The organism is Streptomyces sirii (genome assembly GCF_045690365.1).
Classification (GTDB): Bacteria; Actinomycetota; Actinomycetes; order Streptomycetales; family Streptomycetaceae; genus Streptomyces; species Streptomyces sirii.
Genome location: NZ_CP147982.1, coordinates 4,789,935 through 4,903,785, shown reverse-complemented (window position 1 = coordinate 4,903,785; position 113,851 = coordinate 4,789,935). Strand labels below are relative to the sequence as shown.

At 70.8% G+C, this 113,851-nt stretch carries 104 protein-coding genes, 3 tRNA genes and 4 pseudogenes (1 of these 111 running past the window's edge); 60 read left to right on the top strand and 51 right to left on the bottom strand.

Annotation, left to right across the window (positions count from 1 at the left end; translation table 11 throughout):
• Nucleotides 1–128 precede the first annotated feature (128 nt).
• Complete coding sequence (locus WAB15_RS22045; RefSeq protein ID WP_407289267.1) at nt 129–434, top strand: tyrosine-type recombinase/integrase; 306 nt, start codon at nt 129–131, stop codon at nt 432–434.
• Between the two features lie 301 nt (nt 435–735).
• On the opposite strand, the gene WAB15_RS22040 is transcribed toward WAB15_RS22045, so the two are convergent.
• The 3 genes from WAB15_RS22040 to WAB15_RS22030 form a co-directional block, all read right to left on the bottom strand.
• Nucleotides 736–1,860, bottom strand: coding sequence for a catalase family protein (locus WAB15_RS22040; RefSeq protein ID WP_407287292.1), 1,125 nt, complete (start codon nt 1,858–1,860; stop codon nt 736–738).
• 54 nt (nt 1,861–1,914) lie between these two features.
• A complete protein-coding gene (locus WAB15_RS22035; RefSeq protein ID WP_407287291.1) occupies nt 1,915–3,267 on the bottom strand; it encodes a Dyp-type peroxidase in 1,353 nt (450 codons plus the stop codon).
• A gap of 117 nt (nt 3,268–3,384) precedes the next feature.
• Nucleotides 3,385–3,975, bottom strand: coding sequence for a hypothetical protein (locus tag WAB15_RS22030; RefSeq protein ID WP_407287290.1), 591 nt, complete (start codon nt 3,973–3,975; stop codon nt 3,385–3,387).
• Between the two features lie 580 nt (nt 3,976–4,555).
• Here WAB15_RS22030 and WAB15_RS22025 point away from each other — a divergent pair.
• Both WAB15_RS22025 and WAB15_RS22020 read left to right on the top strand, forming a co-directional pair.
• On the top strand, nt 4,556–5,233 hold the full coding sequence (locus WAB15_RS22025) for a GAP family protein (RefSeq protein WP_407287289.1): 678 nt from the start codon (nt 4,556–4,558) through the stop codon (nt 5,231–5,233).
• A 119-nt stretch (nt 5,234–5,352) separates the two neighbouring features.
• A pseudogene (locus WAB15_RS22020) lies at nt 5,353–5,558 on the top strand (NUDIX hydrolase); the annotation flags it as partial.
• Nucleotides 5,559–5,610: 52 nt separating this feature from the next.
• Here the strand turns inward: WAB15_RS22020 and WAB15_RS22015 are convergent.
• Both WAB15_RS22015 and WAB15_RS22010 read right to left on the bottom strand, forming a co-directional pair.
• The gene (locus tag WAB15_RS22015; protein ID WP_407287288.1) at nt 5,611–6,081 is read right to left on the bottom strand and encodes an NUDIX domain-containing protein; all 471 of its coding nucleotides are present in this window, start codon (nt 6,079–6,081) and stop codon (nt 5,611–5,613) included.
• A 2-nt stretch (nt 6,082–6,083) separates the two neighbouring features.
• Nucleotides 6,084–6,185 (bottom strand): annotated as a pseudogene (locus WAB15_RS22010) (XRE family transcriptional regulator); the annotation flags it as partial.
• A 54-nt stretch (nt 6,186–6,239) separates the two neighbouring features.
• Between WAB15_RS22010 and WAB15_RS22005 the strand changes: the two are divergent.
• The 5 genes from WAB15_RS22005 (at nt 6,240) to WAB15_RS21985 (ending at nt 10,688) form a co-directional block, all read left to right on the top strand.
• The gene (locus tag WAB15_RS22005) at nt 6,240–6,962 is read left to right on the top strand and encodes a hypothetical protein (protein ID WP_407287287.1); all 723 of its coding nucleotides are present in this window, start codon (nt 6,240–6,242) and stop codon (nt 6,960–6,962) included.
• Between the two features lie 45 nt (nt 6,963–7,007).
• Entirely contained in the window at nt 7,008–7,667 is a 660-nt protein-coding gene (locus WAB15_RS22000) for a DUF2637 domain-containing protein (protein ID WP_407287286.1), read from the top strand.
• A gap of 125 nt (nt 7,668–7,792) precedes the next feature.
• Nucleotides 7,793–9,223 carry a replication initiator gene (locus tag WAB15_RS21995; protein WP_407287285.1) on the top strand — a complete coding sequence of 477 codons (1,431 nt, stop codon included), beginning with the start codon at nt 7,793–7,795 and terminating at the stop codon, nt 9,221–9,223.
• Complete coding sequence (locus WAB15_RS21990; protein WP_407287284.1) at nt 9,220–9,402, top strand: helix-turn-helix domain-containing protein; 183 nt, start codon at nt 9,220–9,222, stop codon at nt 9,400–9,402. Before WAB15_RS21995 ends, WAB15_RS21990 begins: the two co-directional genes overlap by 4 nt.
• On the top strand, nt 9,402–10,688 hold the full coding sequence (locus tag WAB15_RS21985) for a tyrosine-type recombinase/integrase (protein WP_407287283.1): 1,287 nt from the start codon (nt 9,402–9,404) through the stop codon (nt 10,686–10,688). The genes WAB15_RS21990 and WAB15_RS21985 overlap by 1 nt, the downstream gene beginning before the upstream one ends.
• Before the next feature lie 102 nt (nt 10,689–10,790).
• On the opposite strand, the gene WAB15_RS21980 is transcribed toward WAB15_RS21985, so the two are convergent.
• Nucleotides 10,791–10,863: transfer RNA gene (locus WAB15_RS21980), tRNA-Arg, on the bottom strand.
• A 471-nt stretch (nt 10,864–11,334) separates the two neighbouring features.
• Nucleotides 11,335–11,425: transfer RNA gene (locus WAB15_RS21975), tRNA-Ser, on the bottom strand.
• 714 nt (nt 11,426–12,139) lie between these two features.
• On the opposite strand from WAB15_RS21975, the pseudogene WAB15_RS21970 reads away from it, so the two are divergent.
• Together WAB15_RS21970 and WAB15_RS21965 are read left to right on the top strand one after the other, a co-directional pair.
• A pseudogene (locus tag WAB15_RS21970) lies at nt 12,140–12,472 on the top strand (SSI family serine proteinase inhibitor); the annotation flags it as partial.
• A 191-nt stretch (nt 12,473–12,663) separates the two neighbouring features.
• Nucleotides 12,664–16,926, top strand: coding sequence for a PAS domain-containing protein (locus tag WAB15_RS21965; RefSeq protein ID WP_407287282.1), 4,263 nt, complete (start codon nt 12,664–12,666; stop codon nt 16,924–16,926).
• A 386-nt stretch (nt 16,927–17,312) separates the two neighbouring features.
• On the opposite strand, the gene WAB15_RS21960 is transcribed toward WAB15_RS21965, so the two are convergent.
• Both WAB15_RS21960 and WAB15_RS21955 read right to left on the bottom strand, forming a co-directional pair.
• Complete coding sequence (locus WAB15_RS21960) at nt 17,313–18,962, bottom strand: long-chain fatty acid--CoA ligase (protein WP_407287281.1); 1,650 nt, start codon at nt 18,960–18,962, stop codon at nt 17,313–17,315.
• 180 nt (nt 18,963–19,142) lie between these two features.
• Complete coding sequence (locus WAB15_RS21955) at nt 19,143–20,981, bottom strand: SpoIIE family protein phosphatase (protein ID WP_407287280.1); 1,839 nt, start codon at nt 20,979–20,981, stop codon at nt 19,143–19,145.
• A gap of 124 nt (nt 20,982–21,105) precedes the next feature.
• Here WAB15_RS21955 and WAB15_RS21950 point away from each other — a divergent pair, with 124 nt between their 5' ends.
• Together WAB15_RS21950 and WAB15_RS21945 are read left to right on the top strand one after the other, a co-directional pair.
• Nucleotides 21,106–25,461, top strand: coding sequence for a HAMP domain-containing protein (locus WAB15_RS21950; RefSeq protein ID WP_407287279.1), 4,356 nt, complete (start codon nt 21,106–21,108; stop codon nt 25,459–25,461).
• Nucleotides 25,458–26,237: a two-component system response regulator gene (locus WAB15_RS21945; protein WP_407287278.1), complete on the top strand. Its 780-nt coding sequence runs from the start codon at nt 25,458–25,460 to the stop codon at nt 26,235–26,237. Before WAB15_RS21950 ends, WAB15_RS21945 begins: the two co-directional genes overlap by 4 nt.
• Nucleotides 26,238–26,426: 189 nt before the next feature.
• On the opposite strand, the gene WAB15_RS21940 is transcribed toward WAB15_RS21945, so the two are convergent.
• Both WAB15_RS21940 and WAB15_RS21935 read right to left on the bottom strand, forming a co-directional pair.
• Entirely contained in the window at nt 26,427–27,056 is a 630-nt protein-coding gene (locus WAB15_RS21940) for a hypothetical protein (RefSeq protein ID WP_407287277.1), read from the bottom strand.
• Between the two features lie 408 nt (nt 27,057–27,464).
• Nucleotides 27,465–28,082: a TetR/AcrR family transcriptional regulator gene (locus WAB15_RS21935; RefSeq protein WP_407287276.1), complete on the bottom strand. Its 618-nt coding sequence runs from the start codon at nt 28,080–28,082 to the stop codon at nt 27,465–27,467.
• 70 nt (nt 28,083–28,152) lie between these two features.
• On the opposite strand from WAB15_RS21935, the gene WAB15_RS21930 reads away from it, so the two are divergent.
• On the top strand, nt 28,153–28,629 hold the full coding sequence (locus WAB15_RS21930; protein WP_407287275.1) for a DUF1453 domain-containing protein: 477 nt from the start codon (nt 28,153–28,155) through the stop codon (nt 28,627–28,629).
• 104 nt (nt 28,630–28,733) lie between these two features.
• Here the strand turns inward: WAB15_RS21930 and WAB15_RS21925 are convergent, their stop codons facing one another.
• The 4 genes from WAB15_RS21925 to WAB15_RS21910 form a co-directional block, all read right to left on the bottom strand.
• Entirely contained in the window at nt 28,734–29,111 is a 378-nt protein-coding gene (locus WAB15_RS21925) for a hypothetical protein (protein WP_393486025.1), read from the bottom strand.
• 89 nt (nt 29,112–29,200) lie between these two features.
• A complete protein-coding gene (locus WAB15_RS21920) occupies nt 29,201–29,842 on the bottom strand; it encodes a DUF6313 family protein (protein WP_399145683.1) in 642 nt (213 codons plus the stop codon).
• A 44-nt stretch (nt 29,843–29,886) separates the two neighbouring features.
• A complete protein-coding gene (locus WAB15_RS21915; RefSeq protein ID WP_407289266.1) occupies nt 29,887–30,885 on the bottom strand; it encodes a helix-turn-helix domain-containing protein in 999 nt (332 codons plus the stop codon).
• 262 nt (nt 30,886–31,147) lie between these two features.
• Complete coding sequence (locus WAB15_RS21910) at nt 31,148–31,558, bottom strand: ATP-binding protein (protein ID WP_407287274.1); 411 nt, start codon at nt 31,556–31,558, stop codon at nt 31,148–31,150.
• A gap of 111 nt (nt 31,559–31,669) precedes the next feature.
• Here WAB15_RS21910 and WAB15_RS21905 point away from each other — a divergent pair, with 111 nt between their 5' ends.
• The 3 genes from WAB15_RS21905 to WAB15_RS21895 all read left to right on the top strand — a co-directional run bounded on the left by WAB15_RS21905 (nt 31,670) and on the right by WAB15_RS21895 (nt 33,029).
• Nucleotides 31,670–32,518: a helix-turn-helix transcriptional regulator gene (locus WAB15_RS21905; protein ID WP_407287273.1), complete on the top strand. Its 849-nt coding sequence runs from the start codon at nt 31,670–31,672 to the stop codon at nt 32,516–32,518.
• Between the two features lie 17 nt (nt 32,519–32,535).
• Nucleotides 32,536–32,712: a DUF397 domain-containing protein gene (locus WAB15_RS21900; RefSeq protein WP_407287272.1), complete on the top strand. Its 177-nt coding sequence runs from the start codon at nt 32,536–32,538 to the stop codon at nt 32,710–32,712.
• Nucleotides 32,713–32,846: 134 nt separating this feature from the next.
• Complete coding sequence (locus tag WAB15_RS21895; RefSeq protein WP_407287271.1) at nt 32,847–33,029, top strand: hypothetical protein; 183 nt, start codon at nt 32,847–32,849, stop codon at nt 33,027–33,029.
• 99 nt (nt 33,030–33,128) lie between these two features.
• On the opposite strand, the gene WAB15_RS21890 is transcribed toward WAB15_RS21895, so the two are convergent.
• The gene (locus tag WAB15_RS21890) at nt 33,129–33,491 is read right to left on the bottom strand and encodes a peptidoglycan-binding protein (RefSeq protein WP_407287270.1); all 363 of its coding nucleotides are present in this window, start codon (nt 33,489–33,491) and stop codon (nt 33,129–33,131) included.
• A gap of 181 nt (nt 33,492–33,672) precedes the next feature.
• Nucleotides 33,673–34,605 (bottom strand): TIGR03620 family F420-dependent LLM class oxidoreductase, encoded by a 933-nt coding sequence (locus tag WAB15_RS21885; protein WP_407287269.1) that lies wholly within the window; start codon nt 34,603–34,605, stop codon nt 33,673–33,675.
• Between the two features lie 308 nt (nt 34,606–34,913).
• Here WAB15_RS21885 and WAB15_RS21880 point away from each other — a divergent pair, with 308 nt between their 5' ends.
• On the top strand, nt 34,914–35,852 hold the full coding sequence (locus WAB15_RS21880) for a hypothetical protein (RefSeq protein WP_407287268.1): 939 nt from the start codon (nt 34,914–34,916) through the stop codon (nt 35,850–35,852).
• 52 nt (nt 35,853–35,904) lie between these two features.
• Here WAB15_RS21880 and WAB15_RS21875 read toward each other — a convergent pair whose 3' ends face one another.
• The 7 genes from WAB15_RS21875 to WAB15_RS21845 all read right to left on the bottom strand — a co-directional run bounded on the left by WAB15_RS21875 (nt 35,905) and on the right by WAB15_RS21845 (nt 42,171).
• The gene (locus WAB15_RS21875; protein WP_384491312.1) at nt 35,905–36,438 is read right to left on the bottom strand and encodes a SigE family RNA polymerase sigma factor; all 534 of its coding nucleotides are present in this window, start codon (nt 36,436–36,438) and stop codon (nt 35,905–35,907) included.
• A gap of 162 nt (nt 36,439–36,600) precedes the next feature.
• Nucleotides 36,601–37,767 (bottom strand): lipid-transfer protein, encoded by a 1,167-nt coding sequence (locus WAB15_RS21870; RefSeq protein ID WP_407287267.1) that lies wholly within the window; start codon nt 37,765–37,767, stop codon nt 36,601–36,603.
• The gene (locus WAB15_RS21865) at nt 37,764–38,156 is read right to left on the bottom strand and encodes a MaoC family dehydratase (RefSeq protein WP_399146084.1); all 393 of its coding nucleotides are present in this window, start codon (nt 38,154–38,156) and stop codon (nt 37,764–37,766) included. Before WAB15_RS21865 ends, WAB15_RS21870 begins: the two co-directional genes overlap by 4 nt.
• Before the next feature lie 68 nt (nt 38,157–38,224).
• Nucleotides 38,225–39,370: an acyl-CoA dehydrogenase family protein gene (locus WAB15_RS21860; RefSeq protein WP_407287266.1), complete on the bottom strand. Its 1,146-nt coding sequence runs from the start codon at nt 39,368–39,370 to the stop codon at nt 38,225–38,227.
• Between the two features lies 1 nt (nt 39,371).
• Entirely contained in the window at nt 39,372–40,424 is a 1,053-nt protein-coding gene (locus tag WAB15_RS21855; RefSeq protein ID WP_407287265.1) for a bifunctional MaoC family dehydratase N-terminal/OB-fold nucleic acid binding domain-containing protein, read from the bottom strand.
• Nucleotides 40,421–41,647: an acyl-CoA dehydrogenase family protein gene (locus tag WAB15_RS21850; RefSeq protein WP_407287264.1), complete on the bottom strand. Its 1,227-nt coding sequence runs from the start codon at nt 41,645–41,647 to the stop codon at nt 40,421–40,423. The genes WAB15_RS21855 and WAB15_RS21850 overlap by 4 nt, the downstream gene beginning before the upstream one ends.
• Nucleotides 41,648–41,865: 218 nt before the next feature.
• Nucleotides 41,866–42,171, bottom strand: coding sequence for a hypothetical protein (locus WAB15_RS21845; protein ID WP_399145697.1), 306 nt, complete (start codon nt 42,169–42,171; stop codon nt 41,866–41,868).
• A gap of 443 nt (nt 42,172–42,614) precedes the next feature.
• Here WAB15_RS21845 and WAB15_RS21840 point away from each other — a divergent pair, with 443 nt between their 5' ends.
• Together WAB15_RS21840 and WAB15_RS21835 are read left to right on the top strand one after the other, a co-directional pair.
• Nucleotides 42,615–43,541 (top strand): bifunctional DNA primase/polymerase, encoded by a 927-nt coding sequence (locus tag WAB15_RS21840; RefSeq protein WP_407287263.1) that lies wholly within the window; start codon nt 42,615–42,617, stop codon nt 43,539–43,541.
• A 336-nt stretch (nt 43,542–43,877) separates the two neighbouring features.
• The gene (locus WAB15_RS21835) at nt 43,878–45,479 is read left to right on the top strand and encodes an ABC-F family ATP-binding cassette domain-containing protein (protein WP_407287262.1); all 1,602 of its coding nucleotides are present in this window, start codon (nt 43,878–43,880) and stop codon (nt 45,477–45,479) included.
• A 165-nt stretch (nt 45,480–45,644) separates the two neighbouring features.
• Here the strand turns inward: WAB15_RS21835 and WAB15_RS21830 are convergent, their stop codons facing one another.
• From WAB15_RS21830 to WAB15_RS21820, 3 genes are all read right to left on the bottom strand, one after another.
• The gene (locus WAB15_RS21830) at nt 45,645–46,415 is read right to left on the bottom strand and encodes a class I SAM-dependent methyltransferase (protein WP_399145701.1); all 771 of its coding nucleotides are present in this window, start codon (nt 46,413–46,415) and stop codon (nt 45,645–45,647) included.
• Nucleotides 46,412–46,933 carry a GNAT family N-acetyltransferase gene (locus WAB15_RS21825; RefSeq protein WP_407287261.1) on the bottom strand — a complete coding sequence of 174 codons (522 nt, stop codon included), beginning with the start codon at nt 46,931–46,933 and terminating at the stop codon, nt 46,412–46,414. The genes WAB15_RS21830 and WAB15_RS21825 overlap by 4 nt, the downstream gene beginning before the upstream one ends.
• Before the next feature lie 298 nt (nt 46,934–47,231).
• Entirely contained in the window at nt 47,232–47,720 is a 489-nt protein-coding gene (locus WAB15_RS21820) for a peptidoglycan-binding protein (protein WP_407287260.1), read from the bottom strand.
• A gap of 378 nt (nt 47,721–48,098) precedes the next feature.
• Here WAB15_RS21820 and WAB15_RS21815 point away from each other — a divergent pair, with 378 nt between their 5' ends.
• The gene (locus WAB15_RS21815; RefSeq protein WP_407287259.1) at nt 48,099–48,635 is read left to right on the top strand and encodes a hypothetical protein; all 537 of its coding nucleotides are present in this window, start codon (nt 48,099–48,101) and stop codon (nt 48,633–48,635) included.
• A gap of 83 nt (nt 48,636–48,718) precedes the next feature.
• Here the strand turns inward: WAB15_RS21815 and WAB15_RS21810 are convergent, their stop codons facing one another.
• The gene (locus WAB15_RS21810; protein WP_407287258.1) at nt 48,719–49,174 is read right to left on the bottom strand and encodes an Lrp/AsnC family transcriptional regulator; all 456 of its coding nucleotides are present in this window, start codon (nt 49,172–49,174) and stop codon (nt 48,719–48,721) included.
• A gap of 172 nt (nt 49,175–49,346) precedes the next feature.
• On the opposite strand from WAB15_RS21810, the gene WAB15_RS21805 reads away from it, so the two are divergent.
• On the top strand, nt 49,347–49,841 hold the full coding sequence (locus tag WAB15_RS21805) for a PaaI family thioesterase (protein ID WP_407289265.1): 495 nt from the start codon (nt 49,347–49,349) through the stop codon (nt 49,839–49,841).
• Between the two features lie 146 nt (nt 49,842–49,987).
• Here the strand turns inward: WAB15_RS21805 and WAB15_RS21800 are convergent, their stop codons facing one another.
• The gene (locus tag WAB15_RS21800; RefSeq protein ID WP_407287257.1) at nt 49,988–50,809 is read right to left on the bottom strand and encodes an SDR family NAD(P)-dependent oxidoreductase; all 822 of its coding nucleotides are present in this window, start codon (nt 50,807–50,809) and stop codon (nt 49,988–49,990) included.
• Between the two features lie 112 nt (nt 50,810–50,921).
• Between WAB15_RS21800 and WAB15_RS21795 the strand changes: the two genes are divergently transcribed.
• The 5 genes from WAB15_RS21795 (at nt 50,922) to WAB15_RS21775 (ending at nt 55,595) form a co-directional block, all read left to right on the top strand.
• The gene (locus WAB15_RS21795; protein ID WP_407287256.1) at nt 50,922–51,341 is read left to right on the top strand and encodes a MarR family winged helix-turn-helix transcriptional regulator; all 420 of its coding nucleotides are present in this window, start codon (nt 50,922–50,924) and stop codon (nt 51,339–51,341) included.
• Between the two features lie 453 nt (nt 51,342–51,794).
• Nucleotides 51,795–52,295 carry a hypothetical protein gene (locus WAB15_RS21790; RefSeq protein ID WP_407287255.1) on the top strand — a complete coding sequence of 167 codons (501 nt, stop codon included), beginning with the start codon at nt 51,795–51,797 and terminating at the stop codon, nt 52,293–52,295.
• A gap of 104 nt (nt 52,296–52,399) precedes the next feature.
• Entirely contained in the window at nt 52,400–53,245 is an 846-nt protein-coding gene (locus WAB15_RS21785) for a DUF4097 family beta strand repeat-containing protein (RefSeq protein ID WP_407287254.1), read from the top strand.
• A 260-nt stretch (nt 53,246–53,505) separates the two neighbouring features.
• Nucleotides 53,506–54,696, top strand: coding sequence for a cytochrome P450 (locus WAB15_RS21780; protein ID WP_407287253.1), 1,191 nt, complete (start codon nt 53,506–53,508; stop codon nt 54,694–54,696).
• 368 nt (nt 54,697–55,064) lie between these two features.
• Nucleotides 55,065–55,595, top strand: coding sequence for a hypothetical protein (locus tag WAB15_RS21775; RefSeq protein ID WP_407287252.1), 531 nt, complete (start codon nt 55,065–55,067; stop codon nt 55,593–55,595).
• 70 nt (nt 55,596–55,665) lie between these two features.
• Here the strand turns inward: WAB15_RS21775 and WAB15_RS21770 are convergent, their stop codons facing one another.
• Nucleotides 55,666–56,730 carry a UDP-N-acetylmuramate dehydrogenase gene (locus WAB15_RS21770; RefSeq protein ID WP_407287251.1) on the bottom strand — a complete coding sequence of 355 codons (1,065 nt, stop codon included), beginning with the start codon at nt 56,728–56,730 and terminating at the stop codon, nt 55,666–55,668.
• A 319-nt stretch (nt 56,731–57,049) separates the two neighbouring features.
• On the opposite strand from WAB15_RS21770, the gene WAB15_RS21765 reads away from it, so the two are divergent.
• Nucleotides 57,050–57,367 (top strand): RDD family protein, encoded by a 318-nt coding sequence (locus tag WAB15_RS21765; protein WP_407287250.1) that lies wholly within the window; start codon nt 57,050–57,052, stop codon nt 57,365–57,367.
• Between the two features lie 210 nt (nt 57,368–57,577).
• Here the strand turns inward: WAB15_RS21765 and WAB15_RS21760 are convergent.
• Together WAB15_RS21760 and WAB15_RS21755 are read right to left on the bottom strand one after the other, a co-directional pair.
• Nucleotides 57,578–57,664, bottom strand: a tRNA-Ser gene (locus WAB15_RS21760).
• 52 nt (nt 57,665–57,716) lie between these two features.
• Nucleotides 57,717–59,216 carry a trypsin-like peptidase domain-containing protein gene (locus tag WAB15_RS21755; protein ID WP_407287249.1) on the bottom strand — a complete coding sequence of 500 codons (1,500 nt, stop codon included), beginning with the start codon at nt 59,214–59,216 and terminating at the stop codon, nt 57,717–57,719.
• A gap of 365 nt (nt 59,217–59,581) precedes the next feature.
• Between WAB15_RS21755 and WAB15_RS21750 the strand changes: the two genes are divergently transcribed.
• Nucleotides 59,582–60,433 carry a glycerophosphodiester phosphodiesterase gene (locus tag WAB15_RS21750; protein ID WP_399145749.1) on the top strand — a complete coding sequence of 284 codons (852 nt, stop codon included), beginning with the start codon at nt 59,582–59,584 and terminating at the stop codon, nt 60,431–60,433.
• A 58-nt stretch (nt 60,434–60,491) separates the two neighbouring features.
• On the opposite strand, the gene WAB15_RS21745 is transcribed toward WAB15_RS21750, so the two are convergent.
• A complete protein-coding gene (locus tag WAB15_RS21745) occupies nt 60,492–60,617 on the bottom strand; it encodes a hypothetical protein (RefSeq protein ID WP_266105151.1) in 126 nt (41 codons plus the stop codon).
• Here WAB15_RS21745 and WAB15_RS21740 point away from each other — a divergent pair.
• Both WAB15_RS21740 and WAB15_RS21735 read left to right on the top strand, forming a co-directional pair.
• Nucleotides 60,574–61,194: an ATP-binding protein gene (locus WAB15_RS21740; RefSeq protein WP_399145750.1), complete on the top strand. Its 621-nt coding sequence runs from the start codon at nt 60,574–60,576 to the stop codon at nt 61,192–61,194. The genes WAB15_RS21745 and WAB15_RS21740 overlap by 44 nt on opposite strands.
• A 190-nt stretch (nt 61,195–61,384) precedes the next feature.
• Nucleotides 61,385–62,374, top strand: a complete 990-nt coding sequence (locus WAB15_RS21735) for a DUF5926 family protein (protein ID WP_407287248.1) — start codon at nt 61,385–61,387, stop codon at nt 62,372–62,374.
• Nucleotides 62,375–62,606: 232 nt separating this feature from the next.
• Here the strand turns inward: WAB15_RS21735 and WAB15_RS21730 are convergent, their stop codons facing one another.
• Nucleotides 62,607–63,260 (bottom strand): hypothetical protein, encoded by a 654-nt coding sequence (locus tag WAB15_RS21730; RefSeq protein WP_407287247.1) that lies wholly within the window; start codon nt 63,258–63,260, stop codon nt 62,607–62,609.
• A 160-nt stretch (nt 63,261–63,420) separates the two neighbouring features.
• Complete coding sequence (locus WAB15_RS21725) at nt 63,421–64,170, bottom strand: bifunctional DNA primase/polymerase (protein WP_399145753.1); 750 nt, start codon at nt 64,168–64,170, stop codon at nt 63,421–63,423.
• A 704-nt stretch (nt 64,171–64,874) separates the two neighbouring features.
• On the opposite strand from WAB15_RS21725, the gene WAB15_RS21720 reads away from it, so the two are divergent.
• Nucleotides 64,875–66,449, top strand: coding sequence for a PP2C family protein-serine/threonine phosphatase (locus WAB15_RS21720; protein WP_407287246.1), 1,575 nt, complete (start codon nt 64,875–64,877; stop codon nt 66,447–66,449).
• Nucleotides 66,450–66,600: 151 nt separating this feature from the next.
• Complete coding sequence (locus tag WAB15_RS21715) at nt 66,601–68,067, top strand: aminopeptidase P family protein (protein WP_407287245.1); 1,467 nt, start codon at nt 66,601–66,603, stop codon at nt 68,065–68,067.
• Between the two features lie 35 nt (nt 68,068–68,102).
• Here the strand turns inward: WAB15_RS21715 and WAB15_RS21710 are convergent, their stop codons facing one another.
• The gene (locus WAB15_RS21710) at nt 68,103–68,753 is read right to left on the bottom strand and encodes a TetR/AcrR family transcriptional regulator C-terminal ligand-binding domain-containing protein (protein ID WP_407287244.1); all 651 of its coding nucleotides are present in this window, start codon (nt 68,751–68,753) and stop codon (nt 68,103–68,105) included.
• Nucleotides 68,754–69,401: 648 nt separating this feature from the next.
• On the opposite strand from WAB15_RS21710, the gene WAB15_RS21705 reads away from it, so the two are divergent.
• From WAB15_RS21705 to WAB15_RS21680, 6 genes are all read left to right on the top strand, one after another.
• Nucleotides 69,402–69,926: an Arc family DNA-binding protein gene (locus WAB15_RS21705; RefSeq protein ID WP_399145759.1), complete on the top strand. Its 525-nt coding sequence runs from the start codon at nt 69,402–69,404 to the stop codon at nt 69,924–69,926.
• A 101-nt stretch (nt 69,927–70,027) separates the two neighbouring features.
• Complete coding sequence (locus WAB15_RS21700) at nt 70,028–70,864, top strand: DUF4097 family beta strand repeat-containing protein (RefSeq protein WP_407287243.1); 837 nt, start codon at nt 70,028–70,030, stop codon at nt 70,862–70,864.
• A gap of 120 nt (nt 70,865–70,984) precedes the next feature.
• On the top strand, nt 70,985–72,001 hold the full coding sequence (locus tag WAB15_RS21695; RefSeq protein WP_399146085.1) for an ATP-binding cassette domain-containing protein: 1,017 nt from the start codon (nt 70,985–70,987) through the stop codon (nt 71,999–72,001).
• Nucleotides 71,998–72,789, top strand: coding sequence for an ABC transporter permease (locus WAB15_RS21690; RefSeq protein ID WP_399145762.1), 792 nt, complete (start codon nt 71,998–72,000; stop codon nt 72,787–72,789). Before WAB15_RS21695 ends, WAB15_RS21690 begins: the two co-directional genes overlap by 4 nt.
• 93 nt (nt 72,790–72,882) lie before the next feature.
• On the top strand, nt 72,883–74,124 hold the full coding sequence (locus WAB15_RS21685) for a cytochrome P450 (protein ID WP_407287242.1): 1,242 nt from the start codon (nt 72,883–72,885) through the stop codon (nt 74,122–74,124).
• Nucleotides 74,125–74,128: 4 nt separating this feature from the next.
• Nucleotides 74,129–74,332, top strand: a complete 204-nt coding sequence (locus tag WAB15_RS21680) for a ferredoxin (protein WP_407287241.1) — start codon at nt 74,129–74,131, stop codon at nt 74,330–74,332.
• A 93-nt stretch (nt 74,333–74,425) separates the two neighbouring features.
• Here the strand turns inward: WAB15_RS21680 and WAB15_RS21675 are convergent, their stop codons facing one another.
• The 3 genes from WAB15_RS21675 to WAB15_RS21665 all read right to left on the bottom strand — a co-directional run bounded on the left by WAB15_RS21675 (nt 74,426) and on the right by WAB15_RS21665 (nt 75,814).
• Nucleotides 74,426–74,668 (bottom strand): hypothetical protein, encoded by a 243-nt coding sequence (locus tag WAB15_RS21675; protein WP_399145765.1) that lies wholly within the window; start codon nt 74,666–74,668, stop codon nt 74,426–74,428.
• Nucleotides 74,669–74,816: 148 nt separating this feature from the next.
• Entirely contained in the window at nt 74,817–75,050 is a 234-nt protein-coding gene (locus tag WAB15_RS21670) for a hypothetical protein (protein WP_407287240.1), read from the bottom strand.
• Between the two features lie 266 nt (nt 75,051–75,316).
• Entirely contained in the window at nt 75,317–75,814 is a 498-nt protein-coding gene (locus WAB15_RS21665) for an ATP-binding protein (RefSeq protein ID WP_407287239.1), read from the bottom strand.
• 247 nt (nt 75,815–76,061) lie between these two features.
• Here WAB15_RS21665 and WAB15_RS21660 point away from each other — a divergent pair, with 247 nt between their 5' ends.
• From WAB15_RS21660 to WAB15_RS21620, 9 genes are all read left to right on the top strand, one after another.
• The gene (locus WAB15_RS21660) at nt 76,062–76,961 is read left to right on the top strand and encodes a hypothetical protein (protein ID WP_399145769.1); all 900 of its coding nucleotides are present in this window, start codon (nt 76,062–76,064) and stop codon (nt 76,959–76,961) included.
• Between the two features lie 131 nt (nt 76,962–77,092).
• Nucleotides 77,093–77,815, top strand: a complete 723-nt coding sequence (locus tag WAB15_RS21655) for a YcnI family protein (RefSeq protein WP_399145770.1) — start codon at nt 77,093–77,095, stop codon at nt 77,813–77,815.
• 72 nt (nt 77,816–77,887) lie between these two features.
• Complete coding sequence (locus WAB15_RS21650) at nt 77,888–78,532, top strand: SCO family protein (RefSeq protein WP_407287238.1); 645 nt, start codon at nt 77,888–77,890, stop codon at nt 78,530–78,532.
• The gene (locus WAB15_RS21645; RefSeq protein WP_407287237.1) at nt 78,529–78,975 is read left to right on the top strand and encodes a copper chaperone PCu(A)C; all 447 of its coding nucleotides are present in this window, start codon (nt 78,529–78,531) and stop codon (nt 78,973–78,975) included. The genes WAB15_RS21650 and WAB15_RS21645 overlap by 4 nt, the downstream gene beginning before the upstream one ends.
• A 60-nt stretch (nt 78,976–79,035) precedes the next feature.
• A complete protein-coding gene (locus WAB15_RS21640) occupies nt 79,036–81,069 on the top strand; it encodes a copper resistance protein CopC (protein ID WP_399145773.1) in 2,034 nt (677 codons plus the stop codon).
• Nucleotides 81,069–82,403, top strand: a complete 1,335-nt coding sequence (gene efeB / locus WAB15_RS21635; protein ID WP_399145774.1) for an iron uptake transporter deferrochelatase/peroxidase subunit — start codon at nt 81,069–81,071, stop codon at nt 82,401–82,403. Before WAB15_RS21640 ends, efeB begins: the two co-directional genes overlap by 1 nt.
• Nucleotides 82,404–82,597: 194 nt before the next feature.
• Entirely contained in the window at nt 82,598–83,524 is a 927-nt protein-coding gene (gene pheA, locus WAB15_RS21630; protein WP_407287236.1) for a prephenate dehydratase, read from the top strand.
• A 629-nt stretch (nt 83,525–84,153) separates the two neighbouring features.
• Entirely contained in the window at nt 84,154–85,443 is a 1,290-nt protein-coding gene (gene serS, locus WAB15_RS21625; protein WP_399145776.1) for a serine--tRNA ligase, read from the top strand.
• A complete protein-coding gene (locus WAB15_RS21620; RefSeq protein WP_407287235.1) occupies nt 85,440–86,270 on the top strand; it encodes an HAD family hydrolase in 831 nt (276 codons plus the stop codon). The genes serS and WAB15_RS21620 overlap by 4 nt, the downstream gene beginning before the upstream one ends.
• Here the strand turns inward: WAB15_RS21620 and WAB15_RS21615 are convergent.
• Complete coding sequence (locus tag WAB15_RS21615) at nt 86,258–86,941, bottom strand: rhomboid-like protein (protein ID WP_407287234.1); 684 nt, start codon at nt 86,939–86,941, stop codon at nt 86,258–86,260. The genes WAB15_RS21620 and WAB15_RS21615 overlap by 13 nt on opposite strands.
• 321 nt (nt 86,942–87,262) lie before the next feature.
• Here WAB15_RS21615 and WAB15_RS21610 point away from each other — a divergent pair, with 321 nt between their 5' ends.
• The 6 genes from WAB15_RS21610 to mltG all read left to right on the top strand — a co-directional run bounded on the left by WAB15_RS21610 (nt 87,263) and on the right by mltG (nt 93,773).
• Entirely contained in the window at nt 87,263–88,246 is a 984-nt protein-coding gene (locus WAB15_RS21610) for a LysR family transcriptional regulator (RefSeq protein WP_407287233.1), read from the top strand.
• Nucleotides 88,247–88,525: 279 nt separating this feature from the next.
• Nucleotides 88,526–88,879, top strand: coding sequence for an SAV_915 family protein (locus WAB15_RS21605; protein ID WP_399145780.1), 354 nt, complete (start codon nt 88,526–88,528; stop codon nt 88,877–88,879).
• Between the two features lie 14 nt (nt 88,880–88,893).
• Nucleotides 88,894–90,303 carry a diaminopimelate decarboxylase gene (gene lysA / locus WAB15_RS21600; protein ID WP_407287232.1) on the top strand — a complete coding sequence of 470 codons (1,410 nt, stop codon included), beginning with the start codon at nt 88,894–88,896 and terminating at the stop codon, nt 90,301–90,303.
• A 240-nt stretch (nt 90,304–90,543) separates the two neighbouring features.
• Nucleotides 90,544–91,257, top strand: a complete 714-nt coding sequence (locus WAB15_RS21595; RefSeq protein ID WP_407287231.1) for a FadR/GntR family transcriptional regulator — start codon at nt 90,544–90,546, stop codon at nt 91,255–91,257.
• 166 nt (nt 91,258–91,423) lie between these two features.
• Nucleotides 91,424–92,713, top strand: a complete 1,290-nt coding sequence (locus tag WAB15_RS21590) for a CynX/NimT family MFS transporter (RefSeq protein WP_407287230.1) — start codon at nt 91,424–91,426, stop codon at nt 92,711–92,713.
• Between the two features lie 238 nt (nt 92,714–92,951).
• A complete protein-coding gene (gene mltG, locus WAB15_RS21585) occupies nt 92,952–93,773 on the top strand; it encodes an endolytic transglycosylase MltG (protein ID WP_399145784.1) in 822 nt (273 codons plus the stop codon).
• Between the two features lie 111 nt (nt 93,774–93,884).
• On the opposite strand, the gene WAB15_RS21580 is transcribed toward mltG, so the two are convergent.
• The 4 genes from WAB15_RS21580 to WAB15_RS21565 form a co-directional block, all read right to left on the bottom strand.
• Entirely contained in the window at nt 93,885–94,604 is a 720-nt protein-coding gene (locus WAB15_RS21580; RefSeq protein ID WP_399146086.1) for an ABC transporter permease subunit, read from the bottom strand.
• Between the two features lie 76 nt (nt 94,605–94,680).
• Nucleotides 94,681–95,592, bottom strand: coding sequence for an ABC transporter ATP-binding protein (locus WAB15_RS21575; protein WP_407287229.1), 912 nt, complete (start codon nt 95,590–95,592; stop codon nt 94,681–94,683).
• A gap of 49 nt (nt 95,593–95,641) precedes the next feature.
• A complete protein-coding gene (locus WAB15_RS21570) occupies nt 95,642–96,553 on the bottom strand; it encodes an ABC transporter permease subunit (protein ID WP_399145785.1) in 912 nt (303 codons plus the stop codon).
• Nucleotides 96,543–97,607, bottom strand: coding sequence for an ABC transporter ATP-binding protein (locus tag WAB15_RS21565; protein ID WP_399145786.1), 1,065 nt, complete (start codon nt 97,605–97,607; stop codon nt 96,543–96,545). The genes WAB15_RS21570 and WAB15_RS21565 overlap by 11 nt, the downstream gene beginning before the upstream one ends.
• Nucleotides 97,608–97,973: 366 nt before the next feature.
• On the opposite strand from WAB15_RS21565, the gene WAB15_RS21560 reads away from it, so the two are divergent.
• From WAB15_RS21560 to WAB15_RS21545, 4 genes and pseudogenes are all read left to right on the top strand, one after another.
• Nucleotides 97,974–98,840 (top strand): M24 family metallopeptidase, encoded by an 867-nt coding sequence (locus tag WAB15_RS21560; RefSeq protein ID WP_399145787.1) that lies wholly within the window; start codon nt 97,974–97,976, stop codon nt 98,838–98,840.
• On the top strand, nt 98,837–100,687 hold the full coding sequence (locus tag WAB15_RS21555; protein WP_407287228.1) for an SDR family oxidoreductase: 1,851 nt from the start codon (nt 98,837–98,839) through the stop codon (nt 100,685–100,687). The genes WAB15_RS21560 and WAB15_RS21555 overlap by 4 nt, the downstream gene beginning before the upstream one ends.
• A gap of 259 nt (nt 100,688–100,946) precedes the next feature.
• Nucleotides 100,947–101,138: pseudogene (locus tag WAB15_RS21550) on the top strand (hypothetical protein); the annotation flags it as partial.
• Nucleotides 101,139–101,149: 11 nt separating this feature from the next.
• Nucleotides 101,150–102,184, top strand: coding sequence for a MerR family transcriptional regulator (locus WAB15_RS21545; protein WP_407287227.1), 1,035 nt, complete (start codon nt 101,150–101,152; stop codon nt 102,182–102,184).
• A 98-nt stretch (nt 102,185–102,282) separates the two neighbouring features.
• On the opposite strand, the gene WAB15_RS21540 is transcribed toward WAB15_RS21545, so the two are convergent.
• Entirely contained in the window at nt 102,283–103,629 is a 1,347-nt protein-coding gene (locus tag WAB15_RS21540; protein ID WP_407287226.1) for a carotenoid oxygenase family protein, read from the bottom strand.
• Entirely contained in the window at nt 103,626–104,216 is a 591-nt protein-coding gene (locus WAB15_RS21535; RefSeq protein WP_407287225.1) for a hypothetical protein, read from the bottom strand. Before WAB15_RS21535 ends, WAB15_RS21540 begins: the two co-directional genes overlap by 4 nt.
• Before the next feature lie 127 nt (nt 104,217–104,343).
• Here WAB15_RS21535 and WAB15_RS21530 point away from each other — a divergent pair, with 127 nt between their 5' ends.
• Nucleotides 104,344–104,940 (top strand): PadR family transcriptional regulator, encoded by a 597-nt coding sequence (locus WAB15_RS21530; protein WP_407287224.1) that lies wholly within the window; start codon nt 104,344–104,346, stop codon nt 104,938–104,940.
• A 60-nt stretch (nt 104,941–105,000) separates the two neighbouring features.
• Nucleotides 105,001–105,543: an RNA 2'-phosphotransferase gene (locus WAB15_RS21525; protein WP_407287223.1), complete on the top strand. Its 543-nt coding sequence runs from the start codon at nt 105,001–105,003 to the stop codon at nt 105,541–105,543.
• A gap of 28 nt (nt 105,544–105,571) precedes the next feature.
• Here the strand turns inward: WAB15_RS21525 and pspAB are convergent, their stop codons facing one another.
• The 3 genes from pspAB to WAB15_RS21510 all read right to left on the bottom strand — a co-directional run bounded on the left by pspAB (nt 105,572) and on the right by WAB15_RS21510 (nt 108,178).
• Nucleotides 105,572–106,135 carry a PspA-associated protein PspAB gene (gene pspAB / locus WAB15_RS21520; protein WP_407287222.1) on the bottom strand — a complete coding sequence of 188 codons (564 nt, stop codon included), beginning with the start codon at nt 106,133–106,135 and terminating at the stop codon, nt 105,572–105,574.
• A gap of 30 nt (nt 106,136–106,165) precedes the next feature.
• Nucleotides 106,166–107,065 (bottom strand): zinc metalloprotease HtpX, encoded by a 900-nt coding sequence (gene htpX, locus WAB15_RS21515; protein ID WP_399145795.1) that lies wholly within the window; start codon nt 107,063–107,065, stop codon nt 106,166–106,168.
• A gap of 216 nt (nt 107,066–107,281) precedes the next feature.
• On the bottom strand, nt 107,282–108,178 hold the full coding sequence (locus WAB15_RS21510; RefSeq protein ID WP_407287221.1) for an LLM class flavin-dependent oxidoreductase: 897 nt from the start codon (nt 108,176–108,178) through the stop codon (nt 107,282–107,284).
• 153 nt (nt 108,179–108,331) lie between these two features.
• Here WAB15_RS21510 and WAB15_RS21505 point away from each other — a divergent pair, with 153 nt between their 5' ends.
• On the top strand, nt 108,332–109,240 hold the full coding sequence (locus WAB15_RS21505) for an HAD family hydrolase (RefSeq protein WP_407287220.1): 909 nt from the start codon (nt 108,332–108,334) through the stop codon (nt 109,238–109,240).
• A gap of 65 nt (nt 109,241–109,305) precedes the next feature.
• On the opposite strand, the gene WAB15_RS21500 is transcribed toward WAB15_RS21505, so the two are convergent.
• Nucleotides 109,306–110,985 (bottom strand): GAF domain-containing sensor histidine kinase, encoded by a 1,680-nt coding sequence (locus WAB15_RS21500; protein WP_407289264.1) that lies wholly within the window; start codon nt 110,983–110,985, stop codon nt 109,306–109,308.
• A gap of 103 nt (nt 110,986–111,088) precedes the next feature.
• Nucleotides 111,089–113,851: the 3' portion of a thiol reductant ABC exporter subunit CydD gene (gene cydD, locus WAB15_RS21495; protein ID WP_407287219.1), read on the bottom strand. 816 nt of this gene lie beyond the right edge of the window; only the last 2,763 of its 3,579 coding nucleotides appear in the window; the start codon falls outside the window, past its right edge; its stop codon occupies nt 111,089–111,091.

Below are 113,851 nucleotides of genomic sequence, written 5' to 3'. Positions count from 1 at the left end.
ACGCCCCACTCCTCACGGCATCACCGCTGACAGCGGACTCCTCGGCCGATTTGCCACTTCATCGGCAGTCCGCCCCGGGCGAAGCACGTCGCGACGGCCACCCGAGACCGTAGGGACGGCCATCGCGGCTGCACATCCCCGACACCACGAAGAACAGAACGCCCATCGAGCCGCGGAACCTGAACCGGTGCTTCGAGGCGCTGTGCGCCCGTGCCGAGGTCCGAAGAGTCCGCTTTCATGACCTGCGCCACACGTGCCCGTCACTGCTCCACGAGCAGGGCGCCGATGCCCGCATGATCAGGAAAGTCCTGAGCCACAGCTCGATCCGCGTGACCGTGGACCCATCACCACAAACACCAGAGGCCCCGTCGATCTCTCGACGGGGCCTCTGGCCTGCTGTGCGCTCGGCAGGATTCGAACCTGCAACCTTCTGATCCGTAGGATCGGGCACCACGCCATGAGGAGCGCAGACAGCCTCAAGCTTCGGTCGCTCAGGTTAGCGATCATGCGCGTCTGTGTGTCGTCGTTGCCGTCGGAGCTGCCGTCAGCTGTGAGCAGTAGCCTCACTGCAACGGCGACAGCGCATACGTACGCTGCGAGGGCGCCAAGCCACCTCTGCTGGCGTGGCTGGCCTCCGCGACCGCCTCATGCTCGTCTCATGGCCAGGCCGTGGACGACAGCTGGCCGTGAGGGCCAGCCACCTTGGTTGTCGCATGTTTGCGGCGGTGGGCCGGGTCAAGCACCAAATACCTCGTCGGCGCTGCGGGGCTCTGTGCGGGGCTGCTGGTTGAGCTTGTGGCGCGCGATGGAGGAATGCCGGTAGACCTCCTTGCGGGCCCGCATGATGTTGCCCAGGGGTGCGTGCTCGGCGGTGACCCGCCAGGGTGTGAAGGACAGTGCGTCCATCTTCTCCAGGTTGTCCGGGCCTGAGATGTCCTGCTGCGGCAGCCGCAGCTTGGCCACCGTGACGAGCGGCGACAGTTGCTCGGGCCACTCCACGGTGACGTCCTCCACGGGCATGCGCTCCAGGTCGGTGCAGAGCTGGACCTGGATGTCGAAGGCGTAGGGCCGCTCCTGCAGCTCGGCTTGCAGGGCCGGTCGGAAGACCTCCGGTGCGGAGGTCGTGTCGATAGTGCGCCGGACCACTGCTGCGGCGGAGTGCGGGTCGGGGGCGATGCGCACCTTGGCGATGTAGTCCCCGTGCCGGACGGCGCCCATGGTCCAGTAGCTTGACAGCAGTACGTTGACCGGGGGGATCTTGGACAGGCTGAGGAAGGCCAGGAACTCGTCCCATGCCCAGTTGCCCTGGTCGAGGGTTCCTTTCCCGGTGACGAACTCGGTGAAGAAACGATGTGCGCCGGGTCGGCCCTGGGAGAAGTAGGCCGGCGCGTTCAGGAACAATTCCTGGATGAACAGGTAGTGGTCGACTGTATTGCAGAAGAAGATCGGTGCGTTGATGTTGGCGTAGTCGAAGGTGCCGGTGTCCGGTTCGTCTTCCAGCAGGGTCGGGCCGTCGATGCCGAAGATCTTCAGTGCCAGTCCGGTGGCGCTGCCCAGTCGCGCGTCGGCTCCGGCGAAGGGCGAGCCGTTGGAGAAGCGGATGAGCGCATCGTGGGTTCCCGGCGTCGCGTAGATGCCTTGGGCGTACTCGGGGGGAAGCCCGTCCAGGATCTCCACTTCCCCTCGGACCAGCCCGTAGCCCTTGGCGTGGGCGTCGCGCAGGGCCCGTCCGGTGCCACCGGTCTTCACTGACTCGGTGATGTAGCTCTCGGTCTTTGCGATCACCGTCTGGAGGTTCTGGTCGAAGTGCGGGTCATCGTCTTCGACGTCCAGCGTGTAGGGGACGAACTGTGTTGCCATGGCTTCGACCTCTCTCGAAGACCGTGATGGGACCTCAGGGGGTAGGAATTGCCCTCAGTCCTTCAGTTCGGCAAGCCAGCGCAGGGCGCGCAGGCCCGGCAGGAAGCAGTACTCGCCGCCGCGGGTGGCCACGAAGCTGGGCAGGTTCTGGAGGCGACGCCGGACCGGCTTCTCCGGGATGGTGGCGCTGCCGGTTCCGCCGTGATGCCCGGCTACCGGGTCCTTCTCGCCGGGGTGGCTGATGAAGTTGCCGTCGTTGACCCATTCGGCCTTGATGAATTCGAATTGCCGCTCTAGGTGCGCGCCGATGAAGACTCCGACCAGGCCGCGGTCGGCGCCGTCGTCTTCCAGTACGCCCTCGGGCAGCGGTGGGCCGTAGGTGGTGCCGCGGCGGATGAGTCGGTGCATCCGTGCGTCGCCGATGATGGTGGAATCGCGGGGGTTGGTGCGCCGGATGTGCGCACCGGCGGGGCACCGGAAGCCGCGATCGTCGTTCTCCCGGTACAGGAAGTTGTTGACGCGGTGCGGATCGGCCGCCAGCTCCGGGTCATCGTGGTCCGGGGTCAGGGTCAGCGGCGCTCCGCTGGGCCAGCGCCCGACCATCTTCGCCGCCAGGAGCGCCTCCTCCTCGGCGCTGGAGGTGTTCGCACGCAGGTACTGCCGCCAGGCCGCCACCTTGGTGTGGACCTTGCGCACGGCCGCGTAGGTCCCGTTGCGCCCCAGCACATCGGGGCTGGGCATGGACGGCAGATTGCCGGTTTCGTCGGGGTAGCCGAGGATGAACTCGCCGGCCTTGATGGGGGCTTCCTGAGGGTTGGAGCCGGGCAGGCCGACGCCCTCGATGTTCGGATGGCTGATGCCGTCGCGGAAGCCGAAGGTGGTGCGCCCGGTCGGGAGCTGGTGGACCTCCTGCTGCCAGATCACCCGGACACCGGGCGTGTCCTCGTAGGCGACGCGCGCCCGCGCCAACTCCCTCTCCAGCTGCGCCGCATCGGGGGACAGGGCGCTCAACGCGATATGGACATCGCCCGTTCCGAACGGTGCCTCCCAGTGAGCCGGGGCACTCTCGCCCACGTCACCGATCCGCTCCGCCCGAGCGGCCATGCCCTCACGAAACGCCCGCGGAAAGCTGTCCAACGACTCCTGGGGCACCCCCAGAGCCTTCAGTCCCTGGTAGGTGAACGCCACCGCCACCCAGGCGTCCTGGCTCCGGTCCGCGCCGCGCAGACCACCCGGGGTCACCGGGAGCAGCCGCCGCAGCAGGGCGCGCCCTGCGTGGCGGTCATCGACGCGCAGGAAGATGAACTTTCCCTCGTACGGCACGGGCCGTGGACGCAGTGCCCCGCTCTGGACGTCGTCGATCTCGACGCGCACACCGGCCGCGCTGCTGCTTGCCGCCGTGTTCATGATCCCTTGTGCCTCCACATCGGGTCTCTGCCTGGGCAGCCCGGCAGAGGCTGGTGCGCGTCCGCCGACGCGGTCCACCGAAGCCGGGTCGGCTCTGAGGTTGGGTGTGTCCGGCTTCTAAGCCGCGGCTTCCTCCATCAGCTTCTGGAAAGCAGGCGAGGCCACCAACTCCGCGTTGGCCGGGTTATCCAGCGCCGCCCGGAACTCAGGGGTGTCCAGCATCTCCTCGAACGCCTCATCCACTCGGTGGTCCTTGAAGATCTGCTGAACAGTCAGGTCGGGATAGGCGCTGACGAAAACACCCGCGGGCGCCTGATGGGCGACGAACCAGTCCTTCACCCCTGGATCGGTGACGCCGGGGAACCCTTCACTGTGCGAGAAGACCTTGTCGAAGCGCTCCCCGACCACCGTCTTGGCGAAGTCGTCGATGTAGGCGTCCCAGGAGCCGTCGAAGACGCTGGCGAACATGAACCGGGTGTCATTGTCGAAGATCACATGCCGTGCGTCATGCAGGGTGCCGATCTGGCGCACCGCCGCATGGACCCTCCCGTCATTCGTCGCGTCGGAGAGCGTGGCGAGGTCCTCACGCAATGCATCGGCCTCGCCCGGCTTGATCTTGGTAAATACGGTGAACTCGCTGCAGACCCCATCCGACCTGCCCGGGCGCTCGGGCTGAGCCGGCTGGGCTGCACCTGTCGTCGCAGTCATCGTGAGGCCCTCCTGGCACGAATCGGCGCGAGAGTCGCCAAGCGCTCAAACATGAGGCGCCATTGCCCTCACCTCTTCATCCTCACTGCCCATGTGCCCCCTCGCATCTCCGGCTCTGGGGGATGCGGAAAGCGGCCTCGGGTGCCGGCTGGCTTCTCCAGTTCCGGGAAGGCAGCACAGCGGGTGGCCGGCACGCAACAGGACGGGGCCTCGCGTTCCAAGGAGCTCGCGACGACAGATCCGCAACGATGCAGGAATATGAGAGGGGATTCCCGAGTACGGCGTCGTCAGCCGCGTAACAGTCCGCCGCTGCACCCTGGCGCCGTCCCGGCCGCACTGTGAGCGCGTTCGCGTCATGCAAGCGCTCAGCCGTCCGGAGCGTTCGGACGGGTGCAGGGCGGGTGCTGATCTCCGGGGAGTTCGCCGTTCAGCGGGGTGCTTCCGGGGATGCGGCGACCGCACCGGGCCCGGGGCACGCACACAACAGACCCGCGGGTGCCCGCCCAGGCGATCGGAGCACCCATCTCCCGCCAAGCCTGGCTCGACCTGATCATCGCCCGGGCCCACCCTGGAGGTAACCATGGGCAAAGTTCTCGGTGACGTGCTGGGTCTTGCGGCCGGCGTTGCGATCAGCCCGCTGCCGATCATCGCAATGATCCTCGTTCTCGCCACGCCTCGGGGACGTCTCAATGGACAGCTGTTCGCCGTCGGCTGGATCCTGGGACTTTCGGTGCTGGGTGCGGTGATGCTGGCGATCGCTTCCCCTGCAGGTGCCTCGGCCCACCATCACCCGGCCACCTGGGTGGGAGCTCTCAAGCTCGGTTTGGGCGTGCTCCTGGTCCTCTTCGGTGCCCGGCAGTGGCACCGGCGCCCGAAGGATCCCTCGGAGGCCCAGCTGCCGAAGTGGATGGGCGCGATCGACCGCCTCACACCGGTCAAGGTCTTCGGACTCGGACTGGCCCTGGCCGCGCTCAACGCCAAGAACGCCCCGCTGACCATCGCCGCGGGCGCCTCGATCGGCTCGGCCGGACTGCCGGTCGGGCAGCAGATCGCGTCGCTGGCGATCTTCGTCCTGATCGCCACCCTCGGCCTGCTGGCCCCACTGGGAGTCTTCCTCATCGGAGGAGAGCGAGCGAAAACCACGCTCGGCAATTGGAAAGACTGGGCAGCCCAGCACAACGTCGCCGTGATGGCGGTCCTGTTCTTCGTTCTCGGGTTGAAACTGCTCGGAGACGGCATTTCCATCCTCGTCTCCTGACGAGCTTGCCCACGCGTGGCGGTGTGGTCCGATCACACGGCAGTCACGGCGGCAACCTCGTCTGAAATGGTGGGGCCACCAGACGAGCGGGGCGCATTTCATGCACTGAAAGACGCATAGCGAACGGGATCACGGACTCGCGGCACTACGTCTTTCGCCCCGACAGTGCGACCTACGTTGGGCCTCCGACGGAGAAGAACGAGTCCGACCGCATCGAATGGATCCCGCTTGCCGACGTGCGAGGCATAATCGACCGTCGGGAGATCGTCAGCAGTGGTTCGCTCGTCGCGTCCTGTACGTGCTGATGGACGAATCGATTCGCTGAGGGGCACCGCAGCGTGTCCCGGAGGCCGTTGCCGTCGCTGCGCCGTAGGAGGTCAGCCGAGATACGGCCGCTCACGGTGTTCCAGAAAGTGACGGAGCCGGAGCCTCTGCGTGTGGTGCATCGGCAGCTGGTCAAGCTCCTCGGGCTGGACGAACCGCAGTTCCGTGGACTCGTCCGAGATCGCCAGTTGGCCGCCGAGCACGTGGGCCGTGAAGCAGACGTTGAACTGTCTGCGTACCTCGCCGTCCGAGTAGGCGATGATGTGGCGAGGGTCGGTGTACGTGCCCACGAGCCCGGTGATCTCGACGTCCAGGCCCGTTTCCTCCTGCACTTCGCGGACGGCCGTTCCCGGGAGTGAATCGGTCATCTCCATACCGCCACCTGGCAACGCCCAGAGATCGTTGTCGCGTCGGCGCTGGAGGAGAATGCGCCCCTCCTCGTCGGTGACCACGGCGGAGGCGGCGACCACCAAGCTGTTCGGCTCAGGTGCCGCAGGATCGTCGTAGTACTCGGTCCGTGCCATGGTCACCCTTCTCGTATCGGCGTCGCGGTCTCCCATACCGCGTCGAAGCTGGCGGCGTAGGTGTCGAACATGCCGCCTTCTCCGCTTCGCCGAAGATGCCACACTTTGCCCCTTCGCCCGCCTTCCAGGTTGCTGTGGCCGACGGTAAGGCGTCCAAGGTGGAGGACGGAGACTACGCCGAGGTCTCGGACCGGCTTTTCGCCTATGTCGGTGACGACCTGGCGGACGCGAACAAACTGTTCAAGCGCATGGTGGAGCTTCGCCGTGCCCGGATGGCTGCCATCCGCGATGTGCTCGGCGAGAAGAACATGTGGAAGGTGGGTCCCCAGCCTCACTGGCCGCTGACCATTCTGATCATCGACGAGGCCCACACCTATTTCCGCGAGCACAAGGGCAGCGACAAGAAGACCAAGGACCTCGCTGCCCTGGCACAGGAGAACACCCGACTCGTGGAAGACGTGGTGAAGAAGGGCCGCAGCGTCGGCATCGTGGTCATCCTGCTGCCCCAGAAGGGCACCGGCGACGCTCTGCCCACGTCGATCCGCGACGTGTGCCCCGTCGCTCTGTCCTTCGCACAGAAGGCCATCGAGGCAGCCGTGGCCGGCCTTGGTGACGACATCCGCAACTGGCCGGACTACAGCCCCGTCGCACTCCTGGACCCGGCTTACGTCGGCGTCGCCGTGATGGGCATGCAGGGCAGTGCTGGATTCACCCGGGTCCGAACTCCCTACACCTCCGACACGGATGCCGCACGCATCGCCCGCCAGACCGCACACCTCACCCGCGACCCCATGGACCTCCTCATCGCTCACACGAGCCTGAGCCTGTCGAAGGCCACCGACCGGTCCGATCTCTCCAGCGAGGAACCCGACACGCACTGACCCACCCCTGCGTATCAACTCTCTCTGGAGGTAGGTGAATTACCTGTGACGGAAGACCGGATCACGCAGCGCACGGTCACCATCGTGATGATCGTCATCGCCGCTCTGGCGTTCGTGTTCAGCTTCGGCAATGTCTGGGCCCTGGCCATCCGTCTCGGCGTGCCCCAGCCGGTAGCCCCGCTCATCGCCCCGATGGTGGACCTCTCTGTGGTTGGGCTCCTGGTCGCCCTGCGCTACTTGTCCCTGCGCGGCGTCCCGGCCGACAAGCTGAAGTCGGCAACCCGGCTCATGCACCTGTCCGGCCTGCTCACCCTCGGCCTCAACGTCGCCGAACCCATCCTGGCCGGACACTACGGACGTGCTGCTGTGGACGCAGTTGCCCCGCTCCTCCTGCTCGGCTGGGGCAGCGCCGGTCACCAGCACCAGCTGCCCGCCGAACCGGCACCGGACACACAGCCTTCGACCAACCCCCGTCGGGTCACGTCAACCCCCGAGGAACCGGCCTCGGTTGAAGGGCCGACCATGCGGGCGCCCAGCACCCCAGCCCCAATGGCTGTACCCCTGCCCCTCCTGAAAGCCGCACGGTCCGTGGCTGCCGACCACCGCGAACGGCACGGCCAGCACATCACCCCGGCCCAACTCCAAGCCCGCCTCGGCGTCGCCCTGCCCCTTGCTACGGCCGCGCACGCCCAGCTCACCGCCTGAGCCGACGGCGCCTGGCCCTCCTCCCCTCTTTCTGCACCTGGCCCCATGGGCCCGGTCCGCCATGCCCCGGGGCATCAGCACACCACCTCTGCTCCCGCCCCGGGGCCCGAGAAAAGGCTCCCGCCATGACACAAACCCCTCCCCTCGGCGCGGCCCTGACCGACCTCCTCGGCCTGGCCGCAATGCCCGACTTCGACTGCCTCCAAGGCCAGATTGAACGCCTCGCCGGCTGCACCCGCCCCATCGAGATCAACGGCTTCAGCGCCACCGTCAACAAGGAAACCGGCGAGGCCCTGCACGTCTTCAACACCGACGACGAACCCACCGGCCGCCTCCTGGTGGCCTGCGGCAACCGCCGCGCCTCCCGATGCCCCACATGCGCCGAGACCTATCGCCGCGACACCTTCCACCTGATCGCCACTGGCCTGAGCGGTGGCAAGGGCACCCCCGAAACCGTCGCCACCCACCCCCGGGCATTCGTCACCCTCACCGCCCCATCCTTCGGCCCCGTCCACCACAAGATCACCACCAAGAGCGGCGCTCTCCAGCCCTGCCGCTGCGGCCAGACCCACGCTCCCGGTGACCCTCTGATCGGCAGCCCCCGCAACCCCGACACCTACAACTACGAATCCGCGGTGCTCTGGAACGCGCACGCCGCCAAGATCTGGGCCCGCTTCACGACCCACCTGCGCCGCGAGATCGCCAAAGCCGCGGGCCTCAGCCAGCGCGAATTCCGCGACCACGCACGGCTGTCGTACGCGAAGGTCGCCGAGTATCAGGCCAGGGGCGCTGTCCACTTCCACGCCGTGATTCGCATCGACGGCCCCGATGGCTCGACCACCACCCCGCCGGCCTGGGCCACCACCGAGCTCCTCACCAATGCGGTGAAAGCTGCTGGCGAGAGTGCCGAAGTCCCCGGCCCGGAGATCGACGGCAACCGGCGCCTCTTCTCCTTCGGAGGCCGCCTGGACGTACAGCCCATCCGCACCCGCGACTTCGACGGCGACATCGAGATCACAGACCAGTCGGTGGCCGCGTACATCGCTAAGTACGCCACCAAGGGCGCCGAAGCCGCCACCGACGCGATCGACCACCCCTTGTACTGCCCCACCTGCCAGGGCACCGGCTACCACGGCGGCTACCGCTGTACCCGCTGCGACGGCTCCGGCGAAGGACAGCCCATTGACCACCTCGTCGTCACCGACCACGCCAAGCAGCTCTTCCGCAGCTGCTTCGATCTCGGCGGACGGGCCGAATACGCGCATCTCCTGCTGCGCAAGTGGGCCCACATGGTGGGCTTCCGCGGCCATTTCTCCACCAAGTCCCGCGGCTATTCCACCACTCTCGGCGCACTCCGAGACGTGCGCAAGGCATGGCGCATCCAGCAGTCCCGCGCCGCCCTCGGCCTGCCCGAGAACACCACCCTCGTCATCGAGTCCGCCTGGACCTTCCTCGGCAGCGGCTACAGCCCCGGCGAAGAGCTCCTCGCCGCACAGGTCCGCCACGAAAACGCCCTCGCCAGGCAGCTCAAGTACGAGGGGGCCGACCGCGAATGACTCCAGCCGTACTCAACGTCGATCAGGTGGCCGCTCTACTCGGAATCAGCCGCTGGAAGGTCTACGACCTGATCCGCTCCCGCGAACTCGCGTCCTTCACGGTCGGCCGCTGCCGCCGCATCAGTGAGTCCGCCTTGGACGCCTACATATCCCTCCGCACAGAACAGGAAGCTGCCTGATGGCCGCCAATCCGAAGAAGAACGCCAACAACGAGGGCACCATCTATCAGCGCAAGGACGGGCGCTGGGAAGGCAGCGCGTACGTACTCACCAGTGACGGTACGTACAAGCGGCGGAGTGTCTACGGACGGACCTGGGACGACGCGCACGAGAAGCTCACCAGGCTCAAGGCCGACTCCCTGAACGGTCTCCCGGTCGCGACCAGCAAGATCACACTGAGCGCGTACCTGACGTACTGGCTGACCAACGTCGCCAAGGGCAAGGTCCGCCGGACGACCTACGTCAACTACGAGTCGCTGGTCCGCAACTACATCACTCCGGACTTCGGCAAGAAGAAGCTGGCCCGTCTCACTGCCCGCGACATCCGCGCCTTCCTCACCAAGACGGCCGCCACCTGCCAGTGCTGTGTACAGGGGAAGGACAAGAACCGCCCGAAGCACAAGCAGCGGTGCTGCGCTCTCGGCAAGTGCTGCAAGAAGCTCCCGTCTGACCGGACCGTGCGCTTCCTGTTGGTGCTCCTGCGTGCCGCCCTCCAGCACGCGGTGCGTGAGGACGAGCTGCCGCGCAACGTGGCCCGAAACGTCGAGCTGGGCATGGGCACGAAGCGCGAGATCGAACCGCTCACGGCAGAGGAAGGGCGCCGGCTCCTGGCGGCGGCTCGATCCAACCGGCTGTGGGCCGCGTACGAAATGGCGGTCCGCATCGGCCTGCGACGCGGTGAGGTGCTGGGCCTGCGCTGGTCGGATGTGGACCTGTACGAAGGTGTCGTCACCGTCCGCCAAGCGCTTCAGCGGGTCGGCGGGGAGTTGCTGATCGTCGCACCGAAGACGCAGCGCTCGGCCCGGCGCGTGGCGCTGCCGTCCGAGTGTGTGACGGCGCTCCGCGCTCAGCGCGCCCAGCAGGTCGCCGACAGGGAGGCCGCCGGCGACGCCTGGAAGGGGAACGGGCACGACCTGATCTTCACCACGAAGAACGGAACGCCCATCGAGCCGCGCAACCTGAACCGGTCCTTCGAGGCTCTGTGCGCCCGTGCCGAGGTCCGAAGGGTCCGCTTTCATGACCTGCGTCACACATGCGCGTCGCTGCTCCACGAACAGGGCGCCGATGCCCGCATGATCATGGAAGTCCTGGGCCACAGCTCGATCCGCGTGACCATGGACATCTACACCTTCGTGCGGCTCGACTCCCAGCGCTCCGCCTTCGACCGCGTCGGGAATGCGCTGAGGGGTGACGCCAACCCACGGGACGACGACGGTGGCGCGGCTGGCGTCCCAGTGACCGCCTGATCCACTCCACGCCAGCGCTCGGAGGCGGTTGCCGTCAATCACTGCCGTCACCACAAACACCAGAGGCCCCGTTCGATATCGAACGGGGCCTCTGGCCTGCTGTGCGCTCGGCAGGATTCGAACCTGCAACCTTCTGATCCGTAGTCAGATGCTCTATCCGTTAAGCTACGAGCGCTTGGCTTTCCGGCGGTTTTTCTTGCCGGTCGGCGTTGCGGGAACAACATTACATGACCTGCGCCGTGAGGCGAAATCCATTAGGCACACCCCATCTGACCTGCGGAAATGTGTTTGTGACGGCTGCTGGCGGCTGCCGGGGCCGGGGGGCGTCCTCGATGGTCTGGTCGAAGTTCGGGCGGGTGCAGTCCTCTTCGCGGCGGCCCGGGTCGGCAGGGCCCGCAGGCTCGCAGCGCCCGGCTCGAGACGCCGGAGTCAGTGATCACGTTGCGCGGTCCCAGGACGTCGGTGACCCAGGGCTCGTAGTGCGCGGTGCGGGATGTCAGGCGTCGGTGATCATGTCGCGCACTGCCGGCGGCAGACACGTCCAGCCCAGCCCCGCGCCCCCAGCTCGCGCCCCGACATCGCCCCACCCGCCACGCAAAAGCGCTCAGGCCCCGGTCTGAGTGACCAGGGCCTGAGCGAAGAAGAGCGGAGGCGGAGGGATTTGAACCCTCGATGGGGGGTAAGCCCCAAACCGCATTAGCAGTGCGGCGCCATAGACCGGACTAGGCGACGCCTCCACACACTCCACATGCGCGCACGCACGCTGTGGTGTGTCCAGATGATGGCACAGCTCCAAGGGCTGTCACCAATCGCCCCCTACGGTACTAGGCGCGCGGGCCACCCGGCAAAGACGTTCCTGCGGCGCAACGTCGGGGGCGGCGGCGCGTTAGGAGTGTTGGGGCCGTGGCGACACGCGTGTCGTGCGCCCCCGGCGCGTACGTATCGCGTACCGCCCCGCACTCGCCTCTCTGGAGCCTGTGATGCCCCATCCCCGGATCCCCTCCCTCATCGTCACGGCCGCCACCGCCGCACTGGCCCTGGCGTCGGCCGCCGCGTCGGCCGCCCCGATCCCGCTGCCGCACCACCGGTCCGGCGACGGCATGAGCGGTGCGAGCCACCACGGACGCGCCGGCCACCCGACGCCCACCGACATCACCAACGGCACCGGCGTCGGCAACATCAACAACATCACCAACGTCTCCGACATCACCCGCATCGCGGACGGCGTCGGCGACCTCGGTGTTGTCGATCGGCAGATCGACCAGGAGATCGGCCGGCAGATCCGTCAGCGTGGGCACCACGTGCACAAGGGGCACCACGGACAGCAGGGACAGCAGGGACAGCAGGGACAGCAGGGACAGCAGGGACAGCAGGAAGGCCAGGGAGGCCAGGGAGGCCAGGGGTTCGCCGACCGGCGTAGCCCGGACCGCGGTGCGGAGCGCCGGAACGCGCCCGGCGACCACCTCACCGTCACCGTTCACGACTCCGGCTCGGCCCGTACCGACGGGACCTTCGAGCTGTACTGCCACCCCGGGCGCGGCAGCCACCTCGACGCCAAGGGGGCCTGCGACAAGCTGGACGGGATGACGAAGTGGGGCAAGGACCCGTTCGCCCCCGTTCCGCAGAGCGCGCAGTGCACGATGATGTACGGCGGTCCGGCCACCGCGCATGTGACCGGGACCTGGGCGGGGCGTCCGATCGACGCCGACTTCAAGCGCACCGACGGATGTGAGATCAGCCGCTGGAGCCGCTTCGAACCTCTGCTCCCCCGGACCACTTTGTGACCGGATTCGTGCCGTAGTAGCGCGCCAGGTCAGGACGAGGGGCACATGTCGGGCGTGCGGCGAGTCGCCCACGGCCGTGGCAATACCTCCTCGTCATCCACCTCCGCGTCGCGGGCAAGTGCCCGTAGACTCCATCCCAGCGATCCGCCACGGTGGATCGGCACGGTGCGGTAACAGGAGGGAAGCGTCTCGTGAGCAGCAGGCCATCCCGAGGCGCTGCTCGCCTCGCAGCCATACTCGACGCCCTCCCCGACGCGCTGTTGCTCGTCAACTGCAACGGCACGGTCGTCAACGCCAACACCATCGCACTGGAGACCTTCGAGGCGCCCGGTACGGCCCTGGTGGGGCGCGGGCTGCTGGATCTGCTGCCGTCCTTCGACTCCAAGCACATCCCGGGTTCCATGCGGCGCCGGGACGAGGAGATCGAGGGGCAGCGGACGAAGCCGACGCGGATGGTCGCACGGCGTACCGACGGCACGGAGCTGCTGGTCGAGGTGACCAGCGCCAACCTCGAGGACGGTCGGACTCCGTACGAGAGCGCCTTCGAGGCCGCGTACGCCGATCACCGCAACGGCTACACGGGCGACGAGCTGCTGATGCTGGTCGTACGGGATCTCACCGGCACGCTGGACACCGAGACCGAGCTGGCCCGCCAGCAGCGGCAGACCGAGATGATCCTGCGGGCCGCGGCCGAGGGTGTGGTCGGGGTCGATGCGGACGGGAAGGTCGTTCTCGTCAACCCGTCGGCCGCGCAGATACTCGGCTATCGGGCCAGTGAGCTGGGCGGGAAGGAACTGCATCCGCTCATCCACCACTCGCGGGCGGACGGGTCGGCGCTGCCGTGGGAGGACACGCCGCTGGCCGACACGCTCAAGTCCGGGCGCAAGCACCGGGTGCGCGGTCAGGCGCTGTGGGCGAAGGACGGGCGCGCGGTGGCCGTCGATCTGACGACGGCGCCGGTGCGGGACGGCGATCAGCTGGTCGGCGCGGTGATGACCTTCACCGACCGGCGCGCCCTCGACGCGCTGGCGGCCCGGCACGCCCAGCTGCTCGCCGTGCTCGACCAGGCGCTGCGCGGGCCGCTGGAGGAGCTCAAGGGTGAGCTGGGCACGCTCGCGTCCGATCCGGCCGGCCAGCTGTGGCCCGAGGCGAACCAGATCCTGCACCACCTCGCGGCCGGGCACGCCCGGATGACGACGCTGGTGGACAACGTCCTGAGCTACCAGCGGCTGGACTCGGGCAAGGACAAGCTCAACCGCACCAAGGTGTCGCTGGACGCGGTGGTCGCGGCGGGTGTGGAGGGCGCGGTCGAGCTGATCGGGCCGGGCCGGGCGCAGTTCGCGGTGCACGCCCCGCCGATAGAGGCGGTGGTGGACCCGGAGCGGATCGCGCAGGCGCTGTCGCACCTGATCGCGGATGTCGCGGGGGTGGACTCCACGGGCCGGATGCCGGTCGGCGGGGCCGCGCCCGGCGCGGGCGGGCGCACGGGGGCGATCCCCGGCGACTCGACGATCGTGGTGGCTGCGGCCAAGCGCGGCGATGTCGTACGGATCGAGGTGCGCGGGCCGTTCGACGGCGGTGACCCGGTCCATGAGCCGATCGTGCGCGGGATCGTGCGGCAGCACGGCGGGCTGATGCAGACACACGAAATTCCGGGGGCGCCGGGCGGCGGCGCGGGCGGCAGCGCGTATGTGCTGGAGCTGCCGGTGGCGGTCGACGGCGCGGCGACGGCCGCCGCGGACCGGGCGGACGGGCCGACCGGCAACGAGACGACGGTGATGCCGGTACCGGCGGCCCGTGCGCGGGGCACGCAGGGCGACGCGGCGGACGGCGCCCAGGGGCCCGCGGACAAGGGCGAGGGCGCCGAGAGCCGGGCACAGGGTGACGGTGCCACCGGTGGGGCCGGTGAGTCCCTCGCCCAGCCGACCGGTCGTCGGCGGGCCCGGCGCGCGGGCGCGGAGCAGAACGCGGCCTCGGGCGCACCGGCCGCGGCGGCGGGCAACGGCACGGTGGCCGGCGGTACGCAGGGTGCCGGTGTTCCCGGTGGTGCGGACGGCTCCGAGGCGCGTCCGCAGGACGGCGCTGCGGCGACGGGCGGCCCGCAGGCGGGCACGGACGGTGCGGGGCTGCCGCCGGGTATGGCGGGGGCCGTGGCCGTACCTCCGACCGGGCGGCGGCGGGCCCGGCAGGACGCTACGGAGGGCGGCGGGCTGCCCGCGCTGCCGGCCGGCCCGGGCCAGGCGCCCCGGCAACCGGCCGCCGGCCCTCAGGAGCCCGCGGCGGGCGGACCGGCGGGTGGGCCGACGGCCGGTGCCGCTCCCTCGGCGCCGACCCCCGTTCCCGCTCGTCCGCAGATGCCGGGCCGGGCCGCCGTTCCGGGGCAGGACCCGGCTCCCGGTCAGGCCGCCGCTCCGGTTCCGGCGCAGGTCCCCGGCCGGGCAGAGGTGCCTGCCCAGGCGCAGCCGCAGGGCCTGGGCCCCGTCCAGCCGAGCGGCCGGCGGGCGCGCCGGGCGCTGGCCGAGGCGCCCGAGCGCGCCGCGCAGGGCGAGCGGGTGCGGGCGGCCGCGGCGGCCGGCGCCCAGCAGTCGGCCGGTGCGCGCACGGCCTTCGCGCTGCCACCCGCCGCGGCGGACCAGACCCCGCAGCCGGCGCAGTCCGCGCTGCCCGCGTTGCCCGCGGCCGCCGGCCAGGTGCCCGCGCAGGCGGCCGCCGCGCAGGACGGCGCCGGTACGGGGCGCCGTCGCGCCCGCCGCCCGGTGGCCGGTGGCCCGGAGCCCACGCCGCCCGCGGAGCGGTCCGCATACGAGCTGGAGGCGGCCGCCGAATCCGGTGCGTCGCAAGGTGCGGCGGAGGCCGAGCCGACCGGTCGGCGGCGGGCCCGGCGGGCCGCGGCCGAGGAGCGCGCGGCGGCCGCGATGGCCGACGCCGAGTCGTCCGGCACGTTCGTGGCCGGTCCCGAAGGACTGGTGGCACAGCCGACCGAGGACGCCGATCCGGCCGGGGGCACCGAGCCGGCCGGGGCGACGGATCCGGCGTCGGCGACCGGGACGGGAACGGGTAGGGCGCCCGGGATGGGCCCGGTGGCGGGCGACGAGGCGCTTCGGGCGCCCGGTGCCGCCCCTGCCTCGAACGGCGGCGCGCCCCAGACGCCTCAGGACCCGGCTACCCCGGCGCCCACCGGTCGCCGTCGCGGCCGTCCCAGCCCCGCCGAGGAGGCTCCGGGACACGCCCCCGCGCCGGCGCACCGCCAACCGCTGCCGCCCACGACCGAGGACGACGGCCACCCCGGGCGGGCGTTCAGCGTGCGCACCCTGGGGCAGGGCGTGCCGTTCGCCCAGCAGATCGCCGACCAGCAGCGTCCGCCGGCGCCGCCCGGCAGCACCCCGCCCGGTGGGACCTCCGCCGGTTCGGGCCGCCGCCGTAAGCTCGCCGCGCCACCGCAGGACGGTGAGCGCGCCCTCGCGGCAGACTCCGCGCCGGACGGGGCGCGCCCGCACCCGGGCGCACCGCAGCCGCAGCCGGACCCGCAGCCGGACCGGAGCCCGGTCCCCGCGCAGCCCACGCTGCCGGCCCAGCCGCAGCCGCAGCCGCATCTGATGGACGCGAGCGAGGGCCGCGCCTTTGCGATCTCCGCGCCCGACGAGGGCAGCGAAGGCCCCGAGCCGCTGGACGGCCCGAACGGCGCCATAGAGGTGATGGACCGTCAGCCGATGCCGATGGACGACGAGTTGCCGCCCGAGCCGCTCGACAATCCGCGCCGGCTGCTGGTCTGGCCGGCGCCGGACGTCGCCACCCAGCAGGCGCTCAGCGACCGCGGCTACCGCCCGGTGATCGTCAACTCCCGCGAGGAGGTGGACGCGCAGATCGCGGCGTACCCGGCGGCTCTCTTCGTCGACCCGCTGACCGGGCCGATCACCCGCACCGCGCTGCAGTCGCTGCGCCAGGCGGCGGGCGCGGCCGAGGTCCCGGTCCTGGTGACGGCCGGTCTGGGGCAGGCCACCCGGGAGGCGGCGTACGGCGCCGACCCGGCCGTGCTCCTCAAGGCTCTGGCACCGCGGGACAGCGAGCAGCATCCGCCGCGGGTGCTGCTGATCGAGCAGAACGACGACATCGCGGGCGCGCTGACCGCTTCGCTGGAGCGGCGCGGTATGCAGGTCGCACGGGCCGGGGCGGACAGCGACGCGGTCACTTTGGCGACGCAGATGCGGCCGAATCTCGTCGTCATGGACCTGATGCAGGTGCGCCGGCGGCGGGCCGGCATCATCGACTGGCTGCGTGCCAACGGCCTGCTCGACCACACGCCGCTGGTCGTCTACACCTCCGCCGACATGGACCCGGCGCAGCTGCCGCGGCTGGCGGCCGGGGAGACCGTGCTCTTCCTCGCGGAGCGCTCGACGAGCGCCGAGGTACAGGGCCGGATCGTCGACCTGCTGGCGAAGATCGGCACGAACTGAGCCCTAGGGGGCAGGGGAACAGATCCCGTAGGGGATGCGAGGGCCCCCTGCGGGGCCACAACGTGGTGGGGTGAGGCGGAATTCCCGCCGGTCGCCACAGGATCAGAGCCGGGCACCACGCTCGGGGCGGGCACCGCGCCCCGGCCGGTCACCACGCTCGGGCCGGGCACCCGCACTCGGGCCGGCACACGCTCGGGCCGGCACACGCTCGGTGCGGGTGCCCCACCGCGGACCGGCCGGGACCCGGCGCCCGCACCGCAGCCGAAGGCCGGGCGCCCGCACCGCGGACACCCGGCCCTCGCACCGCGGGCACCCGGCCCTTCGCATCGCGGGCACCCGGCCCTTCGCATCGCGGACACCCGGCCCCCGGCTCCCCCGGCTCCGGCTCAGGCCAGCAGCGTGACGTCCAGCTCGCCTTCCGCGTACTGCCTGCGCAGCACCTTCTTGTCGAACTTGCCCACGCTCGTCTTGGGCACCGCCGGGATCAGCGCCCAGCGCTCGGGCAGCTGCCAGCGCGCGATCCGTTCGCCGAGGAACGTCTTCAACTCCTCGTACCCGATGGTCGCGTCCGGGGTGAGCACCACGGTCGCCAGCGGCCGCTCGCCCCACTTGTCGTCGGGTACGGCGACCACCGCGGCCTCGGCGACATGCGGGTGCGCCATCAGGTGGTTCTCCAGCTCGACGGAGGAGATCCACTCACCGCCGGACTTGATGACGTCCTTGGCGCGGTCGGTCAACGTCAGATAGCCGTTCGGGGTGATGGTGCCGACGTCGCCGGTGCGCAGCCAGCCGTCGGGGCTGAACTTGTCGTCGGGGCGCAGCGGGCCGTCCTGCGCGCCGCCGTAGTAGGCGCCCGCGATCCACGGTCCGCGGACCTCCAGCTCGCCGGCCGCCGTGCCGTCGTGCGGCAGCCGCTCGCCGCCGGGCCCGATCAGCCGGGCTTCGACGGACGCGGGGAAGCGGCCCTGGGTGGCGCGGTAGTCCCACTCCTCCTCGCCGCCGACCCCGGCCGGCGGGTGCGCGACGGAGCCCAGCGGAGAGGTCTCGGTCATGCCCCAGGCGTGGACGACGCGGATGCCGTGCCGCTCCTCGAAGCCTCGCATCAGGGCCGGCGGGCAGGCCGAGCCGCCGATGACGACCGTCCGCAGACAGGCCACGTCGCGCCGGCCGGCGTCCAGTTCGGCGAGTAGGCCCTGCCAGATGGTGGGGACGGCGGCGCCGACCGTGGGCCGCACGGTCTCGATCATCTCGGCGAGCGGCGCGGGCTGCAGGAAGCGGTCCGGCATCAGCAGCGAGGCACCGGCCATGAACGCGGCGTGCGGCAGCCCCCAGGCGTTGACGTGGAACATCGGCACGACCGGCAGGGTGATGTCCCGCGAGGTCAGTGCGAACGCCTCGGCGGAGTTGACCTGCATCGAGTGCAGATACAGCGAACGGTGGCTGTAGAGCACGCCCTTGGGGTCGCCGGTGGTCCCGGAGGTGTAGCAGAGCGCGGCGGCCGCCCGCTCGTCGGTCTCCGGCCAGTCGTAGGCCTCCGGCCGCCCGGCGAGCAGCTCCTCGTAGTCGTGCACCCGCGCCCGCGCGCCGTCGAGGACGGAGGTGTCGCCCGCGCCGACGACGACGATGTGCTCGACCTTGGGCAGCTGGGCCAGCAGCGGTGCCAGCAGGGGCAGCAGGCTGCCGTTGACGAGCACGACCCGGTCCTCGGCGTGGTTGATGATCCACACCAGCTGCTCGGCGGGCAGCCGCAGGTTGAGGGTGTGCAGCACCGCGCCCATGGAGGGGATGGCGAGGTAGGCCTCCATGTGCTCGGCGTTGTTCCACATGAGGGTGCCGACCCGTTCGTCGTCGGCCACCGACAGCTCGTCGCGCAGCGCATGGGCCAGCTGCGCGGCGCGGCGGCCGATCGCGGCGAAGGTGCGCCGGTGCGGGTCACCGTCGGTCCAGGTGATGACCTGCGACGCACCGTGGACCGTCGAGCCGTGGTCCAGGATTCGCGAGACGGTGAGCGGTACGTCCTGCATCGTGCTCAGCACCGGGTGCCTCCGCTTTGTTACGGGCGGGTAGTGGTGCTGCGATTGTCAACGCATACCGATCGGTATGTCACGCCCCCGGGGGTGTGTTTCTTGCCAGCTCTCGACACCGCGTCCGAACCCGCGGGCGGCCGCTGATCAGCAAGGATGGGCATAAACCGGGCCCGGTCGGCGGCTCGCCGCTCAGGACCGCGGCTCGACCGTGGGCGGCGCCGCCTGGAGGACCAGCACCGACAGATCGTCCTCGACCGGGCCGGTGCCGAAGTCGTGCGCGGCGCGCCGGACGTGCTCGGCCAGCGCCTTGGCGCCCAGGCCCACGCCTTCCTTCAGGACCTCGATCAGACCGTCGTTGTCGTCCAACTGCCAGTTGCCGCACCGGCGTTCGGTGACGCCGTCGGTGACGCAGAGCAGCGTCTCGCCGGGGGCGAGGTCGAAGGAGCTGGCGTGGTACTCGGTGCCCTCGTCGATGCCCAGCAGCATCTGGGGATCGGAGGCCGCCTCGACGGCGCCGTCGAGGAACATGTGCAGCGGCGGCGGATGGCCGGCGCTGGCGACCGTGCAGCGCGCGCCGGGCACGCCGGGGTCGACCTCCAGCTCGCCGTAGAGCAGGCTCAGGAACCGGGAGGTGGCCTGCTCACCGCCCAGCTCCACCGCCTCGGCGCTCTCCTCCGCCATGGCCAGATTCAGCCGTCCGAGTACCGATTCGACGCCATGACCCTCGCGCGCCAGCAGCCGTACGAGGTGCCGGGCCAGTCCGGTGACGGACATCGCCTCCGGGTCCTTGCCCTGCACGTCGCCGAGCAGGAAGCACCATCGGCGGTCGCCCATCGGGAAGACGTCGTAGAAGTCGCCGCCGACAGTCTGGCCCTCGCCGTGCGGCTCGTAGACGATCGCGGTGTCCACGCCGACGACGCTGGCCAGCGACGCGGGCAGCTGCCGGCGCTGGAGCGCCAAGCTGATCGTGGTCTGCCGGGTGTACTGCCGGGCGGTGAACACGGCCTGCGCGACCCGGCGCGCGACGTCCTCGACCATCCGCACCACGGTGTCGGTCATCTGCAGATGCCCGGACCGGCCGAGCAGCAGCACGCCCAGGTCGGTGTCCCGGGCGACCAAGGGGAAGGCGAGCGCGGAGCCGCCAGAAGGGGCCGCGCCGGCGCAATCCGGCCAGGGCCAGGGGGTGCCGGCGGTGCGGACCATGTCGACGGGCGGTTCGCTCTCCAGGTCGGCGCGGAGCGGATTGATCCGCCGCTCGTCGACGTGCCAGACGCGGGAGAGCTGCATTCCGCCGCCCTCGACGCTCAGCCAGATGGCGCACCAGTCGGCGAGCCGGGGCACCAGCAGCTGGGCGGCGAGCGCGGTGACCATGTCCTGGTCGAGCTGCCCGGCCAGCAGCTCGCTGGTCTCGGCCAGGAAGGACGGGCCGCCGCGGTCGGCCCACTCGGCGGCGCGCCCGCGCACCTGGCCGCGCTGGCCGACGGGGTGCGCCAGGCGCACCGGGAGCTCGGGCGCGGCGCCGACGAGTGCCGGCTCCCCCTCGGTCGCCTCCAGTCGGAACCAGACCGTCTTGACCGACTTGCGGTAGGTCACCCCCCAGGCCTCCGCCAGCGCGCCGACCAGCTGCAGACCGTAGCCCGGCTCACCGGTCCGGGCGTCCACGCCACCGCGTACGCCCCGGGCCGGATGGCGGTCGGAGACCTCCACCACCACGCCCACCTTCGCCCGGCCGGCCCCCCTCTCGGGGTCGGCCGGCGGGCCGTGCTCCAGGCGGCAGGTGACGTCGATGTCCGTGCCGGCGTACATCACGGCGTTGGTGACCAGCTCGCTGGTGAGCAGCACCGCGGTGTGGATGAGCTCCGAGCTGATCGCCGCGGCGCCGGGTCCCGCCGTGGCGGGCGGCGCGCCCGCCCGCTCGGTGAGCAACGCGCGCACGAATTTCCGTGCTCCGGAGGCCGCGAGCTGATTGGCCGGCAGTCCTTTCCGGGACACGGATTCCGTCGCGTACGGGGAGGACAGCGCTGCCACTGCGCCCCCTGAGTGTGCCGGGAAAAACTAATTACGAGCGCTTTATACTATGTCATATCCGGCCAAATTGATCATTCTGCAGGAATAGGACCTCTCCACAACGACCACCGGGGGATGGTGCGCCATGGCTCTCGACCCGCCCCCACCCGAATCCGCCTCCGCGCCCGCCGGGCGCTCCGTGTCGTCGCGGCCCACCGCGCCGTCGCCGCCCACCGCGCCGTCGCCGCCCGCCGGGGCCGGGTCCGACGGGGGCGGACAGTGGGTGCGCACCAGTGAGCTGCGGCCGCTGCTCGCGGCGATGAACGCCCTGCGTGACGGGGACTTCACCACCCGCGTGGAGAGCTTCCCGGACGGCGGCACGGCGGACGGTGTGCTGGCCGACATGGTGGGCGTCTTCCACCAGATCGTCGCCCGCAACGTCCATCTGGCCTCCGAGCTGCAGCGCGTCCGCGGCGAGATCCTCCGCCAGGGCCGCCTGGACGAGCGGATCTCCGCGAGCCCCGGGCAGGGGACCTGGACGACGAACATCGAATCGGCCAACACCGTGCTCGAAGCGCTGATCGTGCCACTGGCCAAGGCCACCCGGGTGCTGGACGCGGTGGCCGACGGCGATCTGACCCAGCACGTCGACCTGCACGACGGCAACCGCCGGCTGCACGGCGATCTGCGCCGCCTGGGCAGCGGCGTGAACCGCATGGTCGACCAGCTCTCGCTGTTCACCGGCGAGGTCACCCGCGTCGCCCGCGAGGTCGGCACCGAAGGCCGGCTGGGCGGCCGCGCCAAGGTCCAGGGGCTCTCCGGCGACTGGCTGCATGTGACCGAGGCGGTCAACACCATGGCGTCGCGGCTGACGGCGCAGGTGCGCGACATCGCGGTGGTCACCACGGCGGTGGCGCGCGGCGATCTGACCCAGCAGGTGACGGTCGAGGCCACCGGCGAGCTGCTGGAGCTGAAGATGACCGTCAACAAGATGGTCGACCAGCTCCGGGCCTTCGCCGACGAGGTCACCCGGGTGGCCCGCGAGGTCGGCACCGAAGGCCAGCTCGGCGGCCGTGCCCAGGTCAGAGGCGTCTCCGGGGTCTGGAAGGACCTCACCGACAACGTCAACTTCATGGCGTCCAACCTGACCTGGCAGGTCCGCAACATCGCCCAGGTCACCACCGCGGTGGCCAACGGCGATCTGAGCCAGAAGATCACCGTCGACGCCCGGGGCGAGATCCTCGAACTGAAGTCGACGATCAACACGATGGTCGATCAGCTCTCCGCCTTCGCCGACGAGGTCACCCGCGTCGCCCGCGAGGTCGGCACCGAAGGCCAGCTCGGCGGCCGCGCCCAGGTCCGAGGCGTCTCCGGGGTCTGGAAGGACCTCACCGAGAGCGTCAACTTCATGGCCGACAACCTGACCACCCAGGTCCGCAACATCGCCCTGGTCGCCACCGCCGTCGCCGAGGGCGACCTCGGCAAGACGATCACCGTCGAGGCCAAGGGCGAGATCCTGGAGCTCAAGACCACGATCAACACCATGGTCGACCAGCTCTCCGCCTTCGCCGACGAGGTCACCCGCGTCGCCCGCGAGGTCGGCACCGAAGGCAACCTGGGCGGTCAGGCGCAGGTCAGAGGCGTATCCGGGGTCTGGAAGGAACTCACCGACAACGTCAACTTCATGGCGCTGAACCTGACCTCCCAGGTCCGCAACATCGCCCAGGTCACCACCGCGGTGGCCAACGGCGACCTGTCGAAGAAGATCGACGTCGACGCCCGCGGCGAGATCCTGGAGCTGAAGGACACCGTCAACACCATGGTCCAGCAGCTGCGGGCGTTCGCCGACGAGGTGACCCGGGTGGCCCGCGAGGTCGGCACCGAGGGCCGGCTGGGCGGCCGCGCCCAGGTCCACGGCGTGTCCGGCGTCTGGAAGAACCTCACCGACAACGTCAACTCCATGGCCGACAACCTGACCTCCCAGGTCCGCAACATCGCCCAGGTCGCCACCGCCGTCGCCAAGGGCGACCTGTCGAAGAAGATCGACGTCGACGCCCGCGGCGAGATCCTGGAACTGAAGACGACCATCAACACGATGGTCGACACCCTCTCCTCCTTCTCCTCCGAGGTCACCCGAGTGGCCCGCGAGGTCGGCAGCGAGGGCCAACTGGGCGGCCAGGCCCGGGTCGAGGGCGTCTACGGCACCTGGAAGCGCCTGACCACCAGCGTGAACGACCTGGCGCTGAACCTGACGACGCAGGTCCGCGCGATCGCCGAGGTGGCCAGCGCGGTCACCCAGGGCGATATGTCCGGCTCGATCTCCGTGGAGGCCCAGGGCGAGGTCGCCGCGCTGAAGAACAACATCAACCTGATGGTCGCCAACCTCCGCGAGACCACCCGCGCGAAGGACTGGCTGGAGTCCAACCTGGCTCGTATCGCGGGCCTGATGCAGGGCCACCGCGACCTGGTCGAGGTCGCCGATCTGATCCTGCGCGAGCTGACCCCGCTGGTGAACGCGCAGTTCGGCGCGTTCTTCCTGGCCGAGGCGGGCGCCGAGCCGGGTGAGGGACTCGAACTCATCGCCGGTTACGGCACCGGCCAGCCCGAAGCCCACCGCCGGCTGCCGCGGCTGCGCATGGGCTCCCCCGGCTGGGGCCTGATCACCCAGGCCGCCATGGAGAAGAAGCGCATCGTCGTCGACGCCGTACCGCCCGACTACATCACCATCAGCTCCGGCCTCGGCGCCGCCGCCCCCGCCAGCATCGTCGTCCTCCCGGTCCTCTTCGAGGACCAGGTACTGGGCGTCATCGAGCTGGCTTCCCTCAGCCGCTTCAGCGAGGTGCACCTGGCCTTCATCGACCAGTTCGTGAACACCATCGGCGTCTCGATCAACACCATCATCGCCAACGCCCGTACCGAGTCGCTCCTTTCGGAGTCCCAGCGGCTGACCGCCGAGCTGCGCCAGCGCTCCGACGAGCTGCAGCTGACCAACGCCGAGCTGGAGGAGAAGGCCGCGCTGCTCGCGACCTCGTCCCAGTACAAGTCCGAGTTCCTGGCGAACATGTCGCACGAGCTGCGCACCCCGCTGAACTCCCTGCTGGTGCTCTCCCGGCTCCTCGCCGACAACCCCGAGGGCCGGCTCTCCGGGCAGGAGGTGGAGTTCGCCGTCACCATCCACCGCGCCGGCTCCGACCTCCTCCAGCTGATCAACGACATCCTCGACCTGTCGAAGATCGAGGCCGGCAGGATGGACGTCCACCCCAAGCCGCTCCCCCTCATCAAACTCCTCGACTACGTCCGGGCGACCTTCAAGCCGCTCACCGTCGACCGCGGCCTCACCTTCGACGTCCAGGTCGGCGACGACGTCCCCAAGGAGCTGTTCTCCGACGAGCAGCGCCTCCAGCAGATCCTGCGCAACCTGCTGTCCAACGCCGTCAAGTTCACCTCCTCCGGCGGCGTGGAGCTCCTCGTCCGGCGCGTACCGGGATCGGAGTTCGAGGAGGAGTCCCTGCGCACCGCCGAAGACGTCCTCGCCTTCTCCGTCAAGGACACCGGAATCGGCATCCCGTCCGAGAAGCTCGACGGCATCTTCGAGGCGTTCCAGCAGTCCGAGGGCACCACCAACCGCAAGTACGGCGGCACCGGCCTCGGCCTGTCCATCAGCCGCGACATGGCGGCGCTGCTCGGCGGCCGGATCACCGCCGAGAGCGAGCCCGACGTCGGCTCGACCTTCACCCTGTACGTGCCCGCCCGCTACACCGCCCCGCTCCCCGCCCTCAGCGACGGCGGCCCCGCCACCGCACCCCGCCCCGTCCTCGCCGAACAGCTCACTACCCGGCCCACGCCCACCACCCGCCCCCAGCCGGACCAGGGCTCGTCACAGGGCGACGTCTTCGCCACCCAGGAAGTACGCGCACACGAGCCGACACCCCATACGGGACCCCACTCCGGCGACGGCGGCGATGTCACCTGGCCCGAGACCACCCGCCTCAAGGACTGGCTCAGCGGACGCCCCGGCCAGGTGCTGGCCGACCGCCGGATCCTCATCGTCGACGACGACATCCGCAACGTCTTCGCGCTCACGCATGTACTGGGACGGGTCGGCATCCGCGTGAAGTACGCCGAGAACGGCCGCGAGGGCCTGGAGGTCCTCGACCGCACACCCGACGTCGCGCTGGTGCTGATGGACATCATGATGCCCGAAATGGATGGTTACGAGATGATCAAGGCGATCCGGCAAGCCCCCCGCTTCGCGGACCTGCCGATCATCGCCCTCACCGCGAAGGCCATGCCGGGCGACCGGGAGAAGGCGATCGACAGCGGGGCCAGCGACTACATCCCCAAGCCGGTGGACGTGGACCGCCTGCTGTCCGTGATCTGCACGCTCCTGGACCCCGAGAACTGCACCCCGCCGCCGGGTCCCGACCCCGCCCGTGACGAGGCCGACTCCGGCGCGGACGCGGACCAGGACGACCGGGGAACGGAGGGGCAGCGGTCATGACGACGACACCGGACACCGCACCGAGCATCCTCATCGTCGACGACATGGAAGAGAACCTGGTCGCGCTGGAGGCGGTCCTCGGCTCCCTCACCCAGAAGGTCGTCCGTGCCCGGTCCGGCGAGGAGGCCCTCAAGGCGATGCTCCGCGAGGAGTTCGCCGTGGTCCTCATCGACGTCCTGATGCCGGGGATGAACGGCTTCGAGACGGCGGCCAACATCAAGGGGCTGGACCAGACGAAGGACGTGCCGATCATCCTGCTGACCGGCGCCGCGGTCGACCCCAACTACGCCTACCGCGGCTACACGGTCGGCGCCGCCGACTTCCTCATCAAGCCCTTCGATCCATGGCTGCTGCGGACAAAGGTGAACGTCTTCCTCGAACTCCACCGCAAGAACCGCCAACTGGCGTCCCAAGCAGAGCAGTTGAAGCGCCTACTGACCTCGGACGGCGGCCGCCCCGGCGCCCCGACGGCAGAGCCCCCGGAGGCCCCGGAGGCAGCCAGGACACTTCAGGGCCACGCACACGAGGAGCAGGGCGAGCAGCCCACCGTCGCCACCGCGTCCACCGAGGCCACCCGTCTGGCGGAGGTCGCCACCCAGCTCGCCCAGCTCGAATTCCTCCTACGGGACAAGGCAGGCCGCGAGTCGGGCCCGGAGTCGGGCGGCGACGAGACGGGCGAGGACATGACGGGCGACGGCGGGGCGGCCGACCTGGCCGACCGCATCGCGCAGTTGGAAGAGGCGGTGGGTCGGCTGCTGACCGACCGGAGCGGGTAGCCGCCCGCCCCGGGGACAACGGCCTCAGCGGAGAACGTCAGATCCCCGCGCTGCGGGCGATGCGGTACAGCACGTTCGGACGCAGTGCCCCTTCGGGCTCGGTGAGGTCGTCGAAGTCGTCGGCCACCCAAACCGCCGGGCAGCCGACCGGCAGAGTCCAGGTGCGGATTCCGTCATTGCGGTCCGGCTTCAGGGGATGTGGAGTTCCGTGCACGCCGGCCCGTGCTGCGTTTTGGCTTCGCATTCTCCCGGCTCGGACTCGTTTGGGTTGACGGCCGACACAGAGACCCGCGTCGTTCCGGCCGGAGGCGAGAGCGGGATGTCGATCTGCTGCGCGATCTTCCCCTGATCGTCAGGTCTGAGCACACTCCAGTAGAGGTCCTTGCCCCACTCCCCGGAGGATGAATTGTACGGATTTACGGTCACCTCGATGTGTGACCACTTCTGGACGCCATCGGCGTGCACGCTGAAGTGCAGCCGCATGTTGGCGCGAGGTCCGTCGAGTCTGACGTCGGTGAAGGTCGGGCGGCCGTTTCCGCCCGCGGCCTGGGCGGCGCCGACCACGGCAATGCTCAGGGACGCCATGTAGAAGACAACGCCGAGGACGAGCACGCCCGTCTCCCACAGGACCCCGCGGCCCGTGGGGCGGATGAGCAGGGCGGCGATGCTGCAGACGATGGAGATGATGGCACAGAGCGAGGCCACGTAGATGGGCCACGACCTGTTGTTGAGGGCGACGAACACGAACTTGCTGTTGAGTCCCAAGGTCGTCATGATGCCGGCCACCGCCACGAGGGCACCGGCCAGGATCTTGGCCACGTCGTCCAGGCGCTTTCCCAGCGTGGCCTGAATCTCTCCGATGCTCGGGGTCGGAGATTCCCTCGGCTTCGCAGGTTCATTCGCCCCGCCCATTGCGCGCTTCCGATCGTTGAGCCCTACCGGCCAGGACAACTGTTGGACGACGTCAGGTTCGCATACGGCCCGGGGCGGGTCGGAGATTGCGATCTCGGGAAGCCGGGCAGTCGCGGATGTTCCCCTGGTCGGTCCAGAGCGCGGCGCCCAGCCGGCCCTAAGGACTGTCGGGCGGGTGTCGGCGTACGGACTTGTCTCCCCAGTCGCGTACGTTTCAACGTCCCGCAGCTGTCAGGAGCTGCCCGTCGGATCATGTCACTGGGCTGGCCCGGGCTATTGATCCTTGGCGCGGGTGCTGAACGCGTTGACCGGAGGTCAGTTGCCGGCTCTGAGCGCGTCCAGGTGCCGTCGCAGTACCTGCCGGAGCAGCTTGGGCGGATAGCGGTCCGGCAGCAGCGTTGCCTGGAGATTGAGTCCGTCGAGGAGGGCGGCCAGTCGCGTGCTTTCCAGTTCGACGTCCATGTCAGCCGGCAGCCCGCCGGCGCGCCGGGCTTCGTGGAGCACGCGCGACATCAGGGCGTGCAGGTTGGCCTGCATCTCGGCGGCGCAGGGCCGCAGTTCGGGGCGGGTGTGTGCTGCGGCGGTGAAGGCGAGCCAGAGCGCGGACTCCTGGCGACGGGCCTCGTCCAAGGGGAGGAACTCGGCCAGGAGCTCTTCTGTTCCGGCCCGGCGGTCGGTGCGGCCGTCGGGAGCCAGGAGCCGCTCGGCGTGGGTGCGGACGCGGTCGCCGATGCGCCGGCTCAGCTCCCTCATCGTGAAGGTCATCAACTCGTCGTGGTCGGCGAAGTAGTGGCGGACCGAGCCGACGGCGAGTCCGGCTTCATCCGCGACGTTGCGCAGCGACGCATGTTCCAGCCCATGCCGGGCGGCGACGGACAGGACGGCCTGCGCCACCACCCTGCGACGGGCCACGGGATCGACGATCTTTGGCACGTTGGCTTTATAGCACGACTGAGCTAACATTTTTTAGCTCAGTCGTGCCATAAAGATGGGCGGTATCTGCGTGAACCCCTGGCTGCTCGCCGCGATCATCGCGGCGGTCGTGATCGCGGTCGTGATCAAGCGGATGATCGGTGAACCGGTCAACGCGAAGGACCTCTTCATAGCCCCGGCGATCCTGACCGGGATCGGCATCCTGTCCCTCATCAAGAAAACGGATCTGACCGGCACGGACCTCACATGGGTCATCACGGGCGCCGTCCTCGGCGCGGGCCTCGGCGCACTCCGCGGCGCCACCGTTCAGCTCGTCGACAAGGGAGGTGTCCTGTGGCAGCGATACACCGGCCGCACCTTTCTCACCCTGATCGGCGCCCTGGCGGTCACGGCCGGCTTCAGCATCCTGGCGGCGAAGATGGGCATGCACGAGAGCGCACGTCCCGTCCAGCTCTCCGTCGGCGTGAGCTTCCTCGGCGAGTCCCTCATGGTCGGCCGTCGCGGCATGGCTTCGGGGATCCCCTTCGCCCCGGCACGTACTCGGTGACTCATTGCCCAGATGGCGGCAATTCCGGCGGGACGGGTACGCCCCTGCCTACGGGTTCCTTAGGGCCTGTCCGATGAGTCAGGCCCTAGGGCACCCCCTAAGGCTCAGCCGCGCCCGCCCCGGCCCCACCCACCGCGGAACCGGCCCCGCCCCGGACGCTCCGGAGGCCGGGGAATGAACGGCAGCCCGTCGTCCCGCGTCTCGGCCGTACGGCTCCACGCACGGCTCGCCGCCGGCTCCACATAGGTGAGATCGGTACGCGGCGCCCTGGCGGCCTCGAACTCGCGCGGTTCCTGGCCCGCGACCGCCATCAGGTCGAGCAGCATCCGCTCCGCCAGATCCGGCTCCAGCTGGACCCCCACCCCTTCGGAGCCCCAGCGCAGCACGAGTTCCGCGGCCCTGGTCAGGCCCTCATCCGTAGCGGTGGGAAACGCCAGGGCCAGTGAGGCCCGGACGATCTCCACCGCGCTCTCCGCCTGCATCAGCCACCGCCACCCTCTCCGCTACGCCCACACCCACGTCCATGACCACGTCCACTTTCACGTCCGGTACAGCTCACCGCCACGGCCCCTCACGGCTTCCGAGCCACGCACACCGCACACAGCCCGACCAACGCCGGCGGCCGCATATGGATGACCGACGCGTCCTGCGCCTGCCGCAGGCACTCGTGCCGGTCGAGCTTGGAGAACTGCTGCGTACTCATCGTGTCCCTGATGATGACTTCCCAGTGGTCCTGCGCCTTGACCCAGTCGTTGCGATGCGCGATCCGCACAAAGGCGTCCACGAAGACCTGCTCCGCCAGCGTCCCGTGGAAGTAGCTCCCCAGGTAGTCGATCCGCGACGGCGGCCTGAGCCTGTCTCCCCAGCCACGCCGCTGGAACAGCGTGCTCGTCGCGATGGACTTCACGCTCTGGATACGGGTCGCGATCACATGACCGGCCACCCCACCGAGGACGGCCGGGACGGCCAGCCAGCCGATGACGGACGCTAGCCACAGCAGCGCGTGCTCCGGCGGATCGATCAGGGTGAACGTCCTGTACACCTTGCTGGGGCTCGCCGCCCGGGCGGCGAAGACGTACAGCACGCTGATGCCCGCCGCGAAGGGCAGCCCCCAGTCGATGATCCACTGCGTCAGACCGGCCAGCGCCTTCCTGGAGCGCCACAGCCGCCGCAACCTCCCCATGGGGCGCGTCGGCGGCAGCGCCAGATCCATGGGTATAGGGATCGGGTTGTTCAACTACGCCCCCATTGCCTCGCTCAATGCCCCGAGTCTAGACATTCGGGACGCGCCGAGACCGCACAATCGCCAACCTGGGCAGGGGAGTTGGCGTCGCCGGACACCCGGTCACGTTGGGGCCGCCCGCCCCTCCGCTGCGGCTCGCCGCGGCAGTCGCGACAGCGGCCGGGCGCTGGGGCGCGAAAGGCACGTTCGCAGCCGTCGCAGGTCTGGAACGGAAGGAGTTGAGCGCGCGCGGGACCGGTGGGAGCCGCTGTCGGGAGGGGTGGCGGCAGCCCTTTGGCGAGGCGGTGGGCGATCAGGGCCGCGGGGTTGCGGAGGGGCTGCGGGAGCCCTGTCGTCAGGGCCTGGCGTACGGAGTCCGGGTCAACGCCGCGTTCCAGCCAGGCGGCGACGGACGGAGCGAGGCGGTGGACGTCCTGTACGGAGAGCACTAGGCGAGGGTCGTCCCGCCGCAGGTTCGCGAGCAGGGCGGAGGCGGCGGGGTGGTGTTTGTACTGGTCGCGGGGGTGCGGGAGGGCGGGCGGGGGTGTCTTCGGTGCGGGGGCGGGTTCAGGTGCGGGCGAAGGTTCGGGGGCGGGCGAAGGTTCGGGTTTCACCGCAACCGCGGCGCGGCGCTTGTCCTGCTCGGCCGCCTCGCGGGCTCGGCGGGCGCGGGTGGCCTCCGGGTTGTTGTACGAGATGGTGACGGTGACGATCCGCCCGTCATCGGTGCGCTGCCGAACCCGCTCCAGGTAGCCGTGCGCCTCTAACTCCCTCAGGGCGGCGGAGATCCGGTCCCGCCCCTCGGGGAATCTCTTGGCAAGCGTACGAATGTCGACGGGCGCGCCCTCAGGAAGCGACTGGATGTACGCCCCGAGCCCAATCGCAAGGCCCGACAGCTCTCTGTGCTGGGCGAGGTGATTGCCGACGATCGTGTAGCCCGGCTCCTGGCGTTCGGTGACCTTGTGAACTCCAGACGGGGATCGTCGAATGACGTACTGGGCACGCGAAGGCGCGTTAAGCTGCTGTGCATCCATCACGGAAGCGGCTTTCTTCCTTGGTGGTCAGGCCCTCGATCCGGGATGCCAGTCCCGACCGAGGGCCGTCGCATGTCTACGGTCTGTCGGTCTTGCTGGGTCCGAGCCTGCAACGTTGGCATATGCGGATGCCAGTCCTCCGGGCCCTGATCACCCGGGCGAGTGAGCGGGCCGGTTGGGTTTGGTGGGTTGGTTCTTTATCCCTGGGGTTATTTGGTCTTTTACGGGCCGAATCACCGAAAGCCAAGCCTCCGGCCGCCGGTCATCCCCACATCGGAAGATCGAACTCAGCCCAGACCGTCTTACAGGGGACGGGGCCTTGCGAGGTCCCCCAGCGATCCGCCAGCGCATCGACGAGGATCAGGCCGTGGCCGGACTCCCTTAATCCCGGAGCCTGTTGGACCGGGATCCGGTCCGGGCGCGCGTCCACCAGCTCGACACGGAGCGTGTCCGCGTCAAAGGACAGCACGATCCTGAAGTCACGCCCTCGTACGCGTCCGTGCGAGGCGGCGTTCGCGGCCAGCTCGGCGACGACCTGAGCGGGACGTTCGAACGGCACTCCCCAGACCCGGAGTTGCTCGACGGCGAGCAGTCGAGCGAGGCGGGCGCCCCGGCGGGTGGCGGACAGCTGGACCCTGAAGTGGAGCTCGGGCTCGGCGATTTGCTGATTCATGTCACTCAGCGTGGTCGGACGTGTTTACGCTGAACAGTGATGACGCCAATACGCATGGTGATGTCCGTGGGTTGTCTGCGGGCGTCTTCACTGTCTAGGAGGCCGAAGCGGATGAGCGTTGACGGCGCGGACGAGGCGGGCTGGGACCTCGATCCGCAGGACGAGTCAGAGGCCGTCGTCGAGACGATCGGCCACCAGCTGAGGGTGTGGCGGGAGGACGCCGGCCTGCGACCAGCCGAGTTCGCCAAGGCCATGGGCTACACCGGCGACCTGATCTACAAGATCGAGCGTGGAGCCCGTATCCCACGCCCGGAGTACCTCGACAAGGCCGACGAGGTACTGGGCGCCGACGGCAAGATCGCCGCGATGAAGCAGGATGTGGCGCGGGCCCGGTACCCGAAGAAGGTCCGCGATCTCACGCGGTGGGAGGCGGAGGCGGTGGAGGTGGCCGCGTACGAAAACCACAACGTCAATGGGCTGTTGCAGACGGAGGAGTACACGCGAGCACTGTTCGAGATGTGTCGCCCCGCGTACTCACAGGACGAAGTGGATCGCCTGGTGGCCGCCCGAATGACGCGCCACGCGATCTTCGACCGCACGCCTGCTCCCATGCTCACATTCGTCCAGGAAGAGGTGACACTTCGACGCCCCCTCGGGGGCAGAATGGTGCTGCGTCGGCAGCTCGAACGAATGTTGGAGGTGGGCCAGTTGCGAAACGTCGAGATTCAGGTGATGCCGACGGACCGTGAGGACCATGCCGGCATGAACGGCCCGATCCAGGTGTTGAAGTTCGGGGACGGGTCGGCGGTGGGCCACTCCCAAGGTCAGTTCGGCAACCGCCCAGCCTCCCATCCGAAGGATGTCCGGGTCCTTGAGCTGCGGTATGGCACCATCCGGGCCCAGGCTCTCACGCCACGGGAGTCACTGGCCTTCATCGAGAAACTGCGGGGAGAGACATGACGCTCCGGCCTACTGGCATGTGGACCAAGAGCAGCTACAGCAGCGGTAACGAGCGTGACGACTGCATCGAGATCGCCGCCACCCCCTCCACCATCCACATCCGCGACTCCAAGAACCCCGACGGGCCGCGGCTGCACCTGCCGCCGGCCTCCTGGGTCGACTTCGTCGCGTACGCCGCCGCCTCCGCGCACTGACCGGGCGCCGGGGAGCACGCAACGGCGCATAGCGGCCGGGCATGCAACTGCCGAGGGTTTCCTTCGTGCCGCCGACAGGGTCAGTGCGGGCCTGGCGGGAACGCTGTCAGAAAACGGCAGAAGGGGGCGCCACGGTGCGGCAGTTCGACCTGAAGGCGGAAGCGGAAATGCGGCTGCAGTCCGAGAAGTTCGCCGCGGAGCTGGCGCGGAAGCGCCGCGAGAGCCTGGCAGCGGCCGAGGGCAGCGCCCCAGCCCCCACGTCGGCCACGGCCACCGGCACGACCACGGCGGCGGACGCCACCGCCGAAAGCGAATGAGGGCCAGGGGCGATCACCACCCCCGGCCCGGTTGTCAGAGCCTGTCCGACGGGTCGGGAAAGAGCCCCGGATCGGACAGGCTCGATTCGGCAGCGCCGGTTACACCGCGCGCAGGGCCCCCCAGGTCTCGGGACCGACGACGCCGTCTACCTGGAGACCGTTCACGTCCTGGAAGTACACCACCCAGCTCTCCGTGCGCGGACCGAAGCTCCCGTCAACGGCCAGTGGAGAGCCGCCGTTCCACGCGTTGATCAGGCACTGGATCTCCCTGACGGCGTCTCCAGTGTCACCACGCCGGGTGGTGGCAGCCCGGTCGTAGTAGCCGCAGTATCCGGCCGCGTCGGCCACAGCCGTGGTTCCCCGCGCCTCGACCGGCGTGGCGGAGGCGGCCGGAGCCAGCGTCAGGAGCAGCCCGCTCAAAACGGCTGCCGCAGCAAGGACGGCGCGCTGACGTGTACGCATGTGAGGTCCTTCCCCCAAGTCTTCGTAGATCTCCCGGTCAGGAGTTCCACAAAGAGGCTGGCTTCGGGCGCGGTCCGCTACGCCGCTGCTGCCCACTTACACCCCTTGTGGGTGACATTGCATGGAAACATGCAGCGAAACATGCAGCACCACGGACGCGTTCCGCCCAACAGGCCGTACCTCAAGACACGTTGAGGAGCAACTCGGCCAGGGTGCGCCATGCGGTGCGCGGGAAGGCGTACGGGCGGCCGCCGTCCGTGACGACCTGGACCGCTACGTGGTCGGCGCCCGCGGCGAAGCGTTCGGCGATGCGGTCGGCGATCCGCTCGGGGGTGCCCCAGGCGAAGACGGCGTCGATGAGGCGGTCGCTGCCGTGCGCCGCGAGGTCGTCCCTGGTGAAGCCGGAGCGCAGCCAGCTGTTGGCGTAGTTCGGCTGGGCGAGGTACGGGGCGAGGGCGGCGCGTGCCGTGGCGCGGGCGGTCGACGGGCTGGGGTCCGGGATCACCGACACCGCGGGAGCCAGCAGCGGGCCGTCGCCGAGGAGTTTGCGGGTGCGGGCGGTGTGGTCGGCGACGGTGAGGTGCGGATGGACGCCGGCGGTCCGGGTGGCCGCGAGCCCGGTCATTTTCGGGCCGTGCGCGCCGAGGAAGCGCCTCGCTTTGGGGAGCGGCTGAGTTGAGTCGTCCAGCGCGTCGAGATAGCCGCCGAGCACCGTGTACGGCCGGTGGTAGCGCTGCTCGACCCGTGAGTGGCTCACCCCCAGGCCGAGGAGCAGCCGTGCGCGCTGGTGGTCGGGCACGGCGTGGTACGCCGCGGCCAGCTCGGACGCGGGCTGGTGCCAGATGGAGACGCAGGCGGGGGCGACGACCGTTCGGTCCGTCGCCGCCAGCAGCTCGGTCGTCGTGACGAGATCGCCGCGGGGGTTGCCCCCGGGGTTGCCGCCGAGCCAGAGCGATCCGTAGCCCAGCTCCTCCAGTTCCGCGGCGGCGTCGCGGGCCTCGCCGCGCTCCCCGTGGGTGAAGGCCAGACTCCAGATGCCGATGCGCCCCAGGTTCAGGTCGCGGTCGAGGTCGTCGAGGTCAGGGTCGAGGTCATGAACGACGTGAACGGTCATGTCTCGTGTGTACCGGCGGCCGGGCGAGGCCGAGGGGCGCGCCGGGTGCGGTGGCCAAAATGGCGGGTCTATTCGCCCCAGAGGCCGCTCTTGACGCTGGCATTTGACCTCCTCCATCGCACTGAAAGGCGAGGATTGTCCGTCTGTGGGCGGCCCCCGCCCACTCGGGCCGGTCTGGTGGCCATGTCGCGGAATCGTCCCGGCCACGTCTCATGCGTGTCTCCTGGTGAGCAGCTCGCGTGGGCGGCCTCGTACTGGGTGGCGATGGGCTTCGGGAAGGCCGGAGCACCAGACATGGGGGAGCGACGATGTTCCGTAAGCGCATGGGGATGATTGCCGCGGCGACCGCTGCCGGGGCCCTGCTGCTCACCGCCTGTGGCGGTGCCGACGGCGGTCGCGATGCCGCCGCTTCGGCCACGCCGGGCGGGTCGAAGGCCGGAGCCGGCAGGTCCGCTCTGCAGGAACTGAACTTCCTGAGCGGGACGGCGAAGAGGAACAACGCCCAGCCGAAGACGGGTGACTGGGCGAACATGCCGGGCAAGCCCGCGGCGAAGCCGGTCGCGAAGAAGTGGGTGCAGCTCAGCGCGTCCGCGGCCGGGAAGCTCGACCCGGTGGTGGTCAATGGCACCGGGTTCACGCTCTACCGGTTCGACAAGGACACCGCGAACCCCTCGAAGTCGAACTGCAACGGGGACTGCGCAGCCACCTGGCCGCCGGTGGTCGTGGCGCCGGGCGGGAAGATCTTCATCGACGGGGTGAAGAAGTCCGACGTGGGTGTGGTCAGGAGGGACGACGGCGATCTTCAGGTCACCATCGGAGGGTGGCCGGTCTACCGGTTCAGCAAGGACCTCAAGCCCGGTGACACCAACGGGCAGGGTGTGGGCGGCACTTGGTTCGGGGTGACGCCGGGCGGCAAGAAGGCGGGGCAGGCCTCCGGGGGCGACGGCACGGGCGGTACCGGCGGGAGTACCGGCGGCGGACAGGAGAAGTCCACCGGGCCTGCCACCAGCGCCACGCTCTTCGACGACGCCGGCTTCGCCGAGAGCGGGGCCGCTCAGGGGCTGGCGGGCCGCGGCTGCCAGAACGTCGCGCGGGTTGATGTCGCCTCGTCCATCCAGGCCGTCGGCTCGCTGAAGATCTGGTCGAAGGCCGACTGCACCGGCAGGTCGAAGGTCATCGACGGTGATGTCGCCGATCTGGGCGCCATCGGATTCGACAACGAGGTCTCGTCGGTCTTCTTCGGCTAGGGATGTTTCGACTCCGGGATGTCGCGGGTTACCGCTCAGGGATGTCCCGGGGTTACCGGATCATGGCCAGCTCCGGGTCCTCCCGGAGTTTGGCCAGGGCGCGGGAGACGGCGCTCTTGACCGTGCCGATCGAGACCTCCATGACCTCTGCGGTCTGGGCCTCGCTCAGGTCCTCGTAATACCTGAGGACGACCATGGCGCGCTGGCGGGCCGGCAGTCGCATCACCGCGCGCCACATCGCGTCGCGCAGGCCTTCCAGCTCGGCGGGGTCCGGGGCCGGCAGCGGGTCCGGCTCGGGGAGCTCGTCGACGGCGAACTCCTCGACCTTGCGCTTGCGCCACTGGGAGGTGCGGGTGTTGATCAGCGCGCGCCGGACATAGCCGTCCAGGGCGCGGTGGTCCTCGATGCGCTCCCAGGCCACATAGGTCTTGGTCAGCGCGGTCTGGAGGAGGTCCTCGGCGTCGTTGGGGTTGGCGGACAGCGACCGCGCGGCGCGCAGCAGGACCGGCCCCCGGGCCCGTACATAGGACGAGAACGACGGGTACACCGCAGCGGTCGAAGCTCTTGTGCACACTGGCGTGGTCATGGGCTCAACGCTAGAAGCGAGGGGGGGTTCGGGGGATCGGCCCCAGGTGCCGAAGCGCTCTCCGCCTCAAGTTGTACGGGTAGGGCCCCTCCCACCTCCTTTGGGGGGACGGGCCCTCAACCCTCCCTACCTGGGAACCCTGAGCCGTCCCTGCCGGGCCCCTCAGCCGTCCCGGCCCAGGATCAACCCCGACGTGGGCACCCCCGTACCCGCCGTGACCAGCACATGGGCGGCGTCGGGTACCTGGTTCGGGGACGTGCCGCGCAGCTGGCGCACGGCCTCGGCGATGCCGTTCATACCGTGCAGGTACGCCTCGCCGAGCTGGCCGCCGTGGGTGTTCAGCGGGAGCGTGTCCGCGGCGACGAGGTCGGCGGCCTCACCGGGCGCGCAGAAGCCGAACTCCTCCAGCTGCATGAGCACGAAGGGGGTGAAGTGGTCGTAGAGGACGGCGACGGAGATGTCAGCGGGGGTGAGGCCGGAGGTGCGCCAGAGCTGGCGGGCGACCACGTTCATCTCCGCCAGGCCGGTCAGGTCGTCGCGGTAGAAGCTGGTCATCTGCTCCTGGGTGCGGCCGGCGCCCTGCGCCGCGGCGGTGATCAGGGCGGCGGAGTGGCGCAGATCGCGGGCCCGCTCGGGGCTGGTCACCACGATCGCCTGGCCGCCGTCCGTCTCCTGGCAGCAGTCCAGCAGCCGCAGCGGTTCGACGATCCAGCGGGAGGCGGCGTGGTCGGCGAGGGTGATGGGCTCGCCGTAGAAGTACGCGGCCGGGTTGCGGGCGGCGTGCCGGCGGTCGGTCACGGCGACGTGCCCGAACGCCTCCGGGGTCAGGCCGTAGGTGTGGAGGTAGCGCTGGGCCGCCATCGCGACCCAGGAGGCGGGGGTGAGCAGGCCGAAGGGGAGGTTCCAGCCGAGCGCCGCGCCCTCGGCGGACGGCTGCCGCTCCTGGACCCCGGAGCCGAAGCGGCGCCCGGAGCGCTCGTTGAACGCGCGGTAGCAGACGACGACTTCGGCGATCCCGGTGGCGACGGCCAGGGCCGCCTGCTGAACGGTGGCACAGGCCGCGCCGCCGCCGTAGTGGATGCGGGAGAAGAAGGACAGCTCGCCGATGCCGGCGGCCTGGGCGACGGTGATCTCGGGGCTGGTGTCCATGGTGAAGGTGACCAGGCCGTCGACGTCTGCCGGCGTCAGCCCGGCGTCGTCGAGGGCGGCGTGGACGGCCTCGACGGCGAGCTTGAGTTCGCTGCGTCCGGAGTCCTTGGAGAACTCGGTCGCGCCGATTCCGGCTATGGCGGCCCGTCCGGACAGCGAGTCGGGGCGGTGCAGGCTCATGCGGTGCCCTCCGGGAGGCTCACGGTGACCGTGCCGGTGACGTGGTTGCCCAGGCCGTTGGCGCCGGTGATCCGCACCTGGGCGGTGTCGCCGTCGACGCCGGTGACCGTGCCGGTCAACGTCATGGTGTCGCCGGGGTAGTTGGGGGCACCGAGCCGTATCGCGACGGTGCGGAGCACCGCCGTGGGCCCGAAGTGGTCGGTGATGTAGCGACCGACCAGCCCGTTGGTGGTGAGGATGTTCATAAAGATCTCCGGGGAGCCCTTGTCCTTGGCCGCCTCGGTGTCGTGGTGGACGTCCTGGTAGTCGCGGGAGGCGAGCGCTCCGGCGACGATCAGGGTGCGGGTGAGGGGGATCTCCAGGGGCGGCAGCTCGTCGCCGGGCTCGATGCCCGTCCCGTCATCGGCCTTGGTGCCTGTCTGGTCATCGGCCTTGGTGCCCCGCTCGCCGCCGGCCGTCACGCCTGGCCCTCGCTTGCCTCGTATGCCTCGCTTACGTCGTTTACGCCGCTGGCCATCAAGTCCCCCAGTTCTTCGAGGAGTTGTGATCCCGAGCCGAGATGGGCATCGAGCTGCCGGCCCCAGAGGAAGTGCCGGTGGACGGGGTGGTCGACGTCGGCGCCGATGCCCCCGTGCAGATGCTGGCCGGTGTGCACCACGCGCTTGCCCGCCTCGGACGCCCACCAGGCGGCGGTCAGCGCGTGCGCGGTGCAGGGCAGTCGCGCATCGTACCGCCAGGCCGCCTCGTACGCGGTGACCCGTATCGCCTCGGTGTCCATGTACGCGTCGGCGGCCCGCAGCAGGACGCCCTGGTTGGTGGAGAGAGGGCGCCCGAACTGCTCACGGGTGGTGGTGTGGGAGACGGCGCGGGCGAGGGAGCCGGCGCAGACACCGGCCTGGAGGGCGGCGAAGGCGGTGCGGGCGGCGGCCAGCGTGCCGGGGTAGGCATCCGCCCCGCCCAGCCGCTCGCCGGACGCGCCGTCCAGGCTGAGCCGGGCCGCCGACCACGGGGCGGTGGTCTCGACCGGCTCCCTCCGTACACCGGCGTCGTCGGTGCGTACGAGCCACAGCGTGCGCGAGGCGTCCGGCACGAGGACATGCGTGGCCTCGCGCAGCCAGGGCACCACCGGGACCGCACCGGTCAGCCGCGCCGTCCCGTCGGCCCGCGCCCCGGCCACCGTCGCAGCCCCTGTTCCGGCCTCTGTCCCGACCCCCGCCTCGGCCCCCGTCTCCGTCCGTACGCCACCGCGCCGGGCCGGGAACGCCCCGGTCGCGACCGACTCGCCGGCCCGCAGCCCCGGCAGCAGCCGCGCCCGCTGCTCCGCGCTCCCGTGCGCGCCGATCGCCACCAGGCCGTACACACAGGTCGCGGCGAACGGCACCTGCGCCGTCGTACGGCCCTGCTCCTCCAGCAGCAGCGCGAGCCCCAGCAGCCCGGTCTCCTCGACCGCGCCCGGCAGACCGGCCGCGCACAGCGCCTTCCACAGCTCGGCGTCGGCGGCGGTACCCAACCCGGCCAGCCGCTCGGGCGTCGACAGATCACCGAAGATCTCGGCCGCCAGCTCGCTCGCGGCCCGCTGCTCCTCCGTAGGCGTGAAGTCCATCTCAGCCCGCCACCTCACCCTCGGGACGCGCCTGACTCCCACTACGGGCCACCGATCCCTCGGGGCGGAACACCGGCAGCTCCAACTCCTCGTCCACCCGCAGGAATTCCAGCTGTACGGGCATCCCGATCCGCACCTTGTCGTGCGGCACACCGATCACGTTGCTGACCATCCGCACGCCCTCCGCCAGCTCGATGAGCCCGACGGCGTAGGGAGGGTCGAAGGCCGGGAAGGGCGGATGGTGCATCACGACGTACGAATAGACCGTGCCGGCGCCGCTCGCCTCGACCGTGTCCCACTCGGGCGAACCGCAGCCGCCGCAGCCCGGCAGCCACGGGAAGCGCAGTTCGCCGCAGCCGCCGCAGCGCTGGATCAGCAGCCGGTGCGCGTCGACGCCCTCCCAGAACCCGGCGTTGTCCCGGTTGATCACCGGGCGGGGGCGCCCGGCCTTGGGTGTCCTCGACGGGGTCCTCGACGGAGTACTCGTTGAAGTCCTCGATGGCGCCCTCGTAGGAGTTCTCGATGCGGCGGGCGCGTACTTGAGGACGCGGAAGCGGTGCGTCCCCGCCGGCTCGCCGTCCGCCCAGATGTCCATCCGCGTGGTGATGAAGTACCCGGTCCCCAGCTTGGTCGTCTTGCGCGCGGACACCGACTCGATCACCCCGCGGAAGGTGATCCGGTCGCCCGGACGCAGCGGCCGCAGATACTCCTGCTCGCAGTCCGTCGCGACGATCGAGGTGTATCCGTCGCCGTCCAGCAGCCCGGACAGCTCGTCGTACGCACCCGAGCGGGCGCTGTGACCCGACAGCCCGCCCATCGTCCAGGCCTGGAGCATGGTCGGCGGGGCGATCGCGTCCGGCCCGTCGTACGCCGGGTTCGCATCGCCCATCGCCTCGCACCAGTGCCTGATCATCGGCTCGTTGACCAGGTCCTTTCCGACGCCCGCAGTGGAAGACGCCCGCCCTTCGAAGGTCTTCAACCGCTCGTACAGCTCGTCTCGCTCGTACCGGCCGTCCTTCTCGTACCGCTCGTCCTGACCGTGTGGAACGTTCACCGACGCCCCCTCCGCATCCCCAACCGCATCGTCGCGACGATCTCCCTCTGGACCTCGCTCACACCGCCGCCGAAGGTGTTGATCTGCGCCGCGCGGTTCATCCGCTCCAGTTCGCCGTCCTGGAAGACGCCCGGCGAACCGGCCCGCACCAGGGCGGTGTCGCCGACCACCTCCTGGCACATCCGGTAGACCTCGACGGTGGACTCCGTCCCCGCGAACTTCACGCCGCTGGCATCGCCGGGGCCCAGCGTTCCGGCGCCCACATCGCCGACCAGGCGCCAGTTCAGCAGGCGGGTGGCGGCCAGCCGGGCGTGCGCCTCGGCGAGCCGGGACCGCACCCAGGGGCGGTCCGCCGGGCGCTCGCCGGACTCCGGGTCCGGCGTACGGGCGTACGCCAGCGCCGCGTCGAAGGCGTCCTCGGCCTGCATCCCGAGAGCGGCCAACGCGACCCGCTCATGGTTGAGTTGGTTGGTGATCAACTGCCAGCCGGCGTTCTCCTCGCCGACGAGGTTTCCGGCCGGGACGCGGACGTCGTCGTAGTACGTGGCCGTGGTCGTCAGCCCGCCGACCGTCTCGATCGGCGTCCAGGAGAAGCCCGGCGCGTCGGTGGGCACGAGGATGATCGAGATGCCCTTGTGCTTGGGCGCGTCGGGGTCGGTGCGGCAGGCGAGCCAGATCCAGTCGGCCTGGTGGGCGTTGCTGGTGAAGGACTTGGCCCCGTTGATCAGCCAGTGGTCGCACTCGTCCCCGCCGATCACCCCGTGGGCTCGCTCGTCCGCGCGCTCGTCCTCGGCCGCCGTCCGCTTCACCGCGCGGGTGCGGAGGGCGGCGAGGTCGGTACCTGCCTCCGGTTCCGTATAGCCGATCGCGAAGACGATCTCGCCGCTGAGGATCCGCGGCAGGAAGTAGTCCTTCTGCTGCGGGGTGCCGTACTTCATGAGGGTCGGGCCGACGGTGTTGAGGGTGACCATCGAGACCGGGGCGCCGGCGCGATAGGCCTCGTCGAAGAAGACGAACTGCTCGTCGGGGCCGCGGCCCGCCCCGCCGTACGCGGTCGGCCAGCCCAGGCCCAGCATGCCGTCGGCGCCGATCCGGCGCAGCAGCGCACGCTGCGCCTCGGGGTCCTCGGCCGTCCCCTTCGGCCCGTCCGGCAGCAGCTTGCGGAAGTACGAGCGGAGTTCGGTGCGCAGTTGCTCCTGGCGCGCGGTGGGGGCGAGGTGCACGTCGGCGGCCTCCCCTTCTGGTGGCCGTACGTCCGGCGCGCAGGGGTACCCGGACGTACGAACGAGCGAGCGGGTTTCTGACTGTCCGTCAGAAACCCGCTCGCTGTCAAGGCCGGTGCGGTTGAACCCCGGAGCAGCCCCATTCGCTCCCACACCGGCCCCGACCATCACCCCTCGGTCAGCCGCCACTCCCCAGGGCGGCTCACCGGCTCACCGGCTCACCACAGCTCGGTGAAGTTGACGGTGGTGTTGTCCTGGTCGATGTCCGTGAAACCGGAACCGTTCACGCTCGCGGTGTTGTTCTGGTTGGAGGCACCGGCACCGTTGGCGACCTGCTGGCCGGTGGTCGAGTTGCCGTTGTTGTCGTGGCCGACGCCAGTCCCCGTCTGGCTCGTCGCCGCCGAACTCGACCCGTTGTTCGCAAAGCCGCCGTTGTCGGCCTGCGCCACGCCGGACAGCAGCGCCACCGCGAAGGGCAGTGCGGCGGCCACGGCGATGATGCGGGCGGTACGGGTGCTTGCCATGTCTATTCCTCCTACGGAACACAACTTCTGGATCTGACCTGCTGGATCTGATCTGCTGGGTCTGTCCTGCCGGACCCGACCTGCTGGACCCGCCTGCTCGATCTCGCCCGACCCGGATCACGGATTCCACGAACTCCGCTTGTTCACCGGGCAGTTGGCCGACCACCACGATGCTTCCTCGACGTCGCGATCTCAGGATTGCCCACGAATCCCCGGCGAACCCGCCGCGAAGGGGCGATTCCCTCGCAAGCATGAGGAACCCCGGGTAAACCCCCGCCGCGCCACCTGCCCCCGTCCGCCGCCCTCCGCGAGGTAACGGCCGGCCGGAACCCTTCCCCCGCAAGGGGTACGGCCCCCACCCGACCGGCCCACCGACCCGGCGCATGGGCGACCCCTCGCACGCCCCCCTTCCCTTCTTCGAACATTCGTACGAAAATGGAGCCATGGCCACGCACCGACGCCATGCCGGACCGCCCACCGCTCTCAGGCCGCAGCCCCCCGCCGACGCCCACGCCGCCGCGCTCACCCATGCCCTGCTCGCCGCCGAGCAGGGCTACCCCGTCATACCGCTGACCCGCAGCAAGCTCCCCGCCATCCGCTCCCCGCACCGCGGCCACCCCGAGGTCCCGCCCTGCCGCGGCGGGTGCGGCCGCGTCGGGCACGGCGTACACGACGCGAGCACCGACCCCCTGGCCGTCCGCCGCCTGTTCGCCGCCGCCCCCTGGGCGACCGGCTACGGCATCGCCTGCGGACGGCCCCCGCACCACCTCATCGGCATCGACCTCGACACCAAGAACGGCGCCGACGGCCTCACCGCCCTTCGGTTCCTCGCCGAGGCGCACGGCGTGCCGATCCCGCCCACCGTCGTCGTCCGCACCCCCAGCGGCGGACGCCACCTCTGGTTCACCGGCCCGCCGTCCCCGCCCGTCCCCAACTCGGTCGGCCGGCTCGCCCCAGGCATCGACGTCCGCGGTGCGGGCGGCTATCTCGTCGGCCCGGGCTCGCTCACCACCCGGGGGCGGTACGTCCTCGCGCCGGACGCCCCGCTCCACCCCGCCCCCGCGCCGCGCGCCCTGCTCGCCCTCCTCACGGCCCCGCCCCCGTCCACCCACCGCCCGCCCACGCCCGGCGCCCCGGCCCAGCCCGCCGCCGCGCTCGTACGCTTCGTCCGCACCTCACCGGACGGCCAGCGCAACGCCCGCCTCTTCTGGGCCGCCTGCCGCGCCTACGAGTCCGGCCTGGGCCGGGAACTCGCCGCACGGCTCATAGAGGCCGCCTGCCACACCGGCCTGCCCGAGGTGGAGGCACGCGCGACGATCGCGTCGGCGGCCCGGCGGGAGTGGGACCGGCGTGGCGAGGGGGACCGGTAGAACCGGCGGGACCGGCGGGACAAGCGGGACCGGCGGGACTGACAGAAGAGGCGTGCCCCGGCACCTCCCCCGGCGCCGGCCTCCCCCGTACGCAGAAAATCGGCTGCGCCCGCCATCCGCCCCCGCTACCCTCGCCACCATGTCTACGCCCCGGATCTCTTAGCTCGGAAACCCGCTTCCACGCCACCGGTGTGCCCGCACACAGGCGTGTCACGCGTAGCCGCAGGCGCGCAGCCGCACCCGGCGCGCGCCGGCCGAGGCAGCCGCCCACACCGGCAGCCGCCCCTCCCGAGTTCTCAGACCTCCCTTCCCCTTTCTCCTTCCGGAGCGTTTTCCGTGATCACCGTGCGCGGTGTCGACGTACGCGTCGGCGCCCGACTTCTGCTGTCCGACCTCTCCTTCCACATCGCCCCCGGCGACCGCATCGGCCTCGTAGGCCGCAACGGCGCGGGCAAAACCACCCTGCTGCACACGCTGACCGGCCGGCACCACCCGGCCGCCGGGGACCTCACCCGCACCGGCTCCCTCGGGCACCTCGCACAGGACTCCCGTACCGCCGACCCCGACACCACCGTCACCGACCGCATCCTCTCCGCCCGCGGCCTGGACCGTGCCGTACGGGCGCTGCGGGCCGCCGAGAACGCGATGGCCCGGGCCGGCGACGCGTCCCAGGAGCGGGTGGCGATGGCCGCGTACGCCCGCGCCGAGGCCGACTTCCAGGCGCGCGGCGGCTATGCGGCACAGGCCGAGGCGGCCCGGATCGCCGCCGGTGTGGGGCTGCCGCCGCGGGTCATGGACCAGCCGGTCGGCACCCTCTCCAGCGGTCAGCGACGCCGCGTCGAGCTGGCCCGGATCCTGGCCGCCGACCACGACACCCTGCTGCTCGACGAGCCCACCAACCATCTCGATGCCGACTCGACCGCCTGGCTGCGCGCCTTCCTGACGTCGTATCGGGGCGGCCTGATGGTCATCAGCCATGACACCGACCTGCTGGCCGGGATCGTCAACCGGGTCTTCCACCTCGACCCCGCACGCGCCACGATCGACGTCCACAACACCACCTGGCGCGCCTACCTCACCCAGCGCGCGGCCGACGAACGACGCCGTACCCGCGAGCGGGCCAACGCGGAGCGCAAGGCCGCGGCGCTGCGCACCCAGGCCGACAAGATGCGCTCCCACGTCTCCACGGCCGTCGCCGCGAAGAACATGGTGCGTCGCGCGGAGCGGCTGCTGGCGGACCTCGAACCGGCCCGGCGTACGGAGAAGACCGCCCGGATCCGGCTGCCGGAGCCCGCGCCGTGCGGCCGTACACCGCTGGGCGCCATCAGCCTCACCAAGGCGTACGGCGGGCACCGGGTGCTGGGCGGAGTGGACCTGGCCGTCGACCGGGGCAGCCGGCTGGTCGTGCTCGGCCTCAACGGCGCGGGCAAGACCACCCTGCTGCGCATCCTCGCCGGGCAGGAAACCCCCGACAGCGGCCGGGTCGTCCCCGGCCACGGCCTGCGACTGGGCTACTTCGCCCAGGAGCACGACACCCTCGACCCGGCGTCCACCATCCGGCAGAACCTGGCCGCCGCCGCGCCCCATCTCACCGACGGCGAGGCTCGGCACGTCCTGGGCTCGTTCCTCTTCACCGGCGACGACGCCGACAAGCCCGCCCGGGTGCTCTCCGGCGGCGAGAAGACCCGCCTGGCGCTGGCCGGCCTGGTCCACTCGGGCGCGAATGTGCTGCTCCTGGACGAGCCCACCAACAACCTCGATCCCGCCTCCCGGGACGAGGTGCTGGCGGCGGTCGACGGCTATCCGGGCGCCATCGTGATGGTCACCCACGACCCCGGCGCCGTCGAGGCCCTCCGACCGGACCGCGTACTGCTCCTGCCGGACGGCACCGAGGACCTGTGGAGCGCGGAGCACGGGGAGTTGATCGGGCTGTCGTGAGCGATCGGCCTGTGGTGAGAGATCAGGCTTCGTGAGCGGCGGGTGGGCTCGGTGTCGTAGGACGGGATCAGGTGCGTGAGGCAGGCCCAGGTGCGTAGGACGGGATCAGGTGCGTAGGACGGGCCCAGGTGCGGAGGGCGAACTCACCTCGCCCTCCGCACCGCCTTACGCACCGCCCTTACGGGCCTCGATCAGGAACCGCGTCGTATGCGCCACGAACGGCCCCTCACTGCGGATCAGTTCATCCAGCTCCCGCAGCCGCTCCCGGTGTGCCGCAACGGTGAACCCGGGGACCATCCACACCACCTTCCGCAGGAAGTAGACGACCGCACCGATGTCGTAGAACTCCGTCCGCAGCGACTCCGCGCGCAGATCCACCACCTCCAGCCCGGCCTCCTCCGCCGCCCGGCGCGCGTCGTCGGGATGGCGGGCCCGCCGTACGTCCGCCGGCTGCGGCCCCAGGAAGTACTCGACCAGCTCGAACACGCTTGCCGGGCCGACCTGTTGGGAGAAGTACGTGCCACCCGGCCGCAGCACCCGGGCGATCTCCGACCACCACACGGTCACCGGGTGCCGGCTCGTCACAAGATCGAAGGCCGCATCGCCGAACGGCAGCGGCGGCTCGTCCGCATCGGCCACCACGACCGCTCCGCGCGGATGCAACAGCGCCGTGGCCTTCGCGATGTTCGGCGGCCAGGACTCCGTGGCGACCGTCAACGGCGGCAGCTCGGCCACCCCGGCGAGCACCTCCCCGCCGCCGGTCTGGATGTCCAACGCGGCCGACGCACGCGCCAACCGCTCGCCCATCGCCCGCTGATACCCCCACGAGGGCCTCTCCTCCGTGGCGCGCCCCGCCAGCCACGAGAAGTCCCACCCCTCGACCGATACCGCCTCGGCCTCGGCCACCAGTTCCTCGAACGACCGCGACCCGGTCACTCGCCCTCCTCCACCACGAACGTCAGCGCCGGCCGGTCCCACATCACCGCCGGCGGATTCGCCCGCACCGTTCCGCTGGGCCGGGCGCCGACGCTGCGGTAGAAACCCTCGGCGGGCGGATGCGAGACGATCCGCACGCGGTCGATTCCGACGCGCCGCGCCTCGCCCCGCATGTGCTCGATCAGCCGACGCCCTATGCCGTATCCCTGCGCCTGATCAGCCACAAACATCAGATCCAGCTCCGGCGGCTCCACAACAAGCGAATAGAACCCGAGAACACGCTCGCCGACCGGCTCCCTCTCCGGCTCACCCGCACCGCCGGCCGCACTCCCGGGGACGCCCTCCCACACAGCGACGAACACCCGATGCGCCTCGATGTAGTCCGGCCCCACCCGATATCCCTCGACCATCGCGGAATACCGTCCCGTATAAGCCGCCGAACTCCGCACGATCCGGGTAAGCCGCCGGGCATCCCGCCGCTCGGCCCGCCGGATCACCACACGACGGTCCTCTGCCATCGCCCCCACCCTCCGAAAACCCACGGCGACCACTGCCTACTTTCCACCGATCCTCGGAGACGGCCGCGGGCGAAAATCGCCGATCCCCCATTCCCCACACCATCTCCTCATCCCCCCACGATACCGACCAGGCAAACCAACAATCACCGCCCCACCGCCCAATCGCCGGCCACGCCGGCCCGTCGCACAATCGTCTCCCCGCCGCGCACAGGCGTCGCGCGACGGGGAGACGGGAAACGGGGAGACGGGGAACTCGACGATTCTTTGCTTCCGCCAGCCGGACCCTTCAGTCGGGCCCTCAGTCGGAGCCCCACTCCTCAGGCGACGGGCTCGGAACGCGGAGCCGGTCCCAGGACGTCCGCCCGGGGATCCCGTCCGCATCGGCTCCCGTGAAGCCCAATGTCTGCTGGAAGAGGGAGTAGGCCTGCCGGTGCTTCTCGTTCCACCGGGGCCCGGGACCACTGAACCCGTAGGGGGTGCCGCAGTCCTCGTCGACGAGGCGCAGCCCCATGTTCAGGATGATGGGACTCTCCGTGGGCGGCAGGCTCGTGAAGAAGTCCTTGCCCGGGAACGGGACCAAGCCCGGAGCGGTCGGCGCGGGCGCTCCTCCCCCAGACGCCTTCGCGACGATGAGCCGCTGGCCCACCTTGATTATGTTGGGGTTCGGGATGTTGTTCCAGATCTGAAGCTGCTTCACGGTGGTGTGGAAATGAGTAGCGATACCGCTGAGCGTATCGCCCTCAACGACGGTGTAGATCGTGTCTCGTGTTCTCTGTTGAGTGCCCATGCCTCTCACGCTAGAAGCGTTGCCGCATCCCCGCACGTTCTGAAGAACACCGCAATCGACACCCACCCCAACAATGCGCCGACCGCATTTTAACCCCCAACCACCACCCCCGCAGCCCGAATTCACTTACCCCTCATCGATTAACCAATCAATCAACGAATCAACCAACCACCCAACCGATTGACCGTTTAATGACTGGCCGCCAGCCACGGAATGTTCCCCACATAGGCATCAGACAGATCGCCCGGCCCGCCACCCACGCAACTGACCAGAGACACAGGAAGGCCCAACTCCCACCGCAACCGCAACCGACAACCCCACCTGTCGGCAGGGCCGTTACCGCCGGCGTTGTCAGTGCGAGGGGTTACGGTCGGGCTCATGAGTAGGTGGAGCTGGAGCGCCAAGGACATACGCGAAGCACGCGAGTTGGACGTCCTGCGGTCGGAGAACGATGTGTTGCCCCTGTGGCTGCGTGAGCAGCAGTCCCGCTTCTCGGCCTGGGTGCACGAGGTCGGCGGCCTGTGGGACTTCTCCCCCGAGTCGCTGGACCGCCTGGAAGCGGCGGTGCGGGAGCGGTTCACCTTGCTGGAGGAGTTCCGGGAGCAGGAGGACGACGCGTTCTTGCAGGTGGCTTCCTGGTACCTCGGCGAGGTCCACAACCACCACCGGGGGACGCAGTGGCAGGTGCACCCCGACGGGAAGGGCCGCTTCCGATGGAAGTGGTACCCCTTCGTCATCCCCCCGTGGGATCGGCTGGACGACTACGAGGACGAGGACGGCATCGAGTACGACGCACGCCCCATCATCGACCCGCTCAGCAGCCTACGAGCGGTGTTGCTGGAGCCGTACGAACGGCCGTACCCGGGCCAGACACTACGCAGCGAACTGGACGACTACGCACCGAAGAAGGACTGACGGGCGCCACGTCCCGCGGCCGGCAACCACCACAGCCCCCATGACCGCCATGACCACAGCCACAGCCACAGCTACACCCCTGGCTACTTCTCAGGCAGCGGCCGGTCGTCGATGACGTTCTTCATGACGAGGGTGGAGGTCAGGCGCTGGACACCGGGCAGCCTCGCGAGCTGCTGGTCGTAGAGCTGCTGGTAGGCGGGCAGGTCGGCGGTGGCGACACGCAGGAGGTAGTCGGGCTCGCCGAAGAGGCGCTGGGCCTGGATGACATGCGGGATGGCGGTCACGGCCTCCTCGAAGGCCGTGACGGTGTCGGGGTCCTCCCAACGCAGGGTGGCGAAGACCAGGGCTTCGAAGTCCAGGCCGACGGCGGCCGGGTCGACGACGGCGCGGTAGCCGCGGATCGCACCCTCGCGTTCGAGGTCCCGCACGCGGCGGTGGCAGGGCGAGACGCTCAGCTGCACGCGAGCAGCCAGCTCGGTGACCGTCAGACGGCCGTCCATCTGCAGCTCGGTAAGAATCTTCCGATCCAGCGCATCCATGAAGAAAATCCTCCCCCATCCACCGCGATCACGAGGCAAGAACACAAACATATTCGGCCGAATCACACCTAATCTTCCCTCCCGAAGCAAGGAACGCGAGAGGGAACGACCGATGGCCACGACGACGGTGGGTCCAGCTGACGAACGCACCTCACCCCGTTCGGCGACCGTGATGTCCGACATCCGACGAAGGGACAAAGGAGAACACGTGACAGACCCGGCGCGGCAGGAACAGGCGAGCCCCGAGGTGCAAAAGCGCATCCAGGAAAGCTTCGACCGCCAGGGGCTGATGGCCCACCTCGGTGCACGGATATCCCACATGGCACCGGGCCGCGTACACATCGTGCTCCCGGCCCGTCCCGAAGTGACCCAGCAGCACGGCTACTTCCACGCCGGCGCCACCAGCGCCATCGCGGACAGCGCCGGCGGCTACGCCGCCTACACGCTGTTCCCCGAGGACACCGACGTCCTCACCGTCGAGTACAAGATCAACCTCCTCGCACCCGCCGTCGGCGCACACATCGAGGCGATCGGCACCGTCCTGAAGTCCGGACGCACCCTGACCGTCTGCCAGTTGGAGGTGTACGGCGTCCAGGCCGACGGCGAGCGAAGGCTCGTCGCCAACGGCCAGCAGACCCTGATCCGTGTAAACAAGCCCGCACAGTAGCCCCACTTGGTAAGCCCTCTCCGCGAGCCCATCCGCGAGCCCATCCGCGAGCCCATTCACTGGGCCCGCTCAGTAGGTGGGCTCGATGAATGGGCTCAGATGCCGGCCGCAGGTCAGCCGGCCACCGATCGCCGCCGGAAGATGCCCTAGGCGAGCCATGCGCTGGTCGCGTCCTGCACGGCCGAGCCGTCGAGGTCCTTGAGCTTCGGTCCGACGAAGGCGCGGGCGGCGTCCGAGGTGAGCACCCGGAAGGCGGGCCGCTCGGCCGCCAGCAGCTCGACCACCTGCGCGGCCACGTCCTGCGGCGTCTGCGCGTCGGCAAAGGCGCCGCGGGTACGGTCCAGGTAGGCCGACAAGGCCGGCGCATACGGTCCGGCCTGCTCCAGTACGTTGTCCGCGAGGCCCACGTTGCTGACGAACTCGCTGGCCACCGCACCCGGCTCGACCACGCTGACGGACACGCCGGCGGTGGCCGCGACCGGTGCGAGGGACTCCATGAAGCCCTCGACCGCGAACTTGGCGGCGCAGTACGCCTCGTTGAAGGGCTGACCGATCACCCCACCCACACTGGTCACGGTCACCACACGCCCCGCACTCGCCCGCAGCAGCGGCAGGACGGCCTTCGTCACGTGAAGCACGCCGAAGAAGTTGACCTCCATAACGGCACGCACATCGTCGACGCTCTCCTGCTCCAGTGTGCCTACGTGGCCCGCCCCGGCGTTGTTGACCACCGCGTCCAGCCGGTCGAGGCCGGCCAGGCATGCCTCGACCGAAGCCGGGTCCGTCACATCCAGCGCCCGGACATCGACGGTGACTCCGACCTCCTCCGCCGCCGCCAGCAGCGCGCCCGCCTTGGCGGTGTCGCGCATGGTGGCGACCACATGCCAGCCACTACGCGCGGCCGCGACGGCCGTCGCCAGCCCGATGCCGGACGAGGTGCCAGTGATCAGGACGTTCTTGCTGCTCATCTCCACTACCTGCCTCACTTACCGCTGCTTACTTATGAACCATAACTAATGTCAGTCATAACTATGCACAGAGATATTTCATGTTGTCAACCATCTCGTTACACTGGACGCCATGCCCAACCCACCGGATGAGCTCACCAAAGAGATCGTCGGCCTCTTCGCGGCCATCAGCCGCCGCTACACCCAGGAGTCCGAGGCCGCCGCGACCAGCCACGGACTGACCCCGCTCCAGGCCAAGGCGCTGCTCGCCGCCGAAGAGCCCGTCCCGATGCGCCGCATCGCCGACCGGCTGCACGCGGAACCCTCCAACGTGACCGCGATCATCGACCGCCTGGAGTCCCGCGGCCTGGCCGAGCGCAGCCTCGATCCGGACGACCGCCGCATCAAGCGCGTCGCCGCCACCACGTCCGGCCGCGCCACCGCCGCCGACCTCCGCGACCGCATGCCCTTCGCCGCCGACCCCCTGGTCCAGCTCAGCGCACAGCAGCGCGAGACCCTGCGAGAACTGCTGCAACTGGTACTCGACGCATAACGCGGCTTCCGCCCGCGGAGGCTGCGGGGTGGGAACCCACGGCGACAACGTTGCCTCCGCGAGAGTTCCCACGAACCGCCGAGCACGCGGGACGACAATCGCCCTGACCTGCTACGGAGCCGTAGCCGCCGGGCGCCGGGCCGTAGTTGCCGGCGGCCGGGCCGTGGTTGCCGGCGGCCAGGCCGTGGCTGCCGGCATCAGCGCCCCCTTCCGTCGGCCGCCCTTTGGCGCCATCCGGCACCACCCTGCGCCACTCGGCGCCAGCTGGCATCACCCAGCACCACCCGACGCCGTCCCGCCCTCCCATGCGGCAACTGAGCCCGCATGGCCCCGCGATGACTCGCCTCGCCCTCATCACCTTTCCCCAGCTCAGAGCGGCCACCCCCAAGCCTGCACCACATACGGCGCCACCCACTCTTGCGCATGGCGCCATCATGGTGCCACTATGACGTCATGGACCTCACGCCGTACGTCGACACGATGCGTCGCGAACTCGCGGTAGCCGCCGAAGTCGGCGGAGAAGATGCCCGCGAGCTGGCCGAGCGGCTCACCACTCCCCTGGAGTCGGCGACCCGTCTGACCGTGCTCGACGCGCTCTCCGCCGCGATGGACGAGATCACCCGCGAACTCGCCCCCGGCTCGGTCGACATACGGCTGCGCGGGCTGGATCCCGACTTCGTGGTGACGCCGCCGCCCAGCAGCGACCCCGCGGAAGCGCCCGCCCCGCCCGCCGTACCCATCGAACCGCTGGGCGGCACCACCCGCGTCAATCTCCGCCTGCCGGCCCACCTCAAGGCGCGCGCCGAGAAGGCCGCGAGCCGCAAGGGCCTGTCGCTCAACGCCTGGCTGGCGCGAGCCGCCTCGGCCGCGGTCGACGGCAGCGGCACGCAGCCGCGCACGACGGAGCAAACCCGCACCACCAGCAGACAGAACTTCACGGGCTCGGTGCACTAGCCACACCCGCACCCACACCGCACCCACACCCGCCCCATTTTCACCCACACCACGTTCCACCAGCAGGGACGCCACCCACCAAGACCCAAGAGGACGGCACAGCCATGCCTTCTTACAACACTCCCGAACCGATCTCGGCCACCGCGCACGTGACTGCCGGCACCATCCGATTCACCGCGGGCGACCGCCTCGACACGGTCGTCGAGGTGCAACCCCGCGACCCCAAGCGGGACCAGGACGTACGGGCCGCCGAGCAGACCGAAGTCACCTACGCGAACGGCGCCCTGACCGTCAGAACGCCCAAGCAGCGCTATCTCGTCGGACGCACCGGCACCGTCGACATAGCGGTCGAGCTGCCCACGGGCTCGCGCATCGACACGACCGGCGCCTGGGCCCAGGTGCTGGGCGAAGGCCGGCTCGGCGAGGTCCGCGTGAAGACCTCGGCGGGAGACGTCCGCCTCGACACGACCGGGCCGCTGCAGCTGACCGTGTCGCACGGCTCGATCATCGTGGACCGCGTCGAGGGCATGGCCGAGATCACCACCAGCTCCGGCAGCCTGCGCGTCGGCACCGTCGACGGTCCCGCCGTCCTGAAGAACTCGCACGGCTCCACGACCGTCGGCACCGCTACCGGCGACCTGCGGGTGAGCGGCGCCAACGGCGACATCGACATCACACGCGCCGAGAGCTCGGTCACCGCCACCACCGCCCACGGCGCCCTGCGCGTCGCCGACGTCACCCGCGGCACCATCGAGTTGGAGACCTCCGCCGGCGCCATCGACATCGGCATCCGCGAGGGCATCGCCGCCTGGCTCGACGTCAACTCCGACCGCGGGCAGGTGCACAACACGCTCCCCACCTCCGAAGCCCCCGAAAAGACCGAAGACTCCGTCAAGGTCCGCGCCCGAACCCGCTACGGCAACATCGACATACGCCGCGCCCGAGCCTGAGCCCAGGCCCCACCAACTCCCCTACCTGTGGAGACACTTCAGCCTTCGGCCGGGAGCCGGCCCCCACCCGGGCCTCTGCCCTGCCCGCGCCAATACGCAACGGCACTGTTCCGCAGTCACCCATCACCGCACGCCCGCAAACCGCCACAACCACCACACAAGGAACCCCAATGAACCAGACGACTCAGACGAGCCAGACATCTCCAACGCCTCAAACATCTCCAACGTCTCAAACGGCACCCATCCCTCACGGCCTCCCCATGGAGCGCAATGCGGGCCCCTTCGACCCGCCCCGCGAGATCACCCGACTACGCGAGGCCCGCCCGGTCAGCCCCATGCTCTTCGCCGACGGTCACGAGGGCTGGCTCGTCACCGGCTACGAAGCGGTCCGTCAGCTCATGGCCGACACCCGGTTCAGCTCCCGCCAGGACCTCGGCGTTCTCCACATGCCGTACGAGATCCCCGACATGCCCGTCATCACCGAACCATCCCCGCAGGTACCGGGCTTGTTCGTCGCCATGGACCCGCCGGACCACACCCGGCTGCGACGCAAGCTCACCGGCGCCTTCACCGTCAAACGCATGAAGATGCTCGAAGAACACATCGGCGACATCGTCGAACGGCAACTGGACGAGATGGCGCGCCTCACCCCGACCGTCGACCTGGTCAAGGAGTTCGCGCTGCCGGTGCCCTCGCTGGTGATCTGCGAACTGCTCGGTGTCCCCTACGAGGACCGGGACAACTTCCAGGGCAACTCCGCCAAGTTCATGGCCAAGGAGCAGTCGTTCGAAGAGAAGATGGCCGCCTACGGCGCGATGACCGCCTACCTCGCCGAACTGGTCACCCGCAAACGCGCCGAGCCCGGCGAGGACATCCTGTCCGACCTGGCCCGCGATGACGACCTCTCCATCGAGGAGCTGACCGGCATCGCCTTCCTGCTGCTGCTCGCGGGCCACGAGACCACCGCCAACATGCTGTCCCTGGGCACCTTCGCGCTCCTGGAGCACCCCGAGCAGCTCGCCGAACTGCACGCCAACCCGGATCTGATGCCCGACGCCGTCGAAGAGCTCATGCGCTACCTGTCCGTCGCCGACATCTTCTACCGCTACGCCACGGAGGACCTCGAACTCGGCGGTGAGACCATCGGCAAGGGATCGACCGTCGTCATCTCACTGCTGGCCGCCAACCGCGACCCCCGGCGCTTCGAGAACCCCGACACCCTGGACGTCCACCGCAAGGCTCGCGGCCACACGTCCTTCGGCCACGGCATCCACCAATGCCTCGGCCAGCAACTCGCCCGCATCGAGATGCGCGCCGGCTTCGCCGGACTCCTGCGCCGCTTCCCGACCCTCCAACTCGCCGTCCCCGCCGACGAGGTGAAACTCCGAACCGACATGAACATCTACGGCGTCCACGAACTACCGGTCACCTGGACACAAACGCCCCGATAAGGCCATCGGCCAAGCACGTCACCGGTGCGGGACCTGGCCGGCGCACCCGCCCTCGACGACACCACCCACTCACCGGCCACAAGTCTCCGCTCCATCCATCCGAGTCGTATCGCGCGATTGCCTGCACGACGGGCGGGGGGCCTCGGATCACGCCGGAAGCCCCGCACCGTGGCTCGCATCGGCCCACAGGGGCCGTCATCGGGACGCCGGAGCGTCATTGGCCGCACGGTGCGGGTGGGCTCCGGGGCAGGTGCGACCTCGTCGGTGAGGCGGCCAAGGACTTCGAGGATCGGTTCTGCCACAGCGCGCTGGAGCTGCTCGGCCTGCGAAAGGGCGCGTTGTCAGTGGCGCCTGGCATGGTGGCAGGCATGAGCGATGAGCCGCGAGGCCGGAGCGCCTATGTCCTGGAGAAGACCTACCGAGGGCAGGTCGACTGGAGTCTGTTCTTCGTCTACGCCCAGCGCGCGCACATCCGCGCGCTCTTGCAGGACATGTACTTCGACACTCCGGATCCCGATGAGCGCCAGGGCTGGATAGATGTGCATTTCGAAGGCGAGAGCGCCGATCTGTGGCTGATCGAGAACGGTCGGCGCACCGGCCACGTCGATCTGCGCCGGTTCATCCGGGACGCGGACCAGGAGGGCGGGACGGAGTGCGAGGTGGCCATCGACTGGGCGGGCTTCGTAGAGGCCGTTCCGGCCATGCTGGAGGGCGTGCCGCTCCGGCACGGCCAGGAGCTCCAACTCCTCGACGCGGCGGGAGACTTTCAGGGCACGGACGCCGAGCTGCCGTACCTCTATCCGCACCATCCCGTGCGGTACGGGATGCAGCTGTCGACCGACGACGGACTGTCCGATGAGCCCTACGCCTACTTCACCGACCCGGATCCGGCACCGTGACTTCCGGGCCGCCGGCCCGGCCATGCCCCATCGGGCAGGCCCTGGCGTATCGACGTGGACAAGGTTTCCCTCAGTCCTCGCCCATGTCCCCTTCCTGAGGCCAGTCGCCGAGGAAGTCGATCTCTGGTGTGAGGCGTATGCCGGTGCCCTCCAGGACGCGCTGGACGACGACACCGATGGCTTCGGTGAACCTCGCCGCGCTCGCCCCCTCATCGGCAACCAGCGTGTGGTGCAGGTACGAGACACGGACGCCCTCGGCAACCCGGCCGCCGAGGGCGAAGCCCGCCCGCCGCATCAGCCAGCTCGCACTCACCCTGGTCGAGCCGTCGGGAAAACGGTTGAGCGACGCGCCCTCGTCCCGCAGCCATCCCGCCTGGGCCGGCGTCACTTCGGGGCTGAAGAAGACACTGCCGACCGTCCGACGGTCGGCGTCGGAGCACCCCAGCACCATGCCCTTGCCCCTCCGGACGGCCAGCACCGCCTCGACCGCCTCGGCCGGAGGCACCCGGCTGCCGACGGGCACATCGAGCCGGTCAGCGACCGCCTGGTACGTGACAGGGGCGCCGAGCGCGCACTTCCGCAGGGCGAAGACCACCGTCAGCAATGTCCAGCGGCTGGAGCCCTTGAAGACGCTGGTGCGATGCCCCAGTCCGCAGGCCACCGCATCGAGGGTGACGCGGCGGCGCAACACCAAGTCCCAGGCCACCACCTCGACCAGCGTGTCGGAGATCTCCTGGCCGTACGCCCCGACGTTCTGAACCGGCGTGGCACCGACGGTCCCAGGGATGCCCGCGAGCATCTCCACACCGATCAACCCGTGGCCGACGACCGTGTCGACCAGATCGGACAGAGGATGGCCCGCCTGCACCTCGACCAGGGTCCGTCCGTCAGCCGCCTCCCCGACAAACCGCACCCCTCTCGTGTTCATCCGCAGCACAGGCGACGAACAGCCCGCGTCCGCGACCAGCGCATTGCTGCCCGCCCCGAGACAGATCGGCGCGCCGGGGAAGGCATCGGCGAGTGCGACGAACTCCGGGAAGTCGGCTAAGTCCTCAAGTTCGGCGAACATCGCCGCCGGGCCGCCTATGCCCAAGGTCGTCTTCCGGGCAAGCGGTAACCCGTGCGTGACTCGCATGAACGTCGTGTCCCCTCGGTGGTGATGAGCAATCTTTTTCCCCTCCCGATGAAGATTCCCGAATTCGACCAGAGATGATCTTCGTCCTCACCCGGTGGAGAAGCCGACAGTACGGGGAGCGCGAGAGCGTATGGGGTTCATGGCAGGATGCCCCCGCACGAGTTCCGGCCGACGGGCATCTATGCGATGGAGATGATCGCCGTCCGTGTGATCAAGCGGTTTCCGAAGAACTGGGGGAGCCGGGCCGCGCCTGTTCGCCCCAGCCGTGGCCGAAGAACGACCACATGGTCGAAAGCGTGAATGAGAAATGCTCGGACGCATGTCATCGATGGATGACATCTGGCTGCCCGCGGCCGCGGTGTGGTTGCTCGTCTTCCTGCTGCTGTACTCGCCGCTGAGCGTGTCCCGCAAGGGCGGCACGGTGGGCAAACGACTCCTTGGCATGGAGGTCGTCCGGGACACCGACGGTGAACGCCTTACCTACGGCGCCGCTCTTGTGCGCCACCTCGGCAACCTCGTGATGGCCGCCGTCCCGGTGCTCCTGGTCGCCAATGCGACGGTGACCAACCTCGACGCGAAGAGGCAGAGCCTGCACGACCGCCCGGTCGACAGCAGGGTCGTCATGCGGGGGCGGTGACGGGGGGAATCACCGGCGACCGAGTCCGACCACCGCCGGTACCCCAGCCTGACGTCGCGCTGCCCTCCCACGAGTCCTGGCCGCGACTTGGCCACACAGGCCGATCAGCAGTGAGCCCCAGGGGCAGGAGGGTAAGACCGCCCAACGCAGTCGGAGCAGGCCCCGGATAGCTCCGGAACCCGCTCCGACCTGCATGTTTTCCTACCCCTGCGGAGGCTGTGGGATTTGAACCCACGGTGACGTTGCCGCCACGACAGTTTTCAAGACTGTTCCCTTAGGCCGCTCGGGCAAGCCTCCCCGCTGCACCGGCGCGCGGGCGCGCGGGTGTCGCGGGGATCAGACTAGCGCGTCACTTGTCGCCGGTGCGCTGGCCCAGGGTCACTTTGGCGGTGTGCTCCTTGCCGGCGCGCTTGTAGGTGAGGGTGACCGTGTCGCCGGGCTTGTGCTGCCAGATCTCGCTGATCAGGGTGGGGCCACTGTCGATGACCGTGTCGTCGAGCTTGGTGATGGTGTCGCCGGGCTGGAGGCCCGCCTTGTCGGCCGGGCCGTTCGGGGTGACCGCGTCGGAGCCGTTGTTGCCGGTCTGGGCGATGGTCGCGCCGTCGCCGGTGTCCCGCATGCCGACCTGGACGCCGATCTGGGGGTAGACCGGCTTGCCGGTCCTGATCAGGTCCTGGGCCACGCGCTTCGCCTGGTCGATGGGGATGGCGAACCCCAGGCCGATGCTGCCGGACTGGCCGGCCTCGCCGCCCAGGCCGCCGTTGCCCGCCGACTGGATGGCGGAGTTGATGCCGATGACGTTGCCGGCGGCGTCCATCAGGGGGCCACCGGAGTTACCGGGGTTTATCGACGCGTCCGTCTGCAGGGCGCTCATGTACGAGGCGCTGCTGCCGCCGCCGTCGCTGGAGGCCACGGGGCGGTCCTTGGCGCTGATGATGCCCGTGGTGACCGTGCCGGAGAGGCCGAACGGCGCGCCGATCGCGATGGTGGCGTCGCCGACCTGGACGTGGGACGACTTGCCGAGGGGCAGCGGGTTGAGGGGGGCGTCGGAGGCGTTCTTGAGCTTGAGCACGGCGACGTCGTAGCCCTGGGCGTTGCCGACGACCTCGGCGTCGTACTTCTTGCCGTTGGAGAACGTCGCGGTGAGCTTGCCCCCGCCGGCCGCGCTGGCGACGACGTGGTTGTTGGTGAGGATGTGGCCCTGCTTGTCGTAGATGAAGCCGGTGCCCGTGCCACCCTCGCCGGTGGCGCCCTGGGCCTCGATCGTCACGACGCTCGGCAGCGCCTTCTGCGCTATGCCCGCGACCGAGGTGGGCTTGCGGTTCAGCGCGCCGGCGTCGCCGGTCGCGGAGACCGTCGTCGAGGCGCCGTCGTTCTGGCCCGCGGCCCAGAAGCCGATGCCGCCGCCGATCCCGCCGGCGACCAGTGCGGCCGCCAGGACGGCCGCGATCAGGCCGCCGTTGCGCCGCTTGGGGGCGGGGCTGTCGGGCGGCGCGCCCCAGGGGTGGCCGCCGTACGGGGGCTGGCCCCAGCCGCCACCGGACGAGCCGTGGCCGGCGGTCGGGTACGCGGGGATCTGGGCGGTCTGCTCGGGTCCGGCCCCGGGCTCGCCTCCGGGGTGGGGTGCGTGCCCGGGGGAGCCCTGGGCACGGTCCTGATCACCGAGGTCGCCGCCTGCGGGACCGGCGACGGTCGGGGCGAAGGCCGGCGGCGGGGGCGCCGCGGCGGGCGCGGTCGGTGCGTGGGGAGCCTGGGCGCCGGAGGCGGACGCGGGGGCGCGGTCCGGCTGCGGCCCGGCCGGCGGCGTGGCCTCCGGCGGGACGGCGGCTCCCTCGTTCTCGGTGCTCACAGCTCTCTCCTCAGCTTCACGCGGGCCTTACGGTCCCGTACGGGCCGGCGGCGCCCGAACGGGGTCTTGCGGGTCGTACAGCTCCTCGCCGCGGGTCCACCGGGAACCCGTACCCCGTCACCCAGGATTCAGGATCCGGACGATCCGGGCGAGTCCCGGTGGGCCGGTCCAGGCCCGGGAGGCCGGACCGGCCGGTACGGGCAAGTCTGTGTCCCAGCCTTTCCCACCGCGCGTCAGAGCACCGTAAGCCGAGGCTGTGACTGTCCCCTCATTCTTTATGTCGGACAAAGCAGACACGTTGCCTGTTCCACGCCCCGGGGGTACGCGCCGGCGGCCGGTCGGCGATGGAATGGCACGATAACTCGGTGACCTCTGCACGCCCCTCTCAGGACGCCCGTCCGGATCGTCCGGCAATCTCCGTCGTAGCCCATCGGGGTGCCTCCGAGGATGCCCCGGAGCACACCCTGGCCGCCTATCGGAAGGCGATCGAGGACGGCGCGGACGCGCTGGAGTGCGATATCCGGCTCACCGCGGACGGCCATCTGGTCTGCGTCCATGACCGGCGGGTGAACCGCACCTCCAACGGGCGCGGCGCGGTGTCCGCCCTGGAGCTCGCCGATCTCGCCACGCTCGACTTCGGCTCGTGGAAGGAAGGCATCGAGGACGCGTGCGGCGAGGCGCCGGACCGGCAGCACGAGGACCCGGAGCGGACGTCCGTGCTGACGCTGGAGCGGCTGCTGGAGCTGGTCACCGACGCGGACCGGCGAGTGGAGCTGGCGATCGAGACCAAGCACCCGACGCGCTGGGCCGGACAGGTGGAGGAGCGGCTGGTCGAGCTGCTCGGCCGGTTCGGGTATGCAAAACCGGCCATGAGCACCGACTGGACATCCCCGGTCCGCGTCATGAGCTTCTCGGCGCGCTCACTGCACCGGCTGCGGGCCGCTGCGCCCGGCATCCCCGGCGTCTACCTGATGCAATTCCTCACCCCCCGCTACCGCGACGGCCGACTGCCGGTCGGCGTCGGCATCGCGGGCCCGGGGATGCGGATCATCCGCGCACACCCGGAGTACGTCGCCAAGGCGCACCGCGCGGGCCACCGGGTCCATGTGTGGACGGTCAACGACGCCGCCGATGTGGAGCTGTGCCAGGAGTTGGGGGTGGACGCGGTGATTACAAACCGCCCCAAACAGGTGCGAAGGCAACTCGGCCTTGGCTAAAGCTCATCACAGGGTGTGCACCGGCGCATTCGACTCGTATTCGATCGTGTCTAGTGCGTCACTGCGTGCCGCTTGGCCGGTTTCCGGTCCAGTCCATTGGGGCATTCATCCCGTGGCGTGGGGCAAAGGAGGTCTCGGGGGTGGCGTTGGTGGTGGCACAAGAGGTGCCGACGTCGTCGATCATGGCCGTACCCCATGGTCCAGCGGGTGTGGGCATGGCCAGGCGGCGCATGCGAGAAGAGCTGTTGGCAAGCGGAGTTCAGGACAATGTCGTCGATGACGCGGTGCTCATCCTTTCGGAGCTGCTGAGCAATTCGTGTCGCCATGCGCGTCCGATATACGAAAGCGGATCACCGGGCTCCGCAAGAGCCGTAGCGGGTGACCCGTCGCAGTCGGCGCCCAAGGACGGTGCGTCGGACGCCCCGTTGGCATCCGTACGCGCATCGTGGCGTATCGACGCACAGGGCCGGCTGACCGTCGCGGTCACGGACGGCGGCGGCCCGACCCGACCACTTCCGGCCACTCCGTCGGTCACCGCACACGGCGGCCGCGGACTGGCGATCATCCGGTCGCTCGCCAAGGACTGGGGCGTACGCGACACCACGGCCGGGGAAGTGACGGTCTGGGCGGTGCTCTCTCTTCAAGGCGCCTTCGCTACGCGCGTGGAGCTGACCCCCGACGTACCGCCGTCGATCGGCGCCGGCGGGCGGCCGGTGATGCCGCTGGGGCCGGCCTTCGCGGACCTCGACGACCTGACGTAGCGGCCGCGCGCCGGGCGCGGGGCTCGAACGCCGGATGCGGCTCGGCTTCATGACACGGGGCGGGACACGCCAGCGACACCAGGACGGGACACGGCGTTGTCCACAGCCGAGCGCGACCTCGTACGCGATCCTCTAGGCTCGCGCCGATACGCGTCCGAACGTCCAGGATCGACCAGGAGAAGCCGTCGCCATGGCCAAGAAGCGCCGCCCTCAGCCCCAGGCCGCAGCACACGCCCGCACCAAGGACGGGGCGCCCGGCGGAGAGGAGAACTACCCGGTCGTCGGCGCTCGTGAGCCCTGCCCCTGCGGCTCCGGCCGCCGGTACAAGGCCTGTCACGGGCGACGCGCCGCGCACGCCGCCACCGAGTTGGTGCAGCGCCCCTTCGAGGGCCTGCCCGGCGAGTGCGACTGGGTGGCGCTGCGGGAGCTGGTACCCGCCGCCACCGCGGAGTTGACGCTCAAGGGCGGGCTGCCCGAGGGCGTGCCCTCCGTGACGCTCGCGACCGTACTGCCGATGGCCTGGCCCGCGCTGCGCCGCGACAACGGCGCGGTGATGCTCGGCCTGCAGAACGACACCGCATCCGGTGACCTCAGCCGCGGCCTCGCGGACACCCTTCAGCGCGCACTGGAGACGGAACCGGGCAATCCGGTCACTGCCGGGCGACCCTCCCCCGACGGACCGCGCCTACAGGACCTCCTCGACCTGGACGCGGATTTTGAGCCGGCCGTCCACACCGGGTTCGAGTTCTGGGTGGAGAACGCCGAGAACGCCACGGGAGAGGTCGCCGCCTCTCTGGAGCGGGCCAACGCGGCCGCCATCCCGACCGCCCGGATCCCCGGCCTGGAGGGCGCGTACTGGTGCGAGGCCCCGGAGAAGAACCATCTGCGCTGGGTGACCTCCCACCCCGAGGAGCAGCTGCTGGACGCGCTCGCCCGGCTGCACGCCGCGGGCACCTCCTCGCTCGGCGAGGGCACCCGGCTGGTGGGCTCGTTCCGGGCGCACGGCCTGGTCGTGCCCGTCTGGGACCTGCCCCGGTCGATGGGCGCCGAGGAGGTCGCCAAGCCGGCCGAGGAGTTCGCCGAGCGGCTGGCCAAGGCCCTCGCGACGGACGCCCCGCTGACGGCCGACGAGCGCCGGGCGCGCGGCGGTCTCACCAACCGTCAGATCACCCTGAGCTGACGGTGGCGACCTCGATCATGGGGACCGTACGCCACTCGGGGCACCCACGTGACACCGGTCACAACTCCCCGTACCTGCCGGTAAATAGGCGTCCGGAAATCCACGATCGAATTTGCTAACCGCCGATCTCTTGTTACGGTTCTAAAAGCCCGGTCGCTGGTGCATCCCCCGTCGCCAGCGACCGGGCGCTTCCATGTCCGGAACCAGGCGTTCCGATAGGCCCGGCCGGCTGTCAGCGGCCCGTGCGCCCTCGCCGGTCCGAACCCCCACCGCCCGCCGCCGAGTTACTGCCGGAGCGCAGCAACAGCCGCTCTCCCGCCGCGTCGGCGATCTCCGCCACCGCGCCGTACGCCTCCCGGCCCCGGCGTACGGTCAGCCCGGCCGGCGTCTCGCACAAGCCCGGCGCGTCGGCCGCCGGCAGGTCGCAGTTCACCTGGACGGTCCCGCCGTCCGGCCGCATCAGGGTCAGCACGGCACGCAGCGGGTTGCCCGTGATGTTGCGGTAGTACGTGCGCCCCCAGGTCCGGCCGCGCTCGGCGAGCACACAGGTCTGGACCTCGACGCCCTGGGCGGAGGCGAGTTCGGGGCCGCAGCGGGTGGTGCGCCCGGAGAGCAGCGGGAGGCCGAGGGCATCGAGGGGGCCGGTCGGGTGAGGTAAGGCGGCGGGCTTCTTGCCCGACTTGGCCCCCACTTCAACCGTTACGCCCGTTTCCTCCATACGGCTGTTTTCGGCCTTGACTCTCGCCCCGGACTCGGCACCCGACGCCGGCCGGTCCGGCATCACCGAGTCCGCCGGACCGGCGATCGCGGCACCCAGCGGAACGGCGATGGCGAGCACCGCCGCCCCGCCGAGGCCGGTCATGCGGAGTTTCTGCGCACGCTGCATGGGCCCCACCTGCGATTGAGTTGCCGCCGACGGCGGCTTGACGGTGGGCCGAACCTATCGGCCGGGAAGGGGCCACCCGGCCGCCCGGACACCCGTTTCCCGTAGTGATCCGGGGCGGTCACACCCGTACGGGTGAACCGTGCGCGGGTCGCCCGGCGGCTCAGTACGCGAGCCGGCTGCCGCCGTCCGGAGTACCGGTGCTCGCCATGACGAGCGCGTCGACGATCGTGTCCACCTTCGGCAGCCAGGGCGCCGCGGACGGTGGGGGTCCCCCCTGCTCGAACGGAGTTGAGCGCTTGGGGGAAGCCGGCGGCCGCTCCCAGCGGACCCGGCCGGCGCCGATCTGGGACGGCGGGAGCACCACATAGCCGCCCTCCCCGTGGAAGCGCAGCGAGCTGGGGACCCAGTCCTGGGAGTACAGCAGCTCACCCAACTCCGGCAGGCCGTAGGGCGATACGAGCAGCGACCAGCGGCTGGGCGTGGCCACCACGGGGCCGAGGCGTACGCCGAAGTGGTCCAGGGCCGCCAGGGCGCGGGCGCCGGCGACGGCGGGCAGGCTCACCGCGCAGGGCGCGCGGCCGCCGGTGGCCAGCACGACCGGGGCGTCGGGGCGGTTGGTCCACCACCACCGCACCATCCGGGCATCGGTGGTGGCCGCCAGCAGTCCGGGATCGAAGGGGTGTGCGCCGGGGACCACGCAGTCGGGGTCGAGGCAGTGGCACTGGCGGGCGGTCCGCTCGCCGAGGCCGAGCCGGGCGCCGGCCGGCTGGCGGCCGCCGGACCTGAGTCCCACTCCGGGGAGGACGGGCCACTGCCACTCGGTGGCGCAGTGCAGCGCCGCACCGAGCAACGCCGACCTTCCGCCGCGCCGGAACAGGAGCTTGCGTCGCCTTCCGAGGATCTCGCGCATGAGCGCTCGTTCCTTTCCGTAAACGCCGAGGGCTTCGTCCATCGCACTACAGGGCACTACTGGGCACTGCTCACCGGTTCACATGCGCTTCGCGCCGCGCCGCTTCATGCCGTTGTGTGGCGTTGCGGCCCGGCCAAGCACTCCGGGGTCGATCGCGCATCGATCACGCCACGTGGATATCGGTCACCGCGTGTACAGGGCAGCGCATCACGCCGTACGCCGAGCGGGAAACGTGGCGGGGGGTGGCGCGCGCATGGCGCTTGCGCTCCGTAGTGCAGTCCCCGCCACTTGGGAGGTGCGTCGCGGTGGTCGCCCTATGAGACGCCGGTGCCCGCCGGAGAGTTCCGGTGCGGCCCCAACTGGCCCCGCACCTTTCCGATTACGTACCCGCCACTGTGGTGATGACGCGCTGCTGATCGCCGTCAGTCGACCTCAAATTGACGCTCAGGGGGCCGTTTTCAGGCCAATCTACAGACCTCGCAGACACCACAAACCCCATCGGGACAATGCTGGACATCACATCGCTGGTGCGTGTACATGTGGAGGCATTGATAGCGGAGCAGCATGACATGGGGGTTTGCGATGCTATTGACGAATTTGCGCGGCCAAACGTACCGCACAGCATCACTCAACGAAATGCCACACTCCCTACCAAACTCCCGCCTGACCTGGGGTAATTCCCGCCGCGACGATGGCCGTCGGCCATGACCGCGCCACACGTACCGAAAGTGGCTGGAATCGAGCCAGCTCTTCCCGCTCCCACGCACACTACGGACCCGCGCGTGGCCCACACCTCCGCGGACGCCGCTGTCCGCGCTCCCTCCGGCACCTCATCCGACGGCGCGTCCGGCACCCTTCCGGACACCCCCCAAGGCGCCGCCGCGCTCCCGTCCGGCGCCTCCCCCGAAGCCTCCGCCATCGATCAACTCACTGCGATCCAGGACCGGCTGGCCGGCTGGATCTCCGATCTGAGCACCCTGCACGACCTGCTCGAACAGCTCGCGCGCACCCGCACGCTCAAGGACGCGCTCCATGAGCTGCTGCGGGCCGGCGCCTCACTGGTCGGCGCGCGCCGCGGCATGGTCGTGCTCGCACCGGCCGACGGACTCGGCCCGGAGACCACTGTCGGGCTCGGCCTGGGCCACGCCGAGATCGGCCACATCGAGACCATCCCGCGCCGCGCCCTGTCGTACGCCCGGATCCTGGACGGCCTCCCCGAGCCGGGCGCCGACGGCGAGGACGCCTCCGAGATCGCCGAGCCCGACATCCCCGGCGAGAAGGACCTCGACCCCCGTCTGCGCGAGGTCGCCGCCCGCCTCGGCTACGCCGCCAGCTACGCCGTCCCGCTCACCGCCGCCCCCATCGGCCGTACCGGCGCGGCGGTCTGGCTCTACGACGAACCGGCCGAGCCCACCGAGCGCCAGCGCCACCTCGTCGGCCTCTACCGCGCGCACGCCGCCGAGCACCTCGCCCGCCTCCTCGAACTCCACCGCACCCGGCAGGCCAACCGCACCCTCCGTGAGGAGCTGCTGCCGCGCCGGCTGCCGCGGATCCCCGGCGTACGCCTCGCGGCGCGGCACAGCACCGGGCCGCGCGGCGGCGGCGACTGGTACGACGCGCTGCCGCTGCCGGACGGCGCGCTGGGTCTGGCCATCGGCTCGGTGACCGGGTCCGGCCCGAGCGCGGTGGCCGCCATGGGGCGGCTGCGGGCGTCGCTGCGCGCGTACGCGGTCATGGAGGGCGAGGACCCGGTCGCGGTCCTGTCCGACCTCGAACTGCTGATGCGGCTGACCGAGCCGGCGCGCAGCGCCACCGCACTGTTCGCCTTCACCGAGCCGCCTCCCGGTGCGCCGGGCGGGCCGCCCGCACCGCCGATGCCCGACGGGATCACCGACCCCTTCGCCCGCAAGGTGGTGCTCGCCGGGGCCGGCCACTGCCCGCCGCTGATCCTCGGCGATCTGCGGACCGAGTACGTGGAGACCTCGCTCTCCGCGCCGCTGGGCATGCTGGGCTGCTGGGAAGCGCCGAGCGTGGAGATCGAACCGGCCGGCGGGGAGACCCTGCTGCTCTACAGCGACGGGCTGCTGCACCGCACCGGTGAGCCCATGGACCGCGCCTTCGCCCGGCTGCACGCCGCCGCCGCGGGCGTCCCCCGGGCGAGCCGCCATGATCCGGAGGCGGTGGCCGACCACATCGTGCGCGCGATGCTGCCGCGGGGCCTGGAGGACGAGTCGTCGGAGGAGGACGTGGTGCTGCTGGTCGCGTACTTCGAGGAGTAGCGCGACGCACTACAAGGAGTAGCGCGGCGGAACGCCTCCAAAACCGTGCGCCCCATGGCCTAAATGCCCGAGAAGTCACACCTTCTTCCCCCTGGACGGCATTCCATCCGCACATACGATGGAATGCGGTGCAGTCTTAAAAGGAGGCATAGTGACCGACGAGCTCACGCCGGAGACCCCGGACGAGGACGAGCAGCCGATCAAGCAGCGCAAGAACGGCCTTTACCCGAGCCTCTCGGATGAGCTCGCGGAGAACATGAAGGGCGGTTGGGCCGACACCGAGCTGCGCGATCTGCAGCCGATCGAGCAGGCCCCGAACGCCGCCCGCCGCCGCGCCGCACTGTCCGCGCGCTTCCCCGGCGAGCGCCTGGTGATCCCGGCGGGCAATCTGAAGACCCGCTCCAACGACACCGAGTACGACTTCCGCGCCTCGACGGAGTACGTCTACCTCACCGGCGACCAGACCGACGACAGCGTCCTGGTGCTGGAGCCCCGCAAGGGCGCCGACGGCCACGACGCGACGATCTACCGGCTGCCCCGCTCCGACCGCGAGAACGGCGAGTTCTGGCTCAACGGCATGGGCGAGCTGTGGGTCGGCCGGCGCCACAGCCTGGCCGAGTCCGAGGCGCTGCTCGGCGTCCCCTGCAAGGACGTGCGCGAGCTGGCCGAGACGCTCAAGGAGGCCACCGGCCCGGTCCGCGTGGTGCGCGGCCACGACGCCGGCATCGAGGCCGCGCTGACCGACAAGGTCACCGCGGAGCGCGACGAGGAGCTGCGGGTCCAGCTCTCCGAGGCCCGGGTGATCAAGGACGAGTTCGAGATCGGCGAGCTGCAGAAGGCCGTGGACTCCACGGTGCGCGGCTTCGAGGACGTCGTACGGGTCCTGGACAAGGCCGAGGCGACCAGCGAGCGCTACATCGAGGGCACGTTCTTCCTGCGCGCCCGCGTCGAGGGCAACGACGTCGGCTACGGCTCGATCTGCGCCGCGGGCCCGCACGCCACCACCCTGCACTGGGTCCGCAACAACGGCGAGGTCCGCTCCGGCGACCTGCTGCTGCTGGACGCCGGCGTGGAGACCACCAGCCTCTACACCGCCGACGTCACTCGCACCCTGCCGATCAACGGCCGCTACACCGACCTCCAGCGCAAGATCTACGACGCGGTGTACGAGGCCCAGGAGGCGGGCATCGCGGCGGTCAAGCCGGGCGCCGCCTACCGCGACTTCCACGACGCGGCGCAGCGGGTGCTCACCGAGAAGCTGGTCGAGTGGGGCCTGGTCGAGGGCCCGGTGGAGCGGGTGCTGGAGTTGGGGCTGCAGCGCCGCTGGACCCTGCACGGCACCGGCCACATGCTCGGCCTGGACGTCCACGACTGCGCCGCGGCCCGCACCGAGGCGTACGTCGACGGCACGCTGGAGCCCGGCATGGTGCTGACCGTCGAGCCCGGCCTGTACTTCCAGGCGGACGATCTGACGGTTCCCGTGGAGTTCCGCGGCATCGGCGTCCGGATCGAGGACGACATCCTCGTGACCGAGGACGGCAACCGGAACCTCTCGGCCGGGCTGCCGCGCCGGTCGGACGAGGTCGAGGCGTGGATGGCGGGCCTGCTCGCGAAGTAGTCCGCGGCACAACCCCGTTCCGTCTCCCGGTGGCCTCAGGCGTCGCCGGGAGACGGCCCGTATGACGGGGCGTCGGCCCGCCGCGCGTAGGCGCCCGCGCGGGCCGCCGCCCATACGGCGGTGGCGGCGGACTCGGCGAGGGCGGCGTCGACGGGGCGACGGGAGATCAGGATCCGGTAGTAGAAGGGCGCGCCGAGGGCCGACAGCACCTCCTCCGGGTCCGTCTCCGGGGGCAGCTCGCCGCGTTCGACCGCCCGCCGCACCATCTGGCCGGCCAGCACCAGCCGTTCGTCGAAGAAGGACCGCAGCACCATGGCCGCCTGCGGGTCGCGGGCGGCGGCGGAGACCACCGCCTCGATCAGCCGACTCATCCGCGCCTCCCCGTAGAAGGCGCTTATCGAGCGGGCCAGCACCCGCAGATCCTCCGGCAGTGTGCCGGTGTCCGGCAGCGGCACATCGGCGCTCAGGTCGGTCAGCAGCTCGCAGACCAGCCCCTCGACGCAGCGCCAGCGCCGGTAGAGCGTCGCGACATGAATACCCGACCGCTGCGCGACCTTTTCCATGGTGAGTTCGGCGAAGCCGCCGTCGTCCAACTCCTGTAAGACGGCGGCCAGTACGGCCTGCCGGGTGCGGGCCGTACGCCCGCCGGGCCGGGTCGCGCCCGGGGCATGGTGCGCTGTCGTCACGACGGCTCCGTATTGCAGTGCGGGTTCACGCCAAGTATTGTCCGACAAAGACTAACGCGATTGGCTTCGCGTTAGCCCTGGTATGCGCTGGTCTCGCAGGGACAGGGGACGCCGCGGGGGAGGTCCTCCCACCGCGAGACCGCGCTGCCCCGGGGTGATTTCCGGCCAGTCGTCAGACTGCCGACGTTCGCCCCGGTTTGACACCTCCACGGTAGCCCTCGGCGGCAACTCCTTGTAGTGCCCGGTCTCCACGATCCGGCCGCCGTTCAGGGCGAGGGACCGGGGCGGCGGGAGTGCCATCCCTTGGCGCAGCCGTTCAACGGGAGTCGACTCGGCGGCACATCGTCGAGCGTCGCGCGCGACACCCGCGCCCCGCGCGCCACGCCTGGCGCCACGGCGCCGGCATCGCCGTTCGTTCGGCATCGACCCATGCCCAGAAGGCGCCTCGGCAGCCTCGGGTGGTGTCACCCTCGGGGCCACCCCCTCGCCCGAACAGCCAGGACACCCCCATGACTTCCCGTAATCCCGCACGCCGGAGGGCCGCACACCTCCCTCACGACACCTCGATGGCGCCGCCATGGCACCACGTACGCCACCGTGGCGCCACGAGGACTTGCCATGGCGCCATCGTGATGCCATAGTGGCGTTATGGACCTCACGCCCTACGTCGACAATCTCCGGCACGAGCTCGCGGTCGCCGCGGACGCCGGCGGAGACGAAGCCCGCGCTCTGGCCGAGCGGCTCACCACACCCCTGGAGTCGGCCGCCCGGCTGACCCTGCTGAACGCCCTGTCCGCCGCCATGGGGGAGGTCACCCGTGAGCTGGCGCCGGGATCGGTCGACGTACGGCTGCGCGGGCTCGACCCCGAGTTCGTGGTGACACCGCCGCCGGGACACGGGGTGTTCGAGGAGGCCGCGGAGCCCGAGAGCGCCCCGGCGCCTCCGCCGGTCCCTGCCGTGGACACCGACGAGGGCGGCACCGCACGCATCAACTTCCGGCTCCCGGCCCACCTCAAGACCCGGGTCGAGGAAGCCGCCGGCCAGGAGGGCCTCTCGGTCAACGCCTGGCTGGTACGGGCCGTCGCCACCTCCCTGGAGCAGCCCGGCGAGCGCCCCCGCCCGACCGGTCGCCGCTCCCGGGGCCAGCAGGGCTTCACGGGCTGGGTCCGCTAGACCGCCACCGCACAGCACGCCAGCACCTCGCACGGGTCGAGTACTCATCCACCCGCCTGACCAGCGGGAACGCAGACCACAGCCAAGAGGACGGCACAGCCATGCCACATTTCGACACTCCCGAACCGATCTCCGCCACCGTCGAGTTCGACATCGGGTCGGTCCGGATCATCGCGAGCAAGCGCACCGACACGGTCGTCGAGGTGCTGCCGTCCAACGCCACCAACGAGCTGGACGTACGGACCGCGGAGCAGACCAAAGTCACCTGCTCGGGCGGCACGTTGCTGGTCAAGGGGCCCAAGAAGCGCTCCCCGTTCGGCAAGACCGGCTCGGTCGACGTGCTCGTCGAGCTGCCGGTCGACTCGGACGTCCTGGGCAACGCGCCCATGGGGGACTTCCACTGCGAAGGCCGCCTGGGAGAGTGCCGGCTCAAGACCTCGCTCGGCACCCTCCAGGTCGACGAGGCGGCGGCCGCCAACCTGAGGACCGACCACGGCAGGATCAACGTGGCACGTGTGACGGGAGACGCCGAGATCGTCGGCGCGGGCCGGATCGAGGTCGGTGAGATCGCGGGCGCGGCGATCGTCAAGAACAGCAACGGGGACACCGAGCTCGGCGAGATCACCGGTGATCTGAAGGTGAACTCCTCCAACGGAGCCATCTCCGTGGACATCGCGCACGCCTCGGTCAACGCCAAGGCCGCCAACGGCGGTATCCGGGTCGGCGATGTGACGCGTGGTCAGATCACGCTGCAGTCCGCCATCGGCGATCTCGAAGTCGGTATCCGGGAGTCGACCGCCGCCTGGCTCGACGTGCACACCCAGGTCGGCGCCATGCGCAACTCCCTCGGCGCGTCCGAGGGCCCCGGCGACTCCGCCAACAAGGTCGAGGTGCGCGGGCGCACCGGCGTCGGCGACATCGTCATCCGCCGCGCCTGACCACCTGAGCCGGGGGCACCTCCCCTGCCCGTTCGGGGCACGGGAGGGTCCCGGCCACGCGATCCACCGCTCCCCGCCAACCACCACACCACCTAGCACGGAGGGTGACCTGTCATGCCCATGAAGACCCCGTCCTATGCCGCTCCCCCGCCCGGCCCGGCTCGGGCCACCGCCGCACCGGCGATCACCGCCACCGGACTGTCCAAGTCCTTCGGCGACAAAGTGGTGCTCGACGGCATCGACCTGCACATCCCCGAAGGCACGATCTTCGCGCTGCTCGGCCCCAACGGCGCCGGCAAGACCACCACCGTCCAGATCCTCTCCACCCTCATCTCCGCCGACGCCGGCCAAGCGCGGATCGCCGGGCACGACCTGACCGGCGACGTCGATGCCGTACGCGCCGCGATCGGCGTCACCGGCCAGTTCGCGGCGGTGGACAACCTGCTGACCGCCCACGAGAACCTGATGCTGATGGCGGACCTGCAGCACCTGCCCCGCCGCGAGGGCCGCCGGCGCGCCGCGGAACTGCTGCACCGCTTCGAGCTGACCGAGGCGGCCAAGAAGCCGGTCACCACTTTCTCGGGCGGTATGCGGCGCAAGCTCGACCTCGCGATGACCCTGGTCGGCGATCCGCGCATCATCTTCCTCGACGAGCCCACCACCGGCCTGGACCCGCGCAGCCGCCGCACCATGTGGGAGATCATCCGCGGCCTGGTCGCCGACGACGGCGTCACGATCTTCCTCACCACGCAGTACCTGGAGGAGGCCGACCAACTCGCCGACCGTATCGCCGTACTCGACCACGGCAAGCTGGTCGCCGAGGGCACCGCCGACGAGCTGAAGCGCCTGATCCCCGGCGGCCACATCCGCCTGCGCTTCGGCGACGCCGACCGCCTCGAAACGGCCGCGGCCCTCTTCGCCTCCGCCGCCCGCGACAACGAAGAACTCACCCTGCACATCCCCAGCGACGGCGACATCCCCACCCTGCGCGCCGTCCTCGATGTCCTGGACAACGCGTCGGTCAAGGCCGAGTCCCTCACGGTGCACACGCCCGATCTCGACGATGTCTTCCTCACCCTCACCGGCCAGGCCCAGTCGGGCGCCGGGGCCGACTCCCAGAAGGAGAGCGTCCGATGAGCTCCCTGTCCTACGCCGTCAGCGACTCCATGACGATGCTGCGGCGCAACCTCAAGCACGCGCTGCGGTACCCGTCCATGACGGTCTCGGTCGTCGCGATGCCCCTGGTGATGCTGCTGCTGTTCAACTACGTCTTCGGCGGCGCCCTGGGCAGCGGGATCGGCGGTATGCCCACCGGCGGCGGTGAGTACATCGACTACGTCGCGCCCGGCATCATCCTGATGGCCGCGACCTCCGGCGCCCTGTCCACCGCCATCAGCGTCTGCTCCGACATGACCGAGGGCATCGTCAACCGCTTCCGGACGATGTCGATCTCCCGCGCCTCGTTCCTGACCGGTCATGTCGTCGGCAGTGTCATCCAGACGCTGTTCAGCGTCGCGCTGGTGGTCGGCGTCGCGCTGCTGATGGGTTTCCGTCCCAACGCCACCGCCGTGGAGTGGCTCGCCTTCCTCGGCGTCATGGTCCTGCTCATCCTGGCGCTGACCTGGCTGTCCGCCGCCATGGGCCTGATCGCCAAGAACGTCGAGACCGCCAGCAACATGCCCATGCCGCTGACGTTCCTGCCCTTCCTCGGCAGCGCCATCGTCCCGCCGGAGTCGATGCCCACCGGGCTGCGCTGGTTCGCCGAGTACCAGCCCTTCACCCCCGTCATCGAGACGCTGCGCGGCCTGCTCATGGGCACCGAGATCGGCAACAGCGGGATCGCCGCACTCGCCTGGTGCGTCGGCCTCGCCCTCGTCGGCTACCTGTGGGCGCGCTCGGCCTTCAACCGGGACGCCAAGCGGTGACCGCCGCACCACACAAGCGACTTCGCACCCTCGCGCACGGCCCCGACCACCACGCCTTAGCCCACCGCGGCTGACCCAGTACCGGAGGACACCATGCACAACGAACCGTCGACGAACGCGCCCGAGACGACCGCAGGGGACCTGGCACCGCTCTCCGAGCTGCCGATCAACCGCCCCTCGGGCTGCCCCTTCGCCCCGCCCGCCGAGCTGGCGCAGCTCCGCGAGGAGCAGCCGCTCCGCCGGATGACCTACCCCGACGGCCACGTGGGCTGGCTGGCCACCGGCTACTCCACGGTCCGCGCGATCTTCGCCGACCCCCGTTTCAGCTCACGGTACGAGCTCCTCCACTACCCGCTGCCCGGCGGCCCCGAAGGCGGCCTGCCCCCGGCGCCGGTCGGCGACATGACCGGCATGGACGCCCCCGAGCACACCCGCTTCCGCAAGCTGCTCGCCGGCAAGTTCACGGTCCGGCGGATGCGCGCCCTGACCGACCGTGTGGAGGAGATCACCGCGGAGCACCTGGACGCCATGGCACGCGACGGCGGCCCGGTGGACCTGGTGAAGGCCTTCGCCCAACCCATACCGGCCCTGATGATCTGTGAACTGCTCGGCGTCCCCTCGTCCGACCGGGAGACCTTCCAGCGACAGACGCACACGATGACCGACCGCAGGTCCACCGACGAGGAGCGGATGGCCGCCATGACCGGGATGGGGGAGTATCTGCACGCCCTGGTCCTGGCCAAGCGCGCCGAGCCCACCGACGACCTGCTCAGCGATCTGACCACCAGCGACCTCACCGACGAGGAACTCACCGGCGTGGGCGCCTTCCTGCTCGGCGCGGGCCTCGACACCACCGCCAACATGATCGCGCACGGCACCTTCGCCCTGCTGAGCAACCCGGACCAGTTCGCCGCCCTGCGCGACGATCCGGACCTCGCCGACAAGGCCGTCGAGGAGCTGATGCGCTACCTGACCATCGCCCACACCACCATCAAGTCCGCGCTGGAGGACGTCGAGCTGGACGGGCAGCTGATCAAGGCCGGCGAGACGGTCACGATGTCCATGGAGGCCGCCAACCGCGACCCGCAGCGCTTCCCCGACCCCGACAGCCTCGACCTGCACCGCAAGGCCACCGGACATCTGGGCTTCGGCCACGGCATCCACCAGTGCCTCGGCCAGCAACTGGCCCGCGTCGAGATGCGCGTCGCCCTTCCGGCGCTCGTCACCCGCTTCCCCTCGCTGCGCCTGGCCATCCCGGCCGACGAGGTCCCGCTGCGCACCTTCTCGAACATCTACGGGGTGCACCAGCTCCCGGTCACCTGGGACAAGGAGTAGCCCGATGGCCCTCACCATCAGCATCGACCGCGACCGCTGTGTAGGCGCCGGGATGTGCGCACTGACCGCCCCCGAGGTCTTCGACCAGGACGACGAGGACGGCCGGGTCCTGCTCCTCACCCCCGAGCCGTCCACCGCCCACACCACCGCAGTCCGCCAGGCCGCCGGCTTCTGCCCCGCCGCAGCCATCGCCGCGAGCGAGCGGTAGCCCGACAGTTCCTCCCGCGGTCGGCCCAAGGCCCAGGTCTCCGGACCTGGGCCTTGTCCGTCCGGGGAGGTCCACCGTTCCGGCGCGCCCGCGCTACTTCTGGCTGGCCAAGCTGATGATGATGAGCAGGACGATGAAGCCGAGTGCGATGGCACCGCAGCCGCCGCAGCCGCCTCCGCCGCCGTTGCCGCCTCCGTTGATCTGCTGGGCGCCGCCCGGTACGACATCCGGATGGTGGCGGGCGTAGTGCTCGATGATCCGGCGTTCCGCCTCGGATTCCTTGAGCCAGGGTGTGATGTAGCGGCACTCGCCGCAGGCATTCCTGAACGTAGCCACAACTCCCCCTAGGTATAGGCCACTTGACTCACCAGGGCAGCACGGGACGAGGCGAATGGCAAGCCCCTCGGCAGGCCCGCTCCCGGGGGCCCCGGGCGGCCGAGGCAGTGCCGAGCCAGTGCCGGATCAGGGGTTGATCGGAGGTTGATCAGTTCCGGCGCCGACGTCGTTGGCCGTACGGGCCGGTGCTGTCGTGGGCGCGCCACTCCTCCTCGCGGAGGTCCCGATCGCCGCTCTCCTGCTTCCCTCCGGGCACGGCGACCGTCTCGCCTTGGCGGACCCTCTCCAGCAGTGAGTCGAGCGGGTCGCGCTGCTCATCGCCCTCGCGCTCGCGCTCCGGTAGCGGTCCGGGGGCAGGTGGCTTGAGAGCGATCCGCTTCACCTTGGGGCGATCCGGTGCGGACTCGCCCGGTGCCCCTGAGGTGTTCGTGGCCTCATCAGCCGCTCCGCTTTTCGGATGCGGTAATGACGTGTCACTCATGCTCCGGCCCCCGCCTCGTCGAGTCGTCGGGCCGTTCGAGTGGACTCAACGACCCGAAAGTTCTCCCCAGGGATCTACCCAGAGCATCCGTGAGGAAACGGTCACGACCGTCACAGAGCAGCCGGTTTCCATAGGTCGACGCCCAGTTCCCCGCGCCGCCCGACCGCTCACGACGCCATCGGCAGCGCCGCCCCGTCCCGCCACTTGAGGATCTTGTCGAAGCTGACGATCGCGCCGGGGCGGCCCATGCGGTTGCGGTAGCGGACGTGGTCGGTGAGGGCCTCGATCAGAAAGAGCCCCCGGCCTTCCTCGGCAAACACGGGAGCCTGCGCGGGGGTGGGCACGGGGGCCGGCGTGGAGGCGCGGTCCTCGGCGGTATGGGGAGGGGCGGGAGGTACGGAGGTGCCGTGGAAGCCGGGACCCGAGTCGGTGACTTCGATGCGGCAGGTGTCGCCGTCGATGAAGGCCGTGACCCTGTAGTCCTCTGTCGCGGTGTCCCCGCCGTGTTCGACGGCGTTGGCGCAGGCTTCGGAGAGGGCCACCGACAGGTCGTAACAGATGTCCGGGTCGACGCCCGCAGTCTCCATCGTGCCCAGCAACAGGCGACGGGCGAGCGGCACGCTTGCCGCCTCACGCCGCAAGTGGAGTGACCACCAGATGCTCATCGCTCCAGCCTCCTGGCCGCGGCTCGACATATCGTTACCTATTGCCGTGCCACAAGGTCCGTAAGCATGTCCGGGACGTGATACCGCTCATTCGGCGGATGCGAAGACTGAGCGCATCGGTGTAGGTGAAGCGCCGCGTACGCGCCGTCGCGCGCCCCGCCTGCCACCCTTGACGCCCTGGAAGGCGCCCCTTCGCCACCGCCCTGCCGTAGGCGGCGGGTAAGGGCAGTGGGATGATGGCGCGGCCATGTCTGCCCCACCCGCCCCCGCCACGCGCGCAGCCGCCGACCTGCGGCTGCTGAGGGCTGCGGTCTTCACCGCGGTCTGCGTCGCGCTGTCCGCGGCCGGGCACATGATCGCGTCGTGCGCGACCGTCCCGCTGTGGACGCTGGGTGTCGCGGCCGCCGTGGTGTTCGCGGTGGCGGCCCCGTTGGCCGGGCGGGAACGCTCGCTGCCGGGGATCGCGGCGGGGCTCGCGGTGGGCCAGCTCGTACTGCACTCGCTGTTCACGTGGGGGCAGGCACCCGCACTTCCGGCGTCCCGCATGGCGGCGATGACCGATATGGCGGGCATGGCGGGGCTGACGACGAGCGGCCGGGCCGGTAGCGGCTTCGGTGGTGCGCTGTCCGATTCGGCGGCGATCGCGCTCGTTCGACACATGACCTGCGGGCTCGGTGCGGGACGGGTGGACGGCGACCAGGCGCGGCGGATCCTCGGCTCGTCCGGCTTCGACACCGCCTCCGTCGCCGCACCGGCCGGACACGGAGCGGCCGGTGGCGCGGCCGCCGGCGACCTGACCATGGCGCACTGCGTGGTGCCGTCGGTGCCCATGCTGTTGGGGCATCTGCTCGCCGCGCTCGCCCTCGGCTGGCTGCTGCGGCGGGGCGAGGCGGCACTGTGGCGACTGGTCCGGCTGTCGGCTCCGGCGGCGTATGAGATCACCGTAGTGGCGCTGATGGGTGCGCTGCGCGGGGCGCTCGCGCTGGTCCGCGCCCTGCTCACGGGCCTCGGTACGGCGCACGATGATGCGCTGCGCGCCCCCGTTTCGTACGGGGATGACAAACCCGGCCCGAAGGACCCCGCACTCCACCACAGTGTCGTCAGGCGAGGACCCCCCTCCCCGGCCGCCCTGGCCCTCGCGGCCTGACGTCGCGCACAGCACGCTCCCACAGGACGGGTCACGGGCTGGTGCGCCGTCGCCGTGCGCGCGCCGCCCCACCACCGTCACCCGTGTTTTTCCTCTTCCTGTGGAGTGTTCTGATGTCGAAGACGTCTCGTATGTCCAAGTTTTCCCGCCTTTCGCTCGTGGGCGGCGTCGCGGCCGGCAGCGTGCTGCTGCTCGCCGGCCCGGCCTTCGCGCACGTCAGCGTGCAGCCCGGCGAGGCTCCCAAGGGCGGCTATGCGGTCGTCAACTTCAAGGTGCCCAATGAGCGGGACGACGCCTCGACGGTGAAGCTGGAAGTGACGCTGCCGACCGACCACCCGTTGGCGTCCGCCATGCCGCAGCCGGTGCCCGGCTGGAAGGTCTCGGTCACCAAGTCCAAGCTCGCCAAGCCGATCGAGATGCACGGCGAGAAGATCAACGAGGCACCCTCGAAGATCACTTGGACCGCCGAGGGCAAGGGCGTCGAGCCCGGCCAGTTCCAGCAGTTCCCGGTCTCCGTCGGGCAGCTGCCCGAGGACGCCGACGAACTCGTCTTCAAGGCCCTCCAGACGTACGACGACAAGGACGTCGTGCGCTGGATCGAGCCGACGAAGGAGGGCGCCGAGGAGCCGGAGAACCCGGCGCCGGTGCTCAAGCTCACCGCGGCCGAGGACGACGGCCACGGCACCTCCGGAGCGAAGCACGCCGGCGCCAAGAGCGACGCCAAGATGACCACGGCCGCCGCGGAGACGTCCGCCAGCGACACCACGGCGCGTGTCCTGGGCGTCATCGGCATCGTCGTCGGCATCGCCGGAGTCGGCTTCGGTGTGTTCGCCGGCCGGCGGCGCAGCGCCTGACCACCGCGGGGCCGGCGCCCGACCCGCGCCGGCCCGGCACCCCCTCGGAAGAACGTATGGGATTTATCTGCAATGCATAGAAGGACCCTGCTCGCGTCCGCCCTCGCGGCGACCGCGGCCCTCAGCCTGACCGCCTGCGGCGGCGACGAGAACAAGCCCGCCGCGACCGTCTCCGGCGGGACGACCGCCAAGCCGATCGTCACCCTCGACAACCCGCTGGAGAAGCCCGATCTGGTCCTGACCGGCACCGACGGCAAGAAGTACGACCTGCTGGCGCGGACCAAGGGCCACCCGACGCTGATCTACTTCGGCTACACCAACTGCCCGGACGTCTGCCCGCTGACGATGTCCAACATCGCCGTCGCCGTGAAGCAGCTGCCCAAGGCCGAGCAGAAGGACCTGCGGGTCGTGTTCGTCACCTCCGACCCGGAGCGCGACACCCCGGCGGCGCTCAAGAAGTGGCTCGCCGGCATCAACAAGGACTTCGTCGGGCTGTCCGGCGCGTTCGACACCATCCAGGCGGGCGCGCGCAGCGTGAACATCGGGATCGAGAAGCCGGTCAAGAAGAAGAACGGCGATGTGGTCTCCACCCATGGCGCGCAGGTCCTGTTGAGCTCCCCCAAGGACGACAAGATCCACTGGATGGGCATGCAGGAAGCCACCTCCGACAACTACACCGCCGCACTTCCGAAGATCATCAAGGGACAGAACCCGTGAACCGCCGCACCGCCCTCACCGCCGCCCTCGCCCTGACCGCCTCTCTCGCCCTCGCGGGCTGCGGCACCGGGGAATCCGACCCGCAGATGACGGTCGAGGGCGCCTACATGCCGCAGCCGGTCACCCAGGACATGGCCGGCGGGTTCCTCACGATCAAGAACAGCGGCGCGGCCGACAAGCTCACCGCGGTCACCACCAACGAGGCCAAGAGCGTCACGATCCACAAGACGGCCGGCAACAAGATGGAGCAGGTCGAGTCCCTGCCCATACCGGCGGGCGGCGAACTCAGGCTCGAACGCGGCGGCAACCACCTGATGCTCATGGGCATGAAGCACAAGCCGGCCAAGAGCGACGTCATCCGCGTCCAGCTGCAGTTCGCCCACGCCGAGCCCGTCGACGTGGACCTCCCGGTCAAGGCCGCCGACTACCAGCCGAAGAAGTAACGGGCGGCACAGAAGTTCACGGCACCAGCACTCACACGGCAGTTGAAGGGAGCGATCACTATGGTCACCACCGGGCTGCGGACGCGACGGTCCGCCGCGCTACGGCTGCTGGTCGTCGCGGTGGCGCTGGCCGGCGCGCTGTTCGCCGCCGCCGCCCCGGCGTCCGCGCACGCCGCGCTGACCGGCAGCACGCCGGCGCAGGGTTCGGTGGTGGACCGCGCACCCGAGCAGGTGACGCTCACCTTCTCCGAGGGCGTGGCGATGAGCGACGACTCCATCCGGGTCCTGGATCCGCAGGGCAAACGGGTGGACCGCGGCAAGCTGCGCAACCTGTGCAGCGGCAGCATCGTCAAATTCGGCACGGGGCTGCCGCCGGGGCTCCGCGACGGTACGTACACCGTCGCCTGGCAGGCGGTCTCCGCCGACAGCCACCCCGTCTCCGGCGCCTTCACCTTCTCCGTCGGCGCGCCCTCCAAGTCCGCGGCCGCGCTCCCCCAACAGGAGGTCGGCGGCGGGCTGGTCGGCGCGCTCTACGGCGTCGCCCGCTACCTGGCCTACGCCGGGTTCGTGCTGCTGGTCGGCGGTGCCGCGTTCGTGGTCGCCTGCCGGCCGGCCGCGGCGCTCGTACGGTCGGTGCAGCGGCTGGTCGTCCAGGGCTGGGTGGTGCTGACCGCCACCACGCTCGCGATGCTGCTGCTACGCACCCCGTACACCGGCTCCGGTGATCTCGCCGACGTCTTCGACCTCGGCGGCCTCCAGCAGGTCCTGATCACCAAGCCGGGCGCGGCGCTGGTCTCCCGGCTGCTGCTGCTCGCGGCCGCGGCGCTGTTCGTCGCGGTGCTCTTCGGGGCGTACGCGCGGCTGCAGGAACCGGGGCCGGCGCAGGAGGAAGCCGAGGGGGACGGGACCGCGGAGGACGGGACCGCGGACGCCGGCGACGAGCCCGGCGACGGTGCCGGGAAGGCCCTGGACCCCGCGGAGGAGGCCAAGCGGCGCAAGGACCTCACCTTCGGGCTGGGCATCGGCGGGGTGATCGTCGCGACCGGGCTCGCCGCTACCTGGGCGATGGCCGAACACGCCTCGACCGGGCTGCAGCCCGCCATCGCGATGCCGGTCGACGTGGTGCATCTGCTCGCGGTCGCCGCCTGGCTCGGCGGGCTGGCGGCGCTGGTGGTGTCCCTGTACTGGGGGCCGCCGGTCGAGCGGACCGCCGTACGCCGCTTCTCGCGGATCGCGTTCGGCTCCGTGGTGGTACTGGTGGCCACCGGCGTCTATCAGTCCTGGCGGCAGGTCGGCACCTGGCACGCGCTCACCGACACCTCCTACGGGCGGTTGCTGCTGCTCAAGGTGGGCCTGGTGATGGTCCTCGTCGGGATCGGCGCGGTGTCGCGGCGGTGGACGGGGCGCCTGGGCGAGGTGACGAAGGCGCCCGACCGCGAGCCCGTCCCCGCCCTCGTCCCCGACCACGGCCCGGAGCCCGAGTCCGACGAGGACCCGGCCGCCGGACCCGCTCCGGACGCCGCCCGCGCCGCTCAACTGGCCCGTCAGCGGACCGCCTTGCGCACCGCCCGGACCAAGCGGCTGCGCGACGCGGACCCCGAGCGGCTGGGGCTGCGCCGGTCGGTCCTGGCCGAGGCGGCGGTCGCCGTCGTCCTGCTGGTGGTCACGACGGTGCTGACCGCCACCGAGCCGGCCCGTACGGAGGAGGCGGTCAAGGCCGCTTCCGGCGGGCAGTCCACCGCGACCAACCAGCCGCAGGTGCTGACCATCCCGTTCGACACCGGCGGTGCGGGCGGCAAGGGCACCGCCCGCCTCGACCTCGACCCCGGGAGCAGCGGCAACGCCAACGAGCTGCGGCTGCGGCTCTCCGACCCGTCGGGCAAGGCCATGGACGTTCCCGAGGTGAAGGTCTCCTTCACCCAGAAGTCCAAGAAGATCGGGCCGCTGCCCTTCTCCCCCCGGCACATCGGCAAGGGCCACTGGCGCGCGAGCGGCGTCCAGCTGCCGGTCCCCGGGCAGTGGCAGCTCTCGCTGCTCGTACGGACCTCCGACATCGACCAGGTGACCGAGACCAAGAACGTGAAGATCGGCTGATGAGCAAGCGAACCGAACAGGCCGCCGACCCCCGGGCCGCCGACCCGAAGACCGCCGGCGGGTCGAAGAACCCCAGTGAGTCCTCCGGCGGGGCCGAGGCCCCGATGGAGCTCTCCCGCCGCCGGCTGCTCGGCACCGTCGGCGCGGCCGGCGCGGCCGGGCTGGTCGTCGGCGGGGCCGGCGGCGCCATCGGCGCCTCCGCCTCCCAGGAGGACACGCCCAAGGCCCTCACCACCCTCGGGTCGACCGAGGTGCCGTTCCGGGCGGCGCGGGCCAGGCACCAGGCGGGGATCACCACGCCGCTGCAGGCCAACGGGCATCTCGCCGCCTTCGACCTGGCGCCGGGCGCGGACCGCAAGGCCGCGGCGGCGCTGCTGCGCCGCTGGTCGCGGACGGCCGAGGAGCTGATGGCCGGGCGCGCCCCGGACGCCGACACCGGGATCGCCCTGGACGCCGGCCCGTCCTCGCTGACCGTCACCTTCGGCTTCGGCCACAGCTTCTTCGGCCGTACGGGCCTTGCGAAGCGGCGCCCCGTACAGCTCGACCCGCTGCCCGACTTCTCCGCGGACGCGCTGGACCCCGGGCGCAGCAACGGCGATCTGTGGATCCAGATAGGCGCCGACGACGCACTCGTCGCCTTCCACGCGCTGCGGGCGCTGCAGAAGGACGCGGCCGGCAGCGCCCGGCTGCGCTGGCAGATGAACGGCTTCAACCGCACGCCGGGCGCCACCACACACCCGATGACCGCCCGCAACCTGATGGGCCAGGTCGACGGCACCAACAACCCCAAGCCGTCGGACGAGGACTTCGACCAGCGGATCTTCGTGGGGCGGGACACCGAGCAGCAGTGGATGCGCGGCGGGTCGTACGCCGTCGTCCGCCGGATCCGGATGCTGCTGGACGACTGGGAGAAGCGCTCCCGGCACGAGCAGGAGCGGGTCATCGGGCGTCGCAAGGACAACGGGGCACCGCTGACCGGCGGCTCGGAGACCACCCCGATGCGGCTGGACGCGAATGGCCCGGACGGGCTGCCGGTCATCCCGGCCAACGCGCACGCCCGCATCGCGGCGCCGGAATCCAACCAGGGAGCGGCGATGCTGCGCCGCCCGTTCTCCTTCCACGACGGCTACCGCGAGGACGGCGCCCCGGACGCCGGGCTGCTGTTCGTCTGCTGGCAGGCCGACCCGCTGCGCGCCTTCACCCAGATCCAGCGGAAGCTGGACCGCGGGGACGCGCTGTCGCCGTTCCTGCGGCACGAGGCGAGCGGGCTGTTCGCGGTGCCGCCGGCCGCGGAACCGGGCGACTACGTGGGCCGGCCGCTGCTGGAGGGGTGATCCCCCGGCGGCGAGGGTGATCACCTGGCGGCCGTCCTAAGAGCCTGTCCGCGGCGGCTGTCCCCGGGGGGACCGTCCCCAGTTGGTCCAGCGGCTGGAAGGCCCGCCCGGCGGCCGGAACGGCTCGGTATCGTGGCAGGGCAGGGAGAAGATCGGCGGGGTGCCCCCGCAGCCACGCGAGGGAGTGCTCAAGGATGTCGGCCAGCCGCTATACCTATCTCGGCCCCGCGGGCACGTTCACCGAGGCCGCGCTGCGCAGCCTTCCCGAGGCGGCGACCCGTGAACTGGTGCCGATGGTGTCGGTGCCGGCCGCCCTGGACGCGGTGCGTGCCGGTGAGGCCGCGGCCGCCCTGGTGCCGATTGAGAACTCCGTCGAGGGCGGGGTGACCACCACCCTCGACGAACTGGCCGCCGGCGAGCCGCTGATGATCTACCGCGAGGTGCTGCTGCCGATCGCCTTCGCCCTGCTCGTACGCCCCGGGACGGCGCTCGGCGACGTCAAGACGGTGACCGGGCACCCGGTCGCCCAGTCGCAGGTGCGCAAGTGGCTGGCGGCCCAACTCCCGGAAGCGGTGTGGGAGTCGGCGGCCTCGAACGCCGACGGCGCGCGGCTGGTGCAGGAGGGCCGCTACGACGGCGCGTTCGCGGGCGAGTTCGCGGCGGCGACGTATGGGCTGGCGCCGCTGGTCACCGACATCCACGACGCGCAGAACGCGGCCACCCGCTTCGTCCTGGTGGGCCGCCCGGCCCGGCCCGCGGCGCCCACCGGCGCGGACAAGACCTCGGTCGTGCTGTGGCTGGCCGAGGACCACCCCGGTGCGCTGCTGGAGCTGCTGCAGGAGTACGCGGTGCGCGGCGTCAGCATGATGCGGATCGAGTCCCGGCCGACCGGGGAGGGCATCGGCCGCTACTGCTTCTCGGTGGACTGCGAGGGGCACATCACCGACCGCCGGGTCAGCGAGGTGCTGATGGGACTCAAGCGGGTCTGCCGCGAGGTGCGTTTCCTCGGCTCGTATCCGCGGGCGGACGAGCTGACGCCGAGTGTGCGTCGGCAGATGACGGACTCGGCGTTCACCGAGGCGTCGGACTGGCTGGCGCGCTGCCTCGACGGGCGGGGCTGAGCCGCCCGCGGTCTGGGCACGACCTGCGGCTTTCTGGGGCCTGTGCGTTGTCCACAAAGTTATCCACAGGCGCGGTTCTCGACCTGTGGGTAAGTCGACATGAAAGCCGGGCGGAGTCGACAAATCGGTCTACTGACACCACATTGCTCCACAGCGTCCCACCACGGCCTCCGTCAGCACAATTCATGCGATCAATCCTTTAGAGCGAGGCAATCCCACACGAAAGAGTGCGTGAGCGGGGTTTGGACCAAGAATCCATAGCCGACCATTTGGGCAGCGGAATGATCGACTCCGACTTCCACAGATTTCACACACAGCCTGTGGATAAGCGCCGGAGAACCCTCACCCCCTGTGGACAACCGAGGGATCTCCGGGGAAAACCAGGGCCCCAACTCCCGTTGTCCACATGATGGATCACCCGGTGCCCACCCCCATGAAAGCCCCATCGCGGACATCGGGAATTCCGCCGCACACCCCCTCGCGCTTATCCGACGCTTACCAGCCGACCCCTCGCGCACCCCCCTCCCCACCCCGCCCCCCTAAGGGAATAAATAGGCCAAAACGGGCAAATCGATATGCCGGGGAATATCGCGTCGATGAGCCGCGTGCGACCCCGGTAGCCTGGGGGTGTGATTGACCTTCGCCTGCTCCGTGAGGACCCCGACCGTGTGCGCGCGTCCCAGCGCGCCCGTGGAGAGGACGTCGAGCTCGTCGACGCGCTTCTCTCCGCCGACGAGCGGCGCAGGTCGTCCAGCGTCCGCTTCGACGAGCTTCGTGCCGAGCAGAAGGCGCTCGGCAAGCTCATCCCCAAGGCCAGTGGCGACGAGAAGGCCGAGCTGCTGAAGAAGGCCGGCGAGCTGGCCGCCGCCGTCAAGGCCGCCGACGCCGCCCAGGACGAGGCCAAGGACGAGACCCAGCGGCTGCTGCTGAAGCTCGGCAACCTCGTCCACCCCGACGTCCCGGTCGGCGGCGAGGAGGACTTCGCGGTCCTGGAGACGCACGGCACGATCCGCGACTTCGACGCCGAGGGCTTCGCCCCCAAGGACCACCTGGAGATCGGCGAGCTGCTCGGCGCGATCGACGTCGAGCGCGGCGCCAAGGTCTCCGGCTCCCGCTTCTACTACCTGACGGGTGTCGGCGCGCTGCTGGAGCTCGCCCTCGTCAACGCCGCCATCGCCCAGGCCACCGCGGCCGGCTTCACGCCGATGCTGACCCCCGCCCTGGTCCGCCCGCGCGCCATGGAGGGCACGGGCTTCCTCGGCCAGGCCGCCGAGAACGTCTACCACCTCGAAAAGGACGACTACTACCTGGTCGGCACCTCCGAGGTCCCGCTCGCCGCGTACCACATGGACGAGATCGTCGACGCGGCCAAGCTGCCGCTGCGCTACGCCGGTTTCTCCCCGTGCTTCCGCCGCGAGGCCGGCACGTACGGCAAGGACACCCGCGGCATCTTCCGGGTCCACCAGTTCGACAAGGTGGAGATGTTCTCCTACGTCTCGCCGCAGGACGCGCAGGCCGAGCACCAGCGGCTGCTGGACTGGGAGAAGCAGTGGCTGACCTCCCTGGAGCTGCCGTTCCAGGTCATCGACGTCGCCACCGGTGACCTCGGCGCCTCGGCCTCCCGCAAGTTCGACTGCGAGGCCTGGATCCCGACCCAGGGCAAGTACCGCGAGCTGACCTCGGCGTCCAACTGCGACGAGTTCCAGGCCCGCCGGCTCTCGGTCCGGATGCGCGAGACCGTCGACGGCAAGCAGAAGGTCCAGCCGCTCGCGACCCTCAACGGCACGCTCTGCGCGGTACCCCGCACGATCGTGGCGATCTTCGAGAACCACCAGCAGGCGGACGGCTCCGTGCGCGTTCCCGAGGTGCTCCGCCCCTACCTGGGCGGCCGGGAGATCCTGGAGCCCCTCGCCAAGTGAGCGCATCGGCTCCGACGGCCGCCGCACCGCTGCCGTACAAGCTCATCGCGACGGATCTCGACGGAACGCTGCTGCGCCCCGACGAGAGCATCTCCGAGCGCACCCGCCAGGCGCTCGCCGCGGCCACCGCGGCGGGCGCGGCGCACATCGTCGTCACCGGCCGTTCGGTGCCCTGGACCCGGCACATCCTCGAGGCCCTCGATTACCACGGCCTCGCGGTGTGCGGCCAGGGCGGGCAGGTCTACCACGCCGGTGAGCGGCGGCTGCTGACATCGGTGACGCTCGACCGGCAGCTGGCCGGTCTGGCGCTGTCCAAGATCGAGGCCGAGGTCGGCCCGCTGTTCCTGGCCGCGAGCCGGGACGGTCTGGACGGTCAGGTGCTGGTCGGCCCCGGTTACCGCGTGCAGGAAGGCCCGCTGCCGAACGTCCTGATGGACGACCCCGGCGAGCTGTGGGCCGCGCCGCTGAACAAGGTCTACCTCCAGCACCCGAGGCTGGACGACGATGCGCTGGCACAGGCCGCGCGCCAGGTCGCGGGTGATCTGGTGGGCGTGACGATGGCCGGTCCGGGCGTCGTGGAGCTGCTGCCGCTCGGCCTGACCAAGGCCACCGGCCTCTCGCTGGCCGCCCGCCGCCTGGGCGTCACCGCCAGGGAGACCGTGGCCTTCGGCGATATGCCCAACGACATCCCGATGTTCGCCTGGGCGGCGCACGGCGTGGCGATGGCCAACGCCCATGACGAGCTGAAGGCCGTCGCGGACGAGGTGACGGCCTCGCACGAGGACGACGGGATCGCGGTCGTGCTGGAGCGGGTCTACGGGCTCTGACCGGCCTCCGGCTCCGCCGCGTCGGCGACCGCCGCCGCGGGGGTCAGCGGCCAGGCCGCGAAACCCATGACCAGCGCGATGGCATGGCCGAAGTCGGTGAAGGTCGCGCCGGTCGTCAGCGGAATACCGAAGAAGACCAGTACCGCGACGAGGTAGACGTAGCGCCAGGGCGGGGGCAGTCGGTAGGTCAGTACGCCGGCGGCCGCGGCCAGTCCGTAGGAGACGCCGATGTCGACGACATGCGTCATCGAGCGCGGCAGCTGGTGGCCCTCGATGGCCAGCAGGACGAGTTCCTGGCTGGCGAGGGTGGCGGCGACATGCGCGCCGCCGACGATCAGCAGCCAGCGCCAGGTCCCCACCCAGCGCTCGACGTTGGCGTGCAACAGCTCGAACATCACCGCGTAGAGCAGGAACGACTCCGGCCGTTCGATCCAGAAGCCGCTGATCAGCAGCGAGGGCAGCGGATGCTCGTTCAGCTCGTGGATGTTGCTGCTGGTGCGGTGGACGAGGAACTGCCCCAGTCCCTCGGAGGCGGAGGCGATCACGAGGCTGGTGACGCCGATGATCAACAGCCAGATATGGGTGCCCGGGCTCGTCCGCACCCAGTCCCTCACCCGGTCGGCGAGGCCGCGCCCGGACCACCACGGCCGACCACCGCGCGGCGGCTCCATCAGCGGTCCCCTCGCCGGCAGCCGGGTGCACCGAAGCCGTGGGTGCTGCCGAGGCCGTGCGCGCTGCCGAAGCCGTCGGTACGTCTGACGGCCTTTCCGTCGGTTTTCACCCTTTGAGGGTAGGCGGTGTCTGCGCGGCCGGAGGGCTGGACGGCGGGTCGGCACCCGAAACCGTACGGCCGTACGCGGTTCCGGGTTGCCGCCCTGGGCCCTGGGACGATCTTCGCGGCGGTGCCACACCCCAGTCAATCCTCTGGTTTCCTTCCAAATCCCTTAGCCACAGCTTGGATCGGGCCACCGTGAGGGGGCTACCGTACCCAGGTGACCCTCGACGACCTGCGCGCCTTCGTGGCCGTGTGCGAGACGGGCAGCCTCAGCGCCGTCGCCCGACGGCTCGGTTGCACGCAGTCAGCCGTCAGCCAGCGCATCAAACGCCTCGAACGGGAGGCGGGCATCAGCCTGTTGGAGCGCCGACCGCGCGGTGTCGCACCGACCCAGGCCGGCCGGATCCTCCACCGCGCGGCGGCGGACGGCCTCAGCGGACTGGACGTGGCCCTGCGGCAACTGGGCGATCTGCGCGCGGGCGACGGCGGCACGGTCCGGGTCACCACCGGCGCCACGACCGTACGGCACTTCATGGCCGACGCGGTGGTCGCCTTCCGCGCCCGCCACCCGCACGTCAACTTGGAGTTCCAGACCGAGAGTTCCAGCCGTCGCTGCTTCGAGGCGGTCGCGGACGGCGGGTCCGAACTGGCCTGGATCACCATCGGCCCACCCGTACGCGGTATCGAGCAGCATCCGGTCATCGGTCTGCCCTGGGTGCTCGCCGTACGCGCCGACGACCCGCTCGCCGCCCGGGATCGGATCGAGCCGGAGGAACTGGCCGGCATCCGGCTCATCCGGCTGCCGGAGAACTCCACCTCCCGTATGCGGCTCGACGGCCACCTCGGCCACCGGGACGCAGGGCAGCTGCCGCCCCCGAGCACCACCAGCGTCGCGGACTGGGACACCGCCCTGCTGCTGGCCGAACTCGGCGTCGGCCACGCGGTCGTCCCGCGCCTGCCAGGGCTCGCGGCCACCGCCGACTCGTCCCTGTGCCTGGTCCCGATCCCCGCGCTGCCCCCACTGGCCACCGGCTGGGCGGTGCGGTCATGGGTGGCGCTGAGCCCGGCGGCGGTGGAGTTCGCCGAGACGGTCAATGCGTGTCTCGGCGGTAGTGGTGCGCAGGGATCGGGAGCTGGATCATCCGGTGCGCCAGGGGCTGCGCGGACGGTGGTGTCCGGGGACGGGGCGTCGGGGTCGTAAGGCGTCGTAAGGCGATGGCCGGGGCCTCCGCTCGGGGTGCGCCGGCCGGGGCCTGCTGCGGCCCGGCTGCACGCCGGCCGCGGCGCAGCGTCACCACCGCCCCACAATCGGCCACCACCCGGCAGCATCGCGTCAAACAGTGTCCACAACCCGTCAATGACGCGTCAGCGACCGGCGGAGGGGTGCGTTCCCCGGGCATAGCGTCGTCAGAGCCGAGCCCCGGCACATGCGTCATCCACTGGTCCGGGGCCGCCGATGTCCTGTTCGAGGAGCAACGCCGTGTCCCACCATCTGTACGCGGAAGATCCTGAGCCTTCTGATCGTGTCCCGGCCGGGCCTCTCTTCGTCCCCGTCCGGTCGGGCCCCGCGGGCTGCACGGCCCGCCTGTTCCGCACCCCGCTCGGCGGCCGGACGGCCGTCGGCTTCACCTCCGCCCAGCGTCTCGCCGCGGCTCTGGGCGGCGGCCAGCCCTGGGTCAGGCTGTCCGAGCCCGCGCTGCGTGCGCTGGCCGAGCCCGTGGGCGCGACCGTGGTGACCGTCGACCCGCGGCTCTCCCCCGAGGTTTCCCGTACGGCGCGCACCCCCGAGGTGCTCCGTACGGCGCGTACGCACCACCACCTACGGGCTGTCTGAGGGAGGGGCGACACATGAGCCACAGCACACTGCCCCGGACCGCCCAGGAGCCCGCCGTCCCGTCGCCCGCCGCCGCGGTGGCGCCGGCGACGGCGGTGCCTGCCGCATCCCGCCCCGCCGCCGACCGCGGTCCGCTGGCCATATGGCCCGGCTCCGCGGCGCCGCTCTGCGACGACGACGTCGCCGTGGGCGGTGTCCCGCTCACCGAGCTGGCCGACCGCTTCGGCACCCCCGCCTATGTCCTGGACGAGGACGAGGTGCGCCACCGCTGCCGCGCCTACCTAAGGGACTTCCCGGACGCCGACGTCTACTACGCGGCCAAGGCGTTCCTGTGCCGCGCCCTGGTCCACTGGGTGCAGGAGGAGGGCCTCGGCCTGGACGTCTGCTCCGCCGGCGAGCTGGAGTTGGCCGTCACCACCGGCTTCCCGCCCGAGCGGATCGTGCTGCACGGCAACGCCAAGAGCCCGGCCGACCTGCAGACCGCGCTCCGGCTCGGCGTCGGACGGATCGTCATCGACTCCACATCGGAGATCGCCCGGCTGGCGGCCGCGGTCCCGGCGGGCACCCGGCAGAAGGTCCTGGTCAGGGTCGTGCCCGGAATCGCCGCGGGCGGCCACGCCAAGATCCGTACCGGGACCGACGACCAGAAGTTCGGGCTGTCGATCGCCGACGGTTCCGCACAACACGCCATCACCCGGGTGCTCGCCCAGCCACGCCTCCAACTGGTCGGACTGCACTGCCACTTGGGTTCGCAGATCACCACGGCCAAGCCGTATCTGTCGGCCGTACGACGACTGGTCGGCCTGCTGGCCCGGGTCCGTGAGCAGCACGGCGTCGCCCTCCCCGAGCTGGACCTCGGTGGCGGCCACGGCATCGCCTACCGCCCCGGTGAGCCCGTGCTCGACTCCGCCGCGCTCGGCGCCAAGGTGCGCGCGGAGCTGGCGAGCAGCTGCGCGGCGGCCGGTCTGCCGGTACCCCGGCTCGCCGTCGAACCCGGCCGCGCCATCGTGGGCCCGGCCGGCGTCGTCCTCTACCGGGTGCTGTCCGTCAAACGGACCGGCGCGCACACGTTCGTGGCGGTGGACGGCGGGATGAGCGACAACCCGCGGCCCGCGCTGTACGGGGTGCGCTATGCGCCCCGGCTGGTCGGGCGCAACTCGCTCACCGCGCCCGAGCCCGTCACCGTCGTCGGCCGGCACTGCGAGGCCGGCGATGTGCTCGCCACCGACGTGCAGCTGCCGGGCGACGTCCGGCCCGGCGACCTGCTGGCGGTACCCGTCGCCGGCGCCTACCACCTCTCCATGGCCTCCGGCTACAACCTCGTCGGCCGCCCACCGGTCATCGCGGTCACCGACGGCCACGCCCGCCTCCTGGTGCGGCGGGAATCCCTGGCGGACATCCAGGGGCGGGACGTCGGACTGTAGGACGGGAGAGGGAGCGGTCATCGAGCGGTAATCCAGTTGTAGGGGGCAGGAGTTGGGGCTCCTCGGGGGCGGCGACCGCAGTAGGTCGGCCCCCGAGGAGCCCGTCACCGATGCCTGCGACCCTGCCACCGGCGCCCGCACCTCCACGGCTCCCGTGTAGCACGCATCCATCGGTTGTAGGATGACTGGGCAACCGGGCAGGCAGCGGCAACTACAGGCAGACGGGCGGACGGAACGGATATGGCACTGCGGGCAGCAGGGCGGCAATCCCTCGTGGACACCGTCGTCGAGGCCCTGCGGTCCCAACTGACGGCCGGGGAGTGGCAGATCGGGGACCGCATCCCCACCGAGCACACGCTCGCCGAGCAGCTCCAGGTCGGCCGTAACACCGTCCGCGAGGCGGTGCGGGTGCTCGTACACGCCGGAATGCTGCGCTCACGGCAGGGCGAAGGCACCTTCGTCGTCTCCACCACGGATCCGGGCGACCTCATGCGCGGGGTCCAACGGGCCGGCATCCGCGACGTACTGGAACTGCGGATCGCGCTGGAGGCGGAGGCCGCCCGGCTCGCCGCGCTGCGGCACCGGCCGGCCGACCTGGAGCGGATGCGGGCGGCCCTGGACGCCCAGGCGGACCTGTCGGACGCGGACGGACGGCCCGACTCCGGCAACCTGGAGCTCTACGCCGACCACGACATCGCCTTCCACAAGGCCGTCGTCGAGGCCGCGCACAACACCGCGCTGACGGCGACCTACGGGTGGTTCAGCAGCTCGGTACGGGAGGCGCTGGTCAGCGCGCTCGACGACCAGGCGATGCCGAAGATCGTGCACGATGACCACCGCGCCGTCATGGAGGCGATCGCGGCGGGCGACCCGGAGGCCGCGGAGCGCGCCACCCGCGAGCTGCTGGAGAAACCGAAGCGGGCCGTGGAGGCCCTGCTGGACGACGGCCGCTGAGGGGCCGGCGGGCGCCGCCGCCCGGGTCCTGGCTCTCCGCTCTCCCCTCTACCGCGCCCGGTCTCCAGCCCCCTTCCCCTCCCTCCCCCTTGCCCTCATCCGACTCCTCCTTCCCTTCCCTCCGGGTTCCCTTTACGCATCACACTCATGGCGAGGTAACGCACGCATGTCAGGGTCCAGGCCCCAAGCACCATTGATCGACGCCGAGGAGGACCTGGTCGCGCCGCCGCCCGTCGCCGCCGCCCGACGGCGGCTGCGGGCCGTCCACCCGGCGCTCGTGCTGACCGGGATCGTGCTCGCCGCGCTCAACATGCGGGCGGCGCTGGCCGGGGTCTCGCCGCTGCTCGGCGAGATCGGCACGCACTTCCACCTGACCGCGACCGCCGGCAGTCTGGTGACCACGATCCCGCTGATCTTCATGGGCCTGGGCTCGATCATCGCGCCGAAGCTCGCACGACGTTGGGGCACCGAAGCGGCGCTGTGCGCGGCGCTGATGGCGCTGTGCGGCGGCATCGTGCTGCGGATCGCGCCTCCGGTGGTGGCGCTGTTCGCCGGGTGTGCGGTGGTCGGCTCCTCCATAGCCCTGCTGAACGTGCTGATGCCGGGCCTGATCAAGCGGGACTTCCCCGATCGGGCCGCGGGTATGACCGCGCTGTACTCGACGGCGATGATCCTCGGTGCCACGGTCTCCGCCGCCTCCGCGGTCCCGCTGGAGGACGCACTCGGCAGCTGGCAGGGGGCGCTGGTCTCCTGGTCGCTGCTGGCCGCCGCCGCCGCGGTGGCCTGGATCCCGCAGGCGCTGACGGCCCGCCGTGGCACCCGGCACGGTGCGGCCGCGGCCATGTCCGCGCACCAGGCCAAGGCGGCACCGCGACTGAGCCGCTCGCCACTGGCCTGGCAGGTCACGCTCTTCATGGGCTCGCAGTCGCTGATCGCGTACGTGGTCATCGCCTGGATGCCGACCGTCTTCACCGACCACGGCATGGGCAAGGGCGAGGCGGGGCTGGTCTTCGCCTTCAGCACGCTGGTGCAGATGGTCGGTTCGTTCGTGGTGCCGATGCTCGCGGGACGGATGCGGCGGCAGCGTCTGCTGGGGGTGGCGGTGTCCGCGCTGATGGCTTGTGGCGTCGCCGGTCTGCTGCTGGCACCGGTGGCGGGTGCATGGCTGTGGGCCGCCCTGCTGGGCGTCGGCCAGGGCGGCGCGCTGGGGCTGGCCCTGACGATGATGGTCCTGCGCTCCGGCGATGCGCACACCGCCGCGCGGCTGTCCGGCATGGCCCAGACGGGCGGCTATCTGCTCGCCGCCGCCGGCCCGCTGGCCCTCGGCGCCGTCCATCAGGCCACCGGCGGCTGGACGATCCCCCTCGTGCTGCTGCTCGGCGTCTGCGCCGGTCTGGCGCTGCTGGGCATGGGCGCGGGGCGCGACCGCAGAATCGGGGACGCGGGCGGGGCGTAGGGGGCGTAGGGCCGGTGCCGGTCCGGTGACTGGGCCAGTGGCAGCACATGGGGGCACGCGGGGCACCTGTGGTTCGTGCCGGCACGTGCCCCCGCGGGCACTCACGTGGGCACCGCGTGTGGGCACCTCGCCACCTAGTGTGGGAGCCCCATGACGAGGGGGTGAACGATCTCCGTCGTCGGCAACGATCCGGGGGTGGCCACGGCCACGCCGTACGGCCGTGGCCTACCGTGCCCCCATGAGCGACGTTCAGCACACCGACCGCCGACCAGGGCCGCGGCTCTCCCGCATCGGCTGGCTCATCGTTGTCGCCGTCCTGGCCGCCCTCGCCGTTCTGGCCGTGCTGCTCGTGCCGCGGTTGCTGCGCGGGCCGGGGGGCGAGGAGAAGCTGACCGTGCCAGAGGGACAGCGGGCCACCCAGGTCTACGCCGCCGTCGACAAGGCGCTGCATCTGCCCGGCGGCTCCACCGCGAAGGCCGCCAAGAGCGCGAAGCTCCAGCTGCCGGATGGGGCGAACGGCAATCCGGAGGGCTACCTCTTCCCGGCGACCTATCCGATCCACTCGGACACCACACCGGCGTCGCTGCTCTCGTACATGGTCAAGACCGCCAATGAGCGGCTCGCCGCGGACAAGATCACCTCCTACCGTACGGTCGTGATCGCCAGCATCGTGCAGGCCGAGGCCGACCGGCCGGCCGATATGGGCAAGGTCGCCCGGGTCATCGACAACCGGATCGCCCGACACATGCCGCTGCAGATGGATTCGACGATCAACTACGCGCTGGGCCGCAGCACGCTCAACACCAGCCACGCCGACACCCGGACCAACAGCCCGTACAACACCTACAAGCACGAGGGCCTGCCGCCCACCCCGATCGACAATCCCGGGGCGGACGCGCTGAAGGCGGCCGGTGCGCCGCCCGCGGGCGACTGGCTGTACTTCGTCACCGTCAAGCCGGGTGACACCCGCTTCACCGCCGACTACCAGGAGCATCTGCGCAACGTCCGGGAGTTCAACGCCCAGCAGAAGAACGGCGCCGGTGGCGGGGGCGGCGCGTAGGACGGCGCGGGTCGGGCGCGCCCGGGACAGCGCCGGTGGGGCGGTGAGCCCGGGGGCAGTGGGCCCGGGGGCGGTTCGGTGTCCGGCCCCGGGCCACCGGATCCATCGGCTCTACTCCTCGCCCGCCAGGGTCAGTGCCTTCAGCCGGCGACCCGCGTACCAGGTCGCGAGAACCGTGAGGGCGACCAACAGGCATATCGCGAGGGGAAGTTGGACATCGGAGGTGATCGCGCCCTCCGCGGCCGTGTGCTGGCCGACCGCCAGCGCCCACTGCTGGATGCTGAGGGTCTTCGCGCCCGGGACGAGGGTGCCGACGAGGGCCTCCCAGACCAGGGCGTAGACCAGGCCGAAGACCACGGCGTGCCGGGTGATCGTGCCGAAGAGCAGGAAGAGCGCGCTGTAGGCGACCGAGGCGATGGCCGCCGCCACCGCGTACCCCACCGCTATCTGCTGGCTGTTGCCGTTGAGCAGGAAGCCGGCGAACAGGACGGGGACGGCGGAGAAGGCGACCGTGACGCCTATGGCGACCAGGAGTTTGGTGAAGATAATCGTCGGCCTGGACACCGGCTTGGCCAGGAGGTAGACCACCGAGCCGTCGTCGATCTCCGGTCCGATGGCACCCGTACCGGCGATGACGCCGATCAGCGGCACCATCGTGCCCAGCGCGAAGCCGCCCAGGATGCCGCCGGCGGTGGTGTCGTCGGCACCGGCGAGCGTACGGACGGCCACCGCGATGACCACCAGAAGGGTGGGCAGCGCGAAGAGGATCAGGGCCCGCCGCCGACCGAGCAGGGCACGGTAGGTGAGCCGGGCGACGGTCGGGTGGAACAGCGTGGCCTTGGGCCCGGCGGGCGCCGGCGCGGCCGTCGGAGTGGTCGTGGACATGCCTCGGGGCTCCTTTCCGGCCTCAGGCCGCGACGAGGTAGGAGAAGACGGATTCCAGCGATTCATCGGAGGGTGAGACCGTCAGCAGGCGGATGCCGTGGTCCCGGGCGACCCGCGGCAGGAGTTCGGTGAAGCGGCCGAAGTCGACCGCCTGGATGCGCAGCGCGCCCTCGACGAGGTCGACCTCGATGCCGGACGTCGAGGGGTCGGCGATCAGCGCCCCGGCCAGCGCCCGGTCGTTGTCGGACCGGACGAGGTAGCGGTGCGGCCGGTCGGTCATCAGCCGGCGGATCTTGCGGAAGTCGCCGGACGCGGCATGCCGACCGGCCACCACCACCTCGATGTGCGAGGCGAGTTGCTCGACCTCTTCGAGGATGTGCGAGGAGAACAGGACCGTGCGGCCCTGGTCGCCCATCCGCCGCAGCAGCTCCATCAGCTGCATCCGCTGGCGCGGGTCCATGCCGTTGAAGGGCTCGTCGAGCAGCAGCACGGACGGATCGTGGACCAGCGCGGACGCCATCTTGACGCGCTGGCGCATGCCCTTGCTGTACGTCGAGATCTTGCGGTCCTGGGCGTACTCCATCTCGACGGTGGCCAGCGCCCTGGCCGCCTCCGCCCGGCCGAGGCCGTGCAACTCCGCGTTGGCGACGACGAATTCACGCCCGGTCAGGAAGTCGTACATCGCCTCGCGCTCCGGGACGATGCCTATGTGGCGGTAGATACCGGCGTTGCGCCAGATCGTCGTCCCGTCGAGGGTGACGGAGCCGTTGGAGGGGGCGAGGAATCCGCCCATCATGTTGATGAGGGTGGACTTGCCGGCGCCGTTGGGGCCGAGCAGGCCGGTGACGCCGGGGCTGATGGTCATGGTGATGTCGTTGACGGCGACGACATTGCCGAACCAGCGCGAGACGTGGTCGATGGTGACAGTGCTCATGGGCGCGGCCCATTCCTTCGAGGGGTGGTGGTGGGCGACGGGCGGGCGGTCACAGGCCGGCCTTCCGGTAGCGACGCATCAGCAGGGCATAGCTGCCGGCGATGACGATCAGCGTGACGAGGAGGTAGACGAACCCGGCACCGGTCGTCGGCGCGAGACTGTTGGGGAAGGAACTGGTGCCGCCGAGGAAGGTCGACTGCACCCCGTCGATGAGCGTGATGGGGGAGAACAACCCCAGCCAGCCGACGGCGGATTCGTTGCCCTGGATGAAGGCGATGCCCTGGATCGCGCTCACCGCACCGTACGGAATGGTGAGGACGGCGATCACGGCGGCGACACCGAAGCCTCGGCGCGGCGTGAGCGCGGAGACGACCAGGCCTATCCCGGCGAACAGCAGCGACAGCAGCAGCACCGAGACGAGTCCCTGCGCCAGCCCCTTGGTCTGGTCGAGGAAGTCCATCTTCGCCAGCAGCGCCCCGACGTAGAGGACCAGCAGCGGCGTCGCGGTGAGGATGAACAGGGCGCTGGCCATGGCCGCGAACTTCGACGCCACATAGTCGCCGCGCTCGATCGGGCGGGAGAAGTACAGCGGTATGGACTTGAAGCGCAGATCGCGTGAGACGGACTGCGGGGCCTGGGAGGCGAGATAGAGGCCGATGACGGCCTGAAGGAAGATCGCGTAGCGGGTATAGCCGACCGGGAGGCTGGCGGCCTTGGTGAACACCGCCACCGCGACCATGATGGCGGCGGGCAGACACATCACGGCGAAGAGCAGCATCGGCAGCACCTTGCTCTTGGCCGAACGGCCCAGGCCGTAGGCGCCGCGCAGGCTCTGCGAGAACAGCGACCGGCGGGCGTAGGCACGGCCCAGCCGCGGGCCGTCGTAGTGGCGGTAGCCGATGTTGTGGATATAGGCGCCGCCTGGCGTGGCGGATACCGAGGTCGTGGGCTCAGGCGACATCGTGGGCGCCTCCGTCCTGGGGGGCGTACGGGGCGCTCGGGGCGCCTGCGGTGACGGCTTCGGGGGCGGCGGCGTGCGCCGCGTCCGCGTCGCGGAAGACCTCGGCGATCTGGTGGCGACGCTGTTCCATCCGGACCAGGCCCAGCCCGAGTCCGGCGACGGTGTCCCGCACCAGGTCGTAGGTCTCCTCGCCGGCCGCCTCGACGAACAGCAGATGGCCGGGGGAGGCGAGGCCCTCGGCGCCGGCGGTACGGGTGGTCACCGCGACACCGGCGCCGGCCAGTGCGCCGCGCAGGGCTTCGGCGCCGTCCGGATGGGCGTCGGTGTCCGTGACCTCGACCACCAGCGAGGTCGTGACCTGCGTGAACTCGTCGGTGGAGGAGGAGCGCAGCAGCTTGCCGCCGTCGATGACGACGACGTGGTCGCAGGTGCGCTCCAGCTCGCCGAGGAGGTGGGAGGTCACCAGGACGGAGATGCCGAAGTCGCTGTGGATGCGCCGGATCAGGCCGAGCATCTCGTCCCGGCCGGCCGGGTCGAGGCCGTTGGTGGGCTCGTCGAGGAAGACCAGCTGCGGGTCGTGGACCAGCGCCTGGGCGAGCTTCACCCGCTGCTTCATGCCCGTCGAATAGCCGCCGATGGGGCGGTAACGCTCCTCGTAGAGGCCGACGTGGCGCAGGGTGTCGGCGGTGCGCTCGCGGGCGGCGGTCGGCGGCAGGCCGGACATCCGGGCCATGTGCACGACGAATTCGGTGGCCGAGACATCCGGCGGCAGGCAGTCGTGCTCGGGCATATAGCCGACCCGCTCACGAATCGCGCTGCCGTCCTTGGTCACGTCCAGGCCGAGGACATGCGCGGTCCCCTCGGTGGCCGGGGCCAGTCCGAGAAGGATCTTGATCAGGGTGGACTTGCCGGCGCCGTTGGCACCCACCAGGCCCGTTACGCCGGGGGCGATGTCAACGGAGAGCCGGTCCAAAGCGGTCACCCGCGGGAACCGCTTGCTCAGGCTTTCGGTCACGATCACAGTCACGTCATCGACGGTAGTGGCGTCCACCACACCGGTCGTCAACCCAGATGCTGGGATCCGCCTCCCCCTGCGGTATTACGGCCCGTAGGGGATCTCCTGCTTTGAGCGGCCCGGCGTCAGGGTTCGAGGGGCGCGGGACCGCCTGCCAGCTGCGGCGAGGGGCCGGGGACTGCGTCGGGGGTGGAGCGAGGCCGGGAAGGCCGGGAGGGGCGGGGGCGAGCTCGGGCCGGGGCCGAGCCGAGATCGATCCGGGATCGGGGTGCCGGCCGACGGTGGACGGGTTCCCTGGTCGGTGCGTGCGCACCTCTTGACGCAGCCGCCGGTCATTGTCACATTCATCAGTGTCAAGTTACGGGTACGTACCGCGATGACCTGCTCACGGACGGACGGTTGGCGATGGCCTCAGTCACCTCAGCGACCTCAGCAGCAGCCGGAGAACTCACCGCTGAGCTAAGGGGGTTCAGAGAGGTCCAGCGGCTCGCCTATGACTGCGCGGAAGCGGTGGCCGCCCAGCTCAAGCCCGGGGTCACCGAGCGCGCGGCGGCGCGGATGCAGCGCGAATGGCTGCGCGAGCGCGGGGTGCGGGACTGGTTCCATCTGCCGTTCGCCTGGTTCGGCGACCGCACCGCCTTCGTCAACTTCCGCGTACCGCTGCAGTTCTTCCCCACCAACCGCGAGCTGGAACCGGGGATGGCCTTCATCCTCGACATGGCACCGGTCCACAACGGCTTCACGGCCGACATCGGCTACTCCGGCTGCCTCGGCCTCAACCCCGTGCACGACCGGCTGCTCGCCGACCTCGAAGCCCACCGGGAGCTGATCCTGCGCGAAGTGCGCGAACGACGGCCGCTGCGGGAGATCTATGAGGACGTCGACCGGCTGATGGTGCGGCAGGGGTACGCGAACCGCCACCGCGCCTACCCCTTCGGCGTCATCGCGCACAAGATCGACCGGGTGAGGCAGCGCCGCTGGTCCCCCACTCTCTTCGGGTTCGGCACCCAGTCCCTCAAGGGGCTGGCCTCCGACGCCCTGCACGGCCACCGCGACGGCTGGTCCCCGCTGTGGAGCCCGTACACCTTCTCCGACCACCCGCCGCAGCCGGGGCTGTGGGCGGTCGAACCCCACCTCGGGTTCCGGGGCACGGGCGCGAAGTTCGAGGAGATCCTGGTCGTCACGGACTCCAAGGACCCGCAGGAGAGCGCCTTTTGGCTGGACGACGATCTGCCGCACGTGCGGCGCTGGCAGGAGGAGAAGGCCGCATGAACACGGGACGCGAGCGGAACAAGGGCCGGGGTCAGGGACAGGAACAGGGACAGGTCCGGGGGCGGGAAAGGGGCCCCGGGCAGGGGTCGGGGCTCGCCGGGGCGGTGGAGCGCCGGGTGCACACCGGCGGCGTCGAGCTGTGCGTCGCCGAGCTGGGGGATCGGGCGCAGCCCACGGTGATGCTGGTGCACGGCTACCCGGACAGCAAGGAGGTGTGGTCCGAGGTCGCCCGCGGCCTGGCCGACCGCTTCCACGTGGTGCTCTACGACGTCCGGGGCTGCGGCCGGTCCACCGCCCCGAAGCCGCTGCGCGGCGGTTTCACCCTGGAGAAGCTGACGGACGACTTCCTGGCCGTCGCCGATGCCGTCAGCCCCGACCGGCCGGTCCATCTGGTGGGCCACGACTGGGGCTCCGTGCAGGCCTGGGAGTTCGCCACCGTGCGGCGTACGGAGGGCCGGATCGCCTCCTTCACCTCGATGTCGGGACCGTCCCTGGACCACTTCGGTCACTGGATCAAACAGCGGATGGCCCGCCCCACCCCCCGCAGGGCCGCCCAGCTCCTCAACCAGGGCGCCAAGTCCTGGTACGTCTACATGCTGCACACCCCCGTGCTGCCCGAGCTCGCCTGGAAGGGCCCGCTCGGCAAACGCTGGCCGCGGATCCTGGAGCGGGTGGAGAAGGTGCCGGGCGGCGACTACCCGACCGCGTCGCTGCCGACCGACGCGGCGCACGGCGCCTGGCTCTACCGCGACAACGTCCGCGCCCGACTCCGCCGCCCGCGCGCCGACGCCTATGCGCACTGTCCGGTACAGCTCATCACCCCCACCGGCGATGCATTCCTCTCCCAGCGGCTCTACGACGACCTGGAGCAGTGGGCGCCCCAGCTGGTACGCCGCACCCTCCCGGCCAAGCACTGGGTCCCCCGCACCCGTCCCGACCAGCTCGTTTCCTGGATCACCGAGTTCGTCACCGCCAAGGAGGAGGGTGATCCGGCGAAGCAGGTCGCGGCGTCGGGCACCTACGCCGACCGGTTCGGCGGGCAGCTGGTGCTGGTGACCGGCGCGGCCAGCGGCATCGGCCGGGCGACGGCGTTCGCCTTCGCGGAGGCCGGTGCGCGGATCATCGCCGTCGACCGGGACACCGAGGGCGCGGCACGGACCGCGGACATGTCCCGGCTGATCGGGGCCCCGCAGGCCTGGGCCGAGGTGGTCGACGTCGCGGACGAGGCGGCGATGGAGAAGCTCGCCGACAAGGTCGACGCCGAGTACGGCACCGTCGACGTCCTGGTGAACAACGCCGGCGTAGGCCTGTCCGGCTCCTTCCTGCAGACCAGCGCCGAGGACTGGAAGAAGGTCCTGGACGTCAATCTGTGGGGCGTCATCCACGGCTGCCGGATCTTCGGCAAACGGATGGCGGACCGCGGGCAGGGCGGCCATATCGTCAACACCGCCTCCGCCGCCGCCTTCCAGCCGTCGAAGATGCTGCCCGCGTACAGCACGTCCAAGGCGGCGGTCCTGATGCTCAGCGAATGTCTGCGCGCCGAGCTGGCCGGCCAGGGCATCGGCGTCTCGGCCATCTGCCCCGGGCTGGTGAACACCGGGATCACCGCCAGCGCCCGTTTCGCCGGCGTCTCGGCCGAGGAGGAGAAACGCCGCCAGGCCAAAGCCGCGCGGATGTACGGGCTGCGCAACTACCCGCCGGAGAAGGTCGCCGACGCCATCCTGCGTGCGGTGGTCCGCAACCAGGCGGTGGTGCCGGTCACTCCCGAGGCACGCGGGGCCCATCTGCTGTCCCGCGTCGCGCCGGGTGCCCTGCGCGCCCTCGCCCGCTTCGAGCCGCGGCTGTAACAGCGGCCCGCCCGGCCCCGCGGTCGGCTCCGTGCCCCCGCGGGGCCGGAGTCCGGCCCGAGGCTCGCCGAGGGCTAAGGCTCCATCGAGAACGGACAACTGCGCACGTCAGGAGTCGCGCATGAGCACCTCGTACCTACCGGAGAGCCGGAGCCGGAGCCAGAGCCCGGACCAGCACCAGCACCAGCACCAGCACCAGCACCAGCACCAGCACCAGCACCAGCACCACGTGATCATGCCGCGCCCGGTCTCGTGCAACGGACCGCTTCCCACCCGGCGTGAGCGGGGAGCGGCGATACCGCGGTATCCGCGGCGGTCGTACCATCCCTCGCAGGAAGGGCCGCCGCGCACGGCCGTCGCAGTCGCCCACCTGGTGTCCTCCCCGGCCGCACCGGCCGCGGCGGATGCGGTGGGCCGCGCGGCCATCGCGTCACGCGCGGCCATCTCGTGAGGAGCACCGCAGTGACCGAGCAGCCGCCGACGGCCGCACCCCGCACCCCCGAATACCGCATCGAGGACCTGGCCCACATCAGCGGCGCCACGGTCCGTACGATCCGCGCCTACCAGGACCGCGGGCTGCTCCCCCGCCCCGAACGCCGCGGCCGGGCCAATGTCTACGGCGATGCCCATCTGGCGCGGCTGCGACAGATCACCGATCTGCTCGACCGCGGCTACACCCTCGCCAGCATCAAGGAACTCCTTCAGGCCTGGGACGCCGGTCTCGACCTCGGTGGGGTCCTGGGGCTGGTCGCCGAGATCGACGGGCCCTGGACCGACGAGAAGGCATCTCGCATCAGCCGCGCCGACCTGAACGCCGCCTTCGGGGGCGTGCCCGACGAGGCGGCGGTCGCCGAGGCCGTCGAACTGGGCGTCCTGGAACGTGTCCCCGGCCGGGACGACGAGTTCCTCGTGCCCAGCCCGCAGGAGCTCGCCGTCGCCGCCGAACTGCACTCCGCCGGCGTCCCGCTGCCCGCCATCTCGGGTCATCTGCGGGAGCTGCGCGGCCAGGTGGAGCACATCGCCGCCCGCTTCCTGGACTTCACCACCGAGCATGTCTTCCAGCCGTTCCTGGACCACCCTCCCACCGACGCCGAGGCGGCGGAGGCCGCCGCCCTGGTGCGTCGGCTGCGCCCGCTGGCCCAGCAGACCATCGACGCCGAACTCGCCCGCGCCATGCGCACCTTGGCAACCCGCCATCTGCGCCGTCACCTCGACGGGGCGCTCCTGGAAGCGGAACGGAGGTCCCCCGCGACGCCCGACGTCCAGTCGGTCGCGGCCCCCCGTGCCGCGACCGACTCGGAGGTGGCCTCGGAGGCGGTGGTGCTGCCCGCCGAGGCGGTGCGGGCCGTGCGGGCCCTGGTCGGCGCCGAGAACACCGCCGCGTTCATCGCCGCCGCCGCCCACCGCGAGGTGCAGGCCCGCACCATGGACGCACTGGCCTCCGCCGAGAGCCGCACGGACGCCCCCGGGTGCCGCACGGATGCCCCCAAGGCATAGGGACTCCCCCGGTCCTCGTTCTCACCCGCTCTTCAGTTGCCAAGGATCAGTCGAGCGCGACCGGTCCGCGCCCCAGGCCGTTCGCCGTACCGACACCATCAACCCACCGAATCCGGCAGCCAGTTGCCATGGAAGCCATAGGGCACACGCTGCGGGAGATGGACTGTGGCGACGGGGTCGGCGGATATGTCCTCGGCGTCGAGCACGACCAGATCGCTGGTGTCGGTGGTGGCGTCATAGACGTAAGTGATCAGCCAGCCCGGACCTCCCGGACGGTCGTCCGCGGGAGCGAAGACCGCCTCGCCCGGAGTGCGCCCCGCGGCGAAGTCGTGCCGTACGACCGCACCGGTCCGCAGGTCGTAGCGGAGAAGAGCGCCGGGTATCTGCCCGCTCCCGGGTCCCTCGGCCGCTATGGCATGGCCGAAGCGAGCCGGCTGGCCGGTGAGCCGATCGTCGACCCTCGGGAATTCGCAGAACTGGTCGTCGAGCTGTTCCTCGCTGACGGTCCCGGCGGCGAGATCGATCGTCCAGCGCCAGAGGCAGGGCGGGGTCCTGTCGCCGAAGTCGGCATAGCGGGAGACATAGAGAACGATGCGGTGATCGCCGTCGTCATGGGCGTTCAGCGCGTGGAAGACATAGCAGGGGTCGATGGGCAGCCAGCGGACCTCGCCATGGGGGTCGTCGCGACGCAGCACGCCCAGCCGGGCGCCGTACTCCGGATCCCAGCTATAGGGCAAGGGCCGGTTGGGGTCGTGGACGAGCGGCAGGTCCATGAAGATGACATGCCCCTCGGTCAGATGGAAGTCATGCATCATCGTGCGCCCCGGGACATCGATGGGGCGGCTGATCACCAACTCCCCCGACGCATCGGCACGGTGATAGGTGACATAGGGCGGGGTGGGGCTGCCATAGCCGAAGAAGTGCAGCTCACCGGTCGTGGGGCAGGTCTTGGGGTGCGCGGTCATCTGGGTGGTGAGCCGGCCGTCGAAGTCGTGAACGCCGATGGTCTCCAGCTCATGGCCGGGACGGCAGTCGATTTCATAGGGGAACGACGACTCGACCAGTGCGAGCGTACGACCGGCATGGCGGACGATGTGGGTATTGGCCGCGCCCGCCGTCAGATCGCGGCGGCCCCGCGCGTCCACGGCGGGTGCTCCGTCGGTGAAGGTGGAGGTACGCACCCAGCGGTTGCGGTAGGAGACCGCTCGGCCGCCTTCCAGGCGCAGCCCGTGGACCATGCCGTCGCCGAAGAACCAGTGCGGCGAGGCGGCATCCCGCGGGTTGGGGCCGTTGCGCAGGAACCAGCCGCTGAGCTCGGGCGGGATCGTGCCCGTGACCGGGAGGTCGTAGGCGGTCAGCTCGTCCTTGACCGGCGCGAAGTTGCCGGCCATGTGCGGTGCGGGGGTGGTGGATTCGGTTGCGGTGGTCGGGGGTTTGGTGGTCATGACGCCAGACCTTCCTGGATGTCGGTACGCCCACTGGACTGCTGCAGGAAGCGAGCCCTGGCTCGCTCCGGGTAGGTGGAGGTGAAGCGGACGGGAAGCACGAACCCGGCGACCTGGATGACGACCGTGAAGGCCGTGTTCAACTCGTAGGCGGAGACGACTGCCTGAGCGGTCGCGGTAAGGGTGAAGGACACCGCCCAGGCCGCCGTGAGCACCACGTTGATGCGGCGGAAGAGCGGGGTCCGCCAGACCTCCGGCGGGGCCATACGGCGTGCGATCCCCAGCGTGAAGGGGCGCTGTACCGCGATCGACACCCAGGCGATGAGAGCCAGCCAGCCCATCGAGAGCGAGCTGCCGTACATCTTGAGTCCGCTGTCGGGCTGAGCGAAGGCCAGCACGCTGAGACCTGCGAAGAAGACGATCGTGCCGTACTCCAGCAGTCGGTAGTCCAGCGCCAGGCCGGCGGCGCGGTCGGCTATGAGCAACATGACCGCGGCCACCAGGCCGGCCAACGCGCCCCACTGCCAGCCGAACGAGCCCACTCCGGCGAAGACCAGCCATGGGATGAAGCCGCGCAAGTAGTTCATGATTCCCCCGCTTTCGATCGCGGCCGCCCGCTTGGACTTCGTCCGGCCCGCCACATTCCAACTTCGACATGTCGAATCTAGAAGCTCCACCTTTGACATGTCAAGAGTGGAAGGTAAAGTGCAGACCATGAGCCTGAGACATGCGGTGCTGGGCCTGCTGGCCGAATCCCCGGCGAGCGGCTACGACCTGATGAAGCTGTTCAACGCCTCGCTCTCGAACGTCTGGCCTGCCACGCAGAGTCAGGTGTACGGCGAGCTCACCAAGCTCACCACCGCGGGCCTGGTCGAGGTCGCCGCCCACGGCCCCCGCGGCCGCAAGGAGTACGCGATCACCGAGGACGGCCTGGCGGAGCTGCGCCATTGGCTCACCGACGTCCCTCCCGGCGGCCCCACGCGCGACGACAGCATGCTGCGCGTCTTCTTCCTCGGCATCGTCACCCCCCTCGAAGCGCAGGCGTACCTGCTCCAGAAGGCCGAGTTCGCCGCCCGCGCGCACGCCACGTACGAGGAGATCGTTGAGAACACCAACTGGGACGAGGAAATGATCTCGGTCCACGGACGGGTCGTCCTGGAGTACGGCCTGCGGATGACGACGGCCCTGGAGGAGTGGGCCCGCTGGGCGGCCGACGAGGTGACCAGCGCGAAGGCGATAAGGGCGAGCGAACTCGCACGGGGGAGGCACGAGGAGAAGCGGGGCGGGGAAGCCGCCGAAGAGGCGGGGTGACGCCGTCGTCCGGCCGCGAATTCAGGTGCCGCCGTCGCCTGCGCGCGGCACCCTGGAGGCATGGACAACCAGCGCTCCGTGCGCATCTCGAAGTATCTGGCGAAGCATCTGCGCCATGAACCGGAGCGGATCGGCATCACCCTCGACGCCCAGGGCTGGGTGCCCGTGGAGGAGCTCATAGCGGCCGCCGCGCGCCATGGATTCCGCTTCTCCCGGGCGGAGTTGGAGTCGGTGGTCGCCGACAACGACAAGCAGCGCTACGCCATGGAGGACGGTCGGATACGCGCCAGCCAGGGCCATTCCGTGCGGGTGGACCTCGATCTGCCGCCGACCGTGCCGCCCCCGTACCTCTTCCACGGCACGGTGGCCCGCAGTGTGGCCGCCATCCGGGACGAGGGGCTACGGCCGATGTCGCGGCACGCCGTCCACCTCTCGCCCGACCGCGAAACCGCGACCCGGGTGGGTGCGCGGCGCGGCAAGCCCGTGATCCTGACCGTGGACGCGGCGGCGATGCACCGGGCCGGCCATGTCTTCCAGGTCAGCGCCAACGGCGTCTGGCTCACCAGGCGCGTACCGGCACGGTTCCTGCGTTTTCCGGGCTGAGCCCCGCATACCCCGCACGCCCGGAGGCTCACAGCCCCGGCGCCCCCCACACCGGGAACCACCGCGCCAGGTCGTTCTCGATCGTCAGATCGTCCCCGAGCATCGCCCGCACCTGCAGCTCCAGCGGGTTGTCGCGTCTCTCGCCGCCCTCCTGCTTCGGCGCGAAGGGGTAGAACGTGCCCCGCTTGTAGAGGTAGACCAGCGCCAGCGACCGCTGCCGGGCGTCGCGGAAGCCGAGCAGCGAGCACAGCAGCTGCGGCCCGAACCCCGCCTCCTCCAGGGAGGTGTTGACCGCGTGCAGGTCGTTGACCAGGCCCGCCACGTCCTGCGGCGAGTGCCGTACGAGCAGCCACGTATAGCCGTAGGCGTCCGTCGAGAACTCCACCGACCCGTCCAGCAGAGCCCGCGCCTCCTCCCGGATACGTGCGAACGCCCCGCCCTCGACGCTCGCGAAGCACACCGATCCCACACCGGTGGCTTCGAAATCGGCCGCGGCCTGGAGAGTCACCGCGGCCGACGGCAGCGCGAAGAGCTGGTCGAGATCGGGGCGTACCGGCTTGCTGCGGCCGAGGATGGCGTCCAGAAATCCCATGCGCGGCTTACTCCTTTCGCTTGCGGCACGTCACGGCCGACCCAGCTGCGCCGCGATGCGTCCCAGCTGTTCCAGGCGCGCCTCCAGTGTCGGGTGCGAGGACAGCAGCCGGCTGAAGCTCTCCTTGTTGAACGCCGGGGCGAAGTAGAACGCGTTGAACGGCTGGGCCTTGCGCAGGTCTTCGGTCGGGATCCGCGCGATCTGGCCGGTGACCTTCGTGAGCGCGGCGGCCAGCGCCGACGGCCGGCCGGTCAGCAGCGCGGCGGCCCGGTCGGCGGACAGCTCGCGGTAGCGGGACAGCAGCCGGGTCAGCAGGAAGCTGATCGCGTAGACGGCCACGCTGACGGCGGTGACGATGAGCACGGCGATGGCCGCGTTCTGGTCGCGGTTGTTGCGGCCGACGCCGCTCCACAGGGCGGCCCGGGTGATGATGCCCGCCAGTACACCGAGGAACGACGCGATGGTCATCACCGCGACATCGCGGTGGGCGACATGGGAGAGCTCGTGCGCCAGCACCCCCTCCAACTCCTCCGGCTCCAGCCGCCGCAGCAGCCCCGTCGTGGCGCAGACCATCGAGTTCTTCTGGTTGCGGCCCGTCGCGAACGCGTTCGGCACATCCGATTCGGCGATCGCGACCCGCGGCTTGGGCATATCGGCCAGCGCACACAGCCGGTCGACTGCGCCGTGCAGTTCGGGCGCCTGCTCCGGCGTGACCTCGCGCGCCCCCATGCTGAACGCCGCGATCCGGTCGCTGAACCAGAACTGCGCGACGAACAGGCCGCCCGCGATCAGCAGCACCACCACCCAGGCGCCCTTGAGCAGCACCACCAGCACGCTGACGACCACGACGTACAGCAGTCCGATGAAGAACATCGTCGTGACCATGCGCGAGGTGAGTCCGCGGTCCGGGGCGAATCGGGTCCGTGCCATGGCTCCTCCACAAGCGCCGCACTTCGCGCGGTGCACCGACACGGTGCGCAGCCCCGCACTGCGCACCGTGTCCGCCGCACTACGCCGTTGTCCCGATTCTCCCTCTTCATGGCTATATAGGGAGTAAAGCCGAGGTCAGAGGCGGTCGGGCGCGTCGGGCCACCCGGAGGGCGCCGGCCAGAGCGGCCGCCCTACCTGGCGCCCGGCTCGGGCGGCCTACTTGCCCAGCTGCGCCAGACCCTCCGTGGCGATCCGCTCGAAGACCGCGGTGTCGGCCTCGAAGACCGAATCGGCGATCGGCCAGTGGATCACCAGCTCGTCGAGGCCCAGCTCGGCATGCCGGCCCGCGAAGTCCACAAAGGCGTCCACGGAGTCCAGCGGACGGTCCGGGGTGAATCCGCTCAGCATGATCTTCTGCAGTTCACCGGCGTCCCTGCCCCGCTCGGCGCAGGCCTTGGCGAGCCGTTCGACCTGACCGCGGACCGCCTCCAGCGAGTCGTCCGACGTACCGCCCCCGTTGGAGACCTTGGGATCGCCGGTGGTCACCCAGGCCTGGCCGTACCGGGCGGCCAGCTTGAGCCCGCGCGGCCCGGTGGCCGCCACCGCGAACGGGAGCCGGGGCCGCTGTACGCAGCCGGGGATGTTGCGCGCCTCGTCCGCGGAGTAGTGCGTCCCCTCGTAGGAGACGGCGTCCTCGATCAGCAGGCGGTCCAGAAGTTGCACGAACTCGGCGAAGCGGTCCGCCCGTTCCCGCGGCGACCAGGCCTCCTGGCCGAGCGCGGTGGCGTCGAAGCCGTTGCCGCCGGCTCCGATGCCCAGCGTGATCCGGCCATTGCTGATGTCGTCGAGCGAGATCAGCTCCTTGGCGAGGGTGACCGGGTGCCGGAAGTTCGGCGAGGTGACGAGGGTGCCCAGCCGCATCCGCGAGGTCGCCGCCGCGGCGGCGGTCAGCGTCGGAAGGGCACCGAACCAGGTCTGGTCGCGGAAGGTCCGCCATGAGAGGTGGTCGTAGGTGTAGGCGGCGTGGAAGCCCAGCTCCTCGGCGCGCTGCCACTCCTCCCGCCCGCCATCGGACCAACGGCGGACGGGAAGTATCACGGTGCTCAGTCGCATGCCTCCGAGCGTACGGCGACCCGCACGCACACAGCGATCCGCCTTCTTCGCCACCCGTACCGCCCCCGTTCGCCCCCCTCGACCCCGGACGTTCCGGGCTCATCCGCGCAACCCACCGCACGCCTGTGCGCAGTGGTACGGGAAGATGGGGCCGTGACTGATGCCCCCGCCACGCCACCCCGGGCGCCCGGACCAGCCGTTGCGCCCCGGCTGATCGCCACCGACCTCGACGGCACACTGCTGCATGACGACAAGACGGTCTCCGACCGGACGATCGCCGCGCTCGCCGCAGCCGAGCGGGCCGGTATCGAGGTGTTCTTCGTCACCGGCCGCCCGGCCCGCTGGATGGGCCCGGTCAGCGACCATGTGCACGGTCACGGGCTGGCGATCTGCGCGAACGGCGCGGCCGTCGTCGATCTGCACCGCGGCGGCCGCATCGTCGAGGTCAACCCCCTGGAACGCACGGCCGCGCTCCAGGTCGTGGACGCGCTGCGCAGCGCCGCGCCCGGCACCTCGTTCGCGGTCGAGCGCACCAGCGGTATCCACTACGAGCCGCAGTATCCGCCGCTCCTGCTGGATCCCACCGCGTTCGTCGCGCCGGCGGAGAAGCTGCTGGCCGAGGACTTCGTGGCGCCGCTGGGCACCACCGACGGCGCCGCCCCCGACTTCCCCGACCAGCCCGTCATCAAGTTGCTCGCGCACCACCCCGAGCTGGAGCCCGACACCTTCCTCGCGCTGGCCCGCAAGGCCGCCGGCGATCTCGCGTCCTTCACCCGCTCCAGCCCGACCGCCCTGCTGGAGATCAGCGGCTCGGGCGTCAGCAAGGCCGGCACCCTCGCCCACTGCTGCGCGGAGCGCGGCATCACGCCGGACGAGGTCGTCGCCTTCGGGGACATGCCGAACGACATAGAAATGCTGAGCTGGGCCGGCACCTCGTACGCCATGGCCAACGCCCACCCGGAGGTGCTGGCGGCCACCACGCACCGCACGGCGTCCAACAACGACGACGGTGTCGCGATCGTCATCGAGGAGATCCTTCAGGAACGCGGACACCGGCCCTGACCTGGCGCGGGCCGGACGGTTTCACGTGAAACATCCCTCGTGTGCAACGACCTCGGCGAGGGGCCTCACAGCGGCGCCTCCCACGTCACCATCGTCCCGGCCCCGTCCGTGCCGAGTCCGGGCCCGTACGTGCTGGAGCCGCCCAGCGACTCCGCGCGCTTGGCGAGGTTCTTCAGGCCGCTGCGGCGGCCGCCGTTCGGGATGCCGATGCCGTCGTCGGTGACGGTCAGCCGGACCCCTTCGGTGCCGTCCGGCAGTCTGATCGTCGCGTCGACGACGACCTCGATCCGAGAGGCCTGAGCGTGCCGGAAGGCGTTCGACAGCGCCTCGCGGAGCGCGGCGATCAGGTTCTTGCCGGTCAGCTCGCCGACCCGGGAGTCGACCGCGCCGACGAAGCTGGCCGACGGCTGGAAGCCGAGCGGTACGGCGGCGGTGCCGATCTCCCGCAGCACGCGGGTCCGCAGCCCGGACGGCGCCTCAGCCGGGCCCTGCTGGAGGGCGAAGATCGCGGTCCTGATCTCCTGGATGGTGACGTCCAGCTCGTCGACGGCCTTGCCGACGCCCTGCACCACCTCGGGGACGACGGATCTGCGCTGTGCGCCCTCCAGCATCATGCCCGTCGCGAACAGCCGCTGGATGACGAGATCGTGCAGGTCACGGGCGATCCGGTCGCGATCCTGATACACCGCGAGACGCTCACGGTCACGCTGGGCGTCGGCCAGCACCAGCGCCAGCGCGGCCTGCGCGGCGAACTGGGTGGCCAGGGTCCGCTCGGCGGCGGTGAACGGGCGGGCGCCACGGGACCGCGGGGTGGCCAGCGTGCCGAGCACCCGGCCGCCGCTCTTGAGCGGCAGCATCATGCTCGGCCCGAAACGGGGTGCGATGGCCGTCACCATGCGCGGGTCGGTGGCCGAGTCGTCCACGAACACGGGCTCCCCGGCGAGGAGTTGTTCGGCCACCGGGCTGTCGGGCGGGATCTGTGTCCCCATGATCCCGGCGGGTTCGTCCGCCGAGACCGCGACGATCTCCAGACCGCCCTCGTCGTCGGGCAGCAGCACGATGCCGGCCGCCGAGTCCGCCAGCTTCCGGGCCTGCTCGGCGACCACCGCGAGCGCGTCGTCGACATCGCTGCCGGCGAGGAGTTCGGTGGTCACCGCCACCGAACCGTCGATCCACCGCTCCCGCTGCCGGGTCGCCGCGTGCACCCGGGCATTGCCGATCGCGATACCGGCCTCGGTGGCGAGCACCCGCACCATGTGCAGATCCTCCTCGCTGAACTCCCCGCCGCCGCGCTTCTCCGTCAGATAGAGATTGCCGAAGATCTCGCCCTGGACCCGGATCGGCACGCCCAGGAACGTCCGCATCGGCGGATGGCCCGGCGGGAACCCGGCCGATCGGGAGTCCTGGGTGAGGTCGGCGAGGCGCAGCGGCTTGGGGTCGTGGATGAGCGCGCCGAGCAGGCCCTTGTGGCCGTCGGGCAGCGCACCGATCCGCTTGTGCTCCTGCGCGGTCACGCCGTACGTCACGAAGTCCGACAGCCCCTCGCGGGCGTCGTCGATGATGCCGATGGCGGCGTAGCGGGCGTCGGCCAGCTCGGCGGCGGTCTCCACGATCCGGTCGAGGGTGATGTGCAGGTCGAGACCCGCGCCGACGGTACGCATCGCCTCCAGCAGCTGCGGCACCCGGGCGGTCAGCTCGGAGGACAGCCCCTGGAGGCTGCGGGTGGCCTCCGTGGCGGCGTCCATGGGATCGGGAGCCGGGCTCGCGTCACCGCGCCCGGGACCCATGGGGTCCGGGGGTGCGGGTCCTGCCGTGACTGCCATGCACAAGAGCCTAATAAGGGGACATTTACGGAGCCATTTCTACGGAGCCGGCCATCGGCAGGCCCGCATCGACCGCCCGCTCGCGCTCCAGCATCCGCCGGAACAGGCCGTCGGCCGCCGCCAGCTCCGCGTACCCCCCGCACTGCACGACCCGTCCGCGATCCAGCACCAGCACCTCGTCGACGGCGTCGAGCCCGGTGAGCCGGTGGGTGATCAGCACCGTCGTACGGCCCTCGGTCGCGGCCAGCAGGTCGGCGGTCAGCGCATCGGCGGTGGCCAGATCCAGATGCTCGGCGGGCTCGTCCAGCACGAGCACCGGGAAGTCCGCCAGCAGCGCACGGGCCAGGGCCAGCCGCTGCCGCTGGCCGCCGGACAGCCTGGCGCCGTGCTCCCCGACCATGGTGTCCAGGCCGTCGGGCAGCCCGCGCACCCAGTCGGCGAGCCGCGCCCGACCGAGGGCGTCCCAAAGGTCCTGGTCGTCGGCGTCGCCCGGGTCCGCGCTACGGTCCCGGCGGGCGAGCCTGAGGTTCTCCCGCAGCGAGCTGTCGAAGAGGTGCGCGTCCTGCGCGCACAGCCCCACCAGGCGCCGCACCGCGTCACCGTCGAGCGTCCGAGCGTCCGTCCCGCCCAGCGTGTACGCCCCCGACTCGGGGTCCAGGAAGCGCAGCAGCACCTGCGCCAGCGTGGTCTTGCCGGAGCCGGACGGACCGACGACGGCGACCCGGCGACCGGCCGTCAGGGTGAGGCCGACCCCGTCCAGCGCCGGCCGGGGCGATCCGGTGTGGCGCGCGGTCAGATCCCTTACGACCAGCGGGAACGGCGTCTGGGGAGCCGCCGCGGGCGCGGTCGGCTCGTGCACCGGCGCAGGGGCGTCCAGCACCTCGAAGACCCGCTCCGCGGCGTGCCGGGTGCGCTGCCGGTACTGCACCGCCAGCGGCAGCCCGGTCACCGCCTCGAACGCGGCGAGCGGAGTGAGCACGACGACCGCCAGCGCCACCCCGTCCAGTCGGCCCGAGTGCACCGCCTGGACGCCGACGACCGCGGCGGCGGCGACCGTCAGCCCGCACAGCATGGCCGAGAGCCCGGCGCCGGTCCCGGCCACGGCGGCCGAGCGGGAGGCGATCCGGGTCAGCTCGCGGTCCGCGCGCCGCACCGATTCCGTACGGGCCGTGAGCGCTCCGGCCACCGTCAACTCGGCGGTCCCGGTGAGCACCTCGACGACCCGGGTGGCGAGCCTGCCGCGGGCCGGCGCCAGCTGACGCTCCGCCCTCCGGGCCAGCGCGCCCGACAGCAGCGGCACCCCCGCGCCCGCGAGCAGCAGCCCGACGGCGAGGATCACCCCCGCCTCCGGCAGCAGCCAGCCGGTGAAGCCGACGGCGCCCGCGCCGACCACCACCGCCGCCCCGACGGGCAGCAGCCACCGCAGGAAGTAGTCCTGCACCGCGTCGACATCGGCGACCAGCCGCGACAGCAGATCGCCGCGGCTGCGCTCCTTGAGCCCGGCCGGCGCCAGCCGCTCCAGCCGCCGGAAGACGGCGACGCGTACGTCGGCGAGCATCCGGAACACCGCGTCATGGGCGACCAGCCGCTCGGCGTACCGGAAGACCGCGCGCCCGATGCCGAACGCCCTGGTCGCGGTCACCGCCACCATCAGATACAGCACCGGCGGCTGCTGCGCGGCCCGCGAGATCAGCCATCCGGAGGTCGCCATCAGGCCCACCGCGCTGCCCAGCGCGAGGCTCCCGAGCAGCAGCGCCAGCCCGAACCTCGCCCGGTGGGCACGCGCCATCCGGCGCAGACGGGTCAGCGCGCCACGATGGGCGGCGTCCACCACGGCCTCGCCCGGGTGCGCGGGATCGGCGGTCCCGCCCGGGGCCGCGGCGGAGTCCGCGCCCCGGCCGCGGGCCACGACCGCGCCCGGCACCGGCTCCACCGCGGCCGCCGGATCGGGCAGCCGCACGATCCGGTCCGCAACCGCCAGCAGCGCGGGCCGGTGGACCACGAGGAGCACCGTACGGCCGACCGCGAGCCGGCGGACCGCGGCGACGATCGCCTCCTCGGTCTCACCGTCCAGGTTCGCGGTGGGCTCGTCCAGGAGCAGGATCGGGCGGTCGGCGAGGAAGGCCCGGGCGAGCGCGAGGCGCTGGCGCTGACCGGCGGAGAGCCCGGCGCCGGATTCGCCGAGCCGGGTCGCCATGCCGTCGGGCAGCGCGTCGACGAAGTCCAGCGCCCCGGCGTCGGCGAGTGCGGTGCGTACCGCGGCGTCATCCGCGTCCGGCCGCGCCAGCCGTACGTTCTCGGCGATCGAGCCGGCGAACAGATGCGGGTGCTGCGGAACCCAGGCGATCCGCTCCCGCCAGCTGTCGGGGGCGAGGGAGGCGATGTCCTGGCCGTCGACCAGGGCCCGGCCCTCGGACGGCTCGCTGAAGCCGAGCAGCACGCTCAGCAGCGTGGTCTTGCCGGCGCCGGAGGGGCCGACCAGCGCGACGGTCTCGCCCGCCCGGACCTCGAACGAGGTCGCGGGAAGGGAGTCGGCGGCCCGCCCGGGGTGGCGGACCACCAGCTCCTCGACGGCGAGGGCGCTGCCCCGCGGGGCGGGCGCGGTGCCGGACGCCGGCAGCGGCGTCTGAAGCACCTCGAAGATCTCCTCGGCGGCCGCGAGCCCCTCGGCCGCGGCGTGGTACTGCGCGCCCACCTGCCGCAGCGGCAGATACGCCTCGGGCGCCAGGACCAGCACCATCAGCCCGGTGTAGAGGTCGAGTTCGCCGTGCACCAGCCGCATCCCGAT

Coding starts and splice junctions, on each gene's coding strand:
- WAB15_RS22040 (WP_407287292.1), bottom strand. CDS start 1,860: ATGGCAACACAGTTCGTCCCCTACACGCTGGACGTCGAAGACGATGAC.
- WAB15_RS22035 (WP_407287291.1), bottom strand. CDS start 3,267: ATGAACACGGCGGCAAGCAGCAGCGCGGCCGGTGTGCGCGTCGAGATC.
- WAB15_RS22030 (WP_407287290.1), bottom strand. CDS start 3,975: ATGACTGCGACGACAGGTGCAGCCCAGCCGGCTCAGCCCGAGCGCCCG.
- WAB15_RS22025 (WP_407287289.1), top strand. CDS start 4,556: ATGGGCAAAGTTCTCGGTGACGTGCTGGGTCTTGCGGCCGGCGTTGCG.
- WAB15_RS22015 (WP_407287288.1), bottom strand. CDS start 6,081: ATGGCACGGACCGAGTACTACGACGATCCTGCGGCACCTGAGCCGAAC.
- WAB15_RS21995 (WP_407287285.1), top strand. CDS start 7,793: ATGACACAAACCCCTCCCCTCGGCGCGGCCCTGACCGACCTCCTCGGC.
- WAB15_RS21990 (WP_407287284.1), top strand. CDS start 9,220: ATGACTCCAGCCGTACTCAACGTCGATCAGGTGGCCGCTCTACTCGGA.
- WAB15_RS21985 (WP_407287283.1), top strand. CDS start 9,402: ATGGCCGCCAATCCGAAGAAGAACGCCAACAACGAGGGCACCATCTAT.
- WAB15_RS21950 (WP_407287279.1), top strand. CDS start 21,106: ATGGCTCTCGACCCGCCCCCACCCGAATCCGCCTCCGCGCCCGCCGGG.
- WAB15_RS21945 (WP_407287278.1), top strand. CDS start 25,458: ATGACGACGACACCGGACACCGCACCGAGCATCCTCATCGTCGACGAC.
- WAB15_RS21925 (WP_393486025.1), bottom strand. CDS start 29,111: ATGCAGGCGGAGAGCGCGGTGGAGATCGTCCGGGCCTCACTGGCCCTG.
- WAB15_RS21920 (WP_399145683.1), bottom strand. CDS start 29,842: ATGGATCTGGCGCTGCCGCCGACGCGCCCCATGGGGAGGTTGCGGCGG.
- WAB15_RS21915 (WP_407289266.1), bottom strand. CDS start 30,885: ATGGATGCACAGCAGCTTAACGCGCCTTCGCGTGCCCAGTACGTCATT.
- WAB15_RS21910 (WP_407287274.1), bottom strand. CDS start 31,558: ATGAATCAGCAAATCGCCGAGCCCGAGCTCCACTTCAGGGTCCAGCTG.
- WAB15_RS21905 (WP_407287273.1), top strand. CDS start 31,670: ATGAGCGTTGACGGCGCGGACGAGGCGGGCTGGGACCTCGATCCGCAG.
- WAB15_RS21900 (WP_407287272.1), top strand. CDS start 32,536: ATGTGGACCAAGAGCAGCTACAGCAGCGGTAACGAGCGTGACGACTGC.
- WAB15_RS21890 (WP_407287270.1), bottom strand. CDS start 33,491: ATGCGTACACGTCAGCGCGCCGTCCTTGCTGCGGCAGCCGTTTTGAGC.
- WAB15_RS21885 (WP_407287269.1), bottom strand. CDS start 34,605: ATGACCGTTCACGTCGTTCATGACCTCGACCCTGACCTCGACGACCTC.
- WAB15_RS21880 (WP_407287268.1), top strand. CDS start 34,914: ATGTTCCGTAAGCGCATGGGGATGATTGCCGCGGCGACCGCTGCCGGG.
- WAB15_RS21875 (WP_384491312.1), bottom strand. CDS start 36,438: ATGACCACGCCAGTGTGCACAAGAGCTTCGACCGCTGCGGTGTACCCG.
- WAB15_RS21870 (WP_407287267.1), bottom strand. CDS start 37,767: ATGAGCCTGCACCGCCCCGACTCGCTGTCCGGACGGGCCGCCATAGCC.
- WAB15_RS21860 (WP_407287266.1), bottom strand. CDS start 39,370: ATGGACTTCACGCCTACGGAGGAGCAGCGGGCCGCGAGCGAGCTGGCG.
- WAB15_RS21845 (WP_399145697.1), bottom strand. CDS start 42,171: ATGGCAAGCACCCGTACCGCCCGCATCATCGCCGTGGCCGCCGCACTG.
- WAB15_RS21840 (WP_407287263.1), top strand. CDS start 42,615: ATGGCCACGCACCGACGCCATGCCGGACCGCCCACCGCTCTCAGGCCG.
- WAB15_RS21825 (WP_407287261.1), bottom strand. CDS start 46,933: ATGGCAGAGGACCGTCGTGTGGTGATCCGGCGGGCCGAGCGGCGGGAT.
- WAB15_RS21820 (WP_407287260.1), bottom strand. CDS start 47,720: ATGGGCACTCAACAGAGAACACGAGACACGATCTACACCGTCGTTGAG.
- WAB15_RS21815 (WP_407287259.1), top strand. CDS start 48,099: ATGAGTAGGTGGAGCTGGAGCGCCAAGGACATACGCGAAGCACGCGAG.
- WAB15_RS21810 (WP_407287258.1), bottom strand. CDS start 49,174: ATGGATGCGCTGGATCGGAAGATTCTTACCGAGCTGCAGATGGACGGC.
- WAB15_RS21805 (WP_407289265.1), top strand. CDS start 49,347: ATGTCCGACATCCGACGAAGGGACAAAGGAGAACACGTGACAGACCCG.
- WAB15_RS21800 (WP_407287257.1), bottom strand. CDS start 50,809: ATGAGCAGCAAGAACGTCCTGATCACTGGCACCTCGTCCGGCATCGGG.
- WAB15_RS21795 (WP_407287256.1), top strand. CDS start 50,922: ATGCCCAACCCACCGGATGAGCTCACCAAAGAGATCGTCGGCCTCTTC.
- WAB15_RS21790 (WP_407287255.1), top strand. CDS start 51,795: ATGGACCTCACGCCGTACGTCGACACGATGCGTCGCGAACTCGCGGTA.
- WAB15_RS21785 (WP_407287254.1), top strand. CDS start 52,400: ATGCCTTCTTACAACACTCCCGAACCGATCTCGGCCACCGCGCACGTG.
- WAB15_RS21780 (WP_407287253.1), top strand. CDS start 53,506: ATGGAGCGCAATGCGGGCCCCTTCGACCCGCCCCGCGAGATCACCCGA.
- WAB15_RS21775 (WP_407287252.1), top strand. CDS start 55,065: ATGAGCGATGAGCCGCGAGGCCGGAGCGCCTATGTCCTGGAGAAGACC.
- WAB15_RS21770 (WP_407287251.1), bottom strand. CDS start 56,730: ATGCGAGTCACGCACGGGTTACCGCTTGCCCGGAAGACGACCTTGGGC.
- WAB15_RS21765 (WP_407287250.1), top strand. CDS start 57,050: ATGTCATCGATGGATGACATCTGGCTGCCCGCGGCCGCGGTGTGGTTG.
- WAB15_RS21745 (WP_266105151.1), bottom strand. CDS start 60,617: ATGATCGACGACGTCGGCACCTCTTGTGCCACCACCAACGCCACCCCC.
- WAB15_RS21735 (WP_407287248.1), top strand. CDS start 61,385: ATGGCCAAGAAGCGCCGCCCTCAGCCCCAGGCCGCAGCACACGCCCGC.
- WAB15_RS21730 (WP_407287247.1), bottom strand. CDS start 63,260: ATGCAGCGTGCGCAGAAACTCCGCATGACCGGCCTCGGCGGGGCGGCG.
- WAB15_RS21725 (WP_399145753.1), bottom strand. CDS start 64,170: ATGCGCGAGATCCTCGGAAGGCGACGCAAGCTCCTGTTCCGGCGCGGC.
- WAB15_RS21720 (WP_407287246.1), top strand. CDS start 64,875: ATGACCGCGCCACACGTACCGAAAGTGGCTGGAATCGAGCCAGCTCTT.
- WAB15_RS21705 (WP_399145759.1), top strand. CDS start 69,402: ATGGACCTCACGCCCTACGTCGACAATCTCCGGCACGAGCTCGCGGTC.
- WAB15_RS21700 (WP_407287243.1), top strand. CDS start 70,028: ATGCCACATTTCGACACTCCCGAACCGATCTCCGCCACCGTCGAGTTC.
- WAB15_RS21695 (WP_399146085.1), top strand. CDS start 70,985: ATGAAGACCCCGTCCTATGCCGCTCCCCCGCCCGGCCCGGCTCGGGCC.
- WAB15_RS21690 (WP_399145762.1), top strand. CDS start 71,998: ATGAGCTCCCTGTCCTACGCCGTCAGCGACTCCATGACGATGCTGCGG.
- WAB15_RS21685 (WP_407287242.1), top strand. CDS start 72,883: ATGCACAACGAACCGTCGACGAACGCGCCCGAGACGACCGCAGGGGAC.
- WAB15_RS21680 (WP_407287241.1), top strand. CDS start 74,129: ATGGCCCTCACCATCAGCATCGACCGCGACCGCTGTGTAGGCGCCGGG.
- WAB15_RS21665 (WP_407287239.1), bottom strand. CDS start 75,814: ATGAGCATCTGGTGGTCACTCCACTTGCGGCGTGAGGCGGCAAGCGTG.
- WAB15_RS21660 (WP_399145769.1), top strand. CDS start 76,062: ATGTCTGCCCCACCCGCCCCCGCCACGCGCGCAGCCGCCGACCTGCGG.
- WAB15_RS21655 (WP_399145770.1), top strand. CDS start 77,093: ATGTCCAAGTTTTCCCGCCTTTCGCTCGTGGGCGGCGTCGCGGCCGGC.
- WAB15_RS21650 (WP_407287238.1), top strand. CDS start 77,888: ATGCATAGAAGGACCCTGCTCGCGTCCGCCCTCGCGGCGACCGCGGCC.
- WAB15_RS21640 (WP_399145773.1), top strand. CDS start 79,036: ATGGTCACCACCGGGCTGCGGACGCGACGGTCCGCCGCGCTACGGCTG.
- efeB (WP_399145774.1), top strand. CDS start 81,069: ATGAGCAAGCGAACCGAACAGGCCGCCGACCCCCGGGCCGCCGACCCG.
- pheA (WP_407287236.1), top strand. CDS start 82,598: ATGTCGGCCAGCCGCTATACCTATCTCGGCCCCGCGGGCACGTTCACC.
- WAB15_RS21615 (WP_407287234.1), bottom strand. CDS start 86,941: ATGGAGCCGCCGCGCGGTGGTCGGCCGTGGTGGTCCGGGCGCGGCCTC.
- lysA (WP_407287232.1), top strand. CDS start 88,894: ATGAGCCACAGCACACTGCCCCGGACCGCCCAGGAGCCCGCCGTCCCG.
- WAB15_RS21595 (WP_407287231.1), top strand. CDS start 90,544: ATGGCACTGCGGGCAGCAGGGCGGCAATCCCTCGTGGACACCGTCGTC.
- WAB15_RS21590 (WP_407287230.1), top strand. CDS start 91,424: ATGTCAGGGTCCAGGCCCCAAGCACCATTGATCGACGCCGAGGAGGAC.
- mltG (WP_399145784.1), top strand. CDS start 92,952: ATGAGCGACGTTCAGCACACCGACCGCCGACCAGGGCCGCGGCTCTCC.
- WAB15_RS21575 (WP_407287229.1), bottom strand. CDS start 95,592: ATGAGCACTGTCACCATCGACCACGTCTCGCGCTGGTTCGGCAATGTC.
- WAB15_RS21570 (WP_399145785.1), bottom strand. CDS start 96,553: ATGTCGCCTGAGCCCACGACCTCGGTATCCGCCACGCCAGGCGGCGCC.
- WAB15_RS21560 (WP_399145787.1), top strand. CDS start 97,974: ATGGCCTCAGTCACCTCAGCGACCTCAGCAGCAGCCGGAGAACTCACC.
- WAB15_RS21555 (WP_407287228.1), top strand. CDS start 98,837: ATGAACACGGGACGCGAGCGGAACAAGGGCCGGGGTCAGGGACAGGAA.
- WAB15_RS21540 (WP_407287226.1), bottom strand. CDS start 103,629: ATGACCACCAAACCCCCGACCACCGCAACCGAATCCACCACCCCCGCA.
- WAB15_RS21535 (WP_407287225.1), bottom strand. CDS start 104,216: ATGAACTACTTGCGCGGCTTCATCCCATGGCTGGTCTTCGCCGGAGTG.
- WAB15_RS21530 (WP_407287224.1), top strand. CDS start 104,344: ATGAGCCTGAGACATGCGGTGCTGGGCCTGCTGGCCGAATCCCCGGCG.
- WAB15_RS21525 (WP_407287223.1), top strand. CDS start 105,001: ATGGACAACCAGCGCTCCGTGCGCATCTCGAAGTATCTGGCGAAGCAT.
- pspAB (WP_407287222.1), bottom strand. CDS start 106,135: ATGGGATTTCTGGACGCCATCCTCGGCCGCAGCAAGCCGGTACGCCCC.
- htpX (WP_399145795.1), bottom strand. CDS start 107,065: ATGGCACGGACCCGATTCGCCCCGGACCGCGGACTCACCTCGCGCATG.
- WAB15_RS21510 (WP_407287221.1), bottom strand. CDS start 108,178: ATGCGACTGAGCACCGTGATACTTCCCGTCCGCCGTTGGTCCGATGGC.
- WAB15_RS21500 (WP_407289264.1), bottom strand. CDS start 110,985: ATGGACGCCGCCACGGAGGCCACCCGCAGCCTCCAGGGGCTGTCCTCC.